We start from the raw sequence: 113,571 nt of genomic DNA on the forward strand, positions 1-113,571 counted from the left end.
TGCTCGCTGGAGCCGGACGCGGTCGTACCTGGTCAGCCCCCGCTGGGCGGGGCCCAGTGCCTTCCTCATCGGCACACCGTAGGCCCCGCCGCGCTATTGTGTCAGGAACTTTTGCCTACCTACTTAGGCGGATTGCCAGGAAGGCGCTGAGACTCTTCATGGAAGCCCACCGCAGCACCGGCGCGCCCTCCGTGCCATACGACGCGTCCCCCCGAATGGACATGGCGCGGGACTTCCTCGCGGATGCCGCCTTCTTCTGGGCGCAGCGTGAGCAGGGGCTGGACGCCCCCGACTACACCCTCCAGGAGCTCATGGAAGGCCCCGAGCAGCGACTGCTCGCCTGTGTTGACGCACTGGTGCTGGGTGGACCGAGCGTCACCCAGAAGGTGCTGCGGCCCGCCCTGGCTTCGGAAGAGCTGGAGACAGTCGCCTGCGCCGCCTCCGCCCTCCTCATGCAGGGTGGAGCAGAGGGGCTTGAGGCCGTGCTCACCCCGCTCCGAGCCGACGCGGAGCCCGCGAGCCAGGGGGCCGCACGGGCCCTGGCGCTCACCCGCCGCGCGGATGCGGTGTCCCGGCTACACGCGCTCCTGGTGGATGCCCCTCCCGGTGTCCAGACCCGGGTGCTCGATATCCTCACGCAGTGGGAGGCGGATCCCGCTCGAGGCCTGGACGAGCTCCTCGCCGCGGGCGATGCACCGCTGGCCTGCGCGGTGCTGCGCGCCGCCCGCCGCTTTCCGGCGCGGCTGAGGGCCTCCTCGCTCGAGCGCGCCCTCGGCTCGGACGTGCCGGAGGTGCGCAACGCGGCGTTGGAGACGGCCTTCATGCTGGGGCACCCCGGCGCCTGGAGCACCTGTGTCGAGGCCGTCCGCCGCCGGGGGCCGGGCTGGGGTGGGCCCGCGTCGCTGCTCGCGATGGGCGGCGACCCCCAGGACATGGACCTCCTCCTCCAGGCGCTGCCGGAGCCGGCGCTGCGGCGGGACGCGCTCTGGGCCCTGGGGCTCAGCGGGCGCATTGCCGCCGTGGGGCCGCTGCTCGAGGTCATGCGGGACGAGGCCGTCGCGCCCATGGCCGCGGAGGCCATCTGCGCCATCACCGGACTGGCCCTTTCCGGGGAACTCGAGCAGCCTCGCGAGGCCTGGACGCCGGACGCGCCCGAGGAGGAGGAACCCACGCCGCTCGGACCCGAAAGCGCGCTCCTCCGCCCCCAACCCCAGAGAGTGGAGAGCTGGTGGAGGGAGTCCCAGAGGAACTTCTCGCCGCAGGGGCGCTACCTCGCCGGGAAACCCTTCGGGGCCGAGTCGCTGCTCGAGGCTCTCACCGCTGGACCCATGCGCAGACGCGCGGCGCTGGCGCTGGAGCTGGCCGTGCGTACCCAGGGGGCCTGTCAGCTCTCCACCCGGAATTGGGCGCTACGACAATGGAAGGAGCTGCAGGCCGTGCGGCCCGCGGTGCGTGGGCGGCTTGCCCTGGGCGCCTTCCGCTCACTGCCGCGCACCCTCGCCGTCCCGGAGGCATTGCCGGTGAAGGACGAGCCGCTCTTCCCGCCGGTGTTCCGCCAACGCCCCCCGCCTCCGGGTGCGATCGCGGTGACGGGGCTGGGGATGGTGTCGTCCCTGGGGGATGGTGTGGTGGGCAGCTGCGCGGCCGCGCGGGTGGGCGTGGCCCGGCCGGGGGCGCTGGAGGGCACTCCGGCCGTGGACGAGGATTCGGGCGAGGAGCTGCCGGTCACGGGGCATGCCATCCCCCACCTCACCCAGGGCTTCAGCGGCGTGGGGCGGCTGGTGCGGCTGGGCGTGGCGGCCCTGGCCGACCTCGTCCACCAGACCGGGCTGACCGCGGGACCGCGCACCGGCCTCTTCCTCAACCTGCCGAGTGGCTTCCTCCTCGCCGCCGCGGAGCGCCACGCGCGCGAGGCCGCGAAGCAAGAGGCGGCCGCCTCCGAGCCAGAAGAGGACTCCGGGGAGGCGGAAGTCTCCGAGGAGGAGCCCCTGCTCGCGGAGGTGCTGCGAGAGCGGTACTCACGGATGCTGCTGCCGCGGCTGCTCGCTCAGGCCGCATTGCCGGGCGGTGTCGCGCAGGAGGCGCTCTTCTTCGGGGACTCTCCTGGCTTCGTCACCGCCCTGCGAGCGGCGGAGCGCGTGCGGTCGGGCGCGGTGGAGCGCTGCATCGTCGGCGGCATCGACAGCCTCGTCGAGCCGGAGTGGATGGACGCGCTGGAGGAACTGCGGCTGCTGAAGGCGCCCAACCGGCCCGTGGGACTGATGCCAGGGGAGTGCGCGGCCTTCGTGCTGGTGGAGAAGGCGGACACGGCGGCCCGCCGGGGCGCACCCGTCCACGCGCACATCGATGCGATGGCCTCCGTCTCCGAGCCGTCCCACATGTTCTCCGGCCAGCCCCACCTGGGTGTCGCGTTGACGTCGGTGCTCGCCGAGGTACTCGGGAGCCTGGAGGACCGGGGGCGGGAGACGGGCCTCGTCTTCGCGGACCTGGACGGCACGATGCAGCGGGCCCAGGACTGGGGCTACGCCCAGGTACGGCTGGAGGGCTTCCCGCTGAGGGAGCTGCCCACGTGATACCCCGCGGACGCGTGGGGCGGCGTAGGCGCGGCAACGGGCGCCCTGGCCATCTGCATGGCGTCGCGAAGCTTCGCGCGGGGCCATGCACCGGCGCCCGGAATCCTGGCGTGGCTCTGGGGGTGGGCGGGGGAGCGGGCGGCGCTCCACGTGCGGGCGCCCACGGCGCGGTGAGGTGGGGCGTCAGCGCCGGGCCAGGCCCGGCATCATCCGGTACTCGGGCTGCGTGCTCAGGCCGCGGTCCTCGGCCAGCCGCAGCAGGGCCAGCCCCTCGATGAAGACGTGGCGCTCGGTGTGGAAGCGCTGGGGATGGAGGGGGAGGCCCGCGTTCCGGAACTCCGCGCCGCGCTCGACGAGCAGATCCTCCAGGGCGGCATCGAATGCCTCCTGGTCCCGGTTGGAGAGCGCCTCACACACAGCGAGCCGCGGGGAGCCACTGTCGCCGGAGCATTGCTGGAAGGCCGCGAGCGCCCGCTCCTCACCCGGGGAAGGGGTCTTCGCACCCGCGAGCAGGTGCTCGCGAAGGAAGTCGGCGTAGCGGAAGTCGTCCTCGAACTCCTCGTCCGCCATCCAGCGGTGCGGGGAATGCTGGGCGATGTCGCGGGCGAGGCCGTTCTCACGGGCGGCGAGCGCGTCGAACAGGGGATCCATCCGGCTGGCGCAGCGGAACCGGCTCGGAGCCGCCGGGTCCGAGCTGGAGAGCAGCAACTCCCTGCGCGCCGTCGCGGACAGACGCAGATCGTGGCGGAACGCCGGGACGTCGCCCTCCGCCAGCAACGCGCCGATGGCGGCAATGCGGCGATAGGTGGAGAGCCGGGTCAGCAGTTCCTCGCGCTGGAGGGGCGTGAGCGGCTGGCGAAGGCCGTCCTCGAGCTCCTCGACCGCCGTGAGCGCGTTCTCGCGAATGAGATCCATCTGGGGCATGGGGTGTCGCCTGTCCTCCGCGAACGCGGCACGTCTACGATTTGGTGCGCTTGCGGAACTCGGAGCCGTAGTCGTCCAGATCCTGGAAGATCATCCCGGTGCAGTCCTCGTCCACGATGGTCTGCCCCAGGTCTTCCCGGATGAGGATGAGCCGGGTACTCTCCGCCAGGCGGAAGATCTTCGTGTCCTTGGGGATCTTCTTTTCCTGGAGCACCAGCCGCCGGAAACGCTCCACCTGGTCCTTGATGATGGAGTCCATCCTGAAGTCGGACTTCTTGGCATCCATGCAGGCCACGGAGCCCAGCACGTTGGCGATGAAGTAGGGCGCGTCCAACACCTTCTTGCGTGGTGTGCGCAGACGCACCGACAGGAACTCGATGGAGTCTTTGGGCGTATCCCTCTCCAGGATGCCCTTGAGCTTCGCGGATACCACGAGCAGGGCGGACGTATTGGGAATGCTGTCCGCCAGCTTGCTGCCCCGCTCTTTCGACAGGTCGAAGATGAGTCCCTCTGGAAACCACTCCTTGCAGGGCACTCCCTCCTTCAGCAGGTAGCCCCTCCCCTCCAGCTCTTCCTTGCGGTACGAGTCCAGCCACGCGAAGGACTCGTCCTCATCGTCATTCACCCAGGGGTAGTAGCTCACCGAAACAGGCTCCTCGTTCAGGGCTTCTTGCTCTTCGTGAGGCCCTTCTTCTTGAGGGTAGGCTTCACGAACTTGTTGGATGTTCTCCCCGTTGTTGATGTTGTAGTCCACCCCCTGGAGCATCCGGAGTTGGTTGCTGTCGAAGAACTTGTCGGAGAATGCCTCCTCCGGAAGCATGTGGTGCCCCTGGTTGACGTACGGGGACTGGCCGATCTTGAAGTTGTTGCCGTACGTGAAGGTGTAGCGCCGCGCGTGGGCCTTGCTGCCCGGCTTCACCGCCTTGTCGCGGGTGCCCGTGCCACGCTTCTGGAGCACGCCCTGGATGACATCGAGGTCCGCGTAGGCGCTCTTCCGGCCCCCACTGCCCTTGATGTGCTTGTGGCCCTTGTCCCGTTAATCGCGAGAGCGCTTGAGCCGTGCCTTCAGCTTGCCCCCGCCAGAGAGGTGCTTTCCCATGCGTGCCTCCGTCGGACTCAGTTCAACTCGATTTTACCACCACGGATGAGTTGGAGCCCCGAAGCGCGGCTCTCCACCCGGACGCCTCGCAGGAGGATGGTGCCGTCCCTGCGCAGCGTGATGCTCGCCTCGCCCACCTGAAGAACGAGCTCCCGCTGAGCGCCCAGTACCAGGCGTTCCTCCGGCGGGGAGTTCGTTGCCTTGGCCGCCGTGGCGGGCGCGGGCTCAACGGGCGCGGGAGTCTCGGAGCCCCCGGGCCGCGCCGCCTCCTCCAGGAGTTGCTCCAGCAGAGAAGGAGCATCGGAGTCCTGCGCCATGGCGACAAGCAGGGGCCGCGCCGGGTCACCCTCCTCGAAGAGCAGTACGGCCTGCCGCTGCTCCCCCGCGGCCACGCGGAGCTGGGCCGCGTCGAGCGCGACGAAGCTCCGGGCTGGAATCGGCCCGGGACCGCCTTCGAACTGCACCAGGGGCAGGCCCTCCAGGCTCACGCCGACAAGTCGACCGACGCGCGCCCCGAGGATGGGCTGCTGTGACTCGGAGCGGGCATCTTTGTCCGGCGTGCTGCGATCGTCAGGTGAAGACATGGGAGACCTGAGCGACACGGTGGAGCCCATTGTCTCAATAGCCAAGCTGGATGACGAGCCCACCATCGAGTGCCTGATGGAGGTCCTGGAGACGAAGCTGCCGCAGTTCCTTCCCGTAGAGCACCTCTGCCGCTCGGTGCGTCCCTGCCTCTTCAAGTAGCCGAGGAACCCCTCCACGGTGGGAAGGTCCAGGAGGACCGGCGCGTTGCCCGATGTGGTCTCCTCGGCGGCCTCGGCCTCCTGGGCATGGGCCACATCGGCGGCCGAGTCCCTCCGGAAAAGGGCCAGCTCGGCGAGCGCATCCTTCTCGTTGCCCATGGCGAACCGTGTGGTATAGAGCCGCCCGTGGACCTGCCGTTTGAGGACCCACACGGTGTCGCCCTGTTTGTTCACGCAGGTGCGTCCACCGCCCCGTCCAGCGGGGCATGAAGTCCTCCAGTCAGTACGACGTTGCGCATCGACTGGAGGGACGGTAGAAGGCAGTCGAAGTTCCGCAGTAAAAGCAGTCGGTTGCACCATTTGGCTAGGTAGCTCACCTGGTTAGAGCGGCGGTCTCATAATCCCGGCCCTGCCCCTCACCTGCTGAACCCCTGGCCGTAACCCCCTATTCTTCCTGACCGTGAGCCGTCGCTGGCGTTCACTCGCCACCGGCCGGGTCCGTACAGAATCCGTACAGAATCCGTACAGGTGTGGACAACGGGCTCTATCCTGGGCGCCCTCAGCCATGGACATCACCTTCCACTACCCGCCCGATTTGATGGGCCTCCTGATCGAGGTCATCCCCGCCCTTTGCAAATCGAAGAGGGACGTCCTGCTGTTCTTCCAAGGCGCAGGTGTCGGGACGCAGTTCACTGGAGACCTCAGCAGACAGCTCAAGGTGTCTCCAGATGAGGTCAAGAAGCACCAGATGGTCCGAACGGTTCTGACCCGGCTCAACGAGAAGGGAGAGGCCACGCTTCGAGAGCGACGCGAGCTTCTTCGGCGCGTCGTGGAGTTCGAGGACTTCTCCATGTGCTGGGACAACGACCGGCACAAGGCGAAGGCGCTGGTCGCGGACATCCGGCAGCTCGTGAACGTGAAGGACTCCTTTACGCGCATGCATCAAGAGCGAGAGGCAGAGCGAAAGAAGCACTCCGAGAAGGTTGAGGCAGAGGCCAAGCTCAGGCGTCAACGTGAGCAGGAGCTGGAGGAGATCAGGAGCACCCTCTTCTCTCTGTTCGGGGCGAGCGACCCCTGGAAGCGAGGCAAGGCGCTAGAGGGCGTCCTCAACCGCCTCTTCAAGGCGCACAACGTCCTTGTCCGCGAGGCATTCACGCTTCGAGGCGACGAGGGCCAGGGCGTCATCGAGCAGGTTGACGGCGTTGTGGAACTCGACGGCGAGGTCTACCTGGTAGAAGCAAAATGGTGGGACCATCGGTTGGGTCCCGGCGACGTCGCCCAGCACCTCGTTCGCGTATTCACCAGGGGCCAAGCTCGCGGCATCTTCATCGCGTACCCCGGATACACCGAAGCAGCGCTCTCCTCCTGCAAGGAATCGCTCCAACGGGCAGTCTTCATCCTCTGCGAACTGGAAGAGTTCGTCCGGCTCTTGGACTCCAAGACGGACCTCAAGGACTTCATCAAGACGAAGATCCGAGCAGCCATCGTGGACAAGATGCCCCTGCTCAGGCCCCTCGCGAGCAGCACCTGAGTCCCGTTCTAGGCGACGTTTTTTTCTGTTCCTCGTTCGGGGAGGACAGGCTTGCCCTCCCCGCTATGCACGGAGGGCAACAACCCGAGCCGCGTAGCCTCGTGCTGCCATCTGCGAGCATGCCTTGAGCCAAACAGGAACTGCCGCAGGCTGTGGCGAAGTGCCTCGTTGGCCTCACTGATCTTTCGAGGCAACTCCTTGCGGGCTGCCTCGAACGTCCTCTTCATTTCCGAGACAAAAGCACCCGGTGCAGCCTTGTTGGATTCGCGGAACATCAAGTGATTCTGGTACTCGACTTGGATACCGCCGATGCCATCGAGCATGTCACCCAGTTGCTTAACGACAGCGGGCTCCAACAGGAGCGAAGCGCGGTGAAGCGCCTTGAATGCAGCTGGAGTAAGCGCCCCCAATTCGCTCAGAAACTGAGCGTACTTGTCGGTGTCACCGTGCACGATGGGGTTAGCCCAACGTTGGACGGCAAGTTCAAGCTCGGAAAAGGAGTCGTTGACCTCCAGCACCAGTTGGAGACGTACCTTCAGGGCCTCCTCGGCACGGACCTTCCGCAACCAGAACAGCGCCGCCAAACCTCCCACCATGGCAACGAGGTTGTCGGCGATCCACTTGCCGATCTCCTCCGCACCGATATGAGCGGTCACCAATTGCCAGAGCTGAACCCAATTCATCCGCTCCCCCTACACCAGCAACATGGGAGCTGACCACAGCCCGCCGTAAGAGCGGATGGTAAGCTGGCTGCATATCAAGCAGAGGAACACGGATGGCACCGCTCCCTGCTTGAAGCTCACCACGCACGCCAGCGAGGCCGTAGTTCCTACGCAGCATATTCAATGTCGCAGCCTCCCTTTCTCTACGGTAGACGCACCCTCTGGATGAGAAGCTGCAACGCCACCTGGGGGATGCGGTCCAGGCTGCTCGCCTGCGGCTCGGGCTCACGCAGGCAGAGGTGGCCGAGGAAGTCGGTTTGAAGTCCGGCGTCTACGGCCGGGTCGAGCGCGGGATGATGATGCCCAGCGTGCCCAGCTGCGGCGCATGTGCGAGACCCCGGGCATACCCTCGGACGTGCTCCTGTCCCTGGGAGTGCGGGCCCACGAGGGCGATAGCACCAGCCCCTCCGCCCGGGGCCGGTGAGAACCCGGAACTGAAGTAGGGCTGGGGGAGATTCATTCCCCCGGCCAGTAGAGACCCACCGCTGGGTGCTCAGCTCAAAGCGGGGCCATGCGCGTCATCATCGGCAGGGCATCACGCCAGGATCTCGATTCCGACCAGGACTCCATCCTGGTCGAAGTCGAGCACCACATCGGGACCCGTGTAGGAACCCATGAGTTCGGCCAGCCTGATCGATTTCGACATCTTGCAGGTCTCACCGGGGTGACTCGGGAGGCGCAAATAGGCCACGTCCTGATCGTCCTCGGAGACTCGCAGCTCGAAGCGCCCGAGCGTCTTCTTTGAATCCGTCTGCCCCATTACGGCCTCCACTGCAAAACGGTCTTCAGCTTCAATACACCATCCCTGAGCTGATAGACGACCGCACCACCTCGGCCAAAGCCAGGAACGATGACGCGGTCCGCGTGGGCCGTGTCCCGAATGGTTCCGGGCGGAAGCCCCGACTTCTCGATCTGTCGGCCGAACTCCTGCAAGGCCGCGCGAGCATCCTGCACGCTTGAGAACCCAGCCCGTTCAACCGCACGTTCCGCCGCGTGCGGCATGTTGCTGTTGACCACCTTGTCAACGTGGATATCCGACGCGCCTCCTGTCAACTCGCTCGTGGCATGACCGTTGCCTCGGCCATCTCCGGCCGACATCGCGACCGCGTTGGGGGCGAGGGTGATGGTGACGGCCTCGGCACTCACGGCAACCGTTTCGACCTCCCCCACGGCCGTGAGGCGGATACCCACCTGCGTCTCCGCCTGCGCCGCCGCCTGCATCGCGCCGGGCAGCGTCGGCACCTTCACCGCCAACCCCGTCGCCGTGTTGCCGAGCGCCACCGTGGCCAGCATGGCGAACGCACGCGCCGCGTTGCGGCCCATCACCTTGCCGTACCGCTCCCCGGCCTCGCGCAGCTCGTTGAACGTGGCGGCCCGATCCGTCTCGTCCATCAGCCGCTTGAAGCCCACGACGAGGCCCCAGAAGGTGTCGACGCCCACGTAGGAGATAAGGGTGGCGGTCATCACCGCCGCGAGCCCCTTCGAGACCGTCACGTCGGGAATCGAGATGAGGACCATGTACGTGGTCCAGGTCCAGAGAACCGCCGCCACCATGGCGTGGGGGTCGGCCATGTCCTTGAACGCCTCCAGCATCTCGTCGAGCACGGCGCCCTTGGCAAGGGCCAGGGCCAGGGCGAAACGGCCGTCCCCGTTGACGATGGGGCTCTCCGTCAGCAGGCGGAGACAGTCTCCGGGCCTGCCGGTGCGCTCGCACCAGCGCAGATAGTCGCGCGTCAACTCCACCTCCGCCGCCGGTGGTGCCCCCTCCAGATGTTCGTCCGGCCCGAGCGGAGTGACGCGGCGGCTGCGTGTCTCGTACGTGTACGAACCACTCCGCGCCTCGACCTCGAACAACTTCCGGGCGGCCTCCTGGGGCCGAGCGGAGGGCCGAATCTCCCAGGCACGCTTCGCCACGGCCTCCCTGAACTCGTCGCCGTTCAACTTCACCTGCTCGGCACCGGAGCGTGGGGTGAAAACGAGAGTGTCGGCTTGGCCCGTGTCCAGGCGCACGACCCGAGAAGCGGTAGCACACCCGGCGAGGAGCACCAGCAGCGCCGCCGTCCAGCCCAGCTTCATGGGAATTCCCCCTGATGATGGCCCCCCCCTGATGGGTAGCCATTCCAACTGTGTACCCTATTGGTCTGACAAATCCCGGTGTCCGCGCCTCTCGGCGGTGTCAATCGAGGGGCTCATCAAGAGCGCCCGTGCTTCGGCATAAGGACCTTGGCGGTCATCCCCGCTGACGTCCTGGCTGGTTGGCCAGTTCGTCTTCATCCAATCCACCCGAGGAGGAATCCAGATGGAACACGTCAGCCTCTCCGCCGAGTTGGGAGAAATTCGTTACGCCATCGAGGGCGCCCACTGGATCGCGGACAGCGTCGCCATGGGCGCGGTGCCCGACCCGGAGCGGGTGCACAGCGCGCCCGTCATCATCAGCGCCATCCTGCTGCTGGTGGAGACCAGGCTGCATCAGCTCGGCCGTGTGCTCCGAGGCGAGGAGAACCCGGCGCACCTGTTGACGCCGCACAACGTCACCGCTGGGGAGAACGCGGACAGGGATGACGTGGTTCTGCGGCCTTGGGACTGGAGCGCCGCGCCGAGGCCGTCTCCGTCCGAGAAGAAGGAGACCGAGCAGCCCCGTCCAGTAGCGGGAACCGAGTCCCTCCGTTCGCCTGAGGAGAACCCTCCCGCCCAGCCCGGCACGCAGGGGGCGCAACCGCCCCCCCACCGGGGAGCCGGACTGATCGGCTGCGGCCTATGTCGTGCCTGGGGTACCAGGGGAAGGGAGGTGAAGACGATGCTGGGTGCCGTGAAGAAGCTGGCCGCCTCACCAATCACCCTCCGGGTGACAGCGGCCATTTTGATCGGGCTGGCCGAGCACCTGCGCGAGGTGACGCGGCACGGGCGGTGAAGATGCCCGGAGTTGAAGCACGGTCCCCGTCGCACCAACACCAGCGATGATGCTCCCGGTCTTGGCCGGGTGGTGTGGCGGGGGCCGGTTCGTCTCCACAGGCTCCGATCCCGGTGGCACCAGCTCCGGTGCAGTTCCATCGCCGGAAATCCCCGGCCACTTCCCGGTGGTCCTCGAGTTTTTAGGTGTCAGGGGGGCCCTGACCCCTCGTGCGCGAGGAGCTGGAAGGCGAACACTGGGTACGGCCATCAGTAACCCCTGGGTGAAGCTCGCCAGGGACCGCGAACCGGGAGAGCAGCTCGCTGGAGAATCCCCCCAAAAAATCTTGAGAGCCTCCATCCCTGGGGGCTCGAAGAAGACTGGGGGGCTTTCAGGTGGACCTGCGACAAGGGAACCCCTGTCCCCCCCATCCAGGGGGTGCTCACCCAGATTCGATAGCCCTCGATAAAGGCGAGGAAGGCGAAGAGTGCCGGGAAGAGCTGTCAGAACGAACCTAAGCCCCAGAAGGACGAAAACTGGACTCCATGGACGCATCTTCTACAGTCATGTCGCATGTCCGAGTCCGAGCCCGATGAGTTCCCGGTCGACCTCGATGGCTTCCTGGCGACGATGGCGCGCATCCTAATGGAGCGCGGGCAGCGTAATGCCGTGGCCGTCCTCGCCTACGGCACGACAACAGCTCGTTGCGACAAGTATTTCGATTTCGGGCGGTACCACTACCCGTGGCAGTTGACGACTCGCCTCAGACCCGAAGTCTACGGGCGGTTGACGGCAGACATGCGCAAGGAGCTTGAGAGCGTGCTCCACGATACGTCAGTGGAGGTATTTGGGCACGAGCACCCAGATTCCTACATTGACAAGTTCTCGATCAGCGCTGCCATCGAGAAGAACTCGACGTGGCAGCAGGCTACACGTGAGTTTACGCGCGGGCGGAAGGTGAATAACCAAGGCCGCGTTCGCTCCGATAATCCGGCGATGAAGATGTACGACGGACTCTACTTTCGCTCGGAACCGGAGGTGAACTTCTACTTGGCATGCAAGGAGGCAAGCCTCGTCTGCGCCCCCTTACCGGTGTTCCTCAGGCCGGGCCGTACCCCACCGTACCGCATCGAGCCCGACATGCTCATCCTGAGGAACGGCGTTGTCATTCAGGTGGAGATCGACGGTCAATCGTTCCACCAGGAAACTCCCGTTGAAGCGCAGGAGCGTACTCTCGCAATGCAGCGTGAAGGCGTGCAGGTCTTCCGTATTGCCGCTGCCCAATGCGGCACCCTCGAAAAGGCCCGCGATGCACTTCGCTCCATGCTTGAGCACTTCCGCTTGGAACTGCCCAAAGCAAGTTAACGAAGGTGGTTGGCACTACACCACGACTACCTTACAACCCGCAGCTTCGTAACAGCTCGCCGCGCCCCGTCTGGACGGGGCGGGGATGAGCCCGCCGGGCAGCGAAGCAAGGAGCGGCGGCGTCAGTCGGAGCTGGACGGGAGGGTAACGGTGCCGGGATTGTCGATGGCGGCGAGCGCGGCGCGCAGCAGGTATCGCCCGGGGTCTTCACCGCGCAGGCGGGCCGTCTCAATCAGCGAGTAGAAGAGGGCCGCCACCTCGGTGCCGCGCAGCGACTTGGAGCCGTAGTGATTCTTGCGGCCCACCACCATGTCGCGCAGCTGCCGCTCCACCAGGTTGTTGTCCAGCGGCACCCAGGGGTTGGAGAGGAAGACGGTCAGCCCGCTCCACAGCTCCAGCATGTACTCGAGCGCCTTGCGCAGAGCACTGCCTGGCAGCGAGCGCTGGGCCAGCGCCCACTCGCGGATTGCAGCCACCAACGGGGCGGACTTCTCCTGTCGCACCGCGAGCCGTTGCGTCAGTGCCGCGGCCTGTTGCTCCCCCTGCAGTACGTGCGGGTCCGGTAGGTCGGCCTCAATGGCATACAGCTGGCCCATGAGAGACAGCACTTCGGCGCAGACGGGGGCCACCCTCTCGGCCTCCACGAATTTGCGTCGCACGTGGGCCCAGCAAAACACCAGGGAGCAGGAGGCCGGCCCGTCCGCGCCAGGCTTCGTCGCCGTCTGGTAGGCGGCGTAACCATCCACCATGACGACGCCCGCGTAGTCCCCCAGCACCAGCTTCGCGGTGGCTCCAGAGCGGCTGGGCAGAATCCGGTGGTACACCGCGTCCGCACAGGCCACCGTCCACGCGTACCACTTCTTCCCCGGCCCCTTGTTCAGCATGTACCAGTGCGTCTCGTCCGCGTGGATGAGCGGGGAGGAGAAGACAACGGCGGGCAGCGCCTCGTAGCTGGGCTGCAGGTGCAGGGCCAGCGCGCTCAATTGGTCCCACAGCATCTGGCTGTCCACCACCAGGCCCTCGCGCTCAAACATGCGCTCCTGGCGCGCCAGCGGCAGGTGGAAGCCGTACTTCTGCAGGGCGACGTGGACGGCGAAGTCCACCGAGTAGCGGCCGCCCTCCACCAGGCGCGGTGGGGCCGGCGCGGTGACGGGCGCGCACCCACAGGGGCAGCGGTACTTCTGCCGGCGGTAGTGCTTGAGGACGAAGTGGCGCTCCACCACGCTCACCTCCTGGCTGTCCTCCGTCTGTCCCTTCCACTCCTTCAGCGCCCCGCCGCACAGGCCGCACACCTGGTCGGCCTCGTCCAGCGGCAGCACCACCTCCTGCACGGGCAACTGCGGCTGGGCTCGCGGCCCGTGTCCGCGCTGCTCGCGGGCAGGCGCGGGCGGCGTCGCCTCCACAGCTGGCTTGCGCTTCTCGCTGGAAGTGCCGAACAGGCGCTGCTGCATGAGCGCCAACTGCTCCTTCAACTGCGTGAGCTCCAGCAGAGGAATTCCAACATATTATGACCCCCGGAAGGGCTCTCCCGAGAAGAGAGAGAAGCTCCTCCTCGACAAGGAAGGGCTGGAGGATCTGCAACATACTAGATGCCCTCGACGGGCTCTCCTCCTCTCCCTCTACTTGCTCCTCGACAGAGGAGAAGTCCCTAGATTAACAACATTCAAGGAGCCTCCTCCGCCTGGCTCTTGGAATCACCCTGCCGGCCTCACTAGCCCCGTCCCTGTGAACGTCAACCCGAGGGCCTTGGCGGCCTCCTGCTCGTCGTAGCGGCCATCCTCCAGGACGAGCTTCAACCTGTAGGTAGCCGCCCTCTTCCCTGCGCGGTGCCCCGCCACCTTCTCGAGAACATGCTCCAGCAGCAGCCGCTTCAACAGGTGCTGGCACGTGGAAGCCCCTGAATGGCACCCGGATTGGTCTTGGCTCCACGCAACCAAGTCGAACGCCAACGCACGTAGTAGGCCCCATCCTCGGCAACCCACTTCATGCAGGCTCGGATCCTCTGCATGGCGCGGAAGAAGTAGAAGCCCACCATGGGCCCGTGAGTCCGGGCGATATCCTCGGCGAGCCGCACGTGCTTGTGCGAAAGCTTGGCGAAGGAGTTTTCCGGAAGCTCGTTGAGCACGCTGTGGGTATGGGCCTGGAGCAACCTCTCCAGGCCCCGCCACGTGCTGGCATTCCGAACGCCGGAAGCAAGAGCCCACCAGCGAATGCAGGTGTGGAGGTCGAGGTTGTGGTCCGGACGCTCCACCGCCAGCCGTAGGGAGTAGTCCTGGAGGAGCACCCCCACCAGTTTGAAAAAGGACTTGCCCTTCGTGAAGAGGGTCCCCCAGACGAGCAGGAGTGAGTTCTCGTCAATGCTCCTATTCTGCTCGGCCACACCCACCAGCGACTGGCGCATGAGGAAGAGGGGGTGACGAGGGTGAATGCCCAGGTCCAGGCTGTCCAGCCTGTTGAGCTCCGCATCCGATATGTCGTGCGTGGCCAGGAACCGGGTGATCGCCGCCTCTTGCCAGTAGGCGTTGTAGAAGTGGGTGCCGAACCCGCGCTCGCAAAACCTGACGAGTTCCTGGACGTTGGAGATGTTCCGGAGCCCATCGTCGATGTACCCGATGAGCGGGTAGGCATCCAACACACTGCCAGTGGGCAGTTCCAGCAGGCGATGGAGAGGAGGCTCGTCCCCTGGGTTGTTCTTGGTTCTGAGGTTCATGGTGTCGCTCCAAAGCTCCCCACCTCCGGAAGAGCATGAGTAGTTCAAGGGGTGTGCTGCCCCCGTCTTGAGGGATGACGATGAAGCCCCTGCCTGATGAAGAGGGGGCCGGTTCCTCGCTGGCTTCCCAAACATAGGACGACCAAGCTGACGAGCTGGCTCCTGCCAATCAGCGTGGTGTCACCAAGAAGCCCAAGCGCCGGAGGTCGGGGAGCACCGGCCCACCACCTCCTGTGCTCCCGCCAGAGTACAAATGCCCTATCTGTCCCCCTGGGATCTCCGTCAGAAATCCTTTGGTTTGGGTATTCGACGACCGTGGGCGGTGGTCCGAGTACTCGGTCCCGGCTCACTGCCTCTCGGAATCCCGGCCCAAGGGGTGGGTCTGCCGAAGATGCACGGAACGGTGGAGATGGCAGCCGTACAAGTTCCCAACGGAAGCCCAACTGGACGACCCCTGTGTTGAGTGCGGCGAGGTGCTCGACCTCCAAGAGCGAGCCGTGGAGGTGCAACGCCAGCTCCTTGCCTACCTTGCAGGCGGACCTTCCGCCCTGGCCATTCCAGGCCCGGAGACATCCCCCGCGAGCAGCGGGCCGGGCTTGACCTGCACCGTGAAGGAGGCAGCGGCCTTGCTCGGGTGTGGGGCTACCAAGGTCTATGAGCTTCTGAGTCATGGCCAGCTCGTGGCCTCGAAGATCGGCCGGAAGCGCCTGGTGCTCCGGGCATCCGTGGAGGCATTGCTGCAAAGAGGAGGAATCGGGTCCACACCGGAGCGTCCGAAGAGGGCAGCTCCGGCGAAGTCCCACGCCAAGGATGCGAAGGCTCTAGCCACTGCCATCTCGAAGATGCCGCTCAAGTAGCGAGATGGGATCCTCCGGATGCTCCAGCCGGATGGGGAGCTGAATCATCGGAGGCACCTTCACGCCCTCGTAGAACTTCTTCGTCGTCACCGCCGACTGGTGCCCGATGGTGGCCGCGATGCGGGTCAGCGGCACGCCCCCGTCCACTGGACGCACCTCGGTGCCACACTCGGCGGCCCAGGTGACGAAGGAGTGGCGCAGCTCGCCCATGCGCAACGGCTCCAGTCCCACGGACTTCGCCGCGCGCTTCACCACCTGTCGAATCCACCAATCCGCTGGAGCCGAACCCCTGGCCTGGAGGCGCATGGCCGCCGCGAGGGCCTGGCATCCACGGACTGGACGTGGACCCGCCCCGACTTGTGGATGAAGGTGATGGTGCCCACGATGGCCCCCTGCCCTTGCAGCACCTTCACCCTCCCCTCGCCGCGAGCGAGCCGGTCAATCTCGGTGCCGTGCATCCCGCACTTGGCGTGGAGCAGCAGCACGTCCCGCACGCATTGCACCTCGGTGACGCGGCCCGTCCCCTTCCAGCCGTACCTGGCCGACTCCCACCCGTTGATGGCGGCGTAGATGCGCTCGACGTCGCGCATGGAGTAGCCCTTGTCGCGAAGAGCCTTCTCGGGCCGAGCCGGTGGCACCTTGAGCGCGAGCGTGGCGTCCTCGGCGGTGGTGAGTACCGCCTCCTCCTCGCGGAGCCAGGAGCAGAACGCCTTGATGGCCGCGATCCGGTGCCTCTTGGCCGGGATGTCCCCCGCCTCCGCGTCGAACCAGCCGTTGAGTGCCTGCTTGAGCTCCTGGAGACGGAGCTGCCGCAGGTCCTTCCCGTAGAGCACTTCGGCCCACTGGGCGAGGTAGTGGAGGACGTTCTTCCGGTGCCGCTCGGTGCGTCCCTGGCTCTTCAGGTAGCCGAGGAACCTCTCCACGGTGGGAAGGTCCAGGAGGACCGGCGCGTTGCCCGGTGTGGTCTCCTCGGCGGTCTTGGCCTCCTGGGCACAGGCCACGTAAGCGGCTGGGTCACGTCGGAAGAGCGCCAGCTCAGCGAGCGCATCCTTCTCGTTGCCCGCCGAGAGCCTTGTGGTATAGAGCCGCCCGTGGACCTGCTTTTCGAGGATCCACACGGTGTCGCCCTGCTTGTTCACGTAGGTGCGTCCACCGTCCCATCGTCCCGTCCAGCGGGGCATCGAAGTTCTCCAGTCCGTACGAAGTCAGTACGAAGTTGCGCATCGACTGGAGGGGCAGTAGAAGGCAGTCGAAGTTCCGCAGTAAAAGCAGTCGGTTGCACCATTTGGCCAGGTAGCTCACCTGGTTAGAGCGGCGGTCTCATAATCCGCAGGTAGTCGGTTCAAGTCCGACCCTGGCCAAGGCCCCGTCCCCGGGTTCACCCGGTGACGGGGCTTCTTTTTTCTTCTGTCGGGCGCGTGACTCCGCTGGCGGATTTCGCTCCCTACAGGCACTGGGGCTCTACATCGTGCAGCAGCTCGTCCAGGCCCACGGCGGCTCCATCACCGTGAGCTCCAGCGCGGCCATGGGCACCACTTCACCGTGCGGCTGCCCCGCCGTCTCGACGTGCCCTGACGCCGACTACGCGCCCCGCACCGCGGCCACCAGGGAGACTCCACCAAAGATGAAGAAGAGCGAGGCGGCCACCCAGCGGATCCATTTCATCTGGACCTTGCCCGCCAGCTTCTCTCCAAGGAACACCGCCGGTCCGTTGGCGGCCATCATCCCCAGCGTGGTGCCAATCGTCACCAGCACCACCGACTTGTAGCGAGCCGCCACCGCCACCGTGGCCAGCTGGGTCTTGTCTCCCATCTCCGCCAGGAAGAAGAGGATGACGGTGGTGACGAAGGCACCGAAGTGGCCCGTCTCCTTCGTCTCCTCCAGCGTGTCTGGCTTCAGCGTCCACAGCCCGAAGGCGATGAACAGCACCGCCAGGATGCTCGCCATCACCCGCGGCGGCACATGCGCCGACACCAGACTGCCCACGCTCGCCGCCAGCGCATGGTTGGCCAGCGTGGCCACCAGGATGCCGGCGATCACCACCCACGGCTTGCGGAAGCGGGATGCCAGCGAAAAGGCCAGCAGCTGGGTCTTGTCCCCTATCTCGCTAGCGGCCACCAGAAGGAACGAACCGATAATTGCTTCCATTGCCACGATGCGCCTCGTCTTGCTCTCGGGCCGAGGGATCGTGGGAGCGCTCAGCGCGCACGACGGACCTCGGCCAGGTTGAACCCTGTCCGAAGGTCTCGTTCGTCTCGCGCTCGCGAGGTGGGGACCCGGGCCCTCACGGGCCAGTGTGTCGAGTTCCCCGACGCCGCTCACTTCCGGCGTGAACTACTCCCCTTACTGAAGCCGCACGTAACAGCCCCTCCCACCTGCGTCAAGCATGCGCGCGCTTCCGGTGGTTTTTTTGACGGCTCCCTCGCCTGCCCCCCTAATGCCCTCACAGGCCGGTAGTGGCCTGTAGCAGCCCCGAGGAGGAAGTCCCGATGCAGGATGCCAGCGCCAGCCCGATGAGCTCCGAGGTCACCCCCGCCTCGAACGACTCGAACGGCCCCGACGCCTCCGAGTCCGTGGTCTCCACCCATGTGCTCGTTCCCATCGAGCAGGTGCACAAGCTGCGCGAGCTCGCCCGCCGCACCCGCATCCACCAGAGCGAGTACCTCCGCGAGGCCGTGGAGGATCTGCTCTCCAAGTACGGCCGCCAGGCCCCCGGAGGCGACCAGTGAGGACGTCCATGCCCTCGCAGGGCCGCAATCCGGCGATGACTCGCGAGAAGTCTCCGCCCACCCTGGACGCGAACCGGGGATTTGGAGCGCGTGGCACCACCGAGCGCCCCGCCTCCATCCGCGACGCCATCATCCGCTGGCTCAACGAAGAGCTGTGACGGGAACGAGGGCCGCTGCCCTCTCCCTTTAGAATGAGGGTCTTCCCGAGCCGAGGAGCTTCCGGATGATCCTGCTGAGTCTCTGTGCGCTGCTCGCATCCACGCCGCCTCCTCCCGTGGGGCTGAAAGCGGGCGCGGCCGAGCCCGATGACGAGATCGGGCTGCACGTCACCGGGCTCGCGGTCCCCTCTGAGACGAAGGCGGGCCTCTACCTGTTCGGCAAGCTCTCCGTCCCCTCCCATCCCCTCCGGGCCCTCCTGCTGCGCAGCACCGACGGCGGGGCCCACTGGACCGAAGTGCTTCCGGCGGTGGAGCACAGCGAGGTGCTCTCCGTCCACTTCACGGGCTGCCAGGGTCGCGCCCTGGTGGGCTGGAGCACGGAGGGGCCGGGAGAGCTCACGCTGTTCGCGAGCACGGACTGCGGGGCGACCTGGAAACGCAGGAGCAAGCTGCCCAAGGCCGTCTGGTCCGAGTGGCCAGAGCAGATGGCCTGGAAGGATGGCCAGCAGGGCACGGTGTGGTTGGTGGACGCGAACGAGGAGAACGCCCCACCGCGAGCGATCATCACGCGGGATGGGGGCCGGACGTGGACGCCCTCGAAGCTGACGCCTCCCGTTCCACCTTCGGAGCCCGAGTTCGAGGCGCAAGGCCCCACGGGTGTGCGCTGGAAGGTGTCCTCGGAGGAGCAGGCCACGCGGGTGGAGCGCCAGGAGCCAGGAGCCACCGCGGAAGTCCGCGCCGTGTTGCCGAGGTACTGGCGGCGCGAGGGGAAGGCGCTCGTGCCCAACGGTGTCCAGCGCTAGCATCCGCGCGGTCCATGGACACGTCCGCCACTCCGCGCACCGTCACCGGCCACATCGACGTCCACCCTCGTGGCTTCGGCTTCCTCGTCGTGCATCCGTCCGGCTCCGACGAGGTGATCTCCGCATTCATTCCACCGCCCGAGCTGGGTCCCTACCTCGCCGATGATGTCGTCTCCGCCACCGTGACGGCCTCGGCCGACGGCCGCTGGAGCGCGAGCGGGCTGTCCCTCCTGAAGCGCCCGCGCCAGGAGGTCTACGGTGAGGTGGTGCTGCGCAAGGGGGTGGTGCACCTGCGCATCGATCGCAACGTGGCCACTGGCGACTGGCCGTTGGAAACGGCCGGCGCCGACGTGCAGCCCGGTGACGCGGTGGTGGCCCGTGTTGACGACGGCAAGGTCTGGCTCCTGCGCAAGCTCGAGCCGGGCGCGGATCGCTCCCTGGAGCGCATCATCGTCCGCCATGGGCTGCGCCGGGACTTCGACCCGGAGGTCCATGCCGAGGTCCAGCGGGCCCTCTCCGTGCCCCACACGCTCGGAGGGCGGAGGGATCTGCGCCAGATTCCCACCGTCACGGTGGACGCCCCCTCGACGCGCGTCATCGATGACGCCATCTCCGTGCTGCCCGGGGGTGGGGATGGAGCCCTGCGCCTGTTCGTCTCCATCGCGGACGCGGCCGAGTTCGTCACCGAGGGCTCGGCGTTGGATCGCGTGGGGCGCGAGCGGGCCACCAGCGTGTACCTCGCCGGCGCCATGCTGCCTATGCTCCCCGAGGAACTCTCGACGAACTGGCTCAGCCTGGTGCCCGGCGAGGAGCGGCAGTGCCTCACGGTGGAGCTGCGCATCGACCCCGAGGGGCGCGTCACCGCGACGGATGTCTACGAGAGCCTCATCCGCTCGTGGGCGAAGCTGAGCTACACCGAGGTGGCGGACTACCTCGACAAGGGCGAGGTGTCCGAGCCGATGGCGGCGGTGCGCGAGGCAATGCCCTGGTTCCGAGCGGCGGCGGCACGGCTGGCGGTGGCGCGGGCGGGGCGCGGCGGCATCGAGATAGCGCGAGAGGAGGCTCGCTTCACCTTCGACGAGGAGACGGGCGAGGTCTCCGGCATCGAGGCCGTGCGGCCCACGACGGCCCACACCCTCATCGAGCGATTCATGGTGGCTGCTAACGAGGCCATCGCGGGGTGGCTCATCGATCGCGGCGTCCCCGCCCTCTTCCGTGTCCAGGACGAACCGGATGCCCAGCGCGTGGCCGACCTGGCCGCCTTCGCGCAACACTCGGGATTCGCCGCGGGCTTCGGCCGCAGACTCACCCCGCTGGCGCTCGCCGCGTTCGACAAGCAGATCGCCGGATGCACCGCGGAGCCCGCGCTGCGCTCGGTGCTGCGGCGCTCGCTGGGGCCCTCGCGCTACACCGTGGCGCAGGCCATGCACTTCGGCCTCGCGGCACGCGCCTACCTGCACTTCACCTCGCCCATCCGGCGGTACGCGGACCTCGCCGTCCACCGCACCCTCAAGCAGTACCTCCGGGGCCGGCGAGACTTCGTGCACGAGGACCCTGCCGTCGAGCAGCTCGCGGTGCACCTCAACGAGCGCTCTCGCACCTCCGGCCGCGCCGAGAAGGACCGTCACCGCGTGCTGGAGGCACGGGTGATGGCCGCGCACGTGGGCCGCGAGTTCACGGGCCGCATCACCCGGGTGAGGCCCTCCGGCCTGCTCGTCCAGCTCGATGGCATGCTGGTGGAGGGCAACCTCCCCGCGGACTCGCTTCCGGACGGTCCCTACCAGCCCGACCCGAGGGAGACGTCGCTCGTGGGCCCCAAGCGCGCCTTCACCATCGGCATGCCACTGAGGGTGAGCGTGGCCTCCACCGACGAGCAGTCCGGCCGCGTCGAGCTGGCGCCCGCCGGGTGAGCCACCACCTCAGGGCCCCTGGGTAAGGGTCCCCACGTCCAGCTCCACCTCCTCCTGGACGGTCACGGTGCGCCGCACGGGCGCGGCGCGGGATTTGGGCTCGGCCAGCTCGAGTTGCAGCGTTCCCGAGCCGTAGATGGGCAGGGAGAATCTGCCATCTTCATCCAATTGCTCCTGGCCATTCAGGTTGAAAACGCAGCGACGCGATACCGCCCCTCGGAGGGGGCCGCGAACGAGAAACGGCCCTGGAGATCCGTGATGTCATACGAGAGCGCCACACCAGGAGGAGAATCTATCCCTTCCCGCTGGGAGCGGGGGCCGTCTTTCCGGCCCGGCGCGCGAGCACCGCCTTCACCTCATCCAGCGTCACGCCCAGCGGGCGCACCGCCACGAGCAGGTGGTAGAGCACGTCCGCAGCCTCCTCGACGGCGCGCGCCTTGTCCCCGTCCGCGCACGCCGTCACCAGCTCCGCGGCCTCCTCGCCGATCTTCTTCAGCCGCAGGTTCCGGTCGTCCAGGAGCCTCCGCGTGTAGCTCGGCTTCTCCCCCGGCTCCGGCGCCTTCGCGGCCCGCTGGGCGATGGTCCGGTCCAGCTCGACGAGCGCGTCCACCGGACCGATGTCGAAGCACGTCTCCGCCCCGGTGTGGCACGCGGGGCCCGCCTTCTGCACCCGCGCCAGCACCGCGTCCCCATCGCAATCCGCCGTCAGGGACACCACGCGCTGCACGTTCCCGCTCGTGCCGCCCTTGTGCCACAGCCCGCGCGAGCGCGAGCGGTAGTACATCTCGCCCGTCTGCAGCGTCTTCTCCAGCGCCTCGCGGTCCGCGTGCGCCACCATCAACAGGTCGCCCGTGTGCGCGTCCTGCGTCACCACCGTCACCAACCCATTGCCCTTGGCAAAGTCCAGCTTCGACAGGTCCAGCATCATCCCCTCTTCGTCGCGCCCAGCAGCTCGCGCACCTGGTCCGCGAGCGCCGCGTTCGTCGCGATCGCATTGCCGCCGAACGAGGTCCTCGTCCCCGTCCAGTCCGTGAATACTCCGCCCGCCTCTTCGATGATGGGCTGCAGCGCCGCCGCATCCCAGGGCGACATCAGCTCGTCGACCATCGCCTCCGCCCGCCCCGTGGCCAGCAGCAGGTAGCCGTAGCAGTCACCCCACGTCCGCGCCATGAACGTCTTCGCCGTCAGCGCCCGCCACTTCGCGCCGCGATCCGGGTGCACCAGGAAGCGCTCGTCCGTGGACAGCACCACCGCCCGGGACAGGTCCGCTTCCGCCGACACCCGCGTGCGCTTCCCGTTCCACCAGCACCCCTGCCCCGGTGCCGCCACCAGCATGTCCGCCACCGGCGGGAAGTACGCCGCACCCGCGAGGATGCGCTCTCCCTCCGCCACCGCCACCAGCGTGCCCCACAGCGGCACTCCGCGGATGAACGTCTTCGTGCCGTCGATGGGATCCAGGATCCACCGGCGCTTCGCTCCGGGCCGCGTCTCGCCAAACTCCTCCCCGAGGATGCCGTCCTCGGGGAAGTGGGACTCGATCCACTCGCGAGCCGTCTTCTCGGCGGTCCGATCCGCCACCGTCACCGGCGTGCCGTCCTTCTTGGTGTCCACCGTGACGCCCTGACGGAAGTACCCGAGCGCCACGTCGCCCGACCTGCGCGCCACTTCCTCCGCCGCCTGCATCAAGGACTGTGAATCCATTCAGAGGCTCCTGACCCCAAGGCCGCTCCCCCGGAGCAGCGTCTTGATCGCCCCGACCGTGGTGACGCCGTCGTGGAGGATGCCCGCCACAAGCGCCGCGTCCGCCTTCCCCTCCTTCAGCGCGGCCCGTACGTGCTCCGCGTTGCCCGCACCACCCGAGGCAATGACCGGTACGTCCACCTGTTCGGCGATCGCCCGCGTCAGCTCCAGGTCATACCCCGAACGGGCCCCGTCCCTGTCAATGCTCGTGAGCAGGATTTCACCTGCTCCACGTTTCACACACTCGCGAGCCCATGCCACCGCGTCCAGTTCCGTGGCCCGCTTGCCACCGTGGGTGTACACGCGCCACCGGTCCCCATCGCGCTTGGCGTCGATGCTCGCCACCACGCACTGGGCGCCGAAACGCTCGGCGCACTCGGTGAGCACCTCGGGCCGCGCCACCGCCGCCGAGTTGATGCTCACCTTGTCCGCACCCGCTCGCAGCGCCCGGCCCACGTCGTCCACCGTGCGCACGCCCCCGCCCACCGTCAGCGGGATGAACAGCCGCTCCGCCGTGCGCTGCACCAGGTCCCACAGGGTGCCGCGCTCCTCGTTGCTCGCGGAAATGTCGAGGAAGGTCACCTCATCGGCACCAGCCTCCTCGTAGCGCATGGCCAGCTCGACGGGGTCGCCCACGTCGCGCAGCCCCTCGAACTGGACGCCCTTCACCACGCGCCCGCCCTTCACGTCCAGACAGACAATCAGCCGCCGCGTGAGCATCTCACTTCACCTCCAGGGCGACCGTGCCCTTGGTGCTGAACACCACGCCCGAGTCCACCATGGCATCGCGCAGCGCCATCCCGAGCGCCTTGAACGCCGCTTCCGTCACGTGGTGGCTGTCCTTGCCGCGGAGGATCCGCAGGTGGAGCGTCACCTTCGCGTGCTCGCAGAACGAGCGCATCACGTGGTCGTACAGTTTGTTGCGCAGCGGCCCCCGGTAGTAGAAGCGCCCGCCCACGTCGATGCAGGCCTGCACCAGCGCGTCGTCCATGGGGATGGTGCGCTCGCCGTAGCGGGCCGCCGTGGCCGGAATCACCTTCTGCACCGCCGTGCCCAGGGTGATGGCCACGTCCTCCATGAGGTGGTGCCGCAGGTCGCCGCGCGCATGCAGCGTCAGGTCCAGGCCCGCGTAGCGCGCGAAGGTGGACAGCATGTGATCGAAGAAGGGCAGGCCCGTGTCCACCCGGGCGATGCCTTTGCCCAGGGCGATCTCCACCTTGATCTGGGTCTCCTTCGTCTCCCGAACGATGGTCGTCGTCATGCGAACTCCCGCGCCACTTCGGCGGCGTCCAGCTTGCCCGTGTACAGCGCCATGCCAATGACGGCCCCGAAGGCGCCCACGCCCCCGAGCGCCCGCAGGTCCTCCACCGTCGTCACGCCACCCGAGGCGTACAGCGGGTGACGGCTCGACCGGGCCACCTCCTCCATCAGCGGCAGGTCCACGCCGTCCATCTGTCCTTCCTTGTGCACCGCCGTCACCAGCAGGCCGCCCAGGGGCAGGGGCTCCAGCGTCTCCAGCACACGGGCGATGTCCAAGGCACTGCCGGCCGTCCAGCCGCGCGTCACCACCTCGCGGCCCTTCACGTCCGCGGCCACCACCACCCGGCCCGGGAAACGCTCGGCCACCTCGCGCAGCCACGCCGCGTCCTCGATGGCCTTGGTGCCCACCACCACGGAGGAAGCTCCCAACGCGAGCACCGCCTCCACCTTGGCCGTGCTCCTCACACCACCGCCCACCGAGAAGCGAAGGTCGGGCTCATGGCCCAGCAGCCGCCCAATGGAACCCTCGTTGGAGCCCTTGCCCAACGCGGCGTCCAGGTCCACCACGTGGAAGGTTTTGAAGCCGTACGCGCGCCAACGCTTCAGCGCGTCCAGGGGCTCCTTCACCCGCACCCGCTCGTCGGCGTAGGAGCCACCCACGAGCTGCACGCAGGCGCCCTCGCGCAGGTCGATGGCAGGGATGGCGATCACGTGCGCACCTCCTCGAGGAAGGCCTGCACGAACCGCACGCCGGCCGCCGAGCTCTTCTCCGGGTGGAACTGCACGCCGAGCACCTTCCCGCGCCGCACCGCCGCGGGGAAGCGGTCCTCCTCATGCGTCGTCCAGCCCACCACCACCTCGGGCTCCTCGGCGCGGCAGACGAAGCTGTGCGCGTAGTAGACGCTGCCGAGCTTCGCGGCCTTCAGCGCCGTGTCCTCCTCCACCGAGTTCCACCCGATGTGCGGCACGCGCCGGGAGCGCAGCTTCGTCACCCGGCCGCGGAAGAGGCCCAGGCCCTGGCCGCCGCCCTCGTCACTCGTGTCGAACATGAGCTGCATACCCAGGCAGATGCCGAGGCACGGCAGGCCGTCCGCCACCGCGCGCCGCATCTGCTCGAGCCCCGGTGCCAGCCGCGCCGCCGCCGCGCCGAAGGCTCCCACGCCCGGCAACACCAGTACGTCCGTGTCGAGCGCCTTTACCGGGTCCTCCTGCACACGCACCTCCACGCCCGGCGTGGTGGCCAGTGCCTTGGCCAGCGAGTGCAGGTTGCCCGCTCCGTAGTCGAATAGCGTCACTCTCATCGCAGAGCCTCCCGCAGCGCCCCGAGCGCCGCATCGATCAGGGTCCAGGGGCCGCATCCGATCCGGAGCGCGTCCCCAATGCCCGTCAGTCCCTGGAACGCCCGCACATTCACGTCCCGCTGCCGCATCCGCTCCGCGATCGCGGGCGCGCCGGGCAGCGGCACCATCACGAAGTTGGCCTCGGTCGGCAGCGGCTTCAGCCCCAACGTCTCCAGCTCGGCCACCAGCCGGGCCCGGATGGCGAGCGCCTCGGCGGCCTTCGCCTTCATCCACGGCAGGTCCTCGGACAGGGCCGCGGCGGCCATGCGCTCGGACAGGCCCGTCACCTTGTAAGGCCCACGGGCCTTCTCCACTTCAGCCACCAGCGTGGGGTTGCCGATCGCATAGCCCACCCGCAGGCCCGCCAGCCCGAAGGCCTTGGACAGCGTGCGCGTCACGAGCACGTTGGGCCTGCTCGCCAGGTCCAGGTGGCTCTCCCGGGCAAATTCGGCATAGGCCTCGTCGAGCAGGACGATGCCGGGCGCGTTGTCCACCAGCCGCACCAACGCGGCCCGCGAGGCCACCGTGCCCGTGGGGTTGTTGGGCGAGCACACGTAGATGAGCCTGGCGCCCGTGGCGAGCAGCCCGTCCACGTCGATGTCGAAGTCGGGCTTGAGAGGCACCGGCGCGTACCGCAGGCCGTTCACCTTCGCAAAGTAGGACATCATCACGAAGGTGGGGTCCGGGAAGGCGATGACCTCGCCCGGCTCCAGGAAGGCGCGCAGGGTGCTGTCGATGACATCGTCCGAGCCACACCCGGTCGTCACCCGAGAGGGCTCCACACCCGTGTAGCGGGCCACGGCCTGCTTGAGGTCCGGTGCGTAGCCCACGGGGTAGCGGCTCACCTGGGAGGCCACCATCTCGCGCAGGACGCGCTCGGCGGCCGGTGGCATGCCGAAGAGGTTGGTGTTGTCACTCAGGTCCACGCTGCACTTCACCTTGGAGGGCGAGTACAGCGGGATGTCCCGGTACGAAGCGCGCGAGGGCAGGCTCATGACTTCCTCCAGCCGCGAGCGGCGTCGGCGTGGGCGAAGAGTCCCTCACTGTCGGCCAGCAGACCCACGTCCTCGGCGAGCCGCGCCGCCGCGTCGCGCGTGACACGCTGGTACGTGGTCCACCGGTAGAAGTCGAGCACGCTCAACCCCGAGTACGCACGGGCCAGGCCCGCGGTGGGCAGCACGTGGTTGGCGCCCGTCATGTAGTCGCCGTAGGCCACCGAGGCGTACTGGCCCACGAACACCGTGCCCGCATTGCGAGCCTTCGGCAGGTCCTCCAAGGGAGACGTGGTGGCGATGAGCAGGTGCTCGGGAGCGAAGTCCGCCACGAAGGGCCAGGCCTCCTCGAGCGAGTCCACGCTCAGCACCGCTCCCCGCTCGCTCAGGGCCCGCGTGACGATCTCCTTGCGCTTCGCTCGAGCCGCCGCGCGCTCCACCGCCGAGGCCACCGCCTGAGCCAGGACGTCGCCCACCGCCACCGTCACGCAGCAGGCATCCGGATCGTGCTCGGCCTGCGCGAGCATCTCCCGCGCCACCGCCTCCGGGTCGGCCGAGCTGTCCGCCACCACGAGGATCTCACTCGGGCCCGCTGGTGCGTCGATGGCCACCGCATCCACCACCTGCAGCTTGGCCGCGGCGACATAGGCATTTCCGGGGCCGACGATGCGGTCCACCCGCGGCACGCTCTCGGTGCCATAGGCCATGGCCGCAACCGCCCCCGCTCCGCCGAGGGCGAAGACGCGATCCGCGCCCGCCAGCGCCGCCGCCGCCAGCACTCCCACCGACAGCTTCCCATCCGGCCCAGGCGGCGAGCAGACGATGACCTCGCCCACCCCGGCCACCTTCGCGGGCACCACGCCCATGAGCACGCTGCTCGGGTACACGGCTCGGCCGCCCGGGGCGTACACCCCCACGCGCCCGAGCGGATCCGGCCGGCGGCCCACGAGGATGCCCGGCTCCGTCTCCACCTCGGTGGCCTGGGGCTTCTGCGCCGCGTGTGCCCGGGCGATGTTGCGTGCCGCACGGGCCAGCGCGTCCTTCAGCTTCGGCTCCAGCGAGGCCAGTGCCTCCTCGCAGACCGAGCGAGGCACCTCCAGCGACTCCAGCTCCGCGCGGTCGAACTCGTGCGCCATCTCGCGGAGCGCCTTGTCTCCATTCCGGCGCACGCGGGCGATGATGTCCGCGGTGCGCTGAGCGATCCGCACGTCCGAGCCACCCGTGCGGTCCAGCAGGCGGCGGCGCGCCTCGGCGGACAGCGCCGTCAGGCGTCCGCGGTACTTGAGCGAGGAGGAGCTCACGGCATCAACCTCTCGATGCGGGTGACGAGGATGCCCTCGCAGCCCAGGTTCTTCAGGGCGGCGATGGTGCGGTAGATGCTCTTGGCGGGCACCACGGCGTGCACGGCCACGAAGTCGCCGCCCTGCACATCCACCACGGTGGGACCGTTGAGGCCCGGGAGCACCTCGCGCACGCTGGCCAACACCGGGCGCGGCACGTTGGCCATCAGGTAACGCTTGCCCCGGGCCGCCAGCACCGAGCCCAGCGCCTGCCGCAGCTCCTCCAGCTTCGCCGCCGCCTCGGGCACGTGGCCCTTGCGGGCGATCAGCCGCGCGCTCGACTGGACCACCGTCCCCACCTCGCGCAGGCCATTCATCTTCAACGTCGAGCCCGTGGAGGTCAGGTCCACGATGATGTCCGCGATGCCCAGGTGCGGGGCGATCTCCGTGGCGCCCGAGACCGGTACCACCGTCACCTTCTGGCCCCGCTTCGTGAAGAACTCCTGGGTCAGCCGCGTGAAGGACGACGCCACCCGCACACCGTCCTGGATGTCCTCGAGCTTCTGGATGCCGCTCTCCTCCCGGGCGGCCACCACCAGCCGGCAGCGGCCGAACTCCAGGTCCATCAGCAACTCCAGCTCGCGGCCGGACTCACACACCAGGTCCCACCCGGTGACGCCCGCGTCCGCGGCACCATCGGCGACGAACTCGGGGATGTCCTGGGCCCGGACGAAGATGGCCTCGAACTCGCCGCCGAGCGACGCGGTGAGCGCGCGCTCTCCTCGGACCCGGACCTCCAGACCGGCATCGTTGAACAGCTCACGGACCTCGTCGGAGAGGCGGCCTTTGTTGGGCAGTGCGATTTTCAGCATCGTGGGACCTGGGGGAGTGGAGGACGGGCCCGGAAACGAAAAAAGCCCGTCCTGGGTGGGACGGGCTTCCGTTCACTGCTGCGGTGCTTCGGGGGCGTCTCTACGCGTTCACCCGGGCATGCGCATGGCGAGCGGTCCCGTCGGGGGGCCGATGATGATGCGCATGATGATGGATGGACACGGAACGCACGGGGCTCATTAGGTAACGGAAAGACCCCGTGCCGTCAACCCGCCCCCCTCGCGGTGCTTGCAAACCCTACCTGGAGTGAGCACAAGCGCCCCGATGCGTGACACCAACGTGGTCGTCGTAGGCGGTGGGGTGATGGGCTGCGGCATCGCCCTGAGGCTGCGTCAGGCCGGCGCGCGGGTGACGGTGTTGGAGCGCTCCATTCCGGGCGCCGAGGCCTCCAGCGCGGCCGGCGGCATCCTCGCCCCTCAGCAGGAGGCCGAGGCCCCAGGACCCTTCCTCGAGCTGTGCCTGCGCAGCCGGGGCATGTACCCGGACTTCGCCGCGGAGCTGCTGGCCCTCACCGGTGTCAATGTGAACTACCTGCCCAGTGGTGTCCTGTCCCTCGCCTTCGACGAGGCCGGGGTCCAGCGCCTGGAGGCCACCGTGGGCTGGCAGCGCACCCTGGGACTGCGCGCGGAGCTGCTCGGCACGGCCGACGTGCGCACCCTGGAGCCCCAGCTCTCGCCCCAGGTGCTGGCCGCCGCCCGGTACCCGGATGACCACCAGGTGGACAACCGGCTGCTCACGCGGGCCCTCACCATGGCCGCCGCCAGGGTGGGCGCCACCTTCCGCACCGGCTACGTGCGCGGCGTGGTGGAGGAGAACGGCCGCGCGGTGGGCGTGGACCTGGACGGAGAGACCCTGCGCGCGGACGCCGTGGTGATCGCCGCCGGCTCCTGGTCCGGACTGGTGCAGGGCATCTCGTTGGATCCGCGCGTGGTGCGCCCGGCGCGCGGGCAGATGGTGCAGCTGCAGACCCGGCTGCCGCTCTTCTCGCACGTCCTCTTCTCCGACAAGGGCTACGTCATCCCGCGAACGGATGGACGGGTGATCGCCGGCAGTACCCTGGAGTTCTCGGGCTTCGAGAAGAACGTCACGGCCGAGGGCTTGCACCGGATCCTCTCCCTGGCCATGGAGCTCTGCCCTGCACTGGCCTCGGCTCCCGTGCAGGAGACGTGGGCGGGGCTGCGTCCCTACACCGACGACCATCTGCCCATCCTGGGCGCCGGACCCCTGCCTGGCCTCTTCCTGGCCACGGGCCACTTCCGCAACGGCATCCTGCTGGCCCCCGTCACCGCGAAGCTCATGGCCCAGGTGGTGCTTGGAGAAACCCCCTCGGTGGACCTCACTCCGTTCCGTTTCGATCGATTCCCCCGCCGCTGAGCCACCAGGTAGGCCTCCCACCTCCCTGGGAGGACCCGGCCGAGCGGCCGGGAAAATCGAAAAACCGCGTCGGGTTGGCCTTCCGCGGCCCGATCCTCCTAGAATCCCCCACCGTGGAAGCCATTCCTCCCGTACCTCCCCGGATACTCATCGTCGACGACGACGATTCCGTGCGCGACGTCATCTCGGTCCTCCTCAGGGAGGAGGGCTACAACTGCGTGGTGGCCAGTGGCGCCGAGATGGCCCTGGACATCGCCGGCCAGGAAGAGACGCCGCTGGTCATCAGTGACATGAAGATGCCGGGCAAGGATGGCCTGTGGCTGCTCGAGCAGCTGCGCGAGCGCTATCCGGACACCTCCGTCATCATGCTCACCGGCTACGGCGACACCGAGTCCGCGGTGGACTGCCTGCGCCGGGGCGCGGTGGACTACCTCCTCAAGCCGCCCAAGCTCACGGACCTCATCCGCGCCATCGAGCGGGCGCTCGCCAAGCGCCGCATCGAGCTGGCACGCAAGCGTTACCAGAAGAAGCTGGAGCGCAAGGTGCGCGACCGGACGACCGAGCTGCGCAACGCGCTCCGGGACATCGCCAACACCTACCAGGCCACGCTGCTGGCCCTGGTGGCGGCCCTGGACGCCCGCGAGCACGAGACGTCGGACCACTCGCAGCGCGTGGTGCGCTACACCAACGCCATCGCCGAGCGCCTGAGCATCAAGGGCCCGGAGCTCGAGGAGATCGGCCGTGGCGCCCTCCTCCACGACATCGGGAAGATCGGTGTGCCGGACGCGGTGCTGCTCAAGCCGGGCAAGCTCACCCCGGAGGAGTGGCAGGAGATGCGCAAGCATCCGGACATCGGCTTCCAGATGATCCAGAACATCCCCTTCCTGGCCACGCCGGCGCAGATCGTGCTGTCGCACCAGGAGCGCTGGGATGGCCAGGGCTACCCGCGCAACCTCCGGGGCCAGGAGATCCACATCGGCGCGCGCATCTTCGCCGTGGCGGACACCCTGGACGCGATGACCAGCGACCGGCCCTACCGCAAGGGCACCACCTTCGCCAACGCCATCGCGGAGATCACCCGCTGCGCCGGGACGCAGTTCGATCGCGACGTCGTCCGGGCCTTCCTCGACATCGGTGAGCAGGCGCTCATCAAGATCAAGGAGGACATGCACCTGCGGAAGCTGACGCTGGTGCAGGCGGAGGCGCAGGCCCAGGAGGCCGAGGCCACGCTCGCCCGGCTCAGCGAAGACATGGACGACATGGACCAGACCATTCCAGGTCCGGGAAGCCCCGGTCCGGGTCCAGCGCCTCGAGGAGCCAGCCCCGCTCCCTCGGCCTCCACTCCTGGCCCCGCGGTGAGTGCCTCGGCTCCTCCCGCGCGTCCGGAGCAGCCCGTGGTGCTCTCGGTGCTCGCCGGGGGACGCCAGGGCAACCCGCGCGACTGAGATCCACCGCACAGCCGACCACCTTCGAGATGCCAGCCGGGGGTATTGGTGGTTAATAGTCGGATTGCCCCCATGATGACCGCCCCCCCACCGAGGGATCCCCTGACCCCACCGCTGCTGGACGCTCAGGGGAGGACCATGACGTACCTGCGCCTGTCGGTGACGGACCGGTGCAACTTCCGCTGCACGTACTGCTCGCCGGCGAGCTGGGGCGGGAAGAAGGATCTGCTGTCGCCCGAGGAGTTCGAGCGCATCGTCTCCGTGTTCGCCCGGATGGGCATCCGCCGGGTCCGTCTCACCGGGGGCGAGCCCCTCATCCGCCCGGACATCGTCGAGGTGGCCGGGCGCATCGCCGCACAGCCGGGCGTGGAGCGGGTGGCCATCACCACCAACGCCAGCCACCTGGAGAAGCTGGCCGTGCCGCTGCGCGAGGCGGGTGTCACCCAGCTCAACATCAGTCTGGACACCCTGTCCGAGGCCACCTTCCGGCGCATCTCCAAGCAGGGGGACTTCGCCTCCATCCTGCGGGGCATCGACGCGGCGGTGGGAGCGGGCTACGCCTCCCTGAAGCTCAACGTCGTCGTCATGCGCGGGGTGAACGACGCCGAGGTGTCGGATCTCATCGCCTACGCCCATGCGCGGGGCATGACGCCTCGTTTCATCGAGCTGATGCCCTTCGGCCAGGGCACGCCGGTGCCCACCGCGGAGCTGGTGGAGCGGCTCCAGTCCACGGGCCTGTCCCTCGTACCGAATGACGAGGAGCACGCCGACACCGCGGGCCCGGCGCGCTACTGGCGCGCTCCCGGGGGACGGGTGGGCTTCATCTCTCCCCTCACCCAGAACTTCTGCGGCGGCTGCAACCGCGTGCGCGTGGCTTCCAATGGAGACCTGCGCAGCTGCCTCGGCGGACGAGCCCAGGCTCCGCTGCACGCGCTCATCCGCGGCGGCTCCACGGACGCGGAGCTCGCCCTGGCCATCCGCCAGGCGCTGGGTGAGAAGCCGGAGGGGCACCGCTTCAACGAGCCCGGCGCCAACAAATCGCTGCTGCCCATGATGGGCATCGGCGGCTGACTCCCCCCCAAGAGCACGTCGAGCGAGGACAGGACCCCGAGTGGAGGACCGCCTCGCCCGCGCCGCTACGGCCCTGACCGCCGGATTACTTCACCAATCGGAGGGTGACCGGATACCGGTACACCTCCCCGTTGTACGCCTTGATGCCGGCGATGATCGTCATCACCAAGCCATAGAGGGCGACACCGATGCCCAGAACGAACCCCACGCCGAGGCACACGGTGCCGAGCGAGACGGCGTAGCCGATCAACAGGGTGATCTGGAAGTTGAGGGACTCCTTCGCGTGATTGTCCACCCAGGCCGACTCATTGCCCTTGGTGGCCCGAACGACCATCGGCCCCACGAAACCAATGAGGGGGAACGCGATGAAGTAGGGCGCCAGGGTGAGCACATGCGCGAGCATGCCCCACTGCTTCTCCTCCGCCGTGGGAATTGGTGAACCGGTGATGAAGCCGGCCTGCTGCTGCAGTTCCATGAGAAGTCCCCTCTGGTTCTCAACGGGCGCGGTCACCGCGCCCCCTCGGTCCCATCTTCCGCCAGTCCCGGGGCAAATGTCACGTGACAGGCGTCGGGTCGTGGGAGGGGACCTCCGAAGTCAGCGGGCGCTCAGCGGTAGATCTCCCCGCCCGCCTTTTTGAACTCGTCGCTCTTCTCGGCCATGCCGGTCTCCAGGGCCGACTGCTCGCTCACCCCTGTCTTCTCCGCGTAGTCGCGCACGTCCTGGGTGATCTTCATCGAGCAGAACTGCGGGCCGCACATGGAGCAGAAGTGGGCCACCTTGGCGCCCTCGGCGGGCAGGGTCTCGTCGTGGAAGGCTCGGGCGCGCTCGGGATCCAACGAGAGGTTGAACTGATCCTCCCAACGGAACTCGAAGCGGGCCTTGGACAGGGCGTTGTCGCGCAGCTGCGCGCCCGGGTGCCCCTTGGCGAGGTCCGCGGCATGGGCGGCGATCTTGTAGGTGATGACGCCCTCCTTCACGTCGTCCCGGTTGGGCAGTCCCAGGTGCTCCTTGGGCGTGACGTAGCAAAGCATCGCCGTGCCGAACCAGCCGATCATCGCCGCGCCAATGCCGCTGGTGAAGTGGTCGTAGCCCGGCGCGATGTCCGTGGTGAGGGGCCCCAGCGTGTAGAAGGGTGCCTCGTGGCACACCGCGAGCTGCTTCGTCATGTTCTCGTGGATGAGGTGCATGGGCACGTGGCCCGGGCCCTCGATCATCACCTGCACGTCGTGCTTCCAGGCGATCTTCGTGAGCTCCCCGAGCGTCTCCAGCTCGCCGAACTGCGCCCCGTCATTGGCGTCCGCGATGGAGCCCGGCCGCAGCCCATCACCCAGGCTGAAGCTCACGTCGTACGCCTTGAGGATCTCGCAGATCTCCTCGAAGTGCGTGTAGAGGAAGTTCTCCCGGTGGTGGGCCAGGCACCACTTGGCCAGGATGGAGCCGCCGCGGCTCACGATGCCCGTGATGCGCCTGGCCGTGAGCGGGATGTAGCGCAGCAGCACGCCCGCGTGGATGGTGAAGTAGTCCACCCCCTGCTCGCACTGCTCGATGAGGGTGTCGCGGTAGATCTCCCAGGTGAGCTCCTCGGCCTTGCCTCCCACCTTCTCCAGCGCCTGGTAGATGGGCACCGTCCCGATGGGCACCGGGGCGTTGCGGAGGATCCACTCGCGCGTCTCGTGGATGTTGCGGCCGGTGGACAGGTCCATCACCGTGTCCGCGCCCCAGCGGATGGACCACACCATCTTCTCCACCTCCTCCTCGATGGAGGACGTGACGGCCGAGTTCCCGATGTTCGCGTTGATCTTCACCAGGAAGTTGCGGCCGATGATCATCGGCTCCAGCTCCGGGTGGTTGATGTTGGCCGGGATGATGGCCCGGCCCCGCGCCACCTCGTCGCGCACGAACTCGGGGGTGATCTCCCGGGGAATCGCCGCGCCCCACGAGTGACCCGGGTGCTGCCGGGACAGTTCGGCGGCCACGGCCTCGCGCTTGAGGTTCTCGCGCACCGCCACGAACTCCATCTCCGGGGTGATGATGCCCTTGCGCGCGTAGTGCATCTGCGTGACGTTGGCTCCCGGCTTCGCCACCAGCGGCTTGCGGCGATGGGCGAAGCGCAACCCCGTCAGGCGCGGATCCGCCTCGCGGCTGCGGCCGTACTCGGAGGTGATCCCCGGCAACTCCTCCACGTCCCCGCGGCGGTGGATCCACCCGGCACGCACCGCGGGCAGCCCCGCCCGGAGATCAATGGGGGCCTCCGGATCCGTGTACGGGCCACTCGAGTCGTAGACGAGGATGGAGGGATTGGGCGTCTCCTTCGCGCCAGGACCATGGCCATGCCGGGTGAGCGTCTGGCTGATCTCCCGCATGGGCACGCGGATGTCCGGGTACTGGACACCGGGCACGTACACCTTGCGCGAGGCCGGCAGGGCTCCGCGGGAGATGCCCTCCAACACCTTGCCATCCACCTTGAGGCTCTTCGAGGCTCCGCTCACGTCACTCCTCCTCACTGCGCACGGAAGGACGAGCAAGGCGTGGAGCGCCCGCCGCTTCCCTCCGCCGGTACGAACCGGTTCAGGTTCCAAGGGTTGGCCGCTCCACGGCCGTCTCAGCCCCTTTCCGGGGCACCCCTAGCGACTGGGCGAGGGTGTAGCGCACCGGAGGTGCAGGCTTCAACCGCCTGGAGGGCCCCTTGTCCGCCAGCAGGCGAACAGGACGAGGGGTGCAGCCTCTGCGGAGGGCTCGCGAACACACGAAAAAGTTGCGCCGGACGGCGGCCGGGTGAGGCAGCCAGCGTGGCGGGCCCGAGGGAGCCACGCCCTGGAACCGGACGTGCAATAGCTTCAAGAGGGACCCACGACCTCGAAGAAGAGCGGAGCTACGTATGCAGATCGTTGGAGAGTTGATGACCCGTAGCAGCCTGGTCACGCTTACGGAGACCCAGAATCTGGCCCAGGCGGACGAGATGCTCCGCCTGCACCGCATCCGTCACCTGCCGGTGGTTCGCGACGGCAAGCTCGTTGGGCTCGTCACCCACAGGGATCTGCTCCGGGCCGCGGCGCAGCGCGGCGGAGTCGATCCGGCGAAGCAGCCGCTGTGGGCCTCGGACGTGATGGTACGGGACGTGAGGACGGTCCGCACCGACACGCCCGCCCGTGAAGCGGTGAGGCTGATGCTCGACAACAAGTACGGCTGCCTGCCCGTCGTGAGGGCGAGCGGGGAGCTGGTTGGCATCATCACCGAGGCAGATCTGGTCCGCTACGCCCAAGACCTCATCGAGGACATGGACCGCAGAAGCCTGGCGGCCGAGTACGAGGCCTGACACGAGCCTCGAGGGTGCACCATGTCGATCGTCTTCGGAACGGACTTCTCGGAACGGGCGATGATGACGGCCAGGGCGGCGGCGGCACTCGCCCACCGGAGCGGCGAGGTGCTCCACCTGGTGCACATCACCGAGTACGGCAGCGCGGGGCGCACCAGCTCGACCGATGAAGCCCTGCGCCGCGAGGTGCGCTCCCGGCTGGAGGGCCAGGCCGCCGAGCTGCGGAGCGGGGACACGCGGGTGGAGATCCACCTGCTGGAAGGCACCCCCGACGAGGTCCTCGTCGAGCACGCGGCCACGGTCCACGCCTCGCTCATCGTCGTGTCCCACCATGGGCAGCGGGCACCGCGCTGGCGCATCGGCAACGTGGCGGAGCGGGTGGTCCAGTCGGCCCGGTGTCCAGTACTGGTCGTCCGCTCGGCGAGCCCATTGGAGGCCTGGGCCCGCGGAGAGCGCAGCCTGCGCATCCTCCTGGGGCTGGATTTCTCTCCCCCCTCGGAGGCGGCGGTGGCGTGGGTGCGCAAGCTGCGCACGCTCGGCAACTGCGAGGTGGTGGCCGCCCACCATTACTGGGGCGCGGATGCCCACGTGCGCTATGGCGTCCCCCTCTCCCCCGAGTCCGAGGTGACGCCCGAGGTGGAGGAAGCCCTGCGCAGGGATCTGACGGCCCGTCTGGGTGACATGCCCGGCTCCGGAGCGGTGTGGGTGCACCTGGATCCTGGCCTGGGCCGCCCCTCGGACTCGCTGGTGGCGCTGGCGCGCAAGGAGGAGGCGGATCTCATCGTGGTGGGCACCCACCAGCGCACCGGGGCGAGCAAGTGGTGGTATGGCTCGGTGTCGCAGCGGATCGTCCACGAGTCGCCCGTCTCCGTGCTGTGCGTGCCGGCCAGCATGGCGTCCACCCTCACCATCCCCGAGGTGCGCCGGGTGCTGGCTCCCACGGATCTCTCCGAGGTCGGCGTCAGCGCCGTCCGTCATGCCTATTCGCTCGTCCCAGCCGGTGGCACCGTCTACCTGCTGCATGTGCTGGAGTCCGTGGGCGGTACAACCTCCCTCTATGCTCCGTCCCTCGGGTCGCAGGGCAGCACGTTCCCCACGGCCGAGCAGGAACGGCTCGCCGAGGAGTTGCGGGGGCTCATCCCTCCCGAGGCGGCGGTGCGCGGCATCTCCACGCGGGTGGAGGTGGTCCATGGCCGGAAGGTGTCCGAGGCCATCACCCAGGCGGCCGAGCGGCACAGCTGCGATGTCATCTGTCTGGCAACCCACGGCCGCTCGGGGTTGAGCAAGGCGCTGGCCGGCTCGGTGGCGCAGGAGGTGCTCCAGAGCAGCACCCGGCCGGTGTTGCTCGTCCGGCCCGAATGAGCAGACGGGCACCCGGCCCCCTGCCGTGAGGCTCGCTCGAGAAGGCGCTTCCGGCCGTCAGCGAGTCGGGACGGCACGCACATTGAAAGTCCCACCGCGGGTGACGAAACCCGGAGGTGCGATGTGACCTACGTTGCCATCACCGAGTTCGAGACGCGGCTCCAGTGGCAGAGCGGATGCGGTGCGCTGCTCCTGGGAGATCGAGGCCCCGCCATTCCCATGGCCGGGCATCCTTCCGAGCTGGTGGGACAATGGAACCCCGAGACCCTGCTGGTGGCAGCCGTGGAGGGACGCACCCTGTTGGCCTTCCTGGAGCAGGCGCGTTCCCTGAATGTGGAGGTTCTTTTCTATCAGAGCTCGGCGGTGGCCCGGCGGGTGGATGGAGCGGATGGACTTCCCCACTATACGGACCTCATCGTCCGCCCCCACGTGGCCGTGCGGAGTGAGAACGAGGCGGCGCTCGCCCGGGGGATCTTCGATGCGCTCCCGGAGCGCTGCTTCCCCAGCTCCATGCTGCGGCTCACCCCGCGCATCGAACCCATCATCGACACCTGGGACGAGCAACATGCGGCGGCGCTCGAGGAGGATCGCCACCGGCCGTGGCGCATGCGGAGAAGGGAGCGGGCCGCCAGTTACGAACCGTGATGCGACGTGTGAGGACGGGTTGCGCACCGTGACCACAATCCCTCCCCCCCTCACGGGCAATTGCTTGTTACGGTGAGCACCATGTCTGCTCAACGCATCCTGGTCGTCGACGACGAGGACAATGCCCGCCGCGCCATCGCCACCATCCTCGGCGAGGAGGGCTATGAGGTGGCCGAGGCCTCCCATGGCGAGGAGGCACTCACCCGGCTGGCGGATTTCTCACCGGCCGTCGTCCTGACGGACGTCCGCATGCCGAAGATGGACGGGCTCACCTTCCTGAAGAAGGCGCGCGAGCTGGGCTCGGATGCCTCGTTCATCATGATGACCGCCTTCGCCAGCGTGGAGGCGGCGGTGGAGGCCATGCGCGCCGGCGCCGAGAACTACCTGACCAAGCCCCTGGACGCCAACGCCGTGCTGGTGGTGTTGGGCAAGGCGCTGGAGAAGCGGGCCCTCAAGCGCGAGGCGGAGAGCCTGCGCGAGCAGGTACGCGAGCGCACGCGCTTCCACAACATCATCGGCGAGTCGCCCCAGCTCCAGGCCGTCTACGACATGGTGAAGAAGGCGGCGGCCACGCGCGCCACGGTGCTCATCCTCGGCGAGTCCGGCACGGGCAAGGAGCTGATCGCCCAGGCCATCCACCAGGAGTCACAGCGGCGCGACAAGCCCTTCGTCAAGGTGCACTGCGCCGCGCTCTCCGAGAGCCTGCTGGAGAGCGAGCTCTTCGGTCACGAGAAGGGCGCCTTCACCGGCGCGCTGGCCCGCAAGGAGGGCCGCTTCGAGCTGGCCGACGGGGGCACCCTCTTCCTGGACGAGATCGGGGAGATCTCCCCGTCGGTGCAGGTGAAGCTGCTGCGCGTGCTGCAGCAGCGCGAGTTCGAGCGCGTGGGCGGCACACAGACGCTGAAGGTGGACGTGCGCATCGTGGCGGCGACCCACCGGGATCTGCTGGCCGAGGTGAAGGCGGGCAGGTTCCGCGAGGACCTCTACTACCGGCTGAACGTGGTGGCGGTGACGCTGCCGCCGCTGCGCGAGCGCAAGAGCGACATCCCCGCGCTGGTGAACCACTTCCTGGAGAAGTACAGCGACGCGTACGGCAAGGATGTGCGGGGACTGGCGCCGGGCACGCTCCAGGCGCTGCTGTCGTACGGCTGGCCCGGCAACATCCGCGAGCTGGAAAACGCCATCGAGCGCGCGGTGGTGCTGGCCACGGGCTCCGAGCTGACGACGGATGATCTCCCGCCCGTGCTCCGAGGCCCACGCCCCGCCGGCGTCTCCGTGTCGTCGCTCATCCCGGGAGCCACCCTGGCGCAGATCGAGCGCGAGGCGATCCTCCAGACCATGGAGATGGTGAAGGGCTCCACCACCCGCACCGCGGAGATTCTCGGGATCAGCGTGCGCAAGGTGCAGTACCGGCTGAAGGAGTACCGCCCCGACAAGAGCGGCACGGCGCAGTCCGACACCATCGACGAGGGGGACGACCTGGAGGCAGAGCCCCCCTCCGAGTAGCTCAGCGCGCCAGGGGCAGACGCAGGATGAACCGCGCCCCACCCTCTGGCGAGCTGCCCACCTCCAGCGAGCCCCCGTGCTGCGTCACGATGGCATGGACGATGGACAGGCCCAGGCCCGACCCCTGGGCCTTCGTGGTGAAGAAGGGCTCGAAGAGCCGATCACGGTTCTCCGGCGGAACGCCCGGGCCCGTGTCGTCCATGGTGATCCACGCCATGTCCCCCTCGCGGCCCGCGGAGACCCGGACGAGCCCGCCAGCGGGTGTGGCCTCCAGGGCGTTGAGGGCCAGGTTGATGAGCACCTGGCGCAACCGCTCCTCCTCGCCCCAGACGGGAGGCACCGACGCACCTCCGTCACCCTCCTGCTCCAGACGCACCCGGCGCGCATCCGCCTGGCCTCCCAGCAGATCCACCACGCGCCTCAACAACGCCTTCACCTCCACCGCCTCCGGGCGGAACTCCCGCGGCCGCGCGAACTGGAGGAAGTCCTCGAGGATGTGATCCAACCGGCGGATCTCATCGCGCACCAGCATCAACGGCTCCAGGAGGTTGGGTTGCAGCGACTCGGAGAGCCGACGCACCCGGCGCTCCAACACCGAGAGCTGGAGCGCCGCCGCGTTGAGCGGGTTGCGAATCTCATGCGAGAGCCCCGCCGTCATGGTGCCCACGGCGGCGAGCTTCTCCGTCACCTGGGCCCGGCGCGCCAGCTCGCGCTTCTCGGCCTGCAGGCGCACCTGCCGCATGGCCTGCTCCAACGTGAGGAGCAACTCGTTGGGCGCACAGGGCTTCATCAAGTAGGCGCAGGCCCCCGCTCGGACCGCCGCCACGGCCGTCTCCAGCGTCGCGAAGCCGGTGAGCAGCACCACCTCGGACTCGGGAACCAGCTCCTTCAGCTCGCGGGAGAGCGCCGTCCCCTCCCCGTCTGGAAGCCGCAGATCCACCAGTGCCACGTCGAAGCCCGCCCGCGCCCGCTCCCGGGCCTCGCGGCAGCTGCTCGCCCCCTCCACCAGATAGCCCGCGTCGCCCAGCAACTCTTGGAGGTTGTCGAGGAAGGCCGCGTTGTCATCGACGACGAGCACACGAGGACGATTGGAGAGTGGGTGCGTCATGAGGCCTGCTGCTGGCGCGAAGCGTGGATGCGCTCCAGCACATCCAGCAACGCGGTCGTATCAAAGGGTTTGGAGAAGATGTCCGTGTGCTCCGGCAAGGCCGCCGCTGGCAACACCTCCGGGAAGGCCGTCATCACGAACACCGGCAGCTCGGGGAAGCGCGTCCGCAGCCGGCGCAGCGCCTCACCATCCGGGCCCCCCGGCAGCCGCAGGTCCACCAGCGCCGCGAAGGGCCGCACGGAGGACAGCTGCTCCGCATCCAGCACCGAGCGCGCGGTGACGCACGAGAAGCCACGGGAGCGCAGCACCTCGGTGAGGTTGTCGCTGAGCGCCAGATCATCCTCGACGAGCGCCACCAGTCCATCCCGGCGCGCCTCGGACAGCAGCGAGACGAGCGTGGGAATGGGCACGGGCTTGGGCAGCACCGCGAGCAGCCCCTCGCGCCGGGCCGTCTCGAGATCATCCTCTCCGGGGTAGGCGGTGATGACCACGGCGGCGAGTCCCGGATCCACCTTGCGGATGTGATGCACCGCCGCGGCGCCGCTCATGCCGGGCATCTTCATGTCCGTGAGGAGCACATCGAAACGACGGCTACGCGCCAACTCCAGCGCGCACGCCCCATCCGTCACGACCGTGGCCTCATCCCCCCCGTCCCGGAGGATCTCCGCGAGGTTCTCCGCGAAGGCCTTGTTGTCATCGAGTAGCAGGTAGTTCCTCATGCCGTTCCTACAGAGGAGGTGGGGACAGGAAGCCGAAGGACGAAGCGCGCCCCACGGCCCTCGCGGGGAGCGTAGGCGATGGAGCCGCCGTGGCGTTCGACGATGCGCTTGACGAGCGGCAGGCCCAGACCGATGCCCCTCGCCTTGGTGGTCATCAGCGGCTCGAACATGCGGCGCCGGATGGGCTCGCTGACGCCCGGCCCCGTGTCCTCCAGGACCAGCTCCACCGCGTCCGGGCCCGCCGAGGCGAACAGCATCACGGAGCCCGTCTCCCCCAGGGCCTGCACGGCGTTCTCCAGCAGGTTGACGAAGACCTGACGCATCTGCCCGGCGTCCCCCTGCAACGTGGGCAGCTCCGACAGGCCCTCGGCCTGGATGGACACGCCCGCGGGCACGTGCACCGACGTGAGCGCGTCCTTCCACACCTCGTCGAGCCGCAGCGGCTCGCGCTTGAGCGGACGGTCGCGGATCATGTCCAGCAGGTCCGAGACGATGCGGTTGGCCAGCGCCACCTGCTCGCCAATGCGATCCAGGTGCTTGGTGGCACGCTCGTCGGAGGCCAGGGGCCGGCCCTTGAGGATGAAGAGCGACGTCTCGATGACGCCCAGGGGGTTGCGCAGCTCGTGCCCGATGGAGCCCACGAGCTGGCCGAACGTCGACAGCCGCTCGTTGCGCGCCTGCTGGGCGAGCAGATCCTCCCGGTAGGTGTGCAGCATGATGGCCAGCTCGAGATCGAGGATCTTCCCGAGGGCCACCCGCGCGGAGCGCAGCATGTCGGGCTGGCGGACGTAGTTCTCATCGATGATGCGGTTGAACTCCTGCCGCAGGGTGTTCATCGCGCCGAACATGTAGTGCTGGGGCAGCGCGATGCGCACGTGCATGCGGCCGATGCGGCAGCGCAGCAGGTAGTAGTCCTCATCCCAGGGCCCGCGCAGCAACTGCTCCATCCAGGCCCTCAGGGTGACCTTGAGGTGTCCTACCTGGCTCTCGCCCGCCAGGGCGCTGCGCGCCCCTTCGTGCTCCAGGATGCGGGCATAGAAGACTTCCGCGACGGCCGGGAACTCGCCCCGGGCCACCTCGTGCAGGGCCCGGAGTGACTGCTCGTCCTCCGCTCCGAAGCCCACATACCGTTTCAGCTCTTCGAACAAGGTCTCCGCCATGGGTAGGTCAACGTTCTAGCGCGCTCGAAACCAGGAAACATCGGGCTTTCCCCCCGCTCCTGCATGGAACTCAACCTTGCGTGACAAGGGCAAGAAGCGCACCAGGGGGATGTCGAGGGGAGATGCTCCAGACGAGGCGCAAGCCTTGCGGCGAGAAGGACGGGCGCGCAGCCTTTGCAGCCCCGACGAACTCTCCTCCCCTCCCCGAGCAACCTGCCTCCCGGGCCGGGTGCGCTCGGTGCTGGACGCACGAGGTCCATCCGTGCAGCGTGGGGCCCCTCGCAGTCCCACGAAGGAGGCAACCATGAAGATGAAGGCGCTGTGCATTGCCCTGTCCCTGCTCGCGGTTCCCGCCGTCTCGCTCGCTCAGAGCCCGTTCGACCAGCTCAAGAAGGCGGCGAGCGACACGGGCAAGGGCACCCTCGAGAAGAAGATCAACGCCAAGCTGACGGACGATGCTCGCAAGAATCAGTGCAGCTTCAAGTCGGGCACCGACGTGCTCGAGCCCGGCTGCGACAAGAAGCTCAAGAACCTCACCAACGCCCTCGTCGAGGCGAAGAAGCAGCTCGATGCGGGGGGGGTGAAGAACTACCGGTTCGAGGTCTCCGGTCACACCGACTCGAGCGGCGACGCGGCCAAGAACAAGGAGCTGAGCGCGAAGCGGGCCGAGGTCATCGTCAAGGAGCTCGTCTCGCGGGGTGTGCCGCGCGCGGAGATCATCTCCGTGGGCCGCGGCTCGGAGCAGTTGCTGGTGAAGCCGGATGACACGGCGGCCAAGAAGGCGAAGAACCGCCGCTATGAAATCCAGGTCCGGCTCTAACTGTTCGCTCGACGGCGGGAGGAGCGGAACGAGGTAGCCCGCGAACACGACACTCGGCGGCCCGGGATGAACCCGGGCCAGCCAGTACCGGTATGGTGACGGCTCTCACCCGGGGGTCGTCCTCATGCGGCTACGGAGCCTCTTCCTCATCGGCGCGGGTCTGCTGGCACTCCTGAGTCTTGGGTCCGCGGCGGGCTTGTTCTGGATGAGCACCCAGTTCCAGTCGCGGACCACGGACCTGAGCGAATCCATTGAAAGGGTGCACTCCGCCGAGCAGCTGGCACACGCGCTCTTCCTGCTCCAGGTGGTCCAGGAGTTCGCGAGCATCCATGCCTCGGACAAGGGGCCCCCCATCAGCATAGACGAGGCGCACCGCCGGGTATCGGAGCAGCTGCAGCAGGTCGGGCAGTACGCGAACACCGCCCAGGAACAGGCGCTGATCGCGAATGCCCGCAACAAGGTCGAGACATACCTTCGCGCTCCAGCCCGGGAACGGCTGCCCACGCTGAGGGGGGCCGTCGAGGCGACCGCGGCCGTGTCCGCCTCGAACATCGAGAGGGCCCGTGCCGTCCGCGATGAGGCGACACGGGTGAGCGACGCGGCAATGCTCATCGGAGGACTCCTCGCGATAGGCATCGTGACGGGTGCCGCGCTGGTCCTCGCCGTCACCCGCACGCGCCTCTATCTGCCGCTCCTGTCGATTCGCCAGGCGCTGGCTGCCTTCAAGTCCGGACAACGGGAGTCGAGGGTGGCGCAGGTGGGACCCCTCGAGCTGCGCGAGGTGGCCGCCGAGTTCAACGACATGGCGGACACCCTGGTCAGTCAGGACACGCGGCATCTCCAATTCCTGGCGGGAGTTGCCCACGATCTGCGCACCCCGCTCAATGCCCTCAAGCTGTCGGCTCAAATCCTCCTTCGGGCACCGGCGCCGCCGCCACCCGAGAAGGTCCGGGAGTCACTGGTCCGGATCTCCGCGCAGCTCGATCGGCTCGATCGCATGGTGGGAGACCTCCTGGAGCAGACCCGGATCGAGGCTGGCAATCTCGAGCTCCGCCTGGAGGACACCGATCTGCGCGTGCTCGTAACGGATGTGGTCGAGCTCCACCGGCCCTCGAGCCAGCAGCACCAGCTCGAGCTCTCCGTGCCCGACAGGCCCGTTCCGGTGCACGGGGATCCGACGCGCCTAACCCAGGTGCTCACCAACCTCCTGAGCAATGCCATCAAATACTCACCCCGGGGAGGCCGCGTGCGGGTGCTGCTCGAGCAAGCCCAGGACGAGGTCATGATCTCCGTCTCCGACGAGGGCGTGGGCATCCCTCCCGACGAGTACGAGCGCATCTTCGAGCCCTTCAGACGGAGCAAGGGCTCGAGCGCGGAGATCCCCGGCATCGGACTGGGACTCTCCGTCTCCCGCCGCATCGTGCGCGCCCACGGCGGAAACATCGAGGTGGTGAGCCAGGAAGGAGTCGGCTCGATCTTCCGGGTCCGGCTGCCGCTCAAGCACTCATAGGGGGCTCAGCGGGGGCTCAGCGCGTGACTGCCAGGCCCGCGAAATCGTCAGATAAAGACCCAAGAGCGCGACTCATGTCACGGAAGGCTGGATTCAAGCCTATCATCTCTCGGGAAAACGAGATTTTGTTTCTATAAAAATCTTATAGGCGAATCTCTGGTTACGCGGATTTTACTGGCAGTCACAATCCGTGCACAGTAGGGTGCAAGCATCCAAGCGAAGCAGGTACGCCTTGGAGCAAGAGGGGGTTCCATCACGTCGTCATCCAGGCTGGCTCGCGCTGGCGTCCATCCGCGCGAGTGACGGTGCACGTTTGTCTTTTGGTGACCAGGATGCAAGCGACGGGTTTGCGCGCTCATGAGCTCCCTCAAGTGAGAGCGGAGCCGAAGCCGCAAGAGACGAGCCCTCCGCCTGAGGCAACGACGAGGGCGGAGCCGAAGACGGAGCGCATGCCACGAGTGGACTGAAACCGGGCCGCTGCGCAGGAGCTTCGCGCTGGAGGGTCCCCATCCATCTCATGCGTCGCAAGTGATTGCGGAAATCCCCTATGGCCAGACCAAGGGGTGGGAATAGAGATTCCCTCTCAGGAAATGAGGTCTGCCCTTGATGGAAAAGTTTCCCTATATGTCTGATTATTTCCGAATCAACTTGCAGGCTCAACGTTTGTCCGTATCATGCGCAGTCATCCAGGGGCGACTTGTGTCCCGTGGATAAAAGGGGGGGTCCCCATCATCACACGACCTGACTGAGCCGGTCCCCCGGGGCCGGTGCCGGGACAGGTGTGCGCTCCGGACGCGAGCGGCTGCCCGGAACCGGGTGGTCGCTCGGGGCTGGACGGGTCCGTCCGCGCTGCACGCGGAGGGGCAGGAGATGGGTCTGCCCTTGCGGTACATGACCCGATGTCACGATGAGGTGAAGTGAATGAAGCTGACTCTGAGGAATGTCTATCTGTCCATGATGGCCGCTGGTTCGCTGGCGGCTGGCGCCGCCGGGGCGTATCCCATCAGCCCGAGCAAGGTCCCGGTCAACATCATCCAGGACCCCAAAATCAACAGCACGTTCGCGCTCGCGTATGACCATGCCAATTCCAACATCGTCTACTACGCGCCCAAGGGCGGGCGTACGGCGACGATGAACGGCATGCCGCTGATTGGCTTTGCCCTGCTCGGCAACGGCGAGGGCCTCCTGAACGCGCAGATGGAGTACGGCGTCTTCGGCTCCAACAAGACGGCGCTGTTCAATGCCATCACCGCCGCTGGCAAGACGCCCGTCCAGTGGCCGTTCCGCAAGACGAAGATCGTCCCCATGACGCCGGGCATCAACCCGGAGACGGGCGAGGAGTTCTGCGAGACCTTCGAGGACCCGGTCACGGGCGAAACCGTCGAGGAGTGCTCCGGGAAGATCTACCGGGAGATCGAGTACTCGCAGAAGGGCCCCACGCTCGGTGAGAACATCGCCATGACGGGCCTGCTGTCGAAGAACGGCGCCATGGTGACGCAGGTCATGCTCCGCCAGGGCAACGCCCTCCAGCTCAACGTGGAGGCGGAGTACCTCGAGGCGGGCACGGCCTTCACCGCCACCGTCACGGTGAAGTACCAGAAGCTGTTCCAGAACTTCCACGCGTACGCCGGCGCCAAGGGCTTCCTGTGGAAGGCGGAGCTGGAGACGTTCTGGCGCCGCGAGGGCCTGTGCGTGGGCCGCCCGCCCACCGACTGTGGCATCTGGGTGGAGTACAAGGACCAGTTCGGCAACGTCGTCACCACGCCGACCATCGACCCGGACAACGCGGCGCAGCAGACCCAGGTCTACCAGGCGGTGGAGCGCTTCGTGCAGAGCATCTCCGAGCAGATGCTGGCCCCCATGAGCCCCAACCTGGACCCGGTGAAGACGGGCACGCCGTCCTACGGCTTCCGGCTCGACGCCAAGTTCGAGAGCCAGCAGAAGTCCGTCAACTTCACCCGCCAGTTCACCAGCCCCAACGGCGTCAACGTCGCGTACACCGCCTTCCCGGTGTCCGTGGGCTGCGTGCTGCTGTCGACCGCGGGTGACATCAGCCGCAACCTGAACGGCGACTGCGCGCTGTACTGGCAGTGATGGCCGTTCGTTGAGAGGCTTTGCCCGGGAGTGGTGCCAGAGCCGTCTCCGGCCGCTCCCGGGTCGTTGTTCTCCCGCTGCTTTCGCTGTCCATCCTTCCGAGGCAAACAATGACTTTCTGGGGTGCAGTGGTATTGGTCATGACGGTCAGCACGGCGCAGGCCGCCGTGCCCGCCAAGCGCATCATCACCACGGATGACGCGGTCTATTTCGAACCCTCCGACCCGAGCCAGTCCGACATCATCTGGGTCTATCCGAAGACGAAGACGACGCTGAAGCGCTACGAGCTGGACCCGAGCTACCTCCAGGCGGATCGCGTTCTGCGGGACGTGACGCTGCCGGCGAACCCCGGGGAGATTCACCCGAGCTGGGAGGGCAAGCAGGCCCTGTTCTACCAGACCGTCTCCCAGAACGAGTGCGTGCTCAACCGCACGACCGCCATGCGCTTCGTGCAGCAATTTGTGACCGCCAAGGGCATCACCATCCACGGCACGAAGCGCACCCCCATCTGTACCTTCACCTTCCAGCTCCGCAACGAGACGCCGGCCATGGTCGCGGAGCTGGAGGCCGCCGCCGCCGCTGGCACCCTGATCACCCACGTCTTCGGCCTGGACTTCAGCGTCGCCGCCCTGGCGCCCATTCCCTGGAACAGCGTCCATGCCGGGCTGGTCGCCGGAGGCGTGAGCGCGGGCAGCCCCCGCAGCTCGGAGCTGGCCGCGTTCGAGCTGGGCCTGGTGGACGCGGTGGTGCCGGTGGCCAGGCTGTCCGCGGAGGCTCGCCGCTCCTTCCTGAATGCCGCGCTCCAGACGCTGTTCGGCTGGGACCAGGTCGCCCCGGAGGTGCAACTCGTGGCCACCGCGCCCGCGGGGCAGTACGACTTCCCCGGCCAGACGCAGAACGTCCCCCTCTAGCCGCCCACGGGCCACCACTCCTCCCATCGAGCCAGAGAGAGACACTCCATGCACTCCCACACCCTTTCGAGAAACACCTTGCTCGCCGCGCGCCTGGTCCTGCTTTCCGGAGTCCTCCTGGCAATGGGGGCCTCCGCGCAGGCGCGCCTCGAGGCGACCACGCCCCTCCATGACGCGCTGGGCAAGGTCGTCGGATTCAACACCAATGAGCCGGGGACGTACTTCCTGATTCCCGGCGCCTACCTGAAGGCGGACCGCGATACGCCGCCGCCCGCCTACCTGACGAGCGCGGGGCTCGGGCCGGACGGCAAGCCCCTGTACGATCTGCGCGTCGTCTTCGCGCCCAACTATGCCCACGCAGCCGCCACGGTGGTGGGGCTGCGCACGGCGAATCCGAACGCGCTCTTCTTCCCGCTGCCCATGTTCATCGACGAGGTGCGGCTGTTCCTGCCGGCCGCGCTGGGCTCGGTCGTGGCGCAGATGACGCCCGATGACGGGCTGAGCACGCCCTATGCGCTCTACTACCGGCTGCGGCTGACCGAGGCCCAGGTGGCCATCTTCCGGACCCTGTCGCGCAGTGGCCTGACGCTCCAGGGCATCGTCGGGACGAACTACGCGCTGCCGGGCGGGACGCAGTACTCCAGCGTCCCCATCACCCTGCTGCTGCCGGAGAGCACCTTCACCTCCACGCTGCCGCCCTACACACCGCAGCCGGAGCAGTGGCTGAAGGACCTGCTGGAGCAGACGCAGCTCTACGTGGAGGGCCCGCTCGATGGCCGTTACTCGCTGGGCGGCGGCTTCTACGTCACCTTCCGCGACTCCGTCGTCCAGGGCTCGCTGCGCTCCGGCGCCTTCAACGTGGTGCCGGTGGGGCCAGGCGTGCTGGGCGTAGTGGCGAAGACCACGCCCAACATGGACGGCACGGTGCGTGTGTACGTGCAGGAGCTGGGGCTGCCCATCGTCATGACCTACCAGGCGACGTTCGAGGCGCAGCTCGACCTGTTCATGATGGAAATCACGCTCACGCGCTTCGACATCAACGGCGTGCAGGTCAACGGCACCACGTCGCCCTTCTACACGCGGCTGCTGGCGGATCTGATGCAACAGCCGGGCGTCAAGGCGGAGCTGGCCGCGGCGCTGACGACAGAGCTCCAGAACCGCATCCTCGCCCACACCCTGTTCGGCGTGGAGATGCCATGAAGAGGCACGCGGCGCGCTGGCTGGTGGGAGGGCTCGTCGGTGGGCTGGTCGTGCTGGGCGCCTTCGCCGGGATGCGCTGGCGGAGCCCTGGTGCGCCTCCTCCCGTGGGCGCGGGGACCGAGGTGAGTGAAGCGCCCAGCTCCAGCGAGGACCTCGACAGCGCGCTGCGCGAGGCCGCGCTGGCCCGGTTCAAGAACGGGTCGGTGGGGCTGCGGCTGAACGACGGGACCCGCATCGCCCCGCGCGACGCGGATCACGATGCCTCCATCAAGGTCAGCCTCTTCAAGAAGCTCCTGGCCCAGGAGCGCGCGCGCAAGGACCCCGCCTTCCCGCGCGTGGCCGAGGAGTCGCTGCGACGCAAGCGGCCCGCCGAGGTCATCGTGGAGTGGAGCGATGACGTCACCGGCAGCCAGTGGATTCGCCTCACCGTTGCGGACACGGTGGGGTGTGGCCTGGGGCCTGAGCTCACGCAAACCATTGCACCCGGTGGGCTTTCCATACATCCGTGCTTGCTGACTGGAAGCTTGAAGGGACGCTGGACGGATACCCATCCTTCCCTCGCTGTGGAATTGCGTCCCCTCGACGGGGTCGGACGGGAATGGGAGCGATTGCTGGGCGAGGAGATGAAAGAGCTTGCGGCGCTTGACTTCCTCCGTGAGCAGGGCCACAGAGTGGCCGCCATGCCAGGGGCCGGACGGATGGAGTCAGCGGAATGATGAGGTTCGCGCGCAAGGGCTGGGTGGTGGTCGTGCTGTGTCTGGGAATGGCAGGTGCCGGCTGTCCGAATGGACCGGGCCCCGGGCCTGGCGAGCCCGACTCGGGCACGAATCCGCCGGACAAGAAGGTCCATCCCCAGGCGGCGCGCACGCTGTCGTGTGGGGGCATGGACCTGCGCATTCCGGACCTGGACGCGTCGATGACGCTCGCGTGGGCCTCCTTTCTGGTGGCCCAGCAGAACCAGGCGGCGTTCGCTCCGCTGGGAGGCGAGGCGCGGCGGACGATGTTCGACACGTGCATCCTCCCCGCCATCGTCGGGGAGAAGTAGTCCAGCGCCGTGGGCCGGTACGCCCTCTCACCAAGGGGGTCTCCGAGTCTGTGTCGTTCATGAGAACCGGCGCGGTGCACCTCATGCCGCGCCTGGCCGGTAGGGTGTGTTGGCTGCGGCCTATAGGCCCGGCGCTCCCTGTTGTCTCGAGCCTACAACCCCCGCACCGCCGCCTCGTCGTTTCGCGGGTTTGGCGTTGGTCCGCCCCTTGCTCATGGGGAGCGCGAGATCCCCAAACACGAGGAAACTCTCATGAAGAAGATGTTCGGCGCGCTGGCTTCCCTCACCCTCGCCGCGTGCGGCCCCCAGATCGAAACGGTGTCCTTCAAGGACGGCATGCCCTCCCAGGAGATGGCGAAGCTGGACGTGCCCTCGAAGACCTCGCAGCGCATCGACGACGGCGTCGCCACCGTGCGGGAGCAGCTCTATGGCGACCTGTCCGGCACCTGGCTCGTGACCGGCGGCACGGTGCTCTTCGTCAACGGCGTCACCCTGTGGACGCTCGGCTCGCTCAACTTCGTGGCGGGCTTTGATCCAACCTCCGACGACGGCACCACCGCCGTGTGGGGTCCGCACAACAACGACTGGGAGGGCACTACCTGGAAGCTGACGGCCGTGCGCACCGCTCCCAACGCCTTCAAGTACACCCTGGAGGCCAAGCCCAGGGGCAGCGCCGACAGCCAGTACGCCGCCATCATCACCGGTTCGCACACGGTGGCGGTGGATGAGAACGGCAAGGCCATCAAAGGCTATGGCGAGGGGCGCTTCGACATCGACTACGACAAGGCTGCCCGCCTCCCCCACCAGGACAGCAAGCGGGGCCGCATCAGCTTCCACTATGCCCGCCCCAACCCCACGGCCGCCGTCACCGTGGACGTGGACCTGAAGGAGTTCGTCAACGACGCCGCCGTGCCCAACACGGCCGCCTACCGCTATAGCCAGGTCCCCGGGGGCGAGGGCTCCTTCGAGTTCGCCGCCGACTCCAACATCCACTGGTTCGATCTGACCAAGGTGGCCCTGGAGCGCTGGAGCATCAAGAGCCGCTGGACGTCCACGGGCGCGGGCCGCGCGGATGTGCGCGCCACCGGGGGCGATCTCGCCAGCCCCGTCACGATGAACGAGTGCTGGGACGCGAACCTCCGCTCCACCTTCCTGGACGGCAGCGTGCCCTCGCAGGTGAAGTGGGGCATCGAGTCCGAGGGCTGCGCCTTCATCGGCGCGTCCTACTCCACGCGCTGAGGCTCACCGGCACCAGGTGGTGATGCAGGCATTGCTGTGGCAGGCCCCCGTGGGGCCGCAGTCCGCGTCCGTCAGGCAGGTCCCTCCGGGGGCGACGTACGACTGGCAGACGAGCTGGAGGTAGGCCCCGAAGGCGCACCGGCTTCCGAGGCAGAGAGCCAGTTCCTTCGTCCCATCCGGGTCGTAACAGGTCTGTCCGAGCTCCCTCCAGGGACGGCAGCGCGAGGTGGCGGCCTCGCAGTAGAGGAGGCCGCCACACTCGGAGGCCCCCGGAGTGCAGGGCTCGTCCAGGCCCCGGGCCGGGCGGCACTCGCGCGGGGAGTCCGAGCCCGCTTCCACGTTCAGCTTCACGCAGGCATGGCCGGGCTCGCACTCGTCGGCGCTCTTGCACGCGCCGGACGCCTTGCGCGCGACGCACCGGTTGTCCACGCACGCGGCGTTGGCCTCCGGCGCGCAGCGGACTCCCCATGCGCAGGACTCGCCCAGGTTCGCATCCGCACGGCACACGTTGAGCGAGCAGGTGGAGCCGGGCTGGCACGGGACGCTGCCGTCACACCCGCTCCCCGCGGGCACGTAGCGCTTGCACACGCCCGTGCAGCCGGCACTCGTGTCGCACCAGCCACCCTGGCAGTCCAGGTTGTTGCCACACGGGTTGCCTTCCGCCGCCTGGGGCACCAGGGCCTCGCAGCGCGCCAGCAGGTTGCCCTCGCTGAAGTCGTCGAGCGTCATCGCGCCGCAGGGCAGGTCGCGCAGCTGGCGGACGCAGGCGCCGAACCGTTCCGGGATGAAGGCCTGCCGGCCCGCCTGGACGCTCGCCACCACCGAGGCGCACACCGAATCCATGTCCGCCAGCCGCTGGTAGCTCTCCGATGTCATCCCGCCGTAGCACTGGTCCGCGCGCCGGGCGAGCGTCTCCATCGCCATGCTGCAGGACTCGAGCAGGTGCTCTCCGGAGCGGGCCCCCGCCACGCAACGTCCCTCGGAAGTGCAGCGCTGGGCGCTCGGGCACTGCAGGTCGTCCTGGCACGGCGCGCCCGTGACCTGCACGCTGCAGCCCGCCAGGGTCATCATCATCACCACCAGCCATGCGCGCACGTCAGAAGCTCCCCTCGATGAAGAACAGGGCCGTGCCCGCCAGCAGGGCTACGCCCGCGGTACCGGTGAGGATGTTGGAGGCCCGCGCCCGCTCCAGGGCTGAGTCGTGCAGTTGCTGCGCCTCGGCGCGCTCGTGCGGCCGGGCCAGCAGCTCCCGCGAGTCGGAGCGCGCCAGCAGCCCGAGCGTCACCGCCCCCGCCGCCGCCACCCCCGCCGCGCCCGCGGCCACCCACGTCCAGACGCGCCGCCGCGGTTGTTCCGGGCGGTTCTCGACCGTCACGCCGCTCTCCGGCAGGGGCGTGAGCATCAACTGGAGCGCGAGAGGCTCGCCCGGCCGCAGCTCCACGTCGCGCCGCAACGGCTGGTAGCCTTCGCGCGTCACCTCGAGCCGGTGCGGGCCCACCTCCAACGAGTCGCGCCAGGGCGTCACCCCGCGCGCCTCGCCATCCACCTGGACTCGCGCCCCCGCGGGCTCGCTGGAGACGGTCACCTGGGGATGGTGCTCCTCTTCGTCGCGCTTCTCCAGCCGGGCGATGAGTGATTCGACGAGCGGCCGATCCTCCGCGTTGGGCACCGTGCGCAGGTAGTCGCGGTAGTAGCCGATGGCCCGTTGGAGCTCGCCGAGCTTCTCGTAGCACTGGCCCAGGTTGTAGAGCACCACGCCGTTGGCGCGCGCCTGGTAGGCGGCCTCGAAGGCGGCGGCGGCCTCGGCGTAGCGGCCCTCCTGGTAGAGCGAGGTGCCGCGCTCGAAGTGTCTGCGGGCGGTGGCACGGGCGGCCCCGGGCTCGGCGGCGCTTGCCCCCGTTCCTCCCAGGGCGAGCAGCAGCGCGATGAGGAACGCCGGGAAGGACATGCGGCGGTGGCGGGTGGTCATCGTCGGTTCAGAAGGGGTTGGGCTTGAGATCCTGGACCTTGTCCTGGGCCTTGCCAGTCCGGGGCTTGTCGGGCCGCGTGCGCGGCGGCGGTGGCTTCTTCAGCGTGACTTCCAGCCTGTGGCCCTCGGGCAGGCGCTCGAGCTCCTCGGGGACATGGCCCTCCAACGTGAGGCGCAGGGGGCCGGAGTCTCCGTCCGGGCGCTCCAGCTCCAGGGGGGTGACTCCGAGCACCTGCCCGCCCAGCGTCACCGTGGCGCCCTCAGGCCGCGAGGCGATGGACAGGCGTGGACGGGCCGGGGCCGGCACCGGCGAGGAGACAGCGGGAGGCTCCACGGCCGGGCCGCGAGAGGTGACCGCCCACAGCCCCACGCCGCCGAGGAGCAGAAGCGCACCCACGCCTGCCACGAGGAGCCCGCCGCGCCCGCCACGGTGGACTGGCTCCAGGTTCCGGGTGGACACCACGGTGGGCTCGAGGGGCGCGGCCACGACCAGCGGAGCGGGCGGTGCGGCGGGCGGAAACACGGGCACGCGGCCCGGGACGAGGGCTTCCAGCGCGGCGCGGAACGTCTCCAGAGTGGGGCGAGCGGCCGGGTCCTTGGCGAGCGCGCTCAGCACCAGCGCGTCCAGCTCCGGCGGCAGGCCGAGGTCGGGGCGGCGCCGGCTGGGGGGTTCGGCAGTGGCCTCCAGGTGCTGCAACATCGTGGCGAAGGTGTTGTCCCCGCGGAAGGGCAGCGAGCCGGTGCAGACCTCATAGGTGAGCACACCCACCGCGTACACATCCGCCCGGGCATCCACCGCCCCACCCGCCGCCTGCTCCGGGGCCATGTAGTTGGCGGTGCCGAGGATGGCGCCCGCCTCGGTGAGCCCGCCACCCGTCTGCCCCTGCATCACCTTGGAGATGCCGAAGTCCACCACCTTGACGAAGTCCGCATGGCTCGGGCGCTGCAGGAGCATCACGTTCTGCGGCTTCACGTCCCGGTGGACGATGCCCCGCGCGTGCGCCGCCTCGAGCGCCCGGCACACCTGCGTCAGGATCGGCACAGCGCGCCCCAGCGGGAGGAAGCGCTCGCGCAGCAGCAGCGCCCCGAGGCTCTCTCCCTCCAGCAATTCCATGACGTAGAAGAGCTCACCGGTGGGGGTGCGGCCCAGGTCCGTCACGTTGACGATGTGCTCGTGGCCGATCTGGCTGGCGGCGATGGCCTCCTGCTCGAAGCGGCGGGCGAAGGTGGAGTCTCTCGACAGCTCCCCGCGCAGCAGCTTCACCGCCACGCTCTTGCGCAGGCCCAGGTGCTCGGCGAGGTACACCACGCCCATGCCTCCCGTGCCGAGCGGGGACAGCAACCGGTAGCGGCCCTCCAGCACGGCGGGCAGCAGCGTCGCGCCGTCACGGGGGCAGAACGAGACGTCCTCGGCGTACTCGCTCTGGCACGTCGGGCAGCGCGGCATGGGAGCTGGGTTCATGGCAAGGGGGATGGAGAGGTCATGGACGTCAGCGCACTGCGTGCTTACGCAGCAGCTTGATGACGTGGGCCCGGTCCACCTCGGCCTCACGCGCCATCTGGCTCACGTTGCCGCCCGAGGCCGCCAGGCGCTGGCGCAGATACGTCTCCTCGAAGTGGGCGAGCCATGCCTCCTTGGCCTCCTTGTACGGCAGCTCCACGCGCACGGTGGGGACCCCGGGCGGCGCCGCCGGGGCGCTGGCCGCCTGGAGGAACGAGGCATCCAACGCGCCGGAGAGGGCCACGCTGCGCTCGACGAAGTTGCGCAGCTCGCGCACGTTGCCGCGCCAGGGCAAGGTGGAGAGCTGGTGCAGCGTCTCGGGGCTGGGGGCGGTGAAGGGCCGAGGAGGCAGACCGAGCGAGCGGAACGTCTCCGTCCACAGGTGCTCCAGCAGGTGCGGCAGATCCTCCAGGTGCGCGCGCAGCGGTGGCACGCGCACCATGCCCACGGCGAGCCGGAAGTACAGGTCCTCGCGGAACTGCCCGCGGTTGACGGCCTCGCGCAGGTCGCGGTGCGTGGCGGCCACGAAGCGCACGTCCACGCTCCGGTACCCATCCGCGCCCACGCGCTTGACCTGCCGGCGCTCCAGCGCGCGCAGCAGCTTGGGCTGCACGGCCAGGGGCAGCTCGCCCAGCTCGTCCAGGAAGAGGGTGCCCCCGCTGGCGGCCTCGAAGGCGCCCCGGCGCTCGTGGGTGGCCCCGGTGAAGGCACCCTTCTCGTGGCCGAACAGCTCGCTCTCCACCAGCTCGGCGGGGATGGAGCCGCAGTCCACCACCACGAAGGGGCCCGAGGCCCGCGGGCTGGCCTGGTGGAGCGCCTCGGCCACCAGCTCCTTGCCGGTGCCACTCTCGCCCTCGACGAGCACCGTGGCGTCCGTGGCGGCCAGGCGCGCCAGCTGGGCGAACAGGGCCCGCATCACCGCGCTCTCGCCCACCAGCTTGCCGAAGCGGGGCTCGGGGTGCAGGGGCAACACGTCCCGCGTGGCCACCAGGGAGAAGCGCACCGTGGTGCCGCCGAAGGTCAGCGTGGAGCCGTCCGCGACATAGGCGTCCTGCACGCGCACGTGGTCCACTCGCGTGCCGTTGGTGCTGCCCAGGTCCTTCACCCGGTAGCCGCCGCGCTCGCGCACCAGCTCGGCGTGGAAGCGCGACACGGTGGTATCGGTGAGCACCAGATCATTGCCCGGGGCCGTGCCGAGGGTGAGCTTCTCGGCGGAGCTGCTCACCGTGGTGCCCGCATCCGGGCCGGCTGACACCTCGAGGTTCACCCTCCGGACGGAGAGCCCGCTGGCCGATTCTTGCGAGGGGATGAGCTCGGTACGCCCTGACATACCCGCCGTGCATAGCACCTTCCGTCCGGGCGGGCACGGGGCGAGGAAGCACGGGTACGCCTGTGTCACGCCTCCTCCTCCCCCTGGCCTTCGAGCAGGGCAGCGGAGAAGGGGCTCGCGACTCTCTTCCCGGGCCCGGAGGACCCCGGGGTACGCCCGGCGGCGAGCGTCTCCGCCACCAGCCCGGCCACGTGCCAGGGCTGCTCCGCCCCGGAGCCGGTATCCACGTCCAGCAGGGCGCGCGCCATGTCTCCCGCGGAGGCGAAGCGCTCGGAGGGGTGTGGGCGCAGGGCGCGCTGGAGGACGCCCGCAAGGGCCGGCCCGGCCCGTTGCAGCAGGTGCTCGGCGGGCTCCAGGCGCGCGTCCCGCACGGCGAGCAGCAATTGCGCGTCCGTGGCCGCGGCGAAGGGGCTGCGACCCACCACCGCCTCGTAGAGGAGCACCCCGAGTGAGAAGAGATCGGTCCTCGCGTCCAGGGGGCCGCCGCGCAGCTGTTCGGGGGACATGTAGCGCAACGTGCCGCGCGTGCTGCCGGGCCCGGTGCGCGAGGGCGTGCGCAGCCCCTTGGCGATGCCGAAGTCGCCCAGCTTCACGTCACCGGTGTGCCCCAGCAGCACGTTCGCGGGGCTCACGTCCCGGTGGACGAGCCCCAGCCACTCGCCCTGGGTGTCGCGCAGGCCGTGCACATGCTCGAGCGCGCGCAGCAGGCACAAGCCCAGGTGCCGCACGAGCGAGGGCGCCAGCGGTCCTCGCGCGGCGAGCGCCCGAGCCAGGTCCACCCCCTCCACGTACTCCAGCACCAGGTAGGGCGCACCCGCCTCCAGCCCGAAGTCCAGCACCGAGACGACGTGTGCATGGCCGAAGGCGGCCATCAGCCGCGCCTCCTGGGCGAACATCTGCCGGTAGGCGTCCTGTCCGGCCAGTTCCGGCAGCAGGCGTTTGACGACCACTGGCTTTTCGAAGCCCTCGGGCCCGGGAAGGACGCCGAGGAACACCTCCGCCATCCCTCCGCGCGCCAGGCGGGACACCAGCCGGTAGCGGCCCACCGTGCCTGCCTCTGCTCCCTGCGTCATGGCGCCAATATAGCGGGCTCCCCACCCCTCCCGCTCCGGCCACTGGACCTGATGCGGAGGCGGCGCGGAGGGGCGGAGAGGAGCGGCCCGTCGAGTCGCTCCACCGGGCGCTCAGTCCTGAGCGTCCTGACAGACCGAGTTCGCGCCACAGACGAGGATCGCGGTGTTGAGGAAGTCCGTCGTGCTCGAGCACGAGGTGGAGCGGATGCGCTCCAGGCACGTGTCGAGCCCTTTCTCGTTGATGGCGGGGCAGTTATCCGCCGTCCACGCGGCCTGGAAGAAATCGCGAACCTTCACCTCACACTCGCTCCGGTCCTGGAACTGCTTGCCCTCGCCGGAGCCGATTTCCTCACACCCGTCGTAGTAGTCGCAGGCAGAGTCGGTGGCCTTGTCTTGCGCATCGACGCGGGAGGTCGGGCCACATGCGGGGAGAAGGAGAAGCAGGGACAGCAGGGAGAGGGAGGAAGAGATGCGCATGGGGGTGACTCACAAAAAGGGTGAGAGGTGTGCACGACGACGTGCTCCCCATGAGCAAGGGGCGGACCAACGCCAAACCCGCGAAACGACGAGGCGGCGGAGTGGGGGTTGTAGGCTCGAGCCAACAGGGGGCGCCGGGCTTGTAGGCCGCGGCCAACACCCTACCCGCCCTTCAGTGGTCGGACTCTGCCCCGGGCGCCAGTTGGCCCATGACGTGCGGCTGGCCGTCCTCGGACTTCACCCGGTAGGAGACTGCGCCGTCCCGCGCGGCCGCCGTCTGGAACACCACGCGAGAGGGCAGCAGGAGCGGACGGCGGAACGTCGAGGAGAGGGTGAGGACAGGTGACTCCGCCGCCTCGCCCAACTCCGCCACGCAGCGGCCCACGGTCCACATGCCGTGCGCGATGGCGCGTGGGAAGCCGAAGGGGCGTGCCGTGAGGGCGTACAGGTGGATGGGGTTGTAATCCCCGGAGGCACGCGCGTAGCGCCGGCCGGTGTCCTCGGGCACCGCCCAGTCCACGAGGCGGCTGTTCGCGAAGAGCACATCCTCCTCCGAGGCGGAGGCCGTGGAGCCCGCGGGCCGGTCCTCGCGCGAGCGCTCACCAGTACCGGGCAGGCGGCGCAGCATGGTGGTGACGGCGCTCCACACGAGTACCCCACCCTCCTCCACGCGGGTGTGCAGGTCCAGCTCGCGCCCCTGCCGCACCTCGCGCTGTCCCTCCACCCACGCGTGAACGGAGAGCACGGCCCCATCCGCCAGCCGGCGGTACTGACGGATGAGGTTGCGCACGTGGATCATCCCCAGCAGCCGGTAGGGGAACTCGGGGCGATTGAGCAGTGCGAGGTGGAGCGGCGCGGCGAGCACCTGGGGAAAGGTCAGCGGCAGGTGCCCTGCCCTCTGGAAACCGCACACCTCGCGGTAGAGCGCGAGCTGCCTCGGGTCCGGAGAGACCTGACGCACGCGCACCTCGAGCCGAGGTACTTCGCCGGGGCGCGCGGGGCGGCGGGCCACGGCGGCGCGCAGCAGCTCCGTGGGGAGTGACGGGAGCCCGGCGAGTTCGAGGACAGGTGGCGAGAGGGGCATGGGGGGTCAGTTTATCCGCTCGGCGGGGGCGCACAGCCGCGCGCGCAGCGTGGCCACGGGAGTCTCCCAGTGGTGCTCGAACCAGAAGCCCAGGAACTGCTGGGACGCGCGACCACGACGGTACGCGGCCCACACCCGCCGCAGGTACTCGGATCGCCCGACGCCGGACTGCGGAACCTTGAGGAGCTCGAGCGTGCCGTTCAGCAGGACGAGCGCCGTGGTCCAGAGCCTCAGGTTGCCCAGGACATACGCCTGCAATTCCATCTCGCCCACCACGTCCGTGCCGTAGCCCGTCAGCACGTGCAACAGATCATGCGTCTCGCGGTAGCGCTTGGAGATGAAGTCGACGTCGTTCTTGAGTTCGAGCGTCGTCTCGAAGGGCGAGATCTTGTTGTCGTGGTAGTAGCGCACGAACTCATGGCCGAGCGTTCCCTCGGGCAGGCGTTCCAACGCGGCCAGGTCCAATTCCTTGCCCTGTAGGGAAGGACGCTCGGACAGCATGCGGCGCCCCTCCTCGCTGCGCTTGAGCTGCTGGGCGAGCGACGCGTAGAGGTTGCCGTTCAAGCTCAAGTTGAACAACTGGCCATAGGTGGGATTCGTTGGGTCATGCTTGAGCGCCTCCAGGCACTGGCGCGCCACGCGCAGGCGGGTGAACAGGGGGGCGTTGTCGGGCAGGGTCTGGGTTTGGGAATTGATCATAGGGATTGACTCACACGATGGATGATGAGGTTGACACCAAGATGCTCAGGCGATGATCGCGTCTAGAGCTTGGTCGATCGGCGGTGGGTTCGATGTCGTCATGGCACGCCCCACGATCGTTTCCGAAGTAAACTATATGGAATGCCAAATATTCAACCAACCGGGGCCTCGAGATCACGCCTGGACATAGGCGCATAGGATTCACCTCCCCACACGGAGTAGTGAAGTGGCTCGGCAGCGCGCATGACTCCACGCCCAGCAGCACGGCCCCCCTGCCCTCCTCGGTGACGAGGGACCTGGGCAGGCTCATCCCCGATACCCCCATGGAAAAGAGGCCAGCCTTCACGCTCCCGCGCACCTGCTCGTGCTCGGCGACTTCATCCGCCACACGGTCCAGCAGCAGCAAGGGCCAGCCCTTCGACATGTCCTTCACGGCTGCGTCCACCGGGCAAGCCCACAGCATTCACGGAGAGCGCCAGGGCGAGGTCGCGCTTGTCCTCGCCATCCAGGCCTGGCCCGTCCTTGAACAACTCCAGGCAGTCGCACGGCGTGCCTTGCCGCTCGCAGAAGCTGCACTGCCCCGAATCGGGTGATGAGCACCCAAGCGCCAAACCAGGGGCACCGCCGCACGCCTGCCAGGCGAGGACCAGCGAGACTGGACACGCCGCACATCCCCAACGCTCCGCGTGGGCTCAAGCCCAATACCCGAATTACACGGAACCACGGATACACCCGTCAAACCACAGCGCGGGCATCCAAGAGGAGGAGGCAGGGGGTTGCTTCGGTCCGCGGTCGCCCGGAAAGACAACGGGCCGCCAGGCTTTCACCTGGCGGCCCGTTCTTGGAGCCGACACCCAGATTTGAACTGGGGACCTACTGATTACGAATCAGTTGCTCTACCGACTGAGCTATGTCGGCACAACGACGACGGTTTTTCCCGTCACCGAAAGTGGGCGCGAAGTAACACGCGGTTCCAACCAGGGCAAGTACTTCTTTCATCCGCCCTGCCCACCCTCCTTCCGCGCCCCCGTCCAGCCTCGGCCAGCAACCAGGCGTGCACCCGGTGTGAATGACACGCCGCGTCGGCTAACCACTTGAAACAACTAAAAGTTTAGACTGCTACAAGGCCCTCCGGCGGTTGACCCATAGAGGCGGCTATGCACATAAGGGCCCCGCCTAACCCAACGATCGCCTTTACCCCAAGGAGCGATTCTTCACATGGCCAGCGAAGAGAATTTCATGCGCGCCCCGGCCCCGACGCCCAAGCGCACCATCTACACGGAGGCGATGGAGATCTTCCATCGCGCCGCCGACCTCATCGGTCTGGACAAGCGCGTACGTCTGGAGCTCGAGGAGCCCGACTACGAGCACATCTTCTACGTCACCGCGAAGCTGAAGGACCGCCTCGTGCCGCTTGCTCCCGAACAAGCGCGCGATTTCGCGGACCTGCAGGTCACCCAGGTGCGCAACCCCGAGGGCCTCGAGCGCCTGGCCGACGGGAAGATCATCCTCAACGGCCGCGCCCTCCTGGGCTCGGACGTGTCCATCCGCCGCGGCCACCTGCGCCTGCCGGACGGCAACGTGTACCAGCTCGTCCCCGGTGAGTCCCAGCGCTTCAAGGCCTACCGCGTCCAGCACAACCAGGCCCGCGGCCCCTACAAGGGCGGCATCCGCTATCACCGCGAAGTCTCCCTGGACCTCTTCAAAGCGCTCGCCGCGGAGATGACCTGGAAGACCGCCATCTCCGAGGTCCCCTTCGGCGGTGGCAAGGGCGGCATCCAGATCGACCCCCGCGCCTACGGCAAGGAGGAGCTGGAGAACATCACCCTGCGCTTCATGTACCGGCTCAAGAGCCTGATCGGCCCCAACATCGACATCCCCGCACCCGACGTGGGGACGAACGGTGACATCATGGCCCTCATGTACCGCCAGTACTCGGACGGTGAGCGCGAGCGGCACAACCTGCGCGGTATCGTCACCGGCAAGGACGTGCGCATCGGCGGCTCCGAGGGCCGTGCGGCCGCCACCGGCCAGGGCGTGGCCTTCTGCATCGAGGACTACTACGCGGAGAAGGGTGAGACCCTCAAGGGCAAGACCTTCATCCTCCAGGGCTTCGGCAACGTGGGCAGCCACGGCGCCGCCATCCTCCAGAAGATGGGCGCCCGCCTGCTCGCGGTGAACGACGCCGACGGCACCATCTTCAACGGTGACGGCATCGACGTGCCCGCCCTGCTGGCCTACGTCAATGATCCGAAAAACCTCCGCAGGAGCGTGCTCGGCTTCCCCGGCGCCCAGCGGATTGAGAAGAAGGACTTCTGGGAGGTGCCGGCGGACATCTGCTTCCCCGCCGCCCTGGGCGGAGAGATCACCGCCGACGTGGCCGAGCGCCTCAAGGTGAAGCTGATCGCCGAGGGCGCCAACGGCCCCACCACCCCCGAGGCCGACCGCGTCCTGCAGAAGCGCGGCATCGACATGATCCCCGACATCATCGCCAACGCCGGCGGCGTGACGGTGAGCTACTACGAGTGGATCCAGAACAAGCGCATGGAGCGCTGGAGCGAGGCCGAGGTCAACCAGCGCCTCGAGCACGCGATGAAGCGCAACTACCGCATCATCCGCGACATCTCGCGCAACCAGCCGCGCCGCTCGGACACGCACGACAGCCGTCCGTTCGCCATGGGCAAGGAAGTGGATCCTCGCTGCGCCGCGATGATCCTCGCGCTCAAGCGCATCGAGGCCCACTACCTCCTCGAGGGCTTCTCCCAGTAGTCCTCGGGCCCTGAAAGCACCAAGGGCACGGTCGCTTCCCCGCGGCCGTGCCCTTTCTCGTTTCCACCGCCCTCCCCCAGGCGGCCTTCAGTGCATGACGCGCTCGCGCGCCACCAGCAGCAGCGGCTGGTCCTCCTGGACCTCGTAGGCGACGATCCGCAGGCCTACCCCGCGGCTGTTGCCCTCGCGCCCGTCCTTGCGCCCGTACGAGAGCGCCACCTGGTAGCGCACCTCGCACAGGCACGTCATCTCCGTGCCGTCCTCACCCGCGAACGTCACCTTCACCCGCTCGCCCAGCGCCATCTGCTCCCGCGTCTCCACGAACATGCCCTGGACGCTGATGTTGCGCCCGATGCCACGGCTGAGTCCGCCCTGTGTGGAAAGGTACACGGTGAAGACCTTGTCGAAACGCAGGTGGGAGCGCCGCTCTCGGACTTGAAGCTGTGGGGCCAACGAATGACTCCGGGGTAGGTGGAAGGTGACGAAGAAACTACATGGTGCGGACATGTAGTCAAAATCTCCACCAACCCATACCACCACGTACCGCTACGTACCCACATCCCGGGTGCCCGGAAGCCCCGGGGGTGGCACCATCTGCCTCCCTCTCTTTCCTCTCTGGAGTAGCCCCCGCGTGAGACGACTCTTCCTGGCCGCCCTGATGTTGCTGCCCGCGCTCGCCCTGGCGGACGTGGATCCGCGCTTCGCCCGACTGCGCGATCAGGCCGAGCCCCTCGGCAGCCTGCAGACGTTCCTGGAAAAATACATTGGCGAGTGCGCCGGCGTGTTCGTCAGCCCGTCCTGCCGCAGCGACTCCGAGGCATTCCGCGCGAAGTACGGGGGCAAGAAGCTCTACATGATCGTCGGCGAGGAGGCGGCGACCATGCTCAGCCCGGGCCCGTACCAGCCCGGCAGCGGCAACTACACCATCGAGGTGGTCCCCTACTTCCCCGGTGGCTCCTATGCCCTCACCCAGGGGACGCCCACGCAGACGGACTCTGCGGGCAACCCGCTGCTGCCGCTCATCCACATCACCGGCACCACCCCCGAGGGCTGGGCCGCCACGGACTTCCTGCGCCTCTTCAGCACGCACCAGATCCGAGCGCAGATCGTCTTCACGCCCCAGGGGATGTGGAGCCTGCCGCGCAAGCGGGGCGGGAAGGCGTCGGGCGTCGCGGCCCGCGTGGAGGCCATCCTCCTCACGCACGCGCGCACGGGCGAGGTGCTCGGCCTGTGGTTCGCCGAGGAGCCCGCAGGCGCCGCGAGCGGAGGCGGCAAGAAGACCCGGAAGAAGTAGCCCCGGGGCTCAGGGCTCCAGCGCGACGTACTGCTGTGCGTCGCCGCGCTGGACTCGCAGGAGCACCGACGCGCCCGCGCCCCGCTCCAACGCCCCCTTCACCGCCGCGATGTCCTTGACCTTGCGGCGGTTGACCTCCACCACCATGTCCCCCGTCCGCAGCCCCGCGCGAGCCGCCGCGCTGCGCGGCAGCACGCCCGACACCAGCACTCCCGTGTAGGGCTCCACGCCCAGGGGCGCCGCCACCTCGGGAGTGAGATCGCGCAGCACCAGGCCGAACTCCTCCAGGTTGCCGGGGCTGGACAGGGCCGCCAGCGCCTCCTGCGCCGGACGGGCGGCCAGCTTCACCACCACGTCCTGCGGGGCGCCGCCGCGCTGCAGCGTCAGCCTCGCCTCCGTCCCCGGAGCCAGCATCGCCACCTTGCGCAGCAGCTGCTGGTACGAGTCCACCTGCTTCCCATTCACCCCCACCACCTGGTCTCCCGGTCGGATGCCCGCCTGCGCCGCCGGGCTGTTGCGGTAGACCTCCTTCACCACCGCGGCGCGCGTGCCCACCTGCGGCTGCTCGTCGATCATCACGCCCAGCCAGCCTCGCTGGAGCTGGCCGTTCTTGCGCAGGTTGGGCAGCAGATCCTTCACCATGTTGATGGGCACCGCGAAGCCGATGCCCTGGCCCTCGCTGATGATGGCCGTGTTCACGCCCACCACCTCGCCACGCATGTTGAAGAGCGGCCCGCCCGAGTTGCCCGGGTTGATGAGCGCGTCCGTCTGGATGAAGTCGTCGAACGGCCCCACGCCAATCACCCGCTCCTTGGCGGAGATCATCCCGTGCGACACCGAGTGGTCCAACCCGAACGGGTTACCAATGGCCACCACCCAGTCGCCCACCTCCAGCCTGTCCGAGTCCCCCAGGTACACCGCCGGCAGCCCGCCCACGCCCTGGCCCAGCAGCCGCAGCAGCGCCACGTCCGTGGACTTGTCCCGGCCCACCACCTCGGCGCGGAACTCGCGCCCGTCCGACAGGCGCACGACGATCTCACTGGCCTCCACGTTCCCGCGCGCCACCACGTGGTTGTTCGTCACCACCAGCCCGTCTGGCGTGAGGATGAAGCCCGAGCCGCTCGCGGTGCGTGCCGCGCCCTCCAGAGGGCTCGTTCCCACCACGTTGATGTTCACCACGCCCGACTCCACCGCCCGGATGAGCGGCGCCAGAGAGGTGGGCGGCACGAAGCCCGGCAGCATCGGCTCCTTGGCGGCCCACTCCCGCCACAGCCCCATCGGGCCGCTGCGCACGCGGGTCGAGTCCTCGGCCCACTCCGCATGCTCGCGCGCACGGGCCTCGAGCCAGGGCGCGAGCGGTCCCTGCTGCGCTCCCGCCTGGGGAACGAGCACCAGGGAGAGCAGCGCCACCAGGGTGATCAGGGGATGAAAACGATGAGGGACGGCACGGGCCATGGCGATGGGCTCGAACAGCCACTCCCTCCGCCTATTTCCCGGGGCATCCGGTTCCACCTTCACACGGAGAAGGGGCGAGGGAGTGGACCCCCCACCCTATCTCCCTCCCCGCGAAAGAGGGAACCACTCTGAGCAGGACTCAGGCCTGCGCGGGGGCGACGTACTTGGCCACCTTCACCCGCGCCGGACGGATGATCCGGTCCTTCAGCCGGTAGCCCGCCCGGGCCTCGCCCACGACCTTCTGATCATCGTCGGGGTTGGTGGTGATCTCCATGTCCGTGGCCTCGGCCGTGTTGGGGTTGTACGGCAGGCCCACCACCTGGAGGCGCTCGATGCCGGTCTGCTGCAGCTTCGACAGCAGCCCGTCCCGGATCATCTTCACGCCCTGCGTCAGCGGCGACGACGCGTCTCCTCCGCCCATGGCCAGGGTGCGGTCCAGTTCGTCCACCGCCTCCAGCAGCAGGGTGGCCACGTTGCCGCGCTCCACGTCCATCATCCGCTCGCGCTCGCGCGTGAGGCGCTGCTTGAACTCCTCGCGGTCCCGCTCCAGCTCCTGGTAGGCGCGCGCCAACTGGTCCACCCGGCGCCGGGCGGCGCTCAGCTCGGACTCCAACCGCTCCTTCTCGGGATCCACCGCGGGCGCGGCCGCCTGGGGCGGCGCCTCCTGCTGCTGCTCGGGGGACGTCTCGGGCGCAGCGGTGACCGTAGCGGCCTCCGGGCCCTGATTCTCCTGGGACGGACCATCTGTCCGGGGATTGCCGTTCATGCCGCGAACGTAACCAGCCCCGGTGGTATGTCAACGTACGAACGACAGGGCTAGTGCTCGGCGGGAGCCGAGGGCTGCTCCGCCATGAAGCCGTGGTCCACCTGTCCGGTCACCTCGTCGATGATCTCCACCTGGGCGGCCCGGAGTGAGTAATACAGCAGCCAGCGCTCGGCCGCCGTGAGTGTCCCAGGGGGCAGGGCCCTTTCGATCTCCTGCACCGTGAGACGGCCTTCGCGCAGGCCCTTTGCGAAGAGTGCCTTGCGCGCCATGTAGCTTTTTCCAATCCGGTTCTCCACGACCGCTCCCTCCTTCCCGGCCAACATAATTTCGCCCTTTCGACACCGCAGAACATGCGGCAGGAAAGGGCGAAGGCAAGGCCAGGGAGCAGACGGCCGGGCGGCTCAGGCGTCCGGGAGCTTCCCGCCGGAGTGCTGGGCACCGGGCGGAGGCGGCTCCTCGCTGCCAGCCGGGTGCGCGGAGATGACCTGGCGGGCCTCGGGGTGCAGCAGCCCCCGCTCCGCGGTGGCCTTGGGCCCGAGCAGGGTGAGGATCTCGTTCTCCTCCACCACCTCGGTGGCGAGCAGCCGCGCGGCGAGCGCCTCCACCTTGTCCCGGTGGGTGGTGAGCACGTGGCGGGCCCGGTCGAGCGCCTCGGTGACCATCTTGCGGATCTCCTCGTCCACCATGCGCGCCGTCTGCTCCGAGTAGCTGCGGGACTCGGGCCCCATCGCCGAGCGCAGGAAGGCATGCTGATCCGCCCCCAGGGCCACCGGCCCCAGCGAGCTCATGCCGTAGTCGCGCACCATCAGCTTGGCGATCTCCGTGGCCTGCTTCAGGTCGTTGGAGGCCCCGGTGGACACCTCGCCGATGAAGATCTCCTCGGCGGCGCGCCCGCCCATCATCGAGGCCATCTTGTCGCGCAGCTCGTCGAAGGACATGAGGTAGCGGTCCTCGAGCGGCAGGGACATGGTGTAGCCCAGCGCGGCGATGCCCCGGGGGATGATGGACACCTTCGTCACCCGCTCCGCGTTGGGCAGCATCCAGCCCACCACCGCATGGCCCGCCTCGTGGTGCGCGACGATCTCCTTCTCGCGCTCGTTCATCCGGCGGTTCTTCTTCTCCAGGCCCGCCACCACCCGCTCGATGGCCTCCTCGAAGTCCGCCCGGGTGACGTTCTCGCGGTTGCGGCGCGCGGCCAGCAGGGCCGCCTCGTTCACCACGTTGGCCAGGTCCGCGCCCGCGAAGCCCGGTGTGCGCGCGGCAATGGACTTCAGGTCCACGTCCGGTCCCAGCTTCACGCCCCGGGAGTGAATCTCCAACACCCGCTCGCGGCCGCGCTTGTCCGGCCGATCCACCAGCACCTGCCGGTCGAAGCGGCCCGGGCGCATGAGCGCGCTGTCCAGGATTTCGGGGCGGTTGGTGGCCGCGAGGATGATGAGGCCGGCGCGGCTGTCGAAGCCGTCCATCTCCGCCAGGAGCTGGTTGAGCGTCTGCTCGCGCTCGTCATGGCCGCCAGCGATGCCCGCGTTGCGGCTCTTGCCGATGGCGTCCAGCTCGTCGATGAAGATGATGCACGGCGCCTTGGCGGTGGCCTGGGCGAACAGATCCCTCACGCGGGCCGCGCCCACGCCGACGAACATTTCCACGAACTCGGAGCCGGAGAGGCTGAAGAAGGGCACGCCCGCCTCACCCGCCACCGCGCGGGCCAGCAGCGTCTTGCCCGTGCCCGGAGGGCCCACCAGCAGCACGCCCTTGGGGATGCGGCCGCCCAACCGCCGGAACTTCTCCGGCGTCTTGAGGAACTCGACGATCTCCCGCAACTCATCCACGGCCTCGTCCACGCCGGCGACGTCCTTGAAGCCCACACCGGTGTCGGCCTCGGCCTGCACCTTGGCGCGCGTCTTCCCGAAGCTCATGACGCTCTGCGGGCCCTGGCCGATGCCTCCGGCCATCCGCCGCATCATGAAGCTCCAGAAGAGGAAGGCCAGGCCCAGGGGCACCAGCCACACCCACAACACATCCGTGAAGTTGGACTGGGGCACCGCCTCGTACTGGAGCCCCTTCTGCTCCAGCAGGGGCACCAGCTCGTTGTCACCCTGGACGCGGTAGGCCAGCCACGGCAGGGCACTGGGCTCGCTGCGCAGGGCTCCGGCCCCCTGGCTCGAGGAGTCCGAGGCGGGCGGCGTGGCACTCTCCTTGAGGAAGCCCTTCACCCAGTCCGGCGAGAGCTGCACCCGGGAGAACTTGTCCTCCTGGATGGCCTCGCGGAAGCGGCTGTAGCTCACCCGCTGAACGCCCGCGTCCTGGAAGACATTGCGGAAGAGCATGAAGCCCAGGACGATCAGGAGGATGTAGCCCAGCGGAGAACCGAACCGAAAGCCCTTGTTCGTGGGAGGCGAAGGTCTCTCCTGCTTCTTTCCGCGCGGGCTCATCCCGGGCGGCATCGTGTTCTGAGGCTTCATCGTCGACGCACTCCCCCTCCCCCATGCCACGCACCCCTGGTGGTACGCGGTACGACTGCCCTGCGGGCAAAAGATGTTCACACCCGCCCGCCGGTCAACCCGGCGTGCGAAGCACATCCAGGTATTTGGGGTAACGCCGGAACAGTGCTCGTCCATCCGGGCAGGAGCACTGCCCACCAACGGACACCTTCCTCCCGGGGACACCGCTCAGCGGCAGTCCACCCGGTACAGGATCTGCCCGGCGAACTCGGAGCCGAGCAGGTAGGAGTGCCCATCCGTCAACCAGGTGATGGCCTCGGACTGGGCCTGGCTGGGGCTGGGGACCTCCACCACCGGTGACCGGATGAGTTCCTCCAGGCGGGTGGCGCCGGAGCGGCGCACTTCCCACACGCGCGTATAGGTACGCAGCAGCAGCCGCTGCCCGGACGGATGGAGCGCCGCCGAGGTGGTGCGGAAGTCGACGTTCCCCGGCGTGCGCAGGGTGCCCAGGTGCGTGGCCGTCGTCACCGTGCCCGGCGCGAGCCCGTCCAGCGCGAAGACCTCGCCCAGCGAGTCCCGCTCCTTGGTGATGACCGCCAGCCGGGCCGTGCGAGGCTCGAGCACGAGCGACTCGGCGTCATGGGGCCTGTCCGGGTAGACGAAGGGGAGCGTCTCCACGGGGAGGGTGGCATCGGCCACCTGCTCCGGCTCGGGGAAGCGGAAGATGCGCACCTGCTTGCGCCGCTCGAAGTTGTCCCCGGTGTCCGCCAGGTAGAGGCACGAGCGCGCCTCTCCCGAGGCACACGGACCCACGGCGATGTCCTCGAGGTCCAACCCCGCCAGGTCCTTCGGCTCCACACCGGTGAGCGTCAGGGTGGCGAGCACCCTGCCCGACGCGTCGATGGCGAACACCTGGAAGGCGTTGCCGGAGTCGTTGTGCGTCCACAGCACGCCCTCGTGGCGGGTGCTGGCGGCGAGGCCGGACATCTCGGCCAGCACCAGGGGGACGCGGCCCACATCCCGGGGCGTGCCGTAGAGCTGGCAGCCAGGCACGCCCTCGGCGGGAGGGTAGCGCAGGTCTGCGGCCGCCGTGGAGGCATCCGGGCTGGAGGGCTTCTTCGTGGTGCAGGCCACCCACACCGCCCCCGCGAGCACCAGGGCGAGACGACGGCCCACGTCAGGCTTCCAGGCCCAGCAGCTTGGCCAGCGTCTTCGCGTCCGCGTCGGGGAACTGGTACTTCGACATCTCCTCCAGCGTCACCCAGCGGTGGTCATGCACGCGCAGGTGCTGGATGGCCGACTCGGGGCTGGAGAGCCGGCACCGGTAGACGCGGAAGTCGATGTCGTAGGTGGGGTACTCGTGGTGGGTATGGAGGGCCTGATCCATCACCACCACCTCCACGCCCATCTCCTCGCGGATCTCCCGGGCGAGCGCCTGCTCGTCCGACTCCCCTTCCTCCACACGGCCTCCGGGGAACTCCCACAACAGGGGAAGCGTCGCCTTGGGCGGACGCTGGGTGATGAGGTAGCGCCCCTCGGCGTTCTGCAACATCGCGCCGACGACGCGGATGTGACGGCGAGCCATCTCCAGACTCCTTCTCACGGAAGCAGGAAGGCGGCGGCCTAGCACGGCCCGGGCCCCCAGGCCAAGCCTCAGGACGCCTTTCCAGGCCCCCCGCGACGCCCCCGCGGCCCCGTCCGCCCCCGCTTCAGAGACCCCGAGGACTCCTCCAGGTCCTCCAGGACCGCCTCCGTCAGGGAGGAGACCTCCGCCACCAGCTCGGCCCGCCCGTACCTCAGGCCGGAGCGCCACAGGTGATCCCGGAGCGCCTGGCCCAGCTCCGCCCCCGTGGAGTAACGGTCCTCCTTCCGGGGCGCGAGCGTCCGGTGGAGGATGGGCCTCAGCCCCTCGGGCAGCGGGCGCGCCGCCTCCTCCACTTCCTGGAGGCTCAGCTGGCGCATCCGCTTCATCAGCTCCGAGGTGCGCAGGGGGCTCATCTCCTCGAGGCCCGGCACCCGGCCCGACCCATCCCCGCGCGCCTGCAGCTGGCGGCTGAGCAGCTCGGCCTCGTAACGAGGGGCGGCGCCCAGCAGGTGCCGGCCGGTGAGCAGCTGCAGCAACACCAGTCCCAGGGAGAACAGATCCGAGCGCCCATCGAGCAGCTCCAACATGGCCCGCTCGGGGGAGCTGTAGGCCAGGTTGCCCACGTCCGTGTCCCCCTCGGTGGAGATGCGCCCCTCGAGCCGGGACCACGCCGCGCCGAAGTCCATCAACTTCACCTCGCCATAGCGGCCCACGAGGATGCCCTGCGGGGTCACATCCCGGTGGACCACGGCCAGGTGCCGCCCCTTCTCGTCGTTGACGGTGTGCGCGTAGTGCAACCCTTCCGCGACCTCTGAGGTCACATAGCAGGCGAAGGCCTCCGAAAAACCACGGCCGGATCTCGCCGCCAGACGCATGAGGTCACCCAGGCGCGCTCCCTCGACGTACTCGAGCAACAGGAACGGCTCCGCCGCCGAGCCCGCGAGCAACTGCACGGAGACGATGTTGGGGTGGCGCAACTGGCCACCCAGGCGCGCCTCCTCCACCAGACGCTGGTAGTCTTCCTGGCGCACCACGCGGTTGAGCCGCTTGAGGACGGTGTACCCTCCTTCTCCCTGGTGATAACGCAGACGTGTCAGCAGCAACTCTCCGTGATGGCCCTGTCCCAACGAGCGGACGAGCTCATAGCTCGCCTGCCCTGCATCGAGCACCACCGGGTGGGTTGCACGAGGGGGGTTCTCAGGGGTCGGCCGGATCGACATACGAAGCACTCCTTGGGGGTATCCGCGAGATGACTCGAAAGGTACACATGCGCCGCCAGAAGGACCAAGAACGATGACGAGGCAGAAATGGCGCGAACATTGGGGCTCTGACCTCGAAAGTCATATCTACTTCACAGATGACTCTTGAAGTCACCACTTTTCCGGTTATCTTAGAAGTCACGTAGGCCCGGGTGTTCCGGGCCGTACGTCTTCACCCTTGTCTCCAGGACCGCACGGCATGGCACTCCCTCGAGGACTGGCAGCGACGATCGGGACCGCGGCCCGGGCGGCGCGGGTCCGGGCCAATCTCACCCAGGAAGACGTGGCCGAGCGGGTAGGACTCGCCACCGAGGTCTACGGAAGGCTGGAGCGCGGAGGGATGCTCCCCAGCGTGCCCACGCTCAGGAAACTGTGCGAGACCCTGCGCATCCCCTCGGACGTGCTGCTGGGGCTCACGCCGGCGCAGGAGAACTTCTGGGCGAAGGAGCCCCCGCCCCGGCCCGTCGAGGAGCCCGGGGAGATCCGCCGCCTGGTGCGCACCGTGAAGAAGCTGGAGCCGGCCGAGTTCCGCCTGCTCAGCCTCATGGCCACCGGCCTGGTTCGTCTGCGGCTGATGAGGCGCGGCCGGACCTCCCAGGAGGACGAGGGCGCGTCCGACGACTCCCTCTAGGCGCTCCGGGCGGCGGGCGGCCGGGCGGAGCGTCCCCTCCCCTGCCCTCGGGTTTCCCTGGGCAACACCCGGTCTCTGGCGATAGGTAGGCCGGAGTCCGGGGATCCCATGACCGCCGCCCTCCTCTCGCTCACCCTCTTTCTCGCCTCGGGGCAGTTCGCGCCCCAGCAGGCCGGAACCGAACCTCTCGCGCCGCCCCTGGAGGCGCGCGTCCACACGCTCGGCAAGGAGCTGCGCTGCGCCGTGTGCCAGGGCCTGTCCATCGCGGACAGCCCCTCGTCCATGGCCCGCGCCCAGCTCGACAAGGTGCGCGAGCTGGTGGCGGAGGGAAAGACGGACCAGGAGATCCGTGACTACTTCGTGGCCCGCTACGGCGAGTGGGTGCTGCTGCAGCCCAAGGCCGAGGGCGTGAACCTGCTCGTGTGGCTGGGCCCGGTGGCCCTGCTGCTGGGCGGGGCCTATGTCATCGCCCGGCAGGTGCGGCGCGAGCCCGAGCCCGCCACCCCCGCGGCCTCCGCGCCCGCGGCGACGGGCACCTCCGACAACGAATCCGTGGACCCGTACCTCGCGGCCGTGCGCCGGGAGCTGGATCAATGAACCCGCCGACCACCAACTGGACGCCCGGCCTCATCGTACTCGCGGTGGGCTTCATCGCCGCGGCGCTCTTCCTCCTCACCCAGCGCCGCAAGGGCGCGCCCGCGCCGGAGCCGAAGGGCGGAGTGCTCGAGGACCTGGAGCGGCGCTACCAGTCCCTCATCGAGCAGCTCAAGGAGCTGGCGGCGGAGAAGCACACCGTGACGCCGGAGCACTACGCGGCGGAGCGCTCCCGGCTGGAGCTGGAGGCCGCGGCGGCGCTGCGCGCCAAGGACGAGCACCAGAAGAAAAAGGACGGAGCGCCCGCGGCGCAGACGGCGCCGGTATCCACGGGCTTCCTATCGCCGCAGCTCAAGGGCGCGCTGTGGGGCGGCGGCATCGTGCTGTTCTTCGGCATCCTGGGCTACACGCTCGTTTCCGAGCAGCGCACGCGTGGCGAGGAAGATGCCGCGACGGGCCGGGTGCCTCCGGGCATGGCCGGCAACGGGCAGCAGATGCAGCAGGAGGATCCCGAGCTGACCCAGGCGATGGAGCGCCTGAAGAACAACCCGGGGGACCTGGATGCGGCGGCGCTGCTGAGCCACGAGCTCATCCGGCGGCAGATGTACGAGGAGGCCGATCGCGTGACGATGCGCGCGTTGGCGATGGATCCCTTCAACGTGGAGCTGCGGGTGCACAAGGGCGTGCTGCGGGCCGTGCGCGGCGACGAGGCCGGCTCGGAGCAGGAGCTGACGCAGCTGGTGGACACGTACCCGGACGCGCAGGAGGCGCTGCTCTTCATGGGCGCCATCGCGATGCGGCGGGGCGACAAGGCCAAGGCGCTGGAGTCCTTCGAGCGCTTCGCCGTGGAGGTGCCCGCCAACATGCAGCCGCCGCCACTGCTCTCGGCCATCCAGCAGCTTCGCGGCGAGCTGGGCCGGTAGGCACGCGAGCTCACGCTCGGCTGACCGATGCGAGGGCTTCCTCGGCCCGGAAGGGAAGCTCGACGGTGAAGGTGGCGCCCTGACCGGGGCCGGCGCTCGTCGCGGTGAGCCGGCCCTTCAGTTCCTCCGCGGCCAGGGCGCTCATGTGCAGGCCGAAGCCGTGCCCGCCCCTCTTCGTGGTGAAGCCCTGGGAGAACACCCGTGTCAGGTTCTCCGGGGCGATGCCCAGGCCATTGTCCGTCACCTCGATGCGCAGGTGCCGTCCTCCAGCTCCGGGACCGACGCGGATGGTCAGCCGCTTGTCCTGCACACTGCTGTCCACGAGCGCATGCCGCGCATTGCTCAGCAGGTTGAGGAGGATCTGCAGCAGCTTGTGCCGATCCACCACGATGGGAGGCACCTCGGCGTACTCACACCGCACCTCGATGCCAGACTGCTCGAACGCGCCGGCGTCCAGGCGCAGCGCATCATCGATGAGCTGTGGCACCGTGATCAGCTCCACCACGCCAACCAACCGCGCGTGCTGCTGCTGCATGCTGACGATGGACTTGATGTGCTCGACACCCTCTCCCAGCGCATTCATCTCCGCCAGGAGCTCCGCGCGCTCCTCCGTCAGTTGCTGCGAGAGGGCGCTGAGATAGGCCGGCAGCATCGTGCCGCGTGGGTCGGTGGTCAGGAAGGCCGGGAGGTCCGTGGAGTGCTCGCTCAGCATCCCGGTGGCCTGAACCAGCTTCGAGATCCGTGAGCCGCGCAGCCGATCCGTCACGACACCGACCGAGATGTTGACGCTGTTGAGCGTGTTGCCCACGTTGTGCAGCACGCCCGTGGCGATCTCCGTCATCCCGGCCTGACGCGAGACCGCCAGCAGGGTATGGTGCAGCTCGCCCAGCTTGGCCTCGGCCTCCTTCCGGGCCTGGATGTCCCGCGCGAGCTCCGCATGGGTCGCGGCATGCGCGGAGCTGTACAACCACCCGACCGCCCACCCCGCCACGATGCACAGTCCCGCGAGGGCGTGCATCACCCACTCATAGTCAGGGTAGGCAGCGGGAGGCCGGGAGCCGAAGGTCTGGTGCCAGAGCGGCTGGACGACCACGATCACCAGGCTCATGGGGACGAGGATGAGGAGCCCTCTGCGCGGTCCCAACAGGTACACCGTCAGGACCGTGATCAACATCCCCGCCGCGTGCGACATGAGGTTGGAGTCATCCGTGATGAGGGCGGTCATGACGAACCCGGACGACATGATCGCGCTCAGGAGCAACGCCGGGAGACGGGTCGAGGACGCCCTGCGCAGGATCCGCAGCATTCCCAGGTAGCAGAGCGTCGTGGTGCCGCCCCCCACGAAGTACCGCCAGGGCATCCCCGCCATCAGGAAGGCCATCGTGGTCGAGCCGGTGAGCAGCAGCAGGGTGATGGCCGAGCCAGCCACCACCCGGGCGCGGCCACGCTCGTCAGGTGGCGCCCGGCGCAGCTCCTCCGAGAGCCATCGATCCATCCATTTGAGAAAGCCCACGGCCAGTTTGCTGGGTGGAACTCGCGTATCAGGCGCCGCGGGTCCCTTCTTCTCACTGGTACTGCTCGGCATGTCAGGTGTCCCCTCCCATGGGCTGAGCGCACGCCCCGTGAGCGCACCACCCAGTGGGCACCTCACTTCAATCTGGAGCAAGCGAGAGGATCATTCTGGACGGGAGCTCCGCTCTTTTCGAGCAGGCCCCCTCTCACACGGCGGAGGGAGGGGCAGGTTCCTGCGCCGAGCAGCATCTGGAGGGCTCGTAGTTGCTACGGGAGGGGAAGCCCTCACCCGTAGTGATACGCGGACAGCCTCAGCCCGAGGACCGTCCCGTTGTACCCGATGGTGCCCCGGTCCTCTCCCGCGGCACCGGCAATGACCATCAGCGGCAGGAGGTGCTCTTCGCGCGGGTGAGCGAGCCGCGCGGAGGGCGCGGTCGACCAGTGCGCCAGCCGCTCGTCGCGCTCGCGGGCCGGGAGCGTCGCCGCATCCCGCAGCCACGCGTCGAAGGCCTCGGAGACGGGGCGCGCACGGGGATCGCCGAAGGCACGCAGGTTGTGGAAGGTCATTCCACTTCCGACGATGAACACGCCTTCGTCACGCAACGGCTGAAGCGCGCGCCCCATCGCGAGGTGCTCCTTCGGTTCGAGCCCCTGCTTGAGGCTGAGCTGGACCGTCGGCACGTCCGCACCCGGGTACGTCAGCTTCAACGGAACGAAGGTGCCATGATCGAAGCCGCGCTCGGTATTCTCCGCGGTCTCGAAGCCGGCCTTTCCGAGCAGCTCGCGCACGCGCGCCGCCAGCTTCGGTTCGCCCGGCGCGGGCCAGGTGATCTGGTACGACTCGGGGGGGAAGCCATAGTAGTCGTACAGCATCGGCGGCCGCGCGCCGCTCATCACGGTCGGCACCGGCTCTTCCCAGTGCGCGGAGATGACCAGCACCGCCTTCGGAGGCGACTTCGGCAGAGCGTGCAGGTTGCGCAGGTACGTCGCGAGCTGGTCCAGCTCCGCCTTGTCGCCAAAGCCGAGATCCACGAACGGCCACGGCCCGCCACCGTGCGGGAGGAAGACGACCGGCATCCGCGCGCCCTTCGGAGCGCCCGCGGACGCGCTGCCACTTCCAGCCACGGCCGCACCTGCCGCGACCATCGCCGCGCCCGTGATGCCGGCGGCGATCGCCTCGCGCCGGGTGATGCCTTCGTCATCTCTGCCGTTGCTCATGAACAGGTCCTCAGCCGCGCGGAGTGCCCGGCGCTCGATTGTAACGTCCGGACACAACGGGCGCAGCGAGGACTCCAGAGCACGCCCGGACTCGCACCGCTCCGCGCGTCAGCCGCGGCTGAAGCGCAGGCGGGAGCGCTCGCGCGCCTTCTCGGCCTCGACCGCGCGATCTCTCGGCTGGGCCGTCGTGGACAGTGACGCCATCAGCACGCGAGCAGCGGCCGTGATGTCATCCACGGCTTTCGTGAAGGCCGCTTCATTCACCTGCGACGGTTTGTTGAAGCCGCTCAGCTTGCGCACGAACTGCAACGACGCCGCGCGGATCTCCTCTTCGGTGGCTGGCGGCTCGAAGTTGAACAGCGTCTTGATGCTCCGGCACATGGCGGCCTCCAATCATGCTCAACACGTCGGGAGCGGGATCCTAGTCCCGCTCCGGCATGGCACCAATCCCGGAGGCTCAGCTCGGTGGCCGAAGCGGGGCGCGGGCGCACTCCGCTGCACGCTCGAGCAGAAGGTCTCGCTCGCGTGCGTTGCGCGTGAGCGATGCAGCGCGCTCGAACTCCACACGGGCCTCGTCGAAGCGGCCGAGCTTCGCGAGGAAGTCGCCACGCACGCTCGGCAACAGGTGATAGCCCTTGAGCGAGGGCTCCGAGGTCAGCGTATCGACGAGCGCGAGGCCCTCTGCTGGACCGAACGCCATCGAGAACGCGACCGCGCGATTCAGCTCCACGACGGGTGAGGGCAAGACCTGGGCCAGCTCCGTGTAGAGCGCCGCGATGCGCCCCCAGTCCGTCTCCGCCGCCGTGCCCGCTCGTGCGTGACAGGCGGCGATCGCGGCCTGCAACGCGTACGGGCCTCGTGCGCCGCCAAGCGCCTCGGCACGCTCGAGCGCCCGGAGACCCCGATGGATGAGGACGCGATCCCAGAGCGCGCGATTCTGCTCGAGCAACAGGACCGGCGCTCCCGATGGACCGATCCGCGCCCGGGCGCGCGACGCCTGGATCTCCATGAGCGCCACGAGGCCATGGACCTCGGGCTCGTTCGGAACGAGCCCGGCCAGGATACGGCCCAGCCGGAGCGCGTCCTGGCAGAGCTCGGGCCGCATCCAGTCGTCACCCGCCGTCGCCGAGTAACCCTCGTTGAAGATGAGGTAGATGACCTCGAGCACCGATGACAGACGGGCGGCGAGCTCGGCTCCGCGAGGGACCTCGAAGGGGACATGCGCCTCGGCGAGGGTCCGCTTGGCCCGGACGATCCGCTGGGCGACCGTTGCCTCGGGGACGAGGAACGCACGCGCGATCTCCCCGGTCGTCAGGCCTCCGAGCAAACGGAGCGTGAGCGCCACGCGCGCCTCGGACGAGAGGACCGGATGACAGGCCGTGAACACGAGGCGCAGGAGGTCGTCGCCAACGTCATCGTCGATCGCGGCGTCGAGATCCGGCGTGGCGCTCTCGCGCTGAGCCTCGAGCTCGTGACCGAGCTCTTCGTGCTTGAGCTCGAGCCTCTTGCTCCGACGCAGCTGGTCGATCGCACGATGCTTCGCGGTGGCCATGAGCCAGGCGCCCGGGTTGTCCGGAACACCCGACTTCGGCCACTGCTCGAGCGCGGCGACGAGCGCATCCTGCGCGAGCTCCTCGGCAAGACCCACGTCACGCACCATCCGTGCGAGACCGGCGATGAGCCTGGCCGACTCGATCCTCCAAATCGCGTTGATCGCGCGATGCGTATCGGAAGCCGTCACGGCTACCACCTAGAGCATCTTCAGCCGCCGGAGCAAGGACGAGGCGCGGTGACTATCAGCGCCGCGACTCACGAGGTCGGATTCCAGGACCTGGATTCACTTTCAGTCGCAGCGGCAACAGAACGTCCGTTCATCGCCGCTCGCCAAATACCTTCGCGTCCAGAGAGAACCTTCCGGGCCCCAACGCCAGCAGCAGGATGGCGATCCCCAGGTAGACCAGGGCCGGTTCGTACGAGGTTCCTCCCGTGGGATTCACGAAGGGGTCCTTCCGCACCAGCAGGTGCATGTTGACGGCGACCGTCATCGTGCAGGCGATTCCCAGTGACGCGAGCGGGGTCAAGAGCCCGAGTATCCAGGCAATGCCTCCGCCGAACTCCGAGAGCGCCGCCAGGAACTGGAAGAAACCGGGAACGGGGGACTGGGGGCCCATCCAGCCCCATGGGCTCTGTATCTTCCCCCACCCGTGAAAGACAAACGCGGCTCCGACGATCAGGCGAAGCAGAAGAAGTGCGCCCGAGCCAAAGGTTGGCAGTGGAACGGGCTGCAGGTAGCGCTTCAGGTTTGCCTTCGCCATCTGGCTCCTCCTCGCTGACTACGGATCCGTGCGAACGAAGAACTTGCAGAGCTTCTCCCCGGAACGAACCTCACAGTCGGAGCTGTAGTTGCGCCCCGTGGGTCCGTGCCTCAGCGAGAGCTGGTGCCGCCCCTCGTAGAGCATGACCTGGGTTTCGCCGTTGAGGAGCTGCCCGTCCACCGAGAGGACCGTCATGTCGTCCGGCCGGCCGCGCAGCGTCACGCTCACCAGCTTGGGCGTGAACGAGAGCACGCGCTTCTCCCCCGCCTTGAGCTGGAGCCGCGCCGTCCTTTCAAACCGGGCCTTCCCGTTCGTGCCGGACACCTCGATGCGCACCGTCCCCGGCTCGACGGACAGCGCCAGCGGCGTGCGGCCCATGGTTTTGTCATTGAGCCGCACCTGCGCGGGAGGAGTGGACTCCACCCGGAGCGTGGCCCGCATGAGGGCCTCGGAGCCGGCCTCCGGTTCGGGAGCGGAAGGAGCGGCCGCGCCAGGCTCGGGGGAAGCAGCAGCAGGGGTGGGCTCGGGAGAAGCAGCGACCGCGCCAGACTCGGGAGAAGGGGCTGCAGCCGCGCTGGTCTCGGGAGAAGCAGCGGCCGCAGAGGGCTCGGGGGAAGGGGCTGCGGCCGCGCCAGACTCGGGAGAAGGGGCTGCGGCAGTGGTGGGTGCAGAAGGCGCGGGCCCCGGCGAAGGAGTGGGCGCGGGAGTGGCGGGGGCCGGGAGCGCTGAGGAAGGAGCCGACCTGGTGTGCACGGACCACCCTACGCCGACGCCCGCTGCCAGCAGCACCAGGGAGAGTCCAGCCAGCCAGAGCCGAGGCGCGCGGCGTTGTGGAGGTGCAGGCGCCAGCTCGATGGTTTGCGAGAAACCCGTTCCCGCAGTGGATGGCCTCGCGGCCTCCATCACGGCGGCAGGGGGCACCTGCGATGGTGCAGGTGCAGGTGCAGGCGTGCGCACGGGCGTGGAAATGCGGGCCGAGGCCGAGCGGACCGAAGGTGTCGACTGCGCCAGCGCCAGCTCATCGGACGGCAACGTGGGGAAGAGCTCCCTCACCAGCTGCCCGATCTCCCGCATCCCCACCCGCTGGCCCCACTGGAAGAGCACTTCATCGAGCGCGGACTGCAACTCACGACAGCTCGCATAGCGCTCCGCCGGATCGCGGGCGAGCGCCTTGTCGATGATGCGGGCCAGGGTCTCGGGTGTCTCCGGACGCAGCTCCCGCACTCCCACCAGGGGCTCGTCGAGCACGGCCCGCATCACCTGCACGTCGCTCTCCCCTTCGAAGGGTTTGCGGCCGGCGACCAGTTCGTAGAGCACCACTCCCAGTGCGTACAGGTCCGAGCGCGCACTCGCCGGCTGGCCCTTCAGGTACTCCGGAGCCATGTAGCTCAGCTTCCCCTTGAGCACGCCCGAGCGCGTGTGAGGACCCCCGTTGGCTGCCTTTGCAATACCAAAGTCCATCACCTTCACGTTCCCCGCTCGGGAGACCAGCAGGTTGTCCGTGCTGATGTCCCGGTGGACCACCCCCAGGGGCTCTCCCGTGCGCGGGTCCACCAACTCGTGCGCATAGGCCAGTCCTTCACAGGCCAGGCACACGATGCGGACGACCAGTTCGAGAGGGATTGGGCGCCCCTGCTGCAGCGCTCTCTTGAAGAGCGAGCGCAGGTTGGGGCCCTCCACGTACTCCATCGCGATGAAGTACGCGTCCGCCTCCATGCCGAAATCGAAGATCTGGACGATGTTGGGGTGATCCAGCCGTGCCACCAACTTCGCCTCGGAGAGGAACATCTCCACGAACTGAGAATCCTCCGCCAGGTGGGGGAGGATCCGCTTGACGACCAGCAGCTTCTCGAAGCCCATGGGGCCGGCCGTCTTGGCCAGGAAGACCTCGGCCATGCCGCCGGTGGCCAGCTTCCGGACCAGCAGGTATCTCCCCATTTCCATGTGCTCCATGGGACCTTTGCCTGATATGGGTTCTGAAGGAGGTGCCCCCCTTAGCACACCATGCACACCCCCGCTCCTGTCCGCTTCTCCTGGACATGGCTATGTCTCCTGCTTGCCTGTACTGCACCTGTTAGCAGCAGGGACGACTCCGCCACCCGTCCTGACGTTGTTGAGTCCACAGTGTCCGACACCGGCATCTCAGGCCGCACGAGCGCCCTGGGCGCCACGGCCATTGCCCCCACCTGGGACGCCGCCCGGCCCCTGGGCACGCCGCGCCACTCGCACTCCACCACCCTGCTCCTGAATGGGAAGCTCCTCGTGGCCGGCGGCTCCGACGGGGGGCAGGCCGTCAAGACCGCCGAGCTGTATGACCCCGCCACCGGCGTCTGGACGGCCACCGGCCCCATGGGCGGCGCTCACTTTGTTCACTGCGCCACGCTGTTGGCTTCCGGAATGGTGCTCGTCACGGGTGGGGACGATGGAACAAAGCCTATCGCCACAGCGGAATTGTACGACCCGGCCACAGGCACCTGGCGCGCCGCCACGCCCATGTCCACGCCCCGCTCCGGACACACGACCACCTTGTTGAAGGATGGCCGGGTGCTGGTGGTCGGCGGCTCCAGTGGCACGGAGGCCCTCGCCACCGCGGAGCTGTACGACCCGGCCACCAATTCGTGGACCTCCACCCGCGTCCTGGCGAGCGCCCGCTCCGGGCACACGGCCACCCTGCTTCCCTCGGGGAAGGTGCTCGTCAGCGGCGGCGCGGGCAGCACCACCGCCGAGCTGTACGATCCCTCCACGGGTGACTGGACCCCGGGCGGCTCCATGAAGGCGCTGCGCAACTATCCCTCCGCCACCCTGCTGCCCTCCGGAAAGGTGCTCGTCGCCGGTGGCATCTACGGCGCGACGACCCTGGCCACCGCCGAGTTCTACGACCCGGCCACCAACTCCTGGGCGTCGACCGGAGCGATGGCCACCGCGCGGAGCTATCCCTCCGCCACCGTCCTGCCCTCCGGAAAACTCCTCGTGACCGGAGGACAGAGCAACCCGGGGAGCATCCTCGCCGCCGCCGAGCTGTATGACCCGGCCTCGGGCACCTGGGCCGCCGCGCCGTCCCTGGCGGCCGCTCGCATGTTCCATACAGCCACCCTGCTGACCTCGGGCAGGGTCCTCGTGGTGGGCGGCTCCAACGGGAGCACCGCCATGGCGTCCACCGAGCTCTACGATCCGGGCCCGCCGCTCTGGGTGCCCACCGGGGCCATGGCCGCCGCGCGCCAGTCGCAGGTGGCCACGCTGCTGCCCTCGGGGAAGGTACTGGTGGCGGGTGGCTCCCGGGAGAGTGGCGTGAGTTCCACCGCCGAGCTGTATGACCCGGAGCGAGGCACCTGGGACGCCACGGCGCCCATGGCGTCCGCGCGCACCAATCACACCCTCACCCTGCTGCCCTCCGGCAGGGTGCTCGTCGTCGGCGGCTTCGACGGCACCCGCGTCCTCGCCACCGCCGAGCTCTACGATCCGGGCGCGGCCCTCTGGGCTCCCCTGGCGCCCCTGGCCCTGCGCCGTGGGCTCCACACGGCAACGCTGCTGCCCTCGGGCAAGGTGCTCGTCGCGGGCGGCTCCAACGAGGAGGCCGTCACCGCCAGCGCCGAGCTGTATGACCCGGCCACCGGCTCCTGGAGCGCCACCGGGGCGATGACCGCCGCGCGCAGCCGTCACGCGGCCGTGTTGCTGCCCTCGGGCAAGGTGCTCGTCGTGGGCGGGGTGGCCGGCAGCACGACACTCACCAGCGCCGAGCTGTATGACCCGACCACCGGCTCCTGGAGCACCACCGGCTCCATGGCCTTTGCCCGGCAGGGCCCCACGGCGACGCTGCTGCCGTCGGGGCGAGTGCTCGTCGCGGGCGGCTCGGACGGGACCAGCTTCCTCACGCGCGCCGAGCTGTACGATCCGGTGACCGGCTCCTGGAGCGCCACGAGCAACAACATGTCGACCGGGCGGCGGGGCCATACGGCGACGCTGCTTCCCTCGGGCAGGGTGCTCGTCGCGGGCGGCTCCAAGACGACCCAGCCCCTGACCGCGGATCTGTATGAGCCCGCGACGGGAACCTGGGTGGCAACGCCGGAGGCGAGCGCCGCGTATGTGAACCATACGGCCACACTGCTTCCCCAGGGCCGGGTGCTCCTCACGGGCGGTACCACCGCGAGCGCGGAGTTGTTCGACGACCGGGGGACGCTCGAGCCGTGGCGCCCCGAGCTCACTTCGCCGGACCTGCTGCCCCCCGGAACGAGCGTCACCCTCTCGGGCGAGCTCCTGCGGGGACTCTCGGAAGCCAGCAACGGCAGCTTCAATTCCTCGTCCAGCGCGGTCCCCGTGTTCGTGCTCACCTCGAACGAGCAGGGCACCCAGGTGCCGCTCACCGCGAGCCAGTTCTCGGAGACCTCCGCCACGCTCGACGTGCCACGGATTGCTCCGGGCGCGTATGTCCTTTCCGTCCTGGTCAATGGTCTGTCTTCAGGCCGGAAAGTGCGCATCGCGGACGCCACGGTGCCTGACACCGGGTTCACGGCCACGCCCGCGAGCCTGACGAACGCGCGCAGCGCCACCTTTTCCCTGGCCTCGCCAGACACGGACCTGATGGGCTTCGAGTGCAGCCTGGACGCCGCCGCCTTCGCGCCCTGTGCCAGCCCGACCACCCTGCCCCCGCTCACCGATGGCGCGCACACGTTCGCGGCCCGCGCCGTCGACACGAGCGGCAACGTGGACGCCACGCCCGTGAGCTCCACCTGGACGGTGGACACGCAGCCGCCTCCGCCTCCCGTGGTGACGTCGCCCGTCGCGGGCGCGCAGGTGAAGGGCCTCCCCACCATCACCGGTACCGCGGAGGCGGGCAGCCAGGTGTCCGTGTACTTCGATGGAACCCTCGCGGGCACCGCCGTGGCCGCCGATGGCACCTGGAGCATCACCTCCGAGCTGGAGCCAGACTCGCAGCCGCATGCCCTCACCGCCACGGCCACCGACGGGGCCGGCAACGTGAGCCCGAGCTCACCGGCGGTGAGCTTCCAGGCCCATCCGGACAGCTACTACTCGGGCTGGGGCTGCGGCAGCGCACCCGGCACCCCGGGCCCCTGGGCCTGGGCCGCGCTGGCCTCCGTGTTCCTGTTGCGGCGTGCTCGCGGAGCCCGCCGGGGGCTGGTGGTCATCATGACGGCGCTCGTGCTCGCCGTGCCCGTCCGAGCGGTGGCGGAGACGCCCTCCTGCCCCACGTGCCCGAAGCCGACGAATCCCTCCCTGCGCCGGGTGGAGCGTTTGTATGGAGACCTGGAGTACGAGAAGGCCCTGGCCCTGCTCCAGAAGGTCCGAGCCCGGGGCAGCAACGGCCCCGAGGATGTGCTCTGGATGGATTTGATGGAGGGAATGCTCCACTACGGCCTGGGCCACATGGAGCAGTCGGATGCGGCCTTCGTGCGCGCGCTGGACCAGGATGCCACCGTGTCGCTGCCGATCGAGGGTGCCTCCCAGACGTTGAAGGATCGATTCGAGCGGCTGCGGCAACAACGGACGCAGCCGAAGACGCCGGCACCTGCGGCCACGGCCCCGCCACCGCCCCCAAGTGCGCCCCCCGCCGCGGTGGTGGAAGCTCCTGCGCCCACTCCCGAGGCCCCGGGAGGGTGGGCGCTGCGGATGGTGGGCCTGCGCGGAGAGCGGGACGTGATGGGGTCGGGCTTCGTTCCCGCTCTGACGGCGGAGGTCGTCCATGCGCCTGGCGCGACCCCGGAAGGATTTGGATACGGTGCGGCCCTCACGGTGCTGGGACAGAAGGCTGGCGCGGGTGTGCGTGCCGAGGGCCGGCTCCACACACCGGGACTCCAGACATCGGGCGGGATGCTGCTGCGGCCCTACGGTCTGCTGGGCGCCACCGCCTTCTTCCCTCAGGGGAGCGTGGGAGGCCGTGCGGGCCTGGGGTTGGGGATCCGGACGGGGCGTCTCCATGTCTTCGGGGATGTGGCCTATGAGCGCTTCTTCAATGCGGAGCGGGGCTTCGGCGCGAATGCCATCCTGCTGGCCCTGGGGATTGGCTGGGCCCCCACGGCATCCAGTTGGTGAGGACGGAGGGGGCAACCTCTGGCTTGACGCTCCCGCCCCCTTCCCTACTCTGGGCGCATGACGCTTCAGCTCGTTGCTCCGGATCGCACCCGACACATCGGCCTCGAGGATGGGAGGCGCGTGGGCTGGTCCGAGTGGGGGACCGCTCACGGGACTCCGGTCCTCTTCTGCACCGGCGCGGGCATGACCAGCTCCTTCGGCTTCGGTGCGGGCGCCCTCCGTGAGCTGGGCGTGCGGCTGCTCTGCATCGATCGCCCGGGGCTCGGCGGGTCGGCACCGGACCCGGGCAAGAGCTTCGAGAGCTACGCCCGGGATGTCCAAGCCGTACTGCGCTCCGAGGGCATCGCACCTCCCCCCGTCGTCGGATTCTCCCAGGGTGCTCCCTTCGCCGTCGCCCTTGCCGGTGCGAACGTCGTCTCGGCCGTTGCCATCGTTTCCGGTCAGGATGAGCTCGCATACCCACCGACGAAGCAACTGCTTCCTCCGGAGGTCGCCGGCATGGTCGCGGCGATCGAGGCGGATCGGCCGGGCTTCGAAGCATCGTTCGCCTCACGCGTGGACGCGGAGGGGCTGTGGGCGCTCATCATCGGCATGAGCGCGCCAACGGATCGGGCCCTCTACAACGAGCCCGCGTTCGCCGCCGCATACCGGCAATCCCTCGCTGAAGGATTCGCGCAGGGACCCGGCGGCTATGTCCGTGACCTCACCCTGGCCATGAGCCGATGGCCGACGCAGCCCGAGTCCATCACCGTGCCCGTGAGCCTCTGGTACGGAAAGCTCGACACGAGCCCCGTCCATTCCCCGGACTTCGGGGCGACCCTGCGCTCGCGCTTCCCGAACGCCACCTTGCACGTCCTGCCGGATGAAGGCGGCTCGCTCCTGTGGACCCGGAGCCGTGAAATCCTCCACGAGCTGCTACGGGCGGGCTAAAGTAGGCGCGCGATCACTCTTCTTGCAACGGCAATGACTGGCCTGGCGGAGCTCGATCAGGTTTCGTGTGGGAGCGTCTCGGCAGGCGCACGGTGAAGGTGGTGCCATCCTCCACGGTGGAGTGCACCTCGACGGTGCCGCCATGCCCGAGGATGATCTGCCGAGAAATGTAGAGACCCAGCCCGAGGCTGCCCCGTCTCTCGCTGGGTTCCGTCCCACGCCGGTAGGGCTCGAAGAGGTTTGGCAACAACTCCGGAGGAATGGGAGGCCCGTCGTTGTGGACCTCCAGCACAACGTCAGACGGCCCGCCACGGATGGAGACGCGCACGGGCAGGTCCGCCTGTCCATGCTGGAGGGCGTTGCCCACCAGGTTGGTGACGACCTGGGCCAGCCGGCCCTCATCCCATTGACCCCAGCCATCACCGCTGGCCTGGAACTCGATGCGCCGCTCGGGCCAGGCCAGTTGCACCTCCTCCACCACTCGCCGCACATGCTCGTGGAGGTCCAGGGGCCTGGGATGGATGGGAATGCCTCCCACACGGGCCTGGGTGAAATCGAGCAGCTCGCGAATCATCCGGCTGGCCCGGTCCGCCGCCGCGAAGATGCGGCTGACGGCCTTCGTGGTCCGTGAGCTCACATCCTCGCGTTTCAGCAGGGCGGTGGCCGCCAGGGTGATGGCGTTGAGAGGGTTGCGCAGATCATGGCTGACCATGGCGACCACGTCCTCGCGCACCCGGATGGCCTCCTGCGCCTGCTGGTACAGGCGCGCGTTGTCGATGGCCACGGCCGCGCGATCGGCCATTCCCCGGGCCACCTCCAAATCCACCGCCATGGTCGCGGCCCGGGAGTGGTTCCAGACGAAGTTGAGCAGACCGAGCTTGCGGCCCCGAGCCACCAGGGGCACGCAGATGACGGATTTCGCGCGGAGGTCCTCCAGGAACACCCGGTGCGCCTCGCTCTGGGCAACGGAGTCCATCCAGGCGGGGGTGACCTCCGGCACCACCAGGGCCTCTCCTCGCTCCAGGGCGCGAGCCAGGGGGCTGTCGGTTCCCAACCGGGGCGGGAACGCCATTCCCCGGTCGACGATGGACTGCCGCGACGGATCTCGAGCCGCCGCCGACAAGCGCTGCACCTGCCCGTCCTCGCTCAACAGGTCCACCGAGCAAGCGTCCGCCACGCGCCGCGCCCCCAGTGCGACGATGATCTTGAGGGTGGTGGGGAGATCCAACGACTGGGACAGCAGCGTGCCCGCCTCGACGAAGAGCGCCTGTATCTCCTCGGCGCGTTTGCGCTCGGTGATGTCCCGGAGGGTCCCGGTGAAGAAGCGGCCCTGGAGCAGGGTGCTCTCGCTGACCTGGAGCTCCATGGGGAAGACACTCGTGTCCTTGCGCCGGCCCAGCACCTCGCGTTTGGTGCCGCCCCCCGCGAGCACGCCGAGGCAAGGGCCGCCGGGAGTGGAGTCCTGCGCCTCGCTCCCCTGGGCCTCGGGAATGAGAAGACCGAGGTTGCGGCCGAGCAACTCCTCGGAGGTGTAGCCGAAGAGGTGGACCACGGCTGGATTGACGCTCAGGAGGGTGCCGCATGCGTCGGTGGTCAGGATGCCATCCGCCACGGTTCCCAGGATGGCCTGGAGGCGCTCGCTGGTTTCGCGCAGCACCGCCTCGGACCGCTTCTGGTCCGTGATGTCCGTGGAGATGCCGCCGCTGGCCGGGGCCAGGTTCTCGGAGCCCGGAAGGGGGAACTTCATCGTCAGGAACGTGCGCGAACCCGAGGGGAGCTCGACCGTCTGCTCGAACCTGAAGGAGCGGCCCGCCAACGCCTTGATGTCGTCGGCCCGAAGGACGTCGGCCTGCCGCGGGGAGATCAGGACACGGTCGTCCTGTCCCAGCACCTCGTCACGGGTATGGCCCATCAGTTCCTGGAGGTAGCGGTTGCTGATGATGTACCGGCCCTCGGCGTCCTTGGCGAAGATGGCGACAGGCGCATTGTCCAGCAGCGCCTGGAGCCGCTCCTCGTTGAGCCGATGCGCCTCGTCACGCCGGTGGATGAACTCGACCACCGCCTCGGCGGTGCTGTCCGCGATGAAGGAGGTCAGTGCGCGGAGCTCGGGAAGGGAGACAGGCACGCCCGACTCCTGTACCACGTCGAGGATGGCCTCGCGCAGGATGCGGTACTCGTGCAACAGCGCCTGCACGTCAGAGCCGATGTGGAAGCACACCCGTCCGAACGCCCGGCCCGCGTCGCTCTCGCCGTGCGCCTCGCTGGCGCGGAGCTCCGCCTGATGGCGCAGCAGTTCCACGGCCTCGCGGAGGAAGACGTCGACGTGGTGCTCCAACTCATTCTTCGCCAGGTGATCTGCGGCAAGCCCCTCGCTCAACCGCTGGGACCAGCGGAAGATGATCTCCGCCCACCTGGCCTCCAGCACGTCCGCCAACGTGGCGGGCAGGGCCTCGGTGTCCATGGGGCGACCTCCTGTCTCACTGCGCGTGCCATGGCCCTCCCTGGAATGTTTGTTCCCCGGCCGCTCCACGCAGGAAGCATTGTGGCTTCCGCGTGACGGGATGGCCGCATACACGAGGAGGAAGCACGAGCCCTCGCGGCCGTTCGCCAGCCGCCGGACCGTAGCGCACAAGCCCGCGTTTTCGTGCTACCGGAGAGCCGTGGACACGTGGATCACCCCCTTCGAGCCACAGCCGGACCCGCGTGACGTCACCGGGGCCTTTCCGAGCCCCTTCGACGAGCTCGGTCCCCACGCGCTGGCACGCCGGGCCGCGGAGGCGGTGCAGGCAGAGCTCCGGGCCGGATTCATCGCCCCGGGGGTTCCGGCCGCGATGCTCAACGGTCCGGAGGGCGGCAAGATGTTCGGCGTGCTCGCCGTCCAGGAGCCCGGTGGGCGCATCGGGTTCCTCCGAGCCTTCTCCGGCATGCTCGGGGGACGATGGGAGCTCCCCGGCTTCGTCCCGCCGATCTTCGACCACGAGACACGCGCCCAGGTGGAGCCCGAGGGAGAAGCGACGGTAAAGGCACTGCTCGCCCGCGCCGAGGAGCTCCGAACCTCGCCGGAGCTCGTCACGCTCTGGACCACCCACGAGGCCATGGAGGCCCGCCACACAGGAGAACGCGCGGCGCTGCGCGCCCGGCATGAAGAGAGGAAGCGGCGGCGCCACTCCCGGCGGGCCGAGCTCTCGGCGTCGGACGCGCTCACGGAAACCGGGAAGAGAGAGGCGATTCACGCGCTCGACCAGGAGAGCCGGGGCGACAAGGCGGAGCTGCGCCGGTTGGAGGCGGCCCAGGAGGAGGAGCTGCGGGCGCTCGTGCCAAGGCTGGCACGGCTCGAGCGGCGTCTCCGGGCACTCGAGCGCCTGCGGAGGATCGTCTCCCGCGCGCTCATGAAGCGGATTCACGACTCCTACCGGGTCCCGAACGCGCGGGCCGAGCGCCGGCTCCTGCGGACCCTGTTCTCCTCGGGTGAACCTCCCTCGGGCGCCGCCGACTGCGCGGGGCCCAAGCTCCTCGCCCATGCCTTCACGCACGGGTTGCATCCCCTGGCGCTCGCCGAGTTCTGGTGGGGTGCTCCCCCCTCCTCGGGAGGACGCGCCGCCGGCGTGTTCTACGCCGCCTGCAAGGACAAGTGCGGACCCCTCCTCCCCTTCATGCTCGAGGGTCTTCAGGTCACCTCCCCGAGAGCCTTCTCGCCACCGGCCACCGTGGCCGGGGACCTGGCCATCGTCTTCGAGGACACCTGGGTCGTCGTCGTCGAGAAGCCCCAGGGCCTGCTCTCGGTGCCCGGGAAGGACGCCTCGGTGACGGACTCGGTGCTCGCCCGGCTGCGCGCCCGCTACCCGCACGCGACGGGTCCGCTCCTCGTGCACCGGCTCGACCTGGACACGTCGGGGCTGCTCGTCGCGGCACTCGACTCGCGGACGCACGCCGCCCTGCAGCGGCAGTTCGCCCACCGCGAGGTGCAGAAGCGCTACGTGGCCTGGGTCGAGGGCCACGTCCAGGGCGAGCGGGGAACCATCGACTTCCCGATGCGCGTCGATCTCCACGACCGGCCCCGGCAGATCCACGACCCGGTGCATGGGAAGCCCGCCGTCACCGGGTGGCAGGTGCTCGAGCGGAGCGGAGGGCGCACCCGCGTGGCCCTCTTCCCCCACACCGGGAGGACGCACCAACTGCGCGTCCATGCGGCGCATCCCCTCGGCCTCGGCGCGCCCATCGTCGGAGACCGCCTCTACGGACACGAGGACGTCCGCCTGATGCTGCACGCGGAGTCCCTCTCGTTCCTGCACCCGGAGACGGGCCGGCTCGTCACCTTCGAACGGCCAGCGCCCTTCTGAGCCGAGGGGAGGCTCCCGCCTAGTTCTTCACGCCCAGCTCGCGCAGACGCTCGTCCAGGTAGGAGAGCGCCGTGTGGCGCTCGGACAGCACCACCTCGTCGCGCGGGTGCAGGAACAGGGGGAGCGACACGCGCGACTTGAAGCGCCCTTCGCCCGTCGGGTTGACCACCCGGTGGGTCGTCGACGGGTAGTAGCCGCCGGAGGCCTCCTGCAGCATGTCGCCGGTGTTGATGACCAGCGTGCCGAAGTCGCACGGCACGTCGTGCCAGTTGCCCACGCTGTCCTTCACCTGGAGCCCCGGCTCATTGGCCGCGGGCAGCACCGTCAGCAGGTTGATGTCCTCGTGGGCCGCCGCGCGGATGGCGCCCGCCGGCTCGTCGCCCGTGAGGGGCGGATAGCGCAGCACGCGCAACAGCGTCTTCGTGCTGTCGGCGATCATGTTGGACAGCGGCATGGAGAAGCGCGCCTTCACCTGGGCCGGCGTGTTGGCGTCCACCCAGGAGAGCAGCTCGCGGGCGACGTCATTGGCGATGGCGTAGTAGCGGCGCGCGGTGTCGCTCACCTCCGCCGGGTAGCGCCCGAGCGGGTAGATGTGGAAGTACTCCTTGATGTCCTTGAGCTTGTGGCCCTTGGCCGTCTCGGAGATCGCCGTGGAGAAGAAACCATCCTGCGTCTCGCGGCTGAAGGCGTAGCGGTGCTTGGCCTCGGTATCGAAGAAGGCCAGCCACTCGCTGTAGATCGACTCCACCAGCGACTGGGGAATCGGGTGATTCTTCAGGACGCCGAAGCCGGTGGTGCGCAGCGATTCGGTGAATCGGGCGGGGGCCTCGGGGTCGCGGTAATCCACTACCAGTACGTTCATCGTGAGTCCTTTGCGGTCCCGATGCCTGGGGGGGCGAAACGGGACGACGTGGCCCATCGTAGACGCAACTCCCCGTCCCGGTCAGCCAATCCGTCGGCGGCCTGCCCGGCAGCCGGACGATCGCCCCCGCCCCCCCGAGCATCCCGGACACCCGGGTGGAACGCTCCACCCCCGAGTGCCCTGGGATGGCCAGCTCACGGCCCTCGACGCACAGCGGCACGAGGGCTGAAAAGGCAGTTCATCAACCGCGAACCGCGGAGAGCCGGCGCCGGAACCGGCGGACGCGCTCGACCAGGTCTCGCGGCAGCACGCGTTTGGCGGCCTCGCGCACCTGCCGCAGCGACTCCTCGCGGCGCACGAGCCACTCCCCTCCCCCGCCCGGCGCGAGCACCCGTATCGCCACGGTGCGCCGCTGCTGCGTGGTCCAGTCGGACTTGTAGGACTCGGTGCCTCGCAGGAAGTCGTACTCGGTGAGCCCGGCCTCGATGGCGTCGCGGAATGTCTCCCCCACCAGCACCAGCCCCACGCTGCGGTTGCGCCAGGCCGGGTCATAGCCAGACTGGAAATAGATGAACGAGTCCCGGTGGAGGATGCCGTACACCGAGGCCACCGCCTGGCCTCCCACCTTCATCGTGTAGAGGCGCAACCGTCCCCGCTCCGCGAGCAGTTGCGTGGCATCGCGGTGGAAGGACTCGACGCCCCGGCCGCGGATGCCCTGCGAGCCCCCGTCCAACTCCCAGCGCATCGCGTGCAGCCGGAAGAAGTCCGTCAGCGGCCCCGGCAACGCTCCCGGCGCCTCCGTCTTCTCGATGCGGTAGCCCTCCTGCTTCTCCAGCCACCGCTTGCGGCGCAGGTAGTTGTCTCGCCGGCTCGTGCGCCTCAGGAAGTCGTCGAAGGACTCGCCCTTCGGGAGCGGCTCGTACGGGCACACGTACCGCGTCGTCATCCACAGGTCCGCCCGGTGCTTCTCGAAGGTCTCCCGCAGCACCCGCACCGTCACCGAGTCCTCGCGCAGGTCCTTCAGGTCCAGCACGTCCCACTGGTCCCTCAGCTCCCACAGGGCCCTGGCGAAGGTGCGTGCCACCTCCTCCTCGAGGCCCCGCCGGGCGACCACGTCCAGGTAGTCGCTGCCCACGTGCGTCTCGCCCAGGAAGGCCAGCCGCCGGATGGGCCTGCCGAGCACCCAGTGGAGCTCGAAGCCCAGCGGCATCAGCCCCACCAGTGCCCCGCTCCGATCCTTCGCCTGCAGCACGAAGGGCTTCCGGTCCCCGCCAATGCGTCTGCACCACGGGTACAGCCACTCCCAGGTGTTGAACGGGCCCGCGTTGCTCCCGTCGAGCAGTGCGTCCCAGGCGCTCCTCAGTCCCGCCAGCTGGGACAGCTCCCGCACAGTGCCCACCTCCAGCCACCGCGCGGGGCTCGGAGTGGGTGACAGTTCCGTTTCGTGGATCACGGTGTCGACCTCGTGTCTCGAAAGTCCCTCACCCCGCTCAGCCCGCGTGCTTGCGGCTGCGGCGGTCCTGCGTCAGCGCGCCCCTCACCACCGTGGCCACCTCCGCCATCACCTCCGGCGTCAGGTCCTGGTGGCAGGGAATCTCCACGATGCTCCGCCGCAGCTGCGCCACCTCGGGGAAGGCCGACGCGTCGCACGCGGGGTGGAAGTGACGCCAGAAGTCGATGGCCTCGATGCCCTTCGCGTGCAGCCTCGCCAGCACCTCCGCCTTGTCCTCCACCACCAGCGGGTAGAAGAGCGGGCACACCCCCGCGGGAAGCTGGTTGAACAGCGGCGTGGACACGTCCCTCAGCCGCCCCAGCAGGAAGAAGTAGTTGCGCCGCCGCCGCTCGACGACCGCCTCCAGGTCCTGCGCCTGGGCAATCCGCTTGGCGAACGGGCTCATCCCCAGGTCCACGTGCCGCCGATCGAAGTGCTGCGTGCCCGTGGCCACCCGCTCGATGTCCGCCGCCTTCACCGCCCCCTTGCCGAGGCTCCGGATGAGGCCGCGCACCCCGCGTCCGAAGGCGCCCCCGCGCAACTCCAGGTTCTGCAGCAGCGAGGACACCGTATGGCTCAGCGTGGACGCGAACGGAGGACGGGGTGGCTCGGGCAGGCTGTACGAGCGAGGGCCGTTGACGGTGAGCGCCCCGCCGTGCGGCAGCGGCAGCGTCTTGTAGAGGCAGAAGATGCCAATGTCCCCCGTCGTCCCCAGCGGCACCGAGCCGTCCGCGCTCAGCAGCGACAGCGCGCAGTCCTCGATGAGCGGCAGGCCGCGCTTGTCCGCCAGGCGGCGCAGCTCCTCGGTGGGGCTGGGGAAGCCCGCGTAGTGGATGAGGTAGAGCGCCTTCGTCTTCGGCCCGATGCGCCGCTCCACGTCCTCCACGTCCACGTCCCAGCGGCTGCCCACCCGGTAGAAGCGCGGCGTGGCCCCGGCATCCGCCACCGCCTCCACCTCCACGCCGTGGTGGTAGGCCGGCATCAGCACCTCGCCCCTGTCCAGCCCCAGCATCTTCACCGTCAGCCACACGGCGTTGCGGGCGAAGTAGAACCAACGCACGTTGGGCGCGCTGAAGGGCATGAAGCCGCTCGGCTCGCGCCGGCCGAACAGCATGCCCGGCCACAGCGTGGGCAGGGCGGGAACGTACAGCCGAGCACTCTTCACCGCTTCCATCGCGCCACCACCTCCCTGGCCATGGGGGCCCAGCGGAACTTCGCCGCGCACAGCGCGCGGCCCCATGACGTGTCGTTGAAGACGTAGAGCCAGGTGTGGCGGCGCACCTTGTCCGTCCAGTCGCGCTTCCACACCATGTCCGGCCCGAGGAAGTCGAACTCGCGCAGGCCCCGCGACATGCAGTCGCGCAGCACGTCCTCCATGAGGAGCTGGCCCGGGCTGCAGTCCCCCAGAGACTCGTCGTAGCCGGGCTTGAGCAGGAAGTAGCGCCCGCCGTACTCCAGCGCGTACTGGAAGCCCACCGCGCGCCCGTCCAGCCGCAGGTAGTACAGCGCCAGCCGGCCCGCGTATGCCGCCGTGCGCGCCAGCTCCGAATAGAAGCCCCGCGTGCGCGCGTCCTGCGCCATGGCCGTGCCCTTCCGGCCCTTCCACCCGCTCGCCTCCAGCGCGAAGCCCTCCTCCAGCTTCGCCTCCAGCTCGAGCCCGCCCTCCACGCGCTCCACCGTGACGCGGCCCTTCTCCTCCAGCTTGCGGCGCCGCCGGCGGCAGTTCGCCTTGAACTTGGACTGCAGCGTCTGCTGGTACGCCTCCCAGGAGCCCGGCAGCGGGATGTAGGGCGACTGCAGCGACTCCCACGTCCCCACCGACAGTCCCGCCGCCTTCGCGGCCTCATACAGCGTCCAGCCGGCACCGCCTTCCGGGACGTCCCGGAGCAGCAGCACATCCCAGCTCCTGTCCGCACGCAGGTGCTCCAGGAATGCCGCCGAGGCGGCTTGGGGCTCGCGCGCCACCAGGTCGAAACGGCACGAGTGCGGGTTGGCCGCCGCGCACAGCTGCCGCACCGGCACCCCGTACATCGGCACCCGCCCGGCCATCAGCGGCAGGACCGCGGTGAGGCGCCCCTCCCCGTCTCGTAGCGTCAACGTCCGCGGCCGCGACTCCGGGGCGAAGTTGTCCATCCACACCCGGAAGAACTCATGGCGATAGAACGGCACATCGGCCGTGGATTCCACGAGCGCGTTCCACTCCGGCTCGAGCGCCATGAAGGCGTTGCGATCCGTCACCTCGACGACGTCCGGCGCGGGGGCGAGCTGTCTGGCTTCCATGGGGTGTGTCCGGCTCCTGACGGCGCGGGGCCTCCGGGCTCCCACGTGCGCCGCAAGGTGGTAACGGCCCCTTCCGCCAACAACCCGCGCCCGTCATTTCGCCCGGCCGAACAACCGAGCGGACAGGCCCGGTCCGTTGATTGTCTGCCATTGGAAACACCGGCGTCGGGTACACCGCGAGTCGCATGATTCGACGACTCGCAGTACGTCGCCTACTCTCCACTTTTCCTTTCGAGCCGAGGTCTCATGAGCACACCGAACTCCCTCCCCCCCTCGCCCACCGGCAGGGATGCCATCGTCTACGGCGGCAGCATGGCCGGGTTGATCACCGCGGGCGTCCTGTCCCGCCACTTCGAGCGCGTCACCCTGGTGGAGCGCGACACGTTCGAGCAGGGCGCGCGCTCACGCAAGGGCGTCCCCCAGGCCCAGCATGTCCATGCCCTCCTCACGCGCGGCATGAACATCCTCGAGGGCACCTTCCCCGGCTTCCGCGAGGAGCTGAAGGCCGCCGGGTCGCAGTTCCTGGACATGTCCGGGGACCATGCCTGGTACATGGCCGGCCTGTGGCGCTCGCGGAGCTCCAGTGGGATCAACATGTACGCCCAGAGCCGTTCCCTGCTGGAGGCCACGGTCCGCAAGTGCCTGATGGCGCGGCCGAACGTGCGCGTGCTCGATGGCCGTGAGGTCACCGGCTACAAGGCGAGCGCGGACCATTCGCGCATCACCGGCATCCAGCTCCGCGCCCCCGGCGGCGGGCAGGAGGAGACGCTCGAGGGCGAGCTCGTGGTGGACACCAGCGGCCGGGGCTCACGCACGCCCCAGTGGCTGGAGGCGCTGGGCTACCCCCGCGTGGAGGAGACGCGCATCCACGTCGACGTGGGGTATGCCAGCCGCCTCTACCGGCGGCCCGCGGGCTTCGAGCCGGGGTGGAGGGCCCTGACGATCGCGCCGGATCTCCCCAGGACGAAGCGGTTCGGCACCGTCGTCCCCATCGAGGACAACCAGTGGCTGGTGTCCATTGGCGGCTGGCTGGGCGACTACCCGAGCGCGGACGAAGCCAGCTTCCTCGAGTTCGCCCGGGGGCTGAGCCAGCCCCACATCCACGAGGCGCTGCGGAACGCCGAACCGCTCGGGCCGGTCACCCTCTACCGCTTCTCACACAACCAGCGCCGCCACTACGAGCGCATGCCGCGCTTCCCCGAGGGGCTGGTGCTGGCCGGTGATGCGTTCTGCTCGTTCAACCCCATCTACGGCCAGGGCATGACCACGGGCGGGCTCCAGGCCGAGACGCTGGGCGAGTGCCTGCGCCAGGGCCTGGGTGGACTGGCCCAGCGCTACCGCCAGCGGGTGGGCCAGCTGCTCGAGGTACCCTGGCTGCTCGCGACGAGCGGAGACCTGCGCTTCCCCGAGGTGGAGGGCAAGCGTCCGCCTGCCTTCGGCCTGATGAACTGGTACGGCGACAAGTTCCAGCAGCTCGCGGGCTACGACGACAAGGCCCTGCGGCTGTTCGTGCGGATGATGCACATGCTCGAGTCACCCGCGGCCATGTTCTCTCCGAGCATCGCGCTGAAGGTGCTCACCTCGAGCCCCAGCCCCGACGTGTTGAGCCGGAGGCCCGAGGCCCTGGCCGCCCAGCGCATCCACGGGGCCTGAGGCCCGGAGCGGCCTACCGCCCGCTGCGCGCCAGCATCAGCGCAGCGGGCATGCCGCCCTCCCGAGTCCTACAGGAACCGGAACGAGCCGTCGAAGCCATCGGGACGCATCCAGTCGAACAGGCAGGGATCCGTCTGGGCAAGAAAGGGGTTCAACTCGATCAGGCGCACGGCCAGTCCCCCTCCTCTTTCGAGACCGTCAACGAAGACATCAAATACGGCATCCTCGAGATGAGACGCAGCGGAGAACCGTGGAAAGAACGAACGGATGGCCGAGTGGATCGCATCCGCGTTCCGCGCGATCTCAGGACGGGGGCCTGACTGCTTGCAGTCGTATTGCGAAATACCCATCAACCTCCGCTGCTTCATGAAGCAGCGGAACTCCGCCCAGGCAGGGATGTCGAGCCATGGACGGACGACGAGATGCGGCATGTACCCATGGCGCAGCGCGAGCCGGAGGTCGAACGCCACGCGTTCCGACCCCTCGATCAGCAACCGCACCGCAGCCTCCGCGGTCTCGACCCTCAGGCCATTCTTCCGCGCGTAGGCGGAATCCTTGCCACTGCGCGAGCCGAGGCGGACGAAAGCCCCTCCCGGGAAGCAGCGAAGAGCCTCGTCCAACCGCCACAAGAGCGGCTCGAGCGGTGGCATTGCATCCGAGCTCAGCCGCCCTTCCCGGTTCCAGAGCCGAGCCTCGAGAGCTCGGGCCTGTTCACCCTCGAGTGGGAGGATGATCTGCGGAATGGTGAGCCCATACAGGGCCTCCGCCCAGTTCTCGATGTAGGTGGGAGAGACCCTGTCCAGATAGGCCCTGCTCACACCTTGCCCAGGGACTTGAGGAATTCGTCGAAGCTGTCGGCCACGTGGTAGAGCATCTCCGGCTCCGTCGGCGTGCCGTCATCCGTCTCGAGCTCACTCGTCCAAAAGAACACCTTGCCGCGCAGCGGCCCTCGTATTCCGAGGAGAATCAAGTCTCCACCGGGATCCCTCGCGATCGACACGGTGTCAGCCGGAATGCGTCCCTGAAACATCTTGAAGAACCTCAAGATGTTTTCGTGCGGGCCATCGTGAATGGCAAGAAACCAGGCGACGATGCCCTCCTGCGGATCCTCACCTTCACGTTGGAAGAGAAACTCAGGAGGTCTTGGCGATCCGCCATTGTGCTCTAAAAAGAATCTCTTGTATTGCTCCGGCAGCTCGACGCCGATAATCCGCTCGAAGTCCGCAATCCGCTCCTTCGTCACGGGCGGCTCGGAATCAACAAACTCCAAACTCATAATGGTCCTTGCTGCTATGTGCGCGTCAGTATCCAGGACTTCTAACAACCGAGGAACCACCCTCATGGGGAACATTCTTGTTGATGTCGAATGGCACCAACTCCATAGTGACACCATCCTCCTTGTGGTGCCAAGTATAACCCTTGGGTGACTCTGAGCCTGGGAATCCCGCGGCGGCGTTTGCACTTCTGAAATCCGCAGAATTCTTCCCGACCATGTCGATTTCGACAGTCTTGACGGCATAGGGCGAGAAATCAGGATAACCTTCCTTGAAGGCAATAGGTTTTCCTCCGGTCGCTTCTAGAATAGCCTTGCCCCTTTCTGTGTTCGGATCTGGGAGCCAGTCAGAGTTGCCCGGCTCGCCACTCCATTTCCCATCCCGAGGAAGACGGGTCCCGTACTTTCCAGCTGCCGCATCCTCGTCCGGGCAGGTCTGGCACTTCTTCTTCTTGACTGCGGCCTCGGCCGCCTCCTTCTTCCGTTTTGCCCGTTCGATGGCGGCTGCGGCCCTCCGGTCAGCGTAGATTTTCCTGATGGAGGCCGCGGATGACTCGATTCCTTTCTTCAGGTCCGCGATCCTCCCGGCGAGGCGAGCTCCCTTGGCCGTCTTGCCCAACGCATCTCCCACATAGGGGACGACGGAGATCAGCGAGAGACCCGCGCCAACCCAATCACCCCGGGCCACGCTCATGCCCGCGCCGATCACATCGGAGATGGGGGTTGGATCCACGATGCCAGCCACGTCCACCGCTGCCTGGGCGAGATCCGACTTCAATACTGTGTTGAGCTCAGCCAGCTTGGACTGCTCGGCCTGGAGGGCCGTGGAGGTCGCACCACTGGATTGTAGGGATGCACCCATATGAGCTCCATCTCCCCTGCGTCACGGACTCGAGTTCTTGAGCTCGGGGTACCAGGCGCCTGAATCGTAATTGAGATCAGCCTCCTCCCAGGCCTTGGGGGGAACCTTCTTGAAGAGCGCCGACATCCGCTCATCCACGGGGATGCTCGGATCGCGCAGCACCTTGCGGATGGCCGGATGCTCATCGAAGTTGGGCGCAATCTCGAACATGATGGAGACGAAGGCCGTCAGATCCTCGGGCCTGCGCAAATCATGCCCGCGAGCACGGACAAGCCCACTGGCGACCAGACTCCGAAGCGACTCGTCCGGGAAGCCCTCCACCAGCTCCGGGCTCTCCTCCCGGATGTGATGGGCGACGAAGTCAATGAAGGCACTCTCGTCATGCAACAAGAAATCATCAAATTGCTTCTTGGAGATACGCAGCACCTCGAACCTGCCTTTCTATTTTCTTCACGCTGGCATCATCGACCGGGGGAAAGTGGAGATGCCGCCCTCTTTCGACTCCATCCAGAAGCATTCGGTTTCACCAAAGAACTCACGCCATTGCTGTGGCGAACAGCCCGGTAGGAAGGCCCGAAGCACCCTGGGGTCGTAGAATCTGAAATAGAGTTGCTCCCTCGTCTCCTCCGACTCCACGAGCAGGAATCGCCGCAGGTGCCGGCGCACATCCGTGAAGGGCAGCCGGCAGGAGAGATAGACGCCCCAGCTCTGGCCCCACCCATCGTTCACCAGTCGCTCGAGGGTCATGGAGTCCTTGGATACCGCGAGCAGGTAGGGAGCGACTCTGGAGAGCTTTTCGGCTTCAGGCCCCTCATAGAGCGACTGGTACTTGTCCTGAGTCCCCTGGAGAAGCTTCAACACCCGCCCGGACCTCGCGGCATCGAGCACCGCGAAGAGCGGGGCCCGCTGTGCGCGCAGGAGCTCCAGAAGCTCTCGCCTCATGGCAGGTCCATCTTTCAAGGGGAGGCTCATTTCTTCTCCGCGCACTTCTTGCAGAACGGTTTTCCGTCCGCGGCTGCGGCCTTGAGAGCCCGCTCCTGAGCGGACGGCGGCGAGCCCGAGGCTTCCAGCTTCACCTTGCTTCCCTTGACCTTGATGTCAGTCCCATCAATGGTGAACGATTTCGCGAAGAACTGGACGTTGCCTGACTTTTCGGCGGACAGGATCAGCGTGTCATTGACGATGAGCTTGAACTTGTCGGCCCTCAATTCGAAGGTCTTGGCAAAACATGCGACAGTGTCCTTCACGTCCATGCGGGACTTCGCTCCAACGGAGGAGTCGAAGTTCTTGCCATGGCTCATGGCCACCTGTCCCTTCACCTGGGACCGCCAGTCGCCGCCGACTTTGGATTGCTTGTCCTTGGAGATGATCTCCTGGCGGCTGCCAGCCACCACCTCGGTATGGATCGCCCCGACTTCAACCGACTTGATTCCACCCACAGCCTCGCTGAGGGCCAGGGCCACGTTGATGGAATAGCCGGCGCCAATGGTGAGCGCCTTGGCCGCGCCCACGGATTCCGAAGCAGCCATGGCAATGGTGCTGGTGAAGGTCCTGGCCACCGTGAGGGACTGGTTCTCAGCCACGGACTCCGAGTGGCTGCCCTTCGTGTTCGTCGTGCGATTTCCGCGCACCTGGAGCGACTGGTTGCCCTCCACCAGGCTGACGTCATCGAGCGCGACCTCGAGCCGCTGGTTGCCCTCCACCGTCCGGGAGCGGTCCTTCTTCACCAGCAGTGCCTCGTATCCTCGCACCTCCTGGTCCTTGTCGTTCTCGGTGACGAGGTCCTCGTCCTTCTGCCCGTGGACGAAGAGCTCCTCTCCGCCCGCGGCATCCTCGATGCGCGACTCGTTGAAGCCCTCGCTGCCCGGACTGGAGGCGCTCTTGAGAGTGGACTTCGTCTTGTCGTCCGGCAGCGCATAGGGCGTCGGGTTGCTTCCGTTGTACACGGTGCCCGCGATCAGCGGCCTGTCCGGGTTGCCCTCCAGGAAGCGCACCACCACCTCCTGCCCGATTCGTGGCACGTACAGCGCGCCCCAGGCCGGGCCGCCCCATGTCTGGCTCACGCGAACCCAACACGAGGCCTTGTCGTCCCGCTGGCCCTCCCTATCCCAGTGGAACTGCACCTTGATGCGCCCGTGCTCGTCCGTGTGGATTTCCTCGCCCCCCGGCCCCACCACCGTCGCCGTCTGCAGACCGGCGAGGCGCGGCACGGGTGTCGTCCGTCTCGGCCGGAAGGGCACGCTGGACGGCATGCACTTGAAGCTGTTGCGGTACAGGTTGCCCAATGCCTCGCGGATGCCCGGCGTTTCCGGCTGCTGGCCCCGGTGCACCACCTCCACCACCACGTACTCCCCGGCATGCGTGCCTTCGTCCTCCACCTCGAAGCGATAGCCCGGCGTCAGCCTCGGGCACACGCCCTCTCCCTCCAGCGTGCGCGCCGCCTGCACCGCCTCCTCCAGCCGCACCTTCGCCGCGCCCTTGCCCACCGCCTGCGCCACGTACTCGCCCGGGTAGTCGTACACCTCCAGCGAGTCCTGTCCGTTGCTCGAGTCCTGCGTCTTGCCTGACACGTCCAGCGAGGGCTTCTCGAAGTCGTAGTCCTTCAGATGCACCTTGCCTGGCCTCAACCGGTGCACCCGCCGCAGCGAGGAGAGGTACTCCTGATCCTCGGTCAGGCCCGCGTTCTCCCGGAGTGGCAGCTTCGCCCCACCCGGCAGCGCCTCGTGCACATTGGGCTTGTCACCCACCACCAGCACGTGCCCGTCCTCCGTGTGCTCGAAGAAATAGAAGAGGCCCTCCCACTCCATCAACCGGCTCACGAAGGCGAAGTCAGTCTCCCGGTACTGCGTGCAGTACTCACGCGCCTGATAGCTGTCGCTCAGTGACAGCTTCACCTCCACGCCCCCCTCCTCCAGCACCGCTTTCACTATCTGCGGCACCGTCTTGCCCTGGAAGATGCGGCTGCGCTTCACCTGCGTGAGCCACCACGCCCTGGGCACCACCCAGACCCGGTAGCGCCAACGCCCGCCCTGCTGGCCCAGCGCCTCCAGCGCGCGCACCCGCCCGTGGACCTGCCGTGTCTTGTCTCCGGGCAGCCGCACCGTCAGCAACACCTCGGTGTCCAGCAACCCCTCGGACTCCAGCGGCGCGTCTTCCAACGGGTGGAAGTCCACTTGGAACTCGTAAAGGCGGCTCAGCCCCTCCCGTCCCAAGAAGCCGCTGACAACCCATGCCTCCGGCGCCTGCGAGGCGATTCGCAGCGAAAAGGCAGGTGTGACGGGCGCTCCCATGGATGCCCCCAGTCGGACTGTGCGTCTGGCGGCTCAGGATAGCGAAGCACGAGTGCCTCTCTCGGACATCCTTGGGAGAGTATTTCGGAAAGAGACAGTTTCGAGGAGGAGAAGTCCTCCTCGCCCCTCGAAGGAGTGGCCTACAGCCCGCTGCGTGCCATCTTCAGCAGGCAGCGGGCCACCTTGCGGCTGTCGTGGCGGATCCGCGAGCCCTCCTTGAGGAGGTCCGCCTCCACCGGCACGACGCCCGCGCTGATGAGGGCGCGGCGCTCCACCCGGACGGTGTACGAGCCCTTGAGCGAATAGAGGCGGGAGGACTCCTCGGAAGGCACGGTGCCATTGATCAGCACCGCGTCCAGCACCGGGCCCACGTGGTCGATGACGGCGCGCACGTGGTCCAGGCAGTCCATGCCATCCGTCTCGCCCGGCTGCGTCATCAGGTTGGCCACCAGCACCTTCAGCGCCCGCGTCTCGCACAGCGCCTGGGCCACCCCCTCCACCAGCAGGTTGGGCATCAGGCTCGAGTACAGCGAGCCCGGCCCGATGGCGATGAGGTCCGCGGTGTGGATGGCCTCGATGAGTCCGTCCACCGGAGGGGGTGAGCGGGGACTGAGCAGCACCTTGCGGATGCGGCCATGGGCACGGCAGATGGCGCTCTCGCCCACCACCTCCGTGGAGTCCTCCATCTGCGCCACCAACTGCACCGGCGAGGTGGTGCTGGGCAGCACCCGGCCCTTCACCCCCAGCAGCTCCCCGGAGACGCGCACCGCCTCCAGGAAGTCGCCCTTGAGCTCGGCGAGCGCGGCGATCAGCAGGTTGCCCACCGCATGGCCGGCCAGCCCCCGCTTCCCGGCGAAGCGGTACTGGAAGACCTCGCTCAGCGGGCTGGTGCTCTTCCCCCCCGCCAGGGCCACCAGGCAGTTGCGCACGTCCCCGGGAGGCAGCACCCCGCGCGTGCGCCGCAGCCGGCCGGAGCTGCCCCCGTCATCGCTCATCGCCACCACGGCGGTGATGTCGAGGCCCGGCTCCCCGAGCTTCGGATCCGCGCGCCGGGCCAGGCCGCGCAGCACCATGGGGAGCCCTGTCCCGCCTCCCATGGCCACGATGCGCGTCGGCCGGACCTCGAGCGATCGCAACAGCTCGTTGCGCTGGGCCCTCCGGCGTTTCCCGTGCGAATCCTCGTCCCACGCCTCGTCGAGAGGCACATCCGTCTCGAGCATGTCCCATCCCCTCCAACGCCACCCCACCCCCACCGCCGGGCCCTCCCGGCGGCGTCACTACTCGAGCCCCACGGACCCGTCCCGGCCTACCGCGCGCCCCGCGCCAGCAGCACGTGCCGCACGGTGTGGAAGATGATGCCCATGTCCAGGAACAGGGAACCGTTCTTCACGTAGTACAGGTCGAACTCCAGCTTGTTGCGCGCGTCCTCCACCGACGCCCCATACGGGTAGCGGATCTGCGCCCAGCCGGTGAGGCCGGGCTTCACCGCCTCGCGCAACCCGTAGAAGGGGATCTGCTGTTTGAGCTGCTCGACGAAGACGGGGCGCTCCGGCCGGGGCCCCACGAAGCTCATGTCCCCCATCAGCACGTTGAAGACCTGGGGAATCTCGTCCATGCGCGTCTTGCGGATGAAGCGGCCCACCCGGGTGACGCGATCGTCGTTCGTCCGCGCCCACACCGCCCCGTCCTTCTCCGCGTCCGTGCGCATGCTGCGGAACTTCCACAGCCAGTATGTCTTCCCATTCAGCCCCACGCGCTCCTGCCGGTAGAAGATGGGCCCCTTCGAGTCCAGCTTGATGGCCAGCACCACCAGCAGCAGGAAGGGCGCGGCGCACAGCAGCAGCGCCGAGGCCACGAGGATGTCGAAGACGCGCTTGGTCCACCCCCGCGAGCGAGACACCGTCAGCTCGTCCGCGAAGACGAAGTCACTGGTGCGCAGGTGCGCCACCGGAATCCGGCGCAGCACGCGCTCGCAGAAGCCCGAGGCCTCGTACACCCGGCGTCCGGCCAGGCGGCAGCGCAGCAACGCGTCCATCCAGTTCGCCCCGCGCATGTCATCCGCGGCCTGCACCACGAACCCGGCTCCGAGCCGCTCGGCCAGCACGTCCACCGGCTCGGGAGGGGAACCATCGGCCCTCGGCACCCGGGGATCCACCAGCGCGACCACCTGGAAGCTGTCCTCGCCCCCCTGCTCGATGGACTTGGCCACCGCATGCGCCTTGAGCCCATCCCCCACGATGAGGACCCGGCTGGGGCCTCCCACCACCGCGCGCAGCGAGGAGCGCACCAGCAGCGTCCCCACCAGGGCGCCCACGGCCCCGCCCAGCAGCGCCCCGGGCGGCAACCGGATGGGCAGCACCGCCGGAGCCACCAACATCAACACCCCGACGAAGGCCGTCGTCACCCCCGCCGCCTTGAGAAGCCGAGCGCCCCGGCCCCGGTCCTCCGCCGCCACCCTCAAGTCATACAGGTCCATCAGGTAGAGCGAGAACTGGAACGTCGGGACGAAGGTGCCCCCCAAGAGCAGCAGTGCTGGCATCGACTGCGCCAGCGGCAGATGGGTATTCGCCGGCGCCAGCATCCGCGCGCAGCCCACCGCGCCCAGCAGACACGCCAGGGCGATCGCGGCGCCCTCGATGATGAAGAGCGTCAGCTTCCTGGATGAAAAGTAATGATGAAAAACCCGAAGCACGTCTCTCTCCCTCCGACCGCCTCTCCGCGCCCTCGTGCCGCCACCGCACCCGGCCACGCGCCTCCTCTCGCGAGGCCGGGTTGCTACCGCCCCCCTACTTCCGGACGTAGTTCTTCAGGTAGGGGGTGTCGCTCATCTCCGCCCCGTTGAGCACGCAGCCCAGGACGGGGGCTCCTCCCAGCTGCTCCACGGCCTGGTTGACCGCCCGGGCCGGGGTGACGCTGGCGCGCACCACCATGAGCAGACCGTCCGTCTGGTGTCCCAGGATGGCCGAGTCCGCGAAGGGCAACGTGGGCGGCAAGTCCAGGTAGACCTCGTCGAAGTGCTCGCGCACCACCTTGAGGAACTGCTTCATCCGCCCGCTGGCCAGGGCCTGGGTGGGCTCCTCGGGCGTGGCCCCCGCGGTGATGACGGCCATGCGCGTGGCATGGAAGCGGCGCACCAGGTCGCGCACCTCGCACTCCCCGCCCAGCAGCTCCGCCAGGCCCGGCCGGCCCTTGATGCCGAGCACCTCCGCCACCTGACCCCGGCGCAGATCCGCGTCGATGAGGAGGATGCGCCTGTCCATGTTCGCCCGGGCCGCCGCCAGGGCCAGGTTCACCGTGGTCACCGTCTTGCCCTCGCCGGGCAGCGCCGAGGTGACCCCCACCACCTTGAGCGGACGCAGCTCGCGCATCCGCTCCAGGCGGTAGTAGAGACTGCGGTACTGCTCCGCCGCACTCGAGGCCGGTGCCGTCAGCGACACCACCCTCCTGTCCACCGCGTTCGGCGAGCCCGCGGCGTCATCCACGCGAGGAAGGAAGTTCCCCGCCCGTTCCATCGTCTGATCCATCTTGCTCCTCCCGGATTCCGCGTTGTGCACCCGAAGTCTCCTAGTTCAGCGGCGATTCCGATGACGACGGTGACGCCACTCCATTGCGGCCAGCCGTGGTGGGCATCAGCACCCGCTTCTCCGCCTTGCCTTGCATGTTCGGGACCACCGCCAGCACGGGGAGAGGCAGGCGCTCGCGCAGCTCCTGGGTGTTGCGGATGCTGTCATCGCGCATCTCCAGCACCACACCGGTGAGCGCGCCCAGGCCCAGGGAGAGCAGGAAGGCGATGAGCAGGCCGCTCATGCGATCCGGCCTCGCCGCCGCCACCGGCACCCCGGCCGGGGACACGGTGTGGAAGAGGCTCTCCGCGCTCTTCACCTCGAGATCCTGAGCCAGCTCCGCCTCCACCCGGCGGGACACCACGCTCTGGTACTTGGTGCGGGCAATCTCATAGTCACGCTGCAGCACCCCCAGCTCGTGGGCCCACTTCGGGGTGCGATCCAGCCGCTCCTGGTAGCTCGTGGCCTGCTGGTGCAGACCGTCGATCTCCTTCTGGATGGAGACGATGAGGTCGGCCACGCGGGCACGCTCCTGGCGCTCGGCCCACTGGCGGCCCTCGGCGTCCTTGCGCTTCTCCCTCATGGCGGTGAGCTCCTGGTTGAGGCGCTTCACCTCGGGGTGATCCGCCGTCCACGAGGAGCGGGCGGCCACCAGGTCCTGGGTGAGGGTGTGCTCGGCGGCCTCGAGCCGGCCGGCCTCGCTGTCCGCGGTGTTGCGAGCCCGTGCCAGCTCCGAGCGGCGAGCCTCGGCCACGCGCAGCTCCTCGGACTTCGTCTGCAGCAGCGCCCCCACGCGCTCCAGCCCGCGCATGTTCATCTCCAGCTGCTCGGGCAGCTCGCCAATGTGGTCCACCTTGAACTGGGCGATCTTCCGCTCCCACTCGGTGACGCTCTTGGAGAGCGAGGTGACCTCGTCCTCGAAGAGCTTCGTGGCGCGCACCGCCTGCTCCTGGCGGGTCTTGAGCGCCTGCTCGGCGAAGAGCTGCGGCAGCCGGTTGGCCACCTGGGCCGCCACGTTCGGATCCGTATGCGCGTACGTCAGCTCGAAGGCGCTCTCCCCTTCCACGCGCACGGTGATGTCCTTGCGCATGCGATTGACGGCGGCCTCCATGCCCCGCTCGGAGACGATGTCCGGATAGAGGTTCATCTCCTCGATGGCCTTCTGGAGGACGGGGCGCGCCATCAACTCCTGGCGCACGGTGAGCAGGCGCTGTTCCACCAGCTCGCTCACGGTGCGCTGCACCATCTCCTCCGTCGGGCGCTGCGGCTGCACCCGCATCACCGCCGTCGCTTCGTACACGCTCTGCTGGCTCAACACGATGGCGGCGCCCACCGCGAAAGCTCCCAGCACGATGGCTCCGACCAGCACCTTCCGGCGCCACAGTGCCTTCAGCACCTGGTCTGCCGTCATCCCACGCTCCATGTGCTCTCCTCCTCCATCCATGTGTCTCACCAGGCCGTCATGTGCAGGCGGATCGCCGCCACATTCCGGGTCAGATTCACTCCGGCCGCGGTCTCCCCCATCCCCACCTGTGCGATGCGATCCACGGCCGCCTGCATCGACACATTCCGACTCACCTTGAACTCGAGCCCCGCGCCCAGCGCGTAGCCCTGGGCCACCTGCGGGTTGCTCCCCCAGGTGAAGAGGCCATCCCCTGGAGCGCGCCCGTTGCGGAAGAAGCTGGCGACGCCATAGAGCAACACCCGGTGGCTGAAGTGACGGTTGACCACCAGGCCCGCGAAGTCCGCCCACAGCGCGTTGGTGAAGCCACTGGCGCCCACCAGGTCATGTCCCGCCACCAGGCCCAGATCGAAATGCACGGCCTCGTGCAGCAGCTCCAGCCGCACCCGGGGAATCACTCCCGAGGTGCCTCCCTCGCCCTGGAAGGCCACCGGGCCGCCGTGCAGCGTGAAGGTGGTCTGCCGCGTCAGCCGGTAGCGCAGGGCCGCGAAGACGCCGTGCGCCTGCTCGAAGTTCTCCCCGAACAGGAAGCCCTGGTAGCGATACTCCAGCCCCAGGGACAACCGCCGCGAGGTGCGCAGCCAGGCCTCCACGAAGGGGGTGTGGACGAAGCCCGCGGCCCGTCCGCCCACCGAGAACACCCTCACCCCCTCGAAGCCATAGCCCGCGCCCACGTCCACCCGCCGGGTCGCCCGCCCCGTGACGTATACCCGGCTCTGGCCAAAGAGGACGGGCTCGGCGGAGCGCGCCACGCTCTCCCGCGGCAGCGAGGAGGGATCCGTCACCCGGTAGATGCTCCCGGACACCTCCACCCGCAGGCGGCGCGACAGCAGCTTGCGCACCGACGCCCCCGCCCGGTGATCCAACGACATCGAGCCGCTGCCGTGCCGCACGAGGAAGTCCGCCGCGTAGAAGCTCTCCAGCGTCAGCGTCTCGTCCTTCACGTCCAGCCCGAGCCGCGGCGTCAGCTTCGTCATCAACTGCCCGCCGGCCTGGCCGTCGGGGTGCAGCCGGAAATCATCGTCGTAGCGCTCCTCGAGCGAGAGCCGGGCCCGCGGCTCCACCTGCGTGGCCGCGAGCACCGCCGGAGACGTCCCCACGACCGCCGCCGCCAACACTCTCTTCCATGATGCATGTCTCACGGCACCCTCCATCCCCAACCCAGACCCGCGTCCCCAGGCGCCCACTGCCCACTACGGCACGACGATGGTGTCCCCCGGCCGGAGCATCAGCGGCTCGTTCTTCTCCGGCGCGCCCACCAGATCGCTGTAGCTCACGGGAATGGTGCTCCCGTCCGTCCCCGAGCGGCGCAGCACGACGATGCCGTCTCTATCCGCGAAGTCGGTGAAGCCGCCCGCAAGGGCAATGGCCTGAAGGATGGACACCCGGCCGCGCAGCGGGTAGGCGCCGGGGTGGGCCACCTCGCCGGTGATGAAGACGCGGCTGCTGTTCACCTCGCGCACCACCACCGTCACCCGAGGCTCCTGCACATACGGCTTGAGCGCCTCGCGGATCTCATCGGACAGCTCGACGGGCGTCCGGCCCTCTGCCCGCACCTCGCCCACCATGGGCAGCGAGATGAAACCATCCGGCCGCACCGGCAACGTGCGCGACAGGTCCGCGTCGCGCCACACCGCCACATCCAGGACGTCCTCCCGGCCGATCCGGTACGGCTGGTCCGAATTGTCCACCCGCGCCGTGGCCTGGTGGGCGCATCCCGACAGGAGGAGCAAACCCAGCACCACCCACCCACTCGCGCTCGTCTTTCCCATCGCTCGCCTCTCCCCAAAGTCCCTGGCCCCGTGAAAGGACAGGGCCACGTGTTCGCGGATGGCCATAGCAGCGCGTGTGCCAAACGCCCCACGCGGGCAAAGTCCTCGGATCGTCATGGGTTACGCGCTACAGCCGGTCGGAACCGGGCTGGATGTCCGGGAAAAAATTCCGTCATTGCCCCCGAGGGCGGGCTCGGGCCACGGCCCCTGGCACCCTCACCAAGGGAAATGTCTTTCCCATGGCGTCCCGGGGTTTTTCCCATTCCCTCGGGGCCGCGTGCGGCACGCCGTTTGAAATCATCGCGCGTGGACCCCAGACGCGGACACGGCTGGGGCGGACGAGGAGCGGACGGCGGCTATGAGCAAGGCGGCGGGGGCGGTGATCGCGATGTTCTCGGTGGGCGCGGGAGTGATGACGTTGCTCGGCTCGGTCCTGGGCGCCTACGCGGAGGCGACCACGCTGGCGCTGATGGGCGTGGGCCTGTTCGCGGGCAGCTCGGTGCTGAGCGGAAGCAAGGAGGCAACGCCAGCCGGGATGGCGAAAGAAGCCTGAAGCGGCAGTCGTTTTTCCGGTGCCTCGCGGCGCCGGGAGCAGGGCGCGGCGAGTACGAGGTCCTGGCACCCGGAAGAACCGTAACGGGTTGTCCGGGGCCGCCCGTACGGCTCGTTGAGCCCACTCTGTCTCACATTGCTTCACTTTTACATTAATACGGTTTTCAGGGTATTGTTGAGTTCCTACGGATGGAGCCCCTCCGAGCAACCGAGCTCCGGAGAGGGCCCCTCCACCTGAATGCAGGGGGAACTCATGGAACGGGCAGACTCGGTGAGGGGAGCCACGCGCTTCCTCGTCTTGGGACTGCTGGCATTGGCGGGTTGCGGCCACGAGGACGCGACCACCGACGTGAAGGGCGCGCGAAGCACCGCCGCGGCACTGGAGTCCGGAACGGATCTGGTGGTGACGCAGGTGCGAGGCCCCGCGAGCCTGAGGAACGGACAGGACTTCACGGCGACGGTGACGGTGTGCAACCAGGGCACCGTCCCCACCAGCTATTACAACCGGCCGAGGCTGGAGCTGTTCCTCTCGACGGATGCCGAGCTGACCCTGCCGGACCCGGGCCAGCCGCCTCCGAGCCCACCGGAGGATCAGGTGTCCATCGGGTGGGTGGAGCTGGACACGCTGTACGAAGGCCAGTGCGTGACGAAGAGCGTGCCCGCCCATGCCTGGCTGCCCCCCGCGGCGCAGGGTGACGGGGCGTACTACCTGGCCGCCGCCGTCGACACGACAGGCGTGGAGCAGGAGCTGCACGAGGACAACAACGTCCGCGTGGGTGGCTTGCTGGGCGTGGGTTATCGAGCGGACCTCGTGGTGAGCGAGGTGAGCAGCCCGGCCAGCGTGAGGAATGGGCAGAGCTTCACGGCCACCGTGAAGGTGTGCAACCCGGGCACCGCTCCCACCACCGGCAGCTACTACCCGTATTACACCCGGGCTCGCGTGGAGCTGTTCCTCTCGACGGATGCCGAGCTGACCCTGCCGGACCCGAGCCAGCCCTCCCCGGTCATTCCGATGGATCAGGTGTCCATCGGGTGGGTGGAGTTGGCGGACACGCTGTACGAAGGCCAGTGCGTGACGAGGAGCGTGCCCGTCAATGCCTGGTTGCCCCCCGCGGCGCAGGGAGACGGCGCGTACTACCTGATCGCCGCCGTCGACACGGCCGGGGCGGAACAGGAGTTGCGCGAGGACAACAACATCCGCGTGAGTGGCCTGATGGGCGTGGGCAACCAGCCCGACCTCGTGGTGAGCGAGGTGCGCGCCCCGGCCAGTGTGGGGCCCTGGCAGAGCTTCACGGCCTCGGTGAAGGTGTGCAACCAGGGCACCGAGCCCGCCTTCCCCGGGGGCTATTACTCCAGCCCCCAGGTGGAGCTGTTCCTGGCCTCGGACGCGACGGCCTCGATCCCGGCGGACGCGATGACGATCGGCTCCGCGATGCTGGACCAGCCCCTGTATCCCGGACAGTGCGTGACGAAGAGCCTGTACGCCTCGGCCAACCCGCCGCCCCAGTCCCAGCAGAACGGTGCCTACTACCTGGTGGCCACCGTCGACAGGGCCGGGTTGATGCAGGAGTTGCGCGAGGACAACAACGTCCGCGTGGGCGAGCTGCTGAGCATGGGCTACCAGCCGGACCTCGTGGTGACCGAGGTACGCGGGCCGGCCAGCGTCTGGAATGGACAGAACTTCACGGCCACCGTGAAGGTGTGCAACCAGGGCACCACCCCCACCACCAGCTACTACTCCAGGCCGAGGCTGGAGCTGTTCCTGTCGACCCAGGCAGAGCTGACGCTGCCGTCTCCCGGAATGCCCTACCCGGGCCCGAGCCAGGTGTCCATTGGATGGGTGGAGCTGGACAAGCTGTACGAAGGCCAGTGCGTGACGAAGGACGTGCCCGCCAATGCTTGGCTGCCCGCAGCGGCGCAGGGTGATGGGGCGTACTACCTGGCCGCCGCCGTCGACACCACCTGGGTGGAGCAGGAGTTACGCGAGGACAACAACGTCCGCGTGGGCGGCCTGCTAGGCGTGGGCTACCGGTCCGACCTGGTGGTGACCGAGATCTCCCGGCCAGCCAGCGTGGGCAACGGGCAGAACTTCACGGCCTCTGTGAAGGTATGCAACCAGGGGACCTCGCCCACCAGCAGCTACTCCTCCACGCCGAGGCTGGAGCTGTACCTGTCCATGGACTCCGAGCTGACGCTGCCGGAGCCGGGCATGCCCTACCCGAGCCCAGCCAAGGACCAGATGCTCATCGGGTCCGTGGACCTGAACCAGCCCCTGAACCCGGCGCAATGCGTGACGAAGGACGTGTACGCCAATGCCTGGCTGCCCCCAGCGGCCCTGGTTGACGGGGCGTTCTACGTGGCGGCCGCGGTGGACACCACCTGGATGGAGCAGGAGCTGCGCGAGGACAACAACACCTACGTGGGTGGCCTGATGGGCGTGGGCTACCGGTCCGACCTGGTGGTGAGCGAGGTGAGCGGCCCGGCCAGCGTGGGCAACGGCCAGAGCTTCACGGCCTCCGTGAAGGTGTGCAATCAGGGCGCGACCCCCACCACCGGCGGCTACAACGGCATGCCTCGCGTGGAGCTGTTCCTGTCCACGGACACCGAGCTGACGCTGCCGGAACCGGGCATGCCCTACCCGGGCATGGCCTCGGACCAGGTGTCCATCGGGTCCGTGGAACTGGGGCCGCAGCTGTATCCGGGGCAATGCGTGACGAAGAACGTGTCCGCCAATGCCTGGCTTCCCCCCACGGCCCAGGGAGATGGCGCCTACTACCTGGCCGCTGCCGTTGACACCACCTGGGTGGAGCAGGAGCTGCGCGAGGACAACAACGCCCGCGTGGGCAACCTGATGGGCGTGGGCAACCGGTCCGATCTCGTGGTGAGCGAGGTCAGCGCCCCGGCCAGTGTGGGCAACAGCCAGAGCTTCACGGCCTCCGTGAAGGTGTGCAACCAAGGCACCTCGCCCACCAACAGCTACTACGGCACGCCTCGCGTGGAGCTGTTCCTGTCCGCGGATGGCACGTTCTCGATGCCGTCTCCCGGCATGCCGTACCCGGGCCAGCCCGCGAACCAGGTGTCCATCGGCTGGGTGGAGCTGAACCAGACGCTGTTCCCGTCTCAGTGCGTGACGAAGGACGTGCCCGCCAATGCCTGGTTGCCCCCCTCGGCCCAGGGAGATGGCGCCTACCAACTGGTGGCCGCAGTGGACACCACCTGGGTGGAACAGGAGCTGCGCGAGGACAACAACGTCCGCATGGGCGGTCTGCTGGGCGTGGGCTACCGGTCCGACCTGGTGGTGACGGAGGTGAGCGGCCCGGCCAGTGTGGGCAACGGCCAGAGCTTCACGGCCACCGTGAAGGTGTGCAACCAGGGCTCCTCGCCCACCAGCAGCTACTCCTCCACGCCTCGCGTGGAGCTGTTCCTGTCCATGGATACCGAGCTGACGCATCCGTACCCGGGAGGCACGCCGTACCCGGGCATGCAGACGGCTCCGGATCAGGTGTTCATCGGCTCCGTGGAGCTGAACCAGACGCTGTACCCAGCCCAGTGCGTGACGAAGAACGTGTACGCCACGGCATGGCTGCCCTCGGCGGCGCAGGGAGATGGCGCGTACTACCTGGCCGCCATCGTCGACACCACCTGGGTGGAGCAGGAGCTGCGCGAGGACAACAACACCCGCGTGGGCAGTCTGCTGGGCGTGGGCAACCGGTCCGATCTCGTGGTGAGCGAGGTCAGCGCCCCGGCCAGTGTGGGCAACGGCCAGTTCTTCACGGCCTCCGTGAAGGTGTGCAACCAGGGCTCCTCGCCCACCAGCAGCAACCCCTACTCCAGGCCTCGCGTGGAGCTGTATCTGTCCACCGACACCGAGCTGATGCTGCCCTCTCCGGGCTCGCCCTACCCGCCCCCGGGCATGACCATGGACCAGTCGCTCATCGGCTGGGTGGAGCTGGACCAGCCCCTGTACCCGTCGCAGTGCGTGACGAAGGACGTGCCCGCCAACGCCTGGCCGCCGACCGAGCCCCAGGGTACCAATGCGTACTACCTGGCCGCCGCGGTCGACACCACCTGGGTGGAGCAGGAGCTGCGCGAGGACAACAACGTCCGCGTGGGCGGTCTGCTGGGCGTGGGCTACCAGGCCGACCTCGTGGTGAGTGAGGTGAGCGGCCCCGCCAGCGTGCAGAACGGCCAGAGCTTCTCGGCCACCGTGAAGGTGTGCAATCAGGGAGCGGCCCCCACCAACAGCTACTCCTCCAGGCCGAACGTGGAGCTGTTCCTGTCCATGGACGCCACGTTCTCGATGCCGACCCCGGGCATGCCCTACCCGGGGCCCACGAGCTCGATCTCCATCGGGTACATGGAGCTCGATCAGACGCTGTATCCGGGACAGTGCGTGACGAAGAGCGTGCCCGCCAATGCCTGGCCGCCACCCATGGCCATGGGTGATGGCGCGTACTACCTGGCGGCTGCCGTCGACACGAACCGGGTGGAACAGGAGCTGCGCGAGGACAACAACACCCGCGTGGGCGGCCTGCTGGGCGTGGGCTACCGGGCCGACCTCGTGGTGAGCGAGGTGAGCGGCCCGGCCAGCGTGCAGAACGGCCAGAGCTTCACGGCCACCGTGAAGGTGTGCAACCAGGGCACCTCGCCCACCAACAGTTACTACTCCTGGCCCCAGGTGGAGGTGTTCCTGTCCACGGACGCCGCGTTCTCGATGCCGTCTCCGGGTGCGCCCTACCCGTATCCGGGCGTGCCGGCGGAGCAGGTGTCCATCGGGTACGTGGCGTTGGACCAGCCCCTGTACCCGTCGCAGTGCGTGACGAAGAGCGTGCCCGTCAATGCCTGGCTGCCCCCCGAGGCCCAGGGAGATGGTGCGTACTACCTGGCCGCCGCCGTCGACACCACCTGGGTGGAGCAGGAGCTGCGCGAGGACAACAACACCCGCGTGGGCGGCTTGATGGGCGTGGGCTACCGGGCCGACCTCGTGGTGACCGAGGTGCGCGGGCCGGCCAGCGTGTGGAATGGACAGAGCTTCACGGGCTCGGTGAAGGTGTGCAACCAGGGCACCTCGCCCACCAGTGGCGGCTCCTACTCCAGGCCTCGCGTGGAGCTGTTCCTGTCCACGAACGCTACGTTCTCGATGCCGTCTCCGGGTACGCCCTACCCGCCTCCAAGCGGGCCGGCGGAGCAGGTGTCCATCGGGTATGTGGAGCTGGACCAGACCCTGTACCCGTCGCAGTGCGTGACGAGGGAC

Annotated in this window: 103 protein-coding genes, 2 tRNA genes and 1 riboswitch (1 of these 106 only partly in view); of the genes, 38 read left to right on the forward strand and 67 right to left on the reverse strand. The window is 68.4% G+C overall.

The window, feature by feature from the left end:
• The first annotated feature begins 158 nt into the window (after positions 1-158).
• Complete coding sequence (locus DAT35_RS53265; protein ID WP_108077185.1) at positions 159-2,573, forward strand: TIGR02270 family protein; 2,415 nt, start codon at positions 159-161, stop codon at positions 2,571-2,573.
• Positions 2,574-2,756: 183 nt separating this feature from the next.
• On the opposite strand, the gene DAT35_RS53270 is transcribed toward DAT35_RS53265, so the two are convergent.
• The 3 genes from DAT35_RS53270 to DAT35_RS58575 form a co-directional block, all read right to left on the reverse strand.
• Positions 2,757-3,497 carry an Imm49 family immunity protein gene (locus tag DAT35_RS53270; protein WP_108077186.1) on the reverse strand — a complete coding sequence of 247 codons (741 nt, stop codon included), beginning with the start codon at positions 3,495-3,497 and terminating at the stop codon, positions 2,757-2,759.
• A gap of 34 nt (positions 3,498-3,531) precedes the next feature.
• Positions 3,532-4,455: an imm11 family protein gene (locus DAT35_RS53275; protein ID WP_108077187.1), complete on the reverse strand. Its 924-nt coding sequence runs from the start codon at positions 4,453-4,455 to the stop codon at positions 3,532-3,534.
• Between the two features lie 158 nt (positions 4,456-4,613).
• Positions 4,614-5,180 (reverse strand): DUF6484 domain-containing protein, encoded by a 567-nt coding sequence (locus DAT35_RS58575; protein WP_146210252.1) that lies wholly within the window; start codon positions 5,178-5,180, stop codon positions 4,614-4,616.
• On the opposite strand from DAT35_RS58575, the gene DAT35_RS59580 reads away from it, so the two are divergent.
• Positions 5,179-5,340, forward strand: coding sequence for a hypothetical protein (locus DAT35_RS59580; RefSeq protein ID WP_158502283.1), 162 nt, complete (start codon positions 5,179-5,181; stop codon positions 5,338-5,340). The genes DAT35_RS58575 and DAT35_RS59580 overlap by 2 nt on opposite strands.
• 564 nt (positions 5,341-5,904) lie before the next feature.
• Positions 5,905-6,870, forward strand: a complete 966-nt coding sequence (locus DAT35_RS53285) for a restriction endonuclease (RefSeq protein ID WP_108077189.1) — start codon at positions 5,905-5,907, stop codon at positions 6,868-6,870.
• 8 nt (positions 6,871-6,878) lie between these two features.
• On the opposite strand, the gene DAT35_RS53290 is transcribed toward DAT35_RS53285, so the two are convergent.
• Entirely contained in the window at positions 6,879-7,553 is a 675-nt protein-coding gene (locus tag DAT35_RS53290) for a hypothetical protein (protein ID WP_108077190.1), read from the reverse strand.
• Between the two features lie 278 nt (positions 7,554-7,831).
• Here DAT35_RS53290 and DAT35_RS53295 point away from each other — a divergent pair, with 278 nt between their 5' ends.
• Complete coding sequence (locus DAT35_RS53295; protein ID WP_233262238.1) at positions 7,832-8,035, forward strand: hypothetical protein; 204 nt, start codon at positions 7,832-7,834, stop codon at positions 8,033-8,035.
• A 92-nt stretch (positions 8,036-8,127) separates the two neighbouring features.
• Here the strand turns inward: DAT35_RS53295 and DAT35_RS53300 are convergent, their stop codons facing one another.
• Positions 8,128-8,352, reverse strand: coding sequence for a DUF2283 domain-containing protein (locus DAT35_RS53300; RefSeq protein WP_108077191.1), 225 nt, complete (start codon positions 8,350-8,352; stop codon positions 8,128-8,130).
• Positions 8,352-9,668 carry a hypothetical protein gene (locus DAT35_RS53305; protein WP_233262239.1) on the reverse strand — a complete coding sequence of 439 codons (1,317 nt, stop codon included), beginning with the start codon at positions 9,666-9,668 and terminating at the stop codon, positions 8,352-8,354. Before DAT35_RS53305 ends, DAT35_RS53300 begins: the two co-directional genes overlap by 1 nt.
• A gap of 223 nt (positions 9,669-9,891) precedes the next feature.
• On the opposite strand from DAT35_RS53305, the gene DAT35_RS53310 reads away from it, so the two are divergent.
• Positions 9,892-10,503, forward strand: coding sequence for a hypothetical protein (locus DAT35_RS53310; protein ID WP_108077192.1), 612 nt, complete (start codon positions 9,892-9,894; stop codon positions 10,501-10,503).
• 552 nt (positions 10,504-11,055) lie between these two features.
• Positions 11,056-11,847, forward strand: a complete 792-nt coding sequence (locus DAT35_RS53315) for a hypothetical protein (RefSeq protein ID WP_108077193.1) — start codon at positions 11,056-11,058, stop codon at positions 11,845-11,847.
• Positions 11,848-11,969: 122 nt separating this feature from the next.
• Here the strand turns inward: DAT35_RS53315 and DAT35_RS53320 are convergent, their stop codons facing one another.
• The 3 genes from DAT35_RS53320 to DAT35_RS53330 form a co-directional block, all read right to left on the reverse strand.
• Positions 11,970-13,319, reverse strand: coding sequence for an IS66 family transposase (locus tag DAT35_RS53320; protein ID WP_108077194.1), 1,350 nt, complete (start codon positions 13,317-13,319; stop codon positions 11,970-11,972).
• 222 nt (positions 13,320-13,541) lie between these two features.
• Positions 13,542-13,721: a hypothetical protein gene (locus DAT35_RS53325; protein WP_108077195.1), complete on the reverse strand. Its 180-nt coding sequence runs from the start codon at positions 13,719-13,721 to the stop codon at positions 13,542-13,544.
• Positions 13,718-14,557 (reverse strand): hypothetical protein, encoded by an 840-nt coding sequence (locus DAT35_RS53330; protein ID WP_108077196.1) that lies wholly within the window; start codon positions 14,555-14,557, stop codon positions 13,718-13,720. Before DAT35_RS53330 ends, DAT35_RS53325 begins: the two co-directional genes overlap by 4 nt.
• Positions 14,558-15,165: 608 nt before the next feature.
• Here DAT35_RS53330 and DAT35_RS62605 point away from each other — a divergent pair.
• Complete coding sequence (locus DAT35_RS62605) at positions 15,166-15,414, forward strand: helix-turn-helix domain-containing protein (protein WP_108077283.1); 249 nt, start codon at positions 15,166-15,168, stop codon at positions 15,412-15,414.
• Here the strand turns inward: DAT35_RS62605 and DAT35_RS53340 are convergent.
• Positions 15,379-15,669, reverse strand: a complete 291-nt coding sequence (locus DAT35_RS53340) for a hypothetical protein (RefSeq protein ID WP_108077197.1) — start codon at positions 15,667-15,669, stop codon at positions 15,379-15,381. The genes DAT35_RS62605 and DAT35_RS53340 overlap by 36 nt on opposite strands.
• Positions 15,663-16,595 (reverse strand): hypothetical protein, encoded by a 933-nt coding sequence (locus DAT35_RS61605; protein WP_233262240.1) that lies wholly within the window; start codon positions 16,593-16,595, stop codon positions 15,663-15,665. The genes DAT35_RS53340 and DAT35_RS61605 overlap by 7 nt, the downstream gene beginning before the upstream one ends.
• A gap of 106 nt (positions 16,596-16,701) precedes the next feature.
• Here DAT35_RS61605 and DAT35_RS53355 point away from each other — a divergent pair.
• Positions 16,702-16,775 (forward strand) — tRNA-Ile (locus DAT35_RS53355).
• A gap of 220 nt (positions 16,776-16,995) precedes the next feature.
• Here the strand turns inward: DAT35_RS53355 and DAT35_RS53360 are convergent.
• The gene (locus DAT35_RS53360; protein WP_108077198.1) at positions 16,996-17,562 is read right to left on the reverse strand and encodes a TMEM165/GDT1 family protein; all 567 of its coding nucleotides are present in this window, start codon (positions 17,560-17,562) and stop codon (positions 16,996-16,998) included.
• A gap of 341 nt (positions 17,563-17,903) precedes the next feature.
• Between DAT35_RS53360 and DAT35_RS53365 the strand changes: the two genes are divergently transcribed.
• From DAT35_RS53365 to DAT35_RS53375, 4 genes are all read left to right on the forward strand, one after another.
• Positions 17,904-18,143 (forward strand): ribbon-helix-helix domain-containing protein, encoded by a 240-nt coding sequence (locus DAT35_RS53365; RefSeq protein ID WP_108077199.1) that lies wholly within the window; start codon positions 17,904-17,906, stop codon positions 18,141-18,143.
• Positions 18,140-18,301: a hypothetical protein gene (locus tag DAT35_RS59585; RefSeq protein WP_158502285.1), complete on the forward strand. Its 162-nt coding sequence runs from the start codon at positions 18,140-18,142 to the stop codon at positions 18,299-18,301. Before DAT35_RS53365 ends, DAT35_RS59585 begins: the two co-directional genes overlap by 4 nt.
• A 65-nt stretch (positions 18,302-18,366) precedes the next feature.
• Entirely contained in the window at positions 18,367-19,104 is a 738-nt protein-coding gene (locus DAT35_RS53370) for a sialidase family protein (RefSeq protein WP_108077200.1), read from the forward strand.
• A 14-nt stretch (positions 19,105-19,118) separates the two neighbouring features.
• On the forward strand, positions 19,119-21,014 hold the full coding sequence (locus tag DAT35_RS53375; RefSeq protein WP_108077201.1) for a ribonuclease R family protein: 1,896 nt from the start codon (positions 19,119-19,121) through the stop codon (positions 21,012-21,014).
• A gap of 9 nt (positions 21,015-21,023) precedes the next feature.
• On the opposite strand, the gene DAT35_RS59590 is transcribed toward DAT35_RS53375, so the two are convergent.
• From DAT35_RS59590 to hisG, 10 genes are all read right to left on the reverse strand, one after another.
• Positions 21,024-21,182, reverse strand: a complete 159-nt coding sequence (locus DAT35_RS59590) for a hypothetical protein (protein WP_158502287.1) — start codon at positions 21,180-21,182, stop codon at positions 21,024-21,026.
• 124 nt (positions 21,183-21,306) lie between these two features.
• Positions 21,307-21,939, reverse strand: a complete 633-nt coding sequence (gene hisIE, locus DAT35_RS53380) for a bifunctional phosphoribosyl-AMP cyclohydrolase/phosphoribosyl-ATP diphosphatase HisIE (protein WP_199243285.1) — start codon at positions 21,937-21,939, stop codon at positions 21,307-21,309.
• Positions 21,939-22,715: a histidinol-phosphatase gene (gene hisN, locus DAT35_RS53385; protein WP_108077203.1), complete on the reverse strand. Its 777-nt coding sequence runs from the start codon at positions 22,713-22,715 to the stop codon at positions 21,939-21,941. The genes hisIE and hisN overlap by 1 nt, the downstream gene beginning before the upstream one ends.
• Positions 22,716-23,474 (reverse strand): imidazole glycerol phosphate synthase subunit HisF, encoded by a 759-nt coding sequence (hisF, locus tag DAT35_RS53390; protein ID WP_108077204.1) that lies wholly within the window; start codon positions 23,472-23,474, stop codon positions 22,716-22,718.
• Position 23,475: 1 nt separating this feature from the next.
• Positions 23,476-24,015 carry an imidazoleglycerol-phosphate dehydratase gene (locus DAT35_RS53395; RefSeq protein ID WP_108077205.1) on the reverse strand — a complete coding sequence of 180 codons (540 nt, stop codon included), beginning with the start codon at positions 24,013-24,015 and terminating at the stop codon, positions 23,476-23,478.
• Positions 24,012-24,725: a HisA/HisF-related TIM barrel protein gene (locus DAT35_RS53400; protein ID WP_108077206.1), complete on the reverse strand. Its 714-nt coding sequence runs from the start codon at positions 24,723-24,725 to the stop codon at positions 24,012-24,014. Before DAT35_RS53400 ends, DAT35_RS53395 begins: the two co-directional genes overlap by 4 nt.
• Positions 24,722-25,315: an imidazole glycerol phosphate synthase subunit HisH gene (hisH, locus tag DAT35_RS53405; protein WP_108077207.1), complete on the reverse strand. Its 594-nt coding sequence runs from the start codon at positions 25,313-25,315 to the stop codon at positions 24,722-24,724. Before hisH ends, DAT35_RS53400 begins: the two co-directional genes overlap by 4 nt.
• Positions 25,312-26,349 (reverse strand): histidinol-phosphate transaminase, encoded by a 1,038-nt coding sequence (locus tag DAT35_RS53410; RefSeq protein ID WP_199243280.1) that lies wholly within the window; start codon positions 26,347-26,349, stop codon positions 25,312-25,314. The genes hisH and DAT35_RS53410 overlap by 4 nt, the downstream gene beginning before the upstream one ends.
• Complete coding sequence (gene hisD / locus DAT35_RS53415; RefSeq protein ID WP_108077208.1) at positions 26,346-27,647, reverse strand: histidinol dehydrogenase; 1,302 nt, start codon at positions 27,645-27,647, stop codon at positions 26,346-26,348. The genes DAT35_RS53410 and hisD overlap by 4 nt, the downstream gene beginning before the upstream one ends.
• Complete coding sequence (gene hisG / locus DAT35_RS53420; protein WP_108077209.1) at positions 27,644-28,498, reverse strand: ATP phosphoribosyltransferase; 855 nt, start codon at positions 28,496-28,498, stop codon at positions 27,644-27,646. The genes hisD and hisG overlap by 4 nt, the downstream gene beginning before the upstream one ends.
• 283 nt (positions 28,499-28,781) lie before the next feature.
• Between hisG and thiO the strand changes: the two genes are divergently transcribed.
• The 3 genes from thiO to moaA all read left to right on the forward strand — a co-directional run bounded on the left by thiO (position 28,782) and on the right by moaA (position 32,407).
• Positions 28,782-29,891, forward strand: coding sequence for a glycine oxidase ThiO (thiO, locus tag DAT35_RS53425; RefSeq protein ID WP_108077210.1), 1,110 nt, complete (start codon positions 28,782-28,784; stop codon positions 29,889-29,891).
• A gap of 113 nt (positions 29,892-30,004) precedes the next feature.
• Complete coding sequence (locus DAT35_RS53430; RefSeq protein ID WP_108077285.1) at positions 30,005-31,336, forward strand: HD-GYP domain-containing protein; 1,332 nt, start codon at positions 30,005-30,007, stop codon at positions 31,334-31,336.
• Between the two features lie 75 nt (positions 31,337-31,411).
• Positions 31,412-32,407, forward strand: coding sequence for a GTP 3',8-cyclase MoaA (gene moaA, locus DAT35_RS53435; protein ID WP_108077286.1), 996 nt, complete (start codon positions 31,412-31,414; stop codon positions 32,405-32,407).
• Positions 32,408-32,492: 85 nt separating this feature from the next.
• On the opposite strand, the gene DAT35_RS53440 is transcribed toward moaA, so the two are convergent.
• Positions 32,493-32,882: a DUF4870 domain-containing protein gene (locus DAT35_RS53440; RefSeq protein WP_108077211.1), complete on the reverse strand. Its 390-nt coding sequence runs from the start codon at positions 32,880-32,882 to the stop codon at positions 32,493-32,495.
• A 131-nt stretch (positions 32,883-33,013) separates the two neighbouring features.
• Complete coding sequence (gene thiC, locus DAT35_RS53445) at positions 33,014-34,897, reverse strand: phosphomethylpyrimidine synthase ThiC (protein WP_108077212.1); 1,884 nt, start codon at positions 34,895-34,897, stop codon at positions 33,014-33,016.
• A gap of 39 nt (positions 34,898-34,936) precedes the next feature.
• Positions 34,937-35,044: riboswitch (TPP riboswitch) on the reverse strand.
• Between the two features lie 242 nt (positions 35,045-35,286).
• Here thiC and DAT35_RS53450 point away from each other — a divergent pair.
• The 4 genes from DAT35_RS53450 (at position 35,287) to DAT35_RS53465 (ending at position 39,237) form a co-directional block, all read left to right on the forward strand.
• Positions 35,287-35,724 carry a CBS domain-containing protein gene (locus DAT35_RS53450; protein WP_108077213.1) on the forward strand — a complete coding sequence of 146 codons (438 nt, stop codon included), beginning with the start codon at positions 35,287-35,289 and terminating at the stop codon, positions 35,722-35,724.
• A 21-nt stretch (positions 35,725-35,745) separates the two neighbouring features.
• Entirely contained in the window at positions 35,746-37,086 is a 1,341-nt protein-coding gene (locus DAT35_RS53455) for a universal stress protein (RefSeq protein WP_108077214.1), read from the forward strand.
• Positions 37,087-37,209: 123 nt separating this feature from the next.
• Positions 37,210-37,731, forward strand: a complete 522-nt coding sequence (locus DAT35_RS53460; protein WP_233262241.1) for an OsmC family protein — start codon at positions 37,210-37,212, stop codon at positions 37,729-37,731.
• A gap of 81 nt (positions 37,732-37,812) precedes the next feature.
• Entirely contained in the window at positions 37,813-39,237 is a 1,425-nt protein-coding gene (locus tag DAT35_RS53465; protein WP_108077215.1) for a sigma-54 dependent transcriptional regulator, read from the forward strand.
• A 1-nt stretch (position 39,238) separates the two neighbouring features.
• Here the strand turns inward: DAT35_RS53465 and DAT35_RS53470 are convergent, their stop codons facing one another.
• The 3 genes from DAT35_RS53470 to DAT35_RS53480 are packed head-to-tail and all read right to left on the reverse strand — an operon-like array spanning position 39,239 to position 42,224.
• Complete coding sequence (locus tag DAT35_RS53470) at positions 39,239-40,345, reverse strand: sensor histidine kinase (protein WP_108077216.1); 1,107 nt, start codon at positions 40,343-40,345, stop codon at positions 39,239-39,241.
• A complete protein-coding gene (locus tag DAT35_RS53475; protein WP_108077217.1) occupies positions 40,342-41,064 on the reverse strand; it encodes a response regulator in 723 nt (240 codons plus the stop codon). Before DAT35_RS53475 ends, DAT35_RS53470 begins: the two co-directional genes overlap by 4 nt.
• Complete coding sequence (locus DAT35_RS53480) at positions 41,061-42,224, reverse strand: protoglobin domain-containing protein (RefSeq protein WP_108077218.1); 1,164 nt, start codon at positions 42,222-42,224, stop codon at positions 41,061-41,063. The genes DAT35_RS53475 and DAT35_RS53480 overlap by 4 nt, the downstream gene beginning before the upstream one ends.
• Before the next feature lie 304 nt (positions 42,225-42,528).
• Here DAT35_RS53480 and DAT35_RS53485 point away from each other — a divergent pair, with 304 nt between their 5' ends.
• From DAT35_RS53485 to DAT35_RS53520, 8 genes are all read left to right on the forward strand, one after another.
• Positions 42,529-43,044: an OmpA family protein gene (locus tag DAT35_RS53485; protein ID WP_108077219.1), complete on the forward strand. Its 516-nt coding sequence runs from the start codon at positions 42,529-42,531 to the stop codon at positions 43,042-43,044.
• Between the two features lie 124 nt (positions 43,045-43,168).
• Positions 43,169-44,554: a HAMP domain-containing sensor histidine kinase gene (locus DAT35_RS53490; protein WP_108077220.1), complete on the forward strand. Its 1,386-nt coding sequence runs from the start codon at positions 43,169-43,171 to the stop codon at positions 44,552-44,554.
• Between the two features lie 921 nt (positions 44,555-45,475).
• The gene (locus tag DAT35_RS53495; RefSeq protein ID WP_108077221.1) at positions 45,476-46,648 is read left to right on the forward strand and encodes a hypothetical protein; all 1,173 of its coding nucleotides are present in this window, start codon (positions 45,476-45,478) and stop codon (positions 46,646-46,648) included.
• A gap of 140 nt (positions 46,649-46,788) precedes the next feature.
• Entirely contained in the window at positions 46,789-47,559 is a 771-nt protein-coding gene (locus tag DAT35_RS53500; protein ID WP_146210253.1) for a hypothetical protein, read from the forward strand.
• A 48-nt stretch (positions 47,560-47,607) separates the two neighbouring features.
• A complete protein-coding gene (locus DAT35_RS53505; protein WP_146210254.1) occupies positions 47,608-48,759 on the forward strand; it encodes a hypothetical protein in 1,152 nt (383 codons plus the stop codon).
• Entirely contained in the window at positions 48,756-49,475 is a 720-nt protein-coding gene (locus DAT35_RS53510) for a hypothetical protein (protein ID WP_108077224.1), read from the forward strand. Before DAT35_RS53505 ends, DAT35_RS53510 begins: the two co-directional genes overlap by 4 nt.
• Positions 49,472-49,804, forward strand: coding sequence for a hypothetical protein (locus tag DAT35_RS53515; RefSeq protein WP_108077225.1), 333 nt, complete (start codon positions 49,472-49,474; stop codon positions 49,802-49,804). The genes DAT35_RS53510 and DAT35_RS53515 overlap by 4 nt, the downstream gene beginning before the upstream one ends.
• 252 nt (positions 49,805-50,056) lie before the next feature.
• A complete protein-coding gene (locus tag DAT35_RS53520) occupies positions 50,057-51,043 on the forward strand; it encodes a hypothetical protein (RefSeq protein WP_108077226.1) in 987 nt (328 codons plus the stop codon).
• Positions 51,044-51,046: 3 nt separating this feature from the next.
• On the opposite strand, the gene DAT35_RS53525 is transcribed toward DAT35_RS53520, so the two are convergent.
• From DAT35_RS53525 to DAT35_RS53570, 9 genes are all read right to left on the reverse strand, one after another.
• Positions 51,047-52,138, reverse strand: coding sequence for a hypothetical protein (locus DAT35_RS53525; protein WP_108077227.1), 1,092 nt, complete (start codon positions 52,136-52,138; stop codon positions 51,047-51,049).
• 1 nt (position 52,139) lies between these two features.
• Positions 52,140-53,012, reverse strand: coding sequence for a PEGA domain-containing protein (locus tag DAT35_RS53530; protein WP_108077228.1), 873 nt, complete (start codon positions 53,010-53,012; stop codon positions 52,140-52,142).
• A gap of 7 nt (positions 53,013-53,019) precedes the next feature.
• Complete coding sequence (locus DAT35_RS53535; RefSeq protein ID WP_158502289.1) at positions 53,020-54,459, reverse strand: serine/threonine-protein kinase; 1,440 nt, start codon at positions 54,457-54,459, stop codon at positions 53,020-53,022.
• A 43-nt stretch (positions 54,460-54,502) separates the two neighbouring features.
• Positions 54,503-55,843, reverse strand: a complete 1,341-nt coding sequence (locus tag DAT35_RS53540; RefSeq protein WP_108077230.1) for a sigma 54-interacting transcriptional regulator — start codon at positions 55,841-55,843, stop codon at positions 54,503-54,505.
• A 65-nt stretch (positions 55,844-55,908) separates the two neighbouring features.
• A complete protein-coding gene (locus tag DAT35_RS53545; protein ID WP_108077231.1) occupies positions 55,909-56,916 on the reverse strand; it encodes a serine/threonine-protein kinase in 1,008 nt (335 codons plus the stop codon).
• A 111-nt stretch (positions 56,917-57,027) separates the two neighbouring features.
• A complete protein-coding gene (locus DAT35_RS53550; protein ID WP_108077232.1) occupies positions 57,028-57,393 on the reverse strand; it encodes a DUF6184 family natural product biosynthesis lipoprotein in 366 nt (121 codons plus the stop codon).
• A gap of 172 nt (positions 57,394-57,565) precedes the next feature.
• Positions 57,566-58,477 (reverse strand): MaoC family dehydratase, encoded by a 912-nt coding sequence (locus tag DAT35_RS53555; RefSeq protein WP_108077233.1) that lies wholly within the window; start codon positions 58,475-58,477, stop codon positions 57,566-57,568.
• Positions 58,478-58,483: 6 nt separating this feature from the next.
• Positions 58,484-59,176 (reverse strand): Coq4 family protein, encoded by a 693-nt coding sequence (locus tag DAT35_RS53560; RefSeq protein WP_108077234.1) that lies wholly within the window; start codon positions 59,174-59,176, stop codon positions 58,484-58,486.
• A gap of 842 nt (positions 59,177-60,018) precedes the next feature.
• Positions 60,019-60,094: transfer RNA gene (locus tag DAT35_RS53570), tRNA-Thr, on the reverse strand.
• A 300-nt stretch (positions 60,095-60,394) separates the two neighbouring features.
• Between DAT35_RS53570 and DAT35_RS53575 the strand changes: the two genes are divergently transcribed.
• A complete protein-coding gene (locus DAT35_RS53575; RefSeq protein ID WP_108077235.1) occupies positions 60,395-61,945 on the forward strand; it encodes a Glu/Leu/Phe/Val dehydrogenase in 1,551 nt (516 codons plus the stop codon).
• 87 nt (positions 61,946-62,032) lie between these two features.
• On the opposite strand, the gene DAT35_RS53580 is transcribed toward DAT35_RS53575, so the two are convergent.
• A complete protein-coding gene (locus DAT35_RS53580; RefSeq protein ID WP_108077236.1) occupies positions 62,033-62,398 on the reverse strand; it encodes a PilZ domain-containing protein in 366 nt (121 codons plus the stop codon).
• A gap of 178 nt (positions 62,399-62,576) precedes the next feature.
• Between DAT35_RS53580 and DAT35_RS53585 the strand changes: the two genes are divergently transcribed.
• The gene (locus DAT35_RS53585; RefSeq protein ID WP_199243281.1) at positions 62,577-63,239 is read left to right on the forward strand and encodes a DUF6066 family protein; all 663 of its coding nucleotides are present in this window, start codon (positions 62,577-62,579) and stop codon (positions 63,237-63,239) included.
• A gap of 9 nt (positions 63,240-63,248) precedes the next feature.
• On the opposite strand, the gene DAT35_RS53590 is transcribed toward DAT35_RS53585, so the two are convergent.
• The 7 genes from DAT35_RS53590 to DAT35_RS53620 all read right to left on the reverse strand — a co-directional run bounded on the left by DAT35_RS53590 (position 63,249) and on the right by DAT35_RS53620 (position 70,706).
• A complete protein-coding gene (locus DAT35_RS53590) occupies positions 63,249-64,694 on the reverse strand; it encodes a trypsin-like peptidase domain-containing protein (protein ID WP_108077237.1) in 1,446 nt (481 codons plus the stop codon).
• Positions 64,695-64,833: 139 nt separating this feature from the next.
• Positions 64,834-65,460 carry a nucleotide exchange factor GrpE gene (locus tag DAT35_RS53595; RefSeq protein WP_108077238.1) on the reverse strand — a complete coding sequence of 209 codons (627 nt, stop codon included), beginning with the start codon at positions 65,458-65,460 and terminating at the stop codon, positions 64,834-64,836.
• 50 nt (positions 65,461-65,510) lie between these two features.
• Entirely contained in the window at positions 65,511-65,756 is a 246-nt protein-coding gene (locus tag DAT35_RS53600; protein ID WP_108077288.1) for a hypothetical protein, read from the reverse strand.
• Between the two features lie 105 nt (positions 65,757-65,861).
• Positions 65,862-67,922: an ATP-dependent zinc metalloprotease FtsH gene (gene ftsH, locus DAT35_RS53605; RefSeq protein WP_304466092.1), complete on the reverse strand. Its 2,061-nt coding sequence runs from the start codon at positions 67,920-67,922 to the stop codon at positions 65,862-65,864.
• 207 nt (positions 67,923-68,129) lie between these two features.
• Complete coding sequence (locus DAT35_RS53610; protein ID WP_108077239.1) at positions 68,130-69,077, reverse strand: hypothetical protein; 948 nt, start codon at positions 69,075-69,077, stop codon at positions 68,130-68,132.
• A 1-nt stretch (position 69,078) separates the two neighbouring features.
• Positions 69,079-69,486, reverse strand: a complete 408-nt coding sequence (locus DAT35_RS53615; RefSeq protein WP_108077240.1) for a (deoxy)nucleoside triphosphate pyrophosphohydrolase — start codon at positions 69,484-69,486, stop codon at positions 69,079-69,081.
• 68 nt (positions 69,487-69,554) lie between these two features.
• On the reverse strand, positions 69,555-70,706 hold the full coding sequence (locus DAT35_RS53620) for a protein kinase (protein ID WP_108077241.1): 1,152 nt from the start codon (positions 70,704-70,706) through the stop codon (positions 69,555-69,557).
• 238 nt (positions 70,707-70,944) lie between these two features.
• On the opposite strand from DAT35_RS53620, the gene DAT35_RS53625 reads away from it, so the two are divergent.
• From DAT35_RS53625 to DAT35_RS53635, 3 genes are all read left to right on the forward strand, one after another.
• Positions 70,945-71,376, forward strand: a complete 432-nt coding sequence (locus DAT35_RS53625; protein WP_108077242.1) for a helix-turn-helix transcriptional regulator — start codon at positions 70,945-70,947, stop codon at positions 71,374-71,376.
• 108 nt (positions 71,377-71,484) lie between these two features.
• Entirely contained in the window at positions 71,485-71,973 is a 489-nt protein-coding gene (locus DAT35_RS53630; RefSeq protein WP_108077243.1) for a cytochrome c-type biogenesis protein, read from the forward strand.
• Positions 71,970-72,893, forward strand: coding sequence for a tetratricopeptide repeat protein (locus tag DAT35_RS53635; protein ID WP_108077244.1), 924 nt, complete (start codon positions 71,970-71,972; stop codon positions 72,891-72,893). The genes DAT35_RS53630 and DAT35_RS53635 overlap by 4 nt, the downstream gene beginning before the upstream one ends.
• 10 nt (positions 72,894-72,903) lie before the next feature.
• Here DAT35_RS53635 and DAT35_RS53640 read toward each other — a convergent pair whose 3' ends face one another.
• The 6 genes from DAT35_RS53640 to DAT35_RS53665 all read right to left on the reverse strand — a co-directional run bounded on the left by DAT35_RS53640 (position 72,904) and on the right by DAT35_RS53665 (position 79,882).
• Positions 72,904-74,478, reverse strand: a complete 1,575-nt coding sequence (locus DAT35_RS53640) for a sensor histidine kinase (protein WP_233262243.1) — start codon at positions 74,476-74,478, stop codon at positions 72,904-72,906.
• A gap of 212 nt (positions 74,479-74,690) precedes the next feature.
• Entirely contained in the window at positions 74,691-75,623 is a 933-nt protein-coding gene (locus DAT35_RS53645) for a class III extradiol ring-cleavage dioxygenase (protein ID WP_108077245.1), read from the reverse strand.
• 108 nt (positions 75,624-75,731) lie between these two features.
• Entirely contained in the window at positions 75,732-76,004 is a 273-nt protein-coding gene (locus tag DAT35_RS53650; RefSeq protein ID WP_108077246.1) for a DUF2277 domain-containing protein, read from the reverse strand.
• 76 nt (positions 76,005-76,080) lie between these two features.
• Positions 76,081-77,364: an RNA polymerase sigma factor gene (locus DAT35_RS53655; RefSeq protein WP_108077247.1), complete on the reverse strand. Its 1,284-nt coding sequence runs from the start codon at positions 77,362-77,364 to the stop codon at positions 76,081-76,083.
• A 130-nt stretch (positions 77,365-77,494) separates the two neighbouring features.
• Positions 77,495-77,938: a DoxX family protein gene (locus tag DAT35_RS53660; RefSeq protein ID WP_108077248.1), complete on the reverse strand. Its 444-nt coding sequence runs from the start codon at positions 77,936-77,938 to the stop codon at positions 77,495-77,497.
• 18 nt (positions 77,939-77,956) lie between these two features.
• Positions 77,957-79,882 (reverse strand): serine/threonine-protein kinase, encoded by a 1,926-nt coding sequence (locus tag DAT35_RS53665; protein ID WP_108077249.1) that lies wholly within the window; start codon positions 79,880-79,882, stop codon positions 77,957-77,959.
• Between the two features lie 180 nt (positions 79,883-80,062).
• Between DAT35_RS53665 and DAT35_RS53670 the strand changes: the two genes are divergently transcribed.
• On the forward strand, positions 80,063-83,986 hold the full coding sequence (locus DAT35_RS53670; RefSeq protein ID WP_158502291.1) for a kelch repeat-containing protein: 3,924 nt from the start codon (positions 80,063-80,065) through the stop codon (positions 83,984-83,986).
• Between the two features lie 120 nt (positions 83,987-84,106).
• Positions 84,107-84,916 (forward strand): alpha/beta fold hydrolase, encoded by an 810-nt coding sequence (locus DAT35_RS53675; protein WP_233262244.1) that lies wholly within the window; start codon positions 84,107-84,109, stop codon positions 84,914-84,916.
• 13 nt (positions 84,917-84,929) lie between these two features.
• On the opposite strand, the gene DAT35_RS53680 is transcribed toward DAT35_RS53675, so the two are convergent.
• The gene (locus DAT35_RS53680) at positions 84,930-87,377 is read right to left on the reverse strand and encodes a PAS domain S-box protein (RefSeq protein WP_108077251.1); all 2,448 of its coding nucleotides are present in this window, start codon (positions 87,375-87,377) and stop codon (positions 84,930-84,932) included.
• A gap of 199 nt (positions 87,378-87,576) precedes the next feature.
• On the opposite strand from DAT35_RS53680, the gene DAT35_RS53685 reads away from it, so the two are divergent.
• Positions 87,577-89,256, forward strand: coding sequence for an RluA family pseudouridine synthase (locus DAT35_RS53685; protein ID WP_108077252.1), 1,680 nt, complete (start codon positions 87,577-87,579; stop codon positions 89,254-89,256).
• 19 nt (positions 89,257-89,275) lie between these two features.
• Here DAT35_RS53685 and DAT35_RS53690 read toward each other — a convergent pair whose 3' ends face one another.
• The 4 genes from DAT35_RS53690 to DAT35_RS53705 all read right to left on the reverse strand — a co-directional run bounded on the left by DAT35_RS53690 (position 89,276) and on the right by DAT35_RS53705 (position 93,890).
• On the reverse strand, positions 89,276-90,118 hold the full coding sequence (locus DAT35_RS53690; protein ID WP_108077253.1) for a 2OG-Fe(II) oxygenase family protein: 843 nt from the start codon (positions 90,116-90,118) through the stop codon (positions 89,276-89,278).
• 241 nt (positions 90,119-90,359) lie between these two features.
• Positions 90,360-91,571, reverse strand: a complete 1,212-nt coding sequence (locus DAT35_RS53695; protein WP_108077254.1) for a GNAT family N-acetyltransferase — start codon at positions 91,569-91,571, stop codon at positions 90,360-90,362.
• 37 nt (positions 91,572-91,608) lie between these two features.
• Positions 91,609-92,784, reverse strand: a complete 1,176-nt coding sequence (locus tag DAT35_RS53700; protein ID WP_108077255.1) for a DegT/DnrJ/EryC1/StrS family aminotransferase — start codon at positions 92,782-92,784, stop codon at positions 91,609-91,611.
• Positions 92,772-93,890, reverse strand: coding sequence for a GNAT family N-acetyltransferase (locus tag DAT35_RS53705; protein WP_108077256.1), 1,119 nt, complete (start codon positions 93,888-93,890; stop codon positions 92,772-92,774). Before DAT35_RS53705 ends, DAT35_RS53700 begins: the two co-directional genes overlap by 13 nt.
• A gap of 246 nt (positions 93,891-94,136) precedes the next feature.
• Between DAT35_RS53705 and DAT35_RS53710 the strand changes: the two genes are divergently transcribed.
• Entirely contained in the window at positions 94,137-95,543 is a 1,407-nt protein-coding gene (locus DAT35_RS53710; protein ID WP_108077257.1) for an NAD(P)/FAD-dependent oxidoreductase, read from the forward strand.
• A 68-nt stretch (positions 95,544-95,611) separates the two neighbouring features.
• Here the strand turns inward: DAT35_RS53710 and DAT35_RS53715 are convergent, their stop codons facing one another.
• The 12 genes from DAT35_RS53715 to DAT35_RS53770 form a co-directional block, all read right to left on the reverse strand.
• The gene (locus tag DAT35_RS53715) at positions 95,612-96,193 is read right to left on the reverse strand and encodes a hypothetical protein (RefSeq protein WP_146210255.1); all 582 of its coding nucleotides are present in this window, start codon (positions 96,191-96,193) and stop codon (positions 95,612-95,614) included.
• A 164-nt stretch (positions 96,194-96,357) separates the two neighbouring features.
• The gene (locus DAT35_RS53720) at positions 96,358-96,786 is read right to left on the reverse strand and encodes an SMI1/KNR4 family protein (RefSeq protein ID WP_158502293.1); all 429 of its coding nucleotides are present in this window, start codon (positions 96,784-96,786) and stop codon (positions 96,358-96,360) included.
• Between the two features lie 58 nt (positions 96,787-96,844).
• Positions 96,845-97,678 carry an HNH endonuclease gene (locus DAT35_RS53725; RefSeq protein WP_108077260.1) on the reverse strand — a complete coding sequence of 278 codons (834 nt, stop codon included), beginning with the start codon at positions 97,676-97,678 and terminating at the stop codon, positions 96,845-96,847.
• Between the two features lie 21 nt (positions 97,679-97,699).
• Positions 97,700-98,104: a hypothetical protein gene (locus DAT35_RS53730; RefSeq protein WP_108077261.1), complete on the reverse strand. Its 405-nt coding sequence runs from the start codon at positions 98,102-98,104 to the stop codon at positions 97,700-97,702.
• A 24-nt stretch (positions 98,105-98,128) separates the two neighbouring features.
• Positions 98,129-98,620, reverse strand: a complete 492-nt coding sequence (locus DAT35_RS53735) for a DUF4123 domain-containing protein (RefSeq protein WP_158502295.1) — start codon at positions 98,618-98,620, stop codon at positions 98,129-98,131.
• 26 nt (positions 98,621-98,646) lie between these two features.
• Positions 98,647-100,968: a type VI secretion system Vgr family protein gene (locus tag DAT35_RS53740; RefSeq protein WP_108077263.1), complete on the reverse strand. Its 2,322-nt coding sequence runs from the start codon at positions 100,966-100,968 to the stop codon at positions 98,647-98,649.
• Positions 100,969-101,108: 140 nt separating this feature from the next.
• Positions 101,109-102,188, reverse strand: a complete 1,080-nt coding sequence (yvcK, locus tag DAT35_RS53745) for a gluconeogenesis factor YvcK family protein (protein ID WP_108077264.1) — start codon at positions 102,186-102,188, stop codon at positions 101,109-101,111.
• An 86-nt stretch (positions 102,189-102,274) separates the two neighbouring features.
• Positions 102,275-103,660 (reverse strand): sugar transferase, encoded by a 1,386-nt coding sequence (locus DAT35_RS53750; protein ID WP_108077265.1) that lies wholly within the window; start codon positions 103,658-103,660, stop codon positions 102,275-102,277.
• Between the two features lie 94 nt (positions 103,661-103,754).
• Complete coding sequence (locus DAT35_RS53755) at positions 103,755-104,492, reverse strand: CpsD/CapB family tyrosine-protein kinase (protein ID WP_108077292.1); 738 nt, start codon at positions 104,490-104,492, stop codon at positions 103,755-103,757.
• 40 nt (positions 104,493-104,532) lie between these two features.
• Entirely contained in the window at positions 104,533-105,942 is a 1,410-nt protein-coding gene (locus tag DAT35_RS53760; protein WP_369946591.1) for a GumC family protein, read from the reverse strand.
• A gap of 38 nt (positions 105,943-105,980) precedes the next feature.
• Entirely contained in the window at positions 105,981-107,135 is a 1,155-nt protein-coding gene (locus tag DAT35_RS53765; protein WP_233262245.1) for a hypothetical protein, read from the reverse strand.
• 51 nt (positions 107,136-107,186) lie between these two features.
• Positions 107,187-107,765 carry a polysaccharide biosynthesis/export family protein gene (locus DAT35_RS53770; protein ID WP_108077268.1) on the reverse strand — a complete coding sequence of 193 codons (579 nt, stop codon included), beginning with the start codon at positions 107,763-107,765 and terminating at the stop codon, positions 107,187-107,189.
• Positions 107,766-108,123: 358 nt separating this feature from the next.
• On the opposite strand from DAT35_RS53770, the gene DAT35_RS53775 reads away from it, so the two are divergent.
• Positions 108,124-108,318, forward strand: coding sequence for a hypothetical protein (locus DAT35_RS53775; RefSeq protein WP_108077269.1), 195 nt, complete (start codon positions 108,124-108,126; stop codon positions 108,316-108,318).
• Positions 108,319-108,570: 252 nt separating this feature from the next.
• A protein-coding gene (locus DAT35_RS59595) for a CARDB domain-containing protein (protein WP_158502297.1) crosses the window boundary here: on the forward strand, positions 108,571-113,571 show its 5' portion. 3,519 nt of this gene lie beyond the right edge of the window; the window shows 5,001 of its 8,520 coding nt (coding positions 1-5,001); its start codon is at positions 108,571-108,573; its stop codon lies off the right edge, out of view.

The sequence above is a fragment of the Vitiosangium sp. GDMCC 1.1324 genome, from assembly GCF_003044305.1.
Taxonomy (GTDB): Bacteria; Myxococcota; Myxococcia; order Myxococcales; family Myxococcaceae; genus Archangium.

What these genes read in the sequence shown, in the direction of transcription:
- DAT35_RS53265 (WP_108077185.1), top strand. Translation starts at nt 159, where the DNA reads ATGGAAGCCCACCGCAGCACCGGCGCGCCCTCCGTGCCATACGACGCG.
- DAT35_RS53270 (WP_108077186.1), bottom strand. Translation starts at nt 3,497, where the DNA reads ATGCCCCAGATGGATCTCATTCGCGAGAACGCGCTCACGGCGGTCGAG.
- DAT35_RS59580 (WP_158502283.1), top strand. Translation starts at nt 5,179, where the DNA reads ATGGGAGACCTGAGCGACACGGTGGAGCCCATTGTCTCAATAGCCAAG.
- DAT35_RS58575 (WP_146210252.1), bottom strand. Translation starts at nt 5,180, where the DNA reads ATGTCTTCACCTGACGATCGCAGCACGCCGGACAAAGATGCCCGCTCC.
- DAT35_RS53285 (WP_108077189.1), top strand. Translation starts at nt 5,905, where the DNA reads ATGGACATCACCTTCCACTACCCGCCCGATTTGATGGGCCTCCTGATC.
- DAT35_RS53290 (WP_108077190.1), bottom strand. Translation starts at nt 7,553, where the DNA reads ATGAATTGGGTTCAGCTCTGGCAATTGGTGACCGCTCATATCGGTGCG.
- DAT35_RS53300 (WP_108077191.1), bottom strand. Translation starts at nt 8,352, where the DNA reads ATGGGGCAGACGGATTCAAAGAAGACGCTCGGGCGCTTCGAGCTGCGA.
- DAT35_RS53305 (WP_233262239.1), bottom strand. Translation starts at nt 9,668, where the DNA reads ATGAAGCTGGGCTGGACGGCGGCGCTGCTGGTGCTCCTCGCCGGGTGT.
- DAT35_RS53310 (WP_108077192.1), top strand. Translation starts at nt 9,892, where the DNA reads ATGGAACACGTCAGCCTCTCCGCCGAGTTGGGAGAAATTCGTTACGCC.
- DAT35_RS53315 (WP_108077193.1), top strand. Translation starts at nt 11,056, where the DNA reads ATGTCCGAGTCCGAGCCCGATGAGTTCCCGGTCGACCTCGATGGCTTC.
- DAT35_RS53330 (WP_108077196.1), bottom strand. Translation starts at nt 14,557, where the DNA reads ATGAACCTCAGAACCAAGAACAACCCAGGGGACGAGCCTCCTCTCCAT.
- DAT35_RS61605 (WP_233262240.1), bottom strand. Translation starts at nt 16,595, where the DNA reads ATGCCCCGCTGGACGGGACGATGGGACGGTGGACGCACCTACGTGAAC.
- DAT35_RS53360 (WP_108077198.1), bottom strand. Translation starts at nt 17,562, where the DNA reads ATGGAAGCAATTATCGGTTCGTTCCTTCTGGTGGCCGCTAGCGAGATA.
- DAT35_RS53365 (WP_108077199.1), top strand. Translation starts at nt 17,904, where the DNA reads ATGCAGGATGCCAGCGCCAGCCCGATGAGCTCCGAGGTCACCCCCGCC.
- DAT35_RS53370 (WP_108077200.1), top strand. Translation starts at nt 18,367, where the DNA reads ATGATCCTGCTGAGTCTCTGTGCGCTGCTCGCATCCACGCCGCCTCCT.
- DAT35_RS53375 (WP_108077201.1), top strand. Translation starts at nt 19,119, where the DNA reads ATGGACACGTCCGCCACTCCGCGCACCGTCACCGGCCACATCGACGTC.
- hisIE (WP_199243285.1), bottom strand. Translation starts at nt 21,939, where the DNA reads ATGCTGGACCTGTCGAAGCTGGACTTTGCCAAGGGCAATGGGTTGGTG.
- hisN (WP_108077203.1), bottom strand. Translation starts at nt 22,715, where the DNA reads ATGGATTCACAGTCCTTGATGCAGGCGGCGGAGGAAGTGGCGCGCAGG.
- hisF (WP_108077204.1), bottom strand. Translation starts at nt 23,474, where the DNA reads ATGCTCACGCGGCGGCTGATTGTCTGTCTGGACGTGAAGGGCGGGCGC.
- DAT35_RS53395 (WP_108077205.1), bottom strand. Translation starts at nt 24,015, where the DNA reads ATGACGACGACCATCGTTCGGGAGACGAAGGAGACCCAGATCAAGGTG.
- hisH (WP_108077207.1), bottom strand. Translation starts at nt 25,315, where the DNA reads ATGAGAGTGACGCTATTCGACTACGGAGCGGGCAACCTGCACTCGCTG.
- DAT35_RS53410 (WP_199243280.1), bottom strand. Translation starts at nt 26,349, where the DNA reads ATGAGCCTGCCCTCGCGCGCTTCGTACCGGGACATCCCGCTGTACTCG.
- hisG (WP_108077209.1), bottom strand. Translation starts at nt 28,498, where the DNA reads ATGCTGAAAATCGCACTGCCCAACAAAGGCCGCCTCTCCGACGAGGTC.
- thiO (WP_108077210.1), top strand. Translation starts at nt 28,782, where the DNA reads ATGCGTGACACCAACGTGGTCGTCGTAGGCGGTGGGGTGATGGGCTGC.
- moaA (WP_108077286.1), top strand. Translation starts at nt 31,412, where the DNA reads ATGACCGCCCCCCCACCGAGGGATCCCCTGACCCCACCGCTGCTGGAC.
- DAT35_RS53440 (WP_108077211.1), bottom strand. Translation starts at nt 32,882, where the DNA reads ATGGAACTGCAGCAGCAGGCCGGCTTCATCACCGGTTCACCAATTCCC.
- DAT35_RS53450 (WP_108077213.1), top strand. Translation starts at nt 35,287, where the DNA reads ATGCAGATCGTTGGAGAGTTGATGACCCGTAGCAGCCTGGTCACGCTT.
- DAT35_RS53455 (WP_108077214.1), top strand. Translation starts at nt 35,746, where the DNA reads ATGTCGATCGTCTTCGGAACGGACTTCTCGGAACGGGCGATGATGACG.
- DAT35_RS53465 (WP_108077215.1), top strand. Translation starts at nt 37,813, where the DNA reads ATGTCTGCTCAACGCATCCTGGTCGTCGACGACGAGGACAATGCCCGC.
- DAT35_RS53470 (WP_108077216.1), bottom strand. Translation starts at nt 40,345, where the DNA reads ATGACGCACCCACTCTCCAATCGTCCTCGTGTGCTCGTCGTCGATGAC.
- DAT35_RS53475 (WP_108077217.1), bottom strand. Translation starts at nt 41,064, where the DNA reads ATGAGGAACTACCTGCTACTCGATGACAACAAGGCCTTCGCGGAGAAC.
- DAT35_RS53480 (WP_108077218.1), bottom strand. Translation starts at nt 42,224, where the DNA reads ATGGCGGAGACCTTGTTCGAAGAGCTGAAACGGTATGTGGGCTTCGGA.
- DAT35_RS53485 (WP_108077219.1), top strand. Translation starts at nt 42,529, where the DNA reads ATGAAGATGAAGGCGCTGTGCATTGCCCTGTCCCTGCTCGCGGTTCCC.
- DAT35_RS53490 (WP_108077220.1), top strand. Translation starts at nt 43,169, where the DNA reads ATGCGGCTACGGAGCCTCTTCCTCATCGGCGCGGGTCTGCTGGCACTC.
- DAT35_RS53495 (WP_108077221.1), top strand. Translation starts at nt 45,476, where the DNA reads ATGAAGCTGACTCTGAGGAATGTCTATCTGTCCATGATGGCCGCTGGT.
- DAT35_RS53500 (WP_146210253.1), top strand. Translation starts at nt 46,789, where the DNA reads ATGACGGTCAGCACGGCGCAGGCCGCCGTGCCCGCCAAGCGCATCATC.
- DAT35_RS53505 (WP_146210254.1), top strand. Translation starts at nt 47,608, where the DNA reads ATGCACTCCCACACCCTTTCGAGAAACACCTTGCTCGCCGCGCGCCTG.
- DAT35_RS53510 (WP_108077224.1), top strand. Translation starts at nt 48,756, where the DNA reads ATGAAGAGGCACGCGGCGCGCTGGCTGGTGGGAGGGCTCGTCGGTGGG.
- DAT35_RS53515 (WP_108077225.1), top strand. Translation starts at nt 49,472, where the DNA reads ATGATGAGGTTCGCGCGCAAGGGCTGGGTGGTGGTCGTGCTGTGTCTG.
- DAT35_RS53520 (WP_108077226.1), top strand. Translation starts at nt 50,057, where the DNA reads ATGAAGAAGATGTTCGGCGCGCTGGCTTCCCTCACCCTCGCCGCGTGC.
- DAT35_RS53530 (WP_108077228.1), bottom strand. Translation starts at nt 53,012, where the DNA reads ATGACCACCCGCCACCGCCGCATGTCCTTCCCGGCGTTCCTCATCGCG.
- DAT35_RS53535 (WP_158502289.1), bottom strand. Translation starts at nt 54,459, where the DNA reads ATGCCGCGCTGCCCGACGTGCCAGAGCGAGTACGCCGAGGACGTCTCG.
- DAT35_RS53540 (WP_108077230.1), bottom strand. Translation starts at nt 55,843, where the DNA reads ATGTCAGGGCGTACCGAGCTCATCCCCTCGCAAGAATCGGCCAGCGGG.
- DAT35_RS53545 (WP_108077231.1), bottom strand. Translation starts at nt 56,916, where the DNA reads ATGACGCAGGGAGCAGAGGCAGGCACGGTGGGCCGCTACCGGCTGGTG.
- DAT35_RS53550 (WP_108077232.1), bottom strand. Translation starts at nt 57,393, where the DNA reads ATGCGCATCTCTTCCTCCCTCTCCCTGCTGTCCCTGCTTCTCCTTCTC.
- DAT35_RS53555 (WP_108077233.1), bottom strand. Translation starts at nt 58,477, where the DNA reads ATGCCCCTCTCGCCACCTGTCCTCGAACTCGCCGGGCTCCCGTCACTC.
- DAT35_RS53560 (WP_108077234.1), bottom strand. Translation starts at nt 59,176, where the DNA reads ATGATCAATTCCCAAACCCAGACCCTGCCCGACAACGCCCCCCTGTTC.
- DAT35_RS53575 (WP_108077235.1), top strand. Translation starts at nt 60,395, where the DNA reads ATGGCCAGCGAAGAGAATTTCATGCGCGCCCCGGCCCCGACGCCCAAG.
- DAT35_RS53590 (WP_108077237.1), bottom strand. Translation starts at nt 64,694, where the DNA reads ATGGCCCGTGCCGTCCCTCATCGTTTTCATCCCCTGATCACCCTGGTG.
- DAT35_RS53595 (WP_108077238.1), bottom strand. Translation starts at nt 65,460, where the DNA reads ATGAACGGCAATCCCCGGACAGATGGTCCGTCCCAGGAGAATCAGGGC.
- ftsH (WP_304466092.1), bottom strand. Translation starts at nt 67,922, where the DNA reads ATGAAGCCTCAGAACACGATGCCGCCCGGGATGAGCCCGCGCGGAAAG.
- DAT35_RS53615 (WP_108077240.1), bottom strand. Translation starts at nt 69,486, where the DNA reads ATGGCTCGCCGTCACATCCGCGTCGTCGGCGCGATGTTGCAGAACGCC.
- DAT35_RS53620 (WP_108077241.1), bottom strand. Translation starts at nt 70,706, where the DNA reads ATGTCGATCCGGCCGACCCCTGAGAACCCCCCTCGTGCAACCCACCCG.
- DAT35_RS53625 (WP_108077242.1), top strand. Translation starts at nt 70,945, where the DNA reads ATGGCACTCCCTCGAGGACTGGCAGCGACGATCGGGACCGCGGCCCGG.
- DAT35_RS53630 (WP_108077243.1), top strand. Translation starts at nt 71,485, where the DNA reads ATGACCGCCGCCCTCCTCTCGCTCACCCTCTTTCTCGCCTCGGGGCAG.
- DAT35_RS53635 (WP_108077244.1), top strand. Translation starts at nt 71,970, where the DNA reads ATGAACCCGCCGACCACCAACTGGACGCCCGGCCTCATCGTACTCGCG.
- DAT35_RS53640 (WP_233262243.1), bottom strand. Translation starts at nt 74,478, where the DNA reads ATGCCGAGCAGTACCAGTGAGAAGAAGGGACCCGCGGCGCCTGATACG.
- DAT35_RS53645 (WP_108077245.1), bottom strand. Translation starts at nt 75,623, where the DNA reads ATGAGCAACGGCAGAGATGACGAAGGCATCACCCGGCGCGAGGCGATC.
- DAT35_RS53650 (WP_108077246.1), bottom strand. Translation starts at nt 76,004, where the DNA reads ATGTGCCGGAGCATCAAGACGCTGTTCAACTTCGAGCCGCCAGCCACC.
- DAT35_RS53660 (WP_108077248.1), bottom strand. Translation starts at nt 77,938, where the DNA reads ATGGCGAAGGCAAACCTGAAGCGCTACCTGCAGCCCGTTCCACTGCCA.
- DAT35_RS53665 (WP_108077249.1), bottom strand. Translation starts at nt 79,882, where the DNA reads ATGGAAATGGGGAGATACCTGCTGGTCCGGAAGCTGGCCACCGGCGGC.
- DAT35_RS53680 (WP_108077251.1), bottom strand. Translation starts at nt 87,377, where the DNA reads ATGGACACCGAGGCCCTGCCCGCCACGTTGGCGGACGTGCTGGAGGCC.
- DAT35_RS53690 (WP_108077253.1), bottom strand. Translation starts at nt 90,118, where the DNA reads ATGAACGTACTGGTAGTGGATTACCGCGACCCCGAGGCCCCCGCCCGA.
- DAT35_RS53700 (WP_108077255.1), bottom strand. Translation starts at nt 92,784, where the DNA reads ATGGAAGCGGTGAAGAGTGCTCGGCTGTACGTTCCCGCCCTGCCCACG.
- DAT35_RS53705 (WP_108077256.1), bottom strand. Translation starts at nt 93,890, where the DNA reads ATGGAAGCCAGACAGCTCGCCCCCGCGCCGGACGTCGTCGAGGTGACG.
- DAT35_RS53710 (WP_108077257.1), top strand. Translation starts at nt 94,137, where the DNA reads ATGAGCACACCGAACTCCCTCCCCCCCTCGCCCACCGGCAGGGATGCC.
- DAT35_RS53715 (WP_146210255.1), bottom strand. Translation starts at nt 96,193, where the DNA reads ATGCCACCGCTCGAGCCGCTCTTGTGGCGGTTGGACGAGGCTCTTCGC.
- DAT35_RS53725 (WP_108077260.1), bottom strand. Translation starts at nt 97,678, where the DNA reads ATGGGTGCATCCCTACAATCCAGTGGTGCGACCTCCACGGCCCTCCAG.
- DAT35_RS53735 (WP_158502295.1), bottom strand. Translation starts at nt 98,620, where the DNA reads ATGAGGCGAGAGCTTCTGGAGCTCCTGCGCGCACAGCGGGCCCCGCTC.
- DAT35_RS53740 (WP_108077263.1), bottom strand. Translation starts at nt 100,968, where the DNA reads ATGGGAGCGCCCGTCACACCTGCCTTTTCGCTGCGAATCGCCTCGCAG.
- yvcK (WP_108077264.1), bottom strand. Translation starts at nt 102,188, where the DNA reads ATGCTCGAGACGGATGTGCCTCTCGACGAGGCGTGGGACGAGGATTCG.
- DAT35_RS53755 (WP_108077292.1), bottom strand. Translation starts at nt 104,492, where the DNA reads ATGGATCAGACGATGGAACGGGCGGGGAACTTCCTTCCTCGCGTGGAT.
- DAT35_RS53760 (WP_369946591.1), bottom strand. Translation starts at nt 105,942, where the DNA reads ATGACGGCAGACCAGGTGCTGAAGGCACTGTGGCGCCGGAAGGTGCTG.
- DAT35_RS53770 (WP_108077268.1), bottom strand. Translation starts at nt 107,765, where the DNA reads ATGGGAAAGACGAGCGCGAGTGGGTGGGTGGTGCTGGGTTTGCTCCTC.
- DAT35_RS53775 (WP_108077269.1), top strand. Translation starts at nt 108,124, where the DNA reads ATGAGCAAGGCGGCGGGGGCGGTGATCGCGATGTTCTCGGTGGGCGCG.